Below are 113,251 nucleotides of genomic sequence, written 5' to 3' on the forward strand. Positions count from 1 at the left end.
TGGATTCTTCCAGCGTGTAGCGTAGGCCCCTGCGCCCGGCAATGCGGGCCAGTTCGTCCAGCACGTCCGTCACCATCGCGTCGCGCTGCGCGTCCGTGGGGGCGCGCAGGTCCAGCGAGAAGCTGCAGCGCCCTGGCACCACGTTGATGGAGCCGCCGGGCACGTTCAGCAGGCCAATGGTGCCCACCGAGTCGCCGTCTTGCGCTGCGCGCTTTTCGATGTACAGCGCCAGCTCGGCCACGGCCACGGCGGCGTCGCGGCGGCGGTCCATGGGGGTGGTGCCGGCGTGGCTGGCCATGCCGATCATCTCGCCCAGGTAGCGCACACCGCCGTTGATGGAGGTGACCACGCCCAGGGGCAGGTCCAGCTCGTTGAGCACGGGGCCCTGCTCGATGTGCACTTCAAGGAAGCCCAGGTACTGCGCCGGGTCGCGCTGGAGTTTTTCTATGTCGTCAATGCAAAGCCCCGCGTGCTGCATGGCACTGCGCATGGTGATGCCGTCGGCGTCCTTCTGGTCGAGCCAGGCGGGGTTGAAGTGGCCGATGAGCGCGCCCGAGCCCAGGAAGGTGGCCTTGTAGCGCTGGCCTTCTTCTTCAGCAAAGGCAATCACCTCGATGCCGAATGGCAGGCGGCGCCCGGCGCGGTGCAGCTCGCGCACGCAGGCCATGGGCACGAAGATGCCCAGCCGCCCGTCGTACTTGCCGCCGTTGCGCACGGTGTCGTAGTGGCTCCCCGTCATCAGGTAGCGTGCACCGCTGGTGGCCGGGTGGTAGCGCCCCACCACGTTGCCCACGGCGTCGATCTCCACCTCGTCAAAGCCGCAACCGTGCATCCAGTGGCTGATGCGCTGCGCACAGGCGCGGTGCGCGTCGGTGAGGTAGGTGACGGTGAGCTGGCCTTTTTCGGCAAAGCCGGGGTCAGAGTGTTCGGCCAGTTGCTCGTGCCAGTCCCACACGTCGTTGCCCAGCACCGGCTCGGCGGCAAACTTGTCGGCCAGGCGGATCTCGGCAATGCGGTGGATGTTGCGCAGCGCCTCGGCCAGCTCGAACTCGGGGTGGTTGTCCAGCCGCCGGGCAAAGGTGTCGATGATCTCGCGCTTGCTGAGGCCCGTGCCGCGCGGGCCGCGCACGGCCAGGATGAACGGGAAGCCAAAGCGCTCGTTGTACGCGGCGTTGAGCTGCTGGATGCGCTCGAACTCCTCGGGCGTGCACTGCGTGAGGCCCGCCTTGCTCTGCTCGTTGGTGGACTCGGCCGTGAGGCTTTTGGCCACCATGGCCTTGCCTGCCAGTTCGGGGTGGGCGCGGATCAGGGCCAGCTTGGCGTCCAGCTCCGCGGTGCGCACCACCTGCGCCAAGGCGTGCTTGAGGTGCGCCAGCGTTCGGAAGGGCCGCTGCGCCAGGGCCTGCTCGGCAATCCAGGGCGAGTGTTCGTACAGGCTGTCCAGCAGCGCCAGGGCCTCGGCGGCGCTGGCGGTGTTGAGTTGTTCCAGTGTGAGGGACATGGTATTTGCTTCTAAAAAGTGAGCTGCTGGCGCAATACAGATAAGCGCTGGAGGCCAATTTGGCTTAAAAAACTGGGGCAGGAAAGTGCTGCTTCCAATGGCGTGCGATGTCGATCCGGCGGGCCACCCACACGTGGCTGTGCTGCCCGATGTGGTCCAGAAACCGCTGCAGCGCCGTGATGCGCCCGGGCCGCCCCAGCAGGCGGCAGTGCATGCCGATGCTCATCATCTTGGGCGCGTTGTCACCAGCCGGGTCGCCTTCGGCATACAGTGCGTCGAAAGTGTCCTTCAGGTACTGAAAGAACGGGTCGGCGTGCGAATAGCCCTGCGGCAGGGCAAAGCGCATGTCGTTGCAGTCCAGCGTGTAGGGCACGATGAGCTGGGGCACCACGCTGCCGTCGGTCTTGCGCACCTTCATCCAGAAGGGCAGGTCGTCGCCGTAGTAGTCGCTGTCGTATGCAAAGCCACCGTAGTCGGCCACCAGGCGGTGGGTGTTGGGGCTGTCGCGGCCGGTGTACCAGCCCAGACCATGCACATGGTCTTGCGAGCTTCCGCGTTCTCCCGTCATGCGCTGGAGGATTTCCATGGCCTCGCGCATGTGGGCGCGCTCCACGTCCTCTGGCACGTTCTGGTAGTGGATCCATTTCAGGCCGTGGCAGGCGATCTCGTGGCCCAGCTCCACGAAGGCGGCCGTGAGCTCGGGGTGGCGCTGCAGCGCGGTGGAGACGCCAAACACCGTCAGCAGCAGTTGGCGCTTTTCAAACTCGCGCAGTATGCGCCACACGCCCGCGCGCGAACCGTATTCGTAGATGCCTTCCATGCTCATGTGCCGCTCGGGGTAGCTGGCGGGGTTGAACATTTCAGATAAAAACTGCTCGCTGCCCGCGTCGCCATGCAGCACGGCGTTCTCCCCGCCTTCCTCGTAATTCAGCACAAACTGCACCGCAATGCGGGCGCCGCCGGGCCACTGCGCGTGGGGCGGGTTCGGGCCGTAGCCGATCAGGTCGCGGGGGTAGGGGGCGGTGGCGTCGTAGGTCATGGTGGTGCTGTGTTCAAGAGGTCAGCGCGGCGGCCAGGTCGCTGGCGGGGCGTTTGCGGTCGAAGGCCAGGCTGGCCTCCACATGTTCAAGATGGCTTTGCATCAGTTGCACGGCGCGCTCTTCATCGCGCGCGGCCAGAGCGGCCACGATGGCGGCGTGCTCCTCGTGCGAATGTTCTGCCGCGCTGGCCGACTGGTACATCAGCGTGATGAGCGCGCAGCGCGAGATCAGGTCGCCCAGCATCTGCGCCAGCACCTCGTTGCCCATCAGCTCGGCCATGCGCACGTGGAAGTCGCCCAGCAGCTCGGTGCGGCTGCTGGCATCCTGGCTGCCCACGGCGGCCTTCTCGGCGGCGACATGGGTTCGGAGGGCGCGCAGTTTGGCGGGTGTCACCTGGCGCACAAAGGCGCGGGTCATTTCGCTTTCCAGCATGCGTCGCACCGCAAACACCTGGCGGGCCTCTTCGGCTGAAGGCGTGGCCACAAACGCGCCGCGTGCGGGCGCCAGCGTGACCAGCCGGTTCTGCGCCAGCTGGAACAGCGCCTGCCGCACCAGCGTGCGCGACACGCCAAAGTGGTCGGCCAGCTTCTGTTCGGCCAGCTTGGTGCCCGGCTGCAGGCGGTGCTCCACGATGGCGCGGGTCAGCGCTTCAACAATCGCGCTGGTGGATGAGGATTCCATGGCGGCATGATAGGGTAGATGGCGAAAAGTGTATACACTTTTGGTCTACACACTGTGGTCTGGCAATCGCCGCCGATTGGACAGCCTCTTACCTTGCAGGAGATTCACCATGGGATTGAGCACCCACGTTCTGGACACCATGAACGGCTGCCCCGCCGCTGGAATGGAGGTGGCCCTGTACTCCACCGATGGCGACAACGCCACCCTCATCAAGCGCCTGGTGTTGAACCACGATGGCCGCACCGATGTGCCGCTGTTTGACAACGCCAGCTTGCGCACCGGCACCTACCGGCTGCGGTTTGATGTGGCAGGGTACTTCAAGGCCCGGGGCGTGCAGCTGCCCGAGCCGAACTTTCTCAACCAGGTGAGCCTGGACTTCGGCATTGCGCACGCCGACCAGCACTATCACGTGCCACTACTGGTTAGCCCCTGGAGCTATTCGACCTACCGCGGGTCATAAGGAGTCCGGCTGCGAAGTGCGGCAAGCGACATGGCGGTGACAGGGGCGCGGCCCAGGCCAAGGATGCCAGGCAAGGGCCGCCCCGCAGCGCCTCAGGGGGAAGTCCCTACAGCTGACCTTCGGTCAACGTGTCGAGCTGGAAGTTGCCACTCTTGTCCCAGAGCCAGGTGTCGGTGTACGTGACCTTGCCCATGCGCGTGGGCGCCGGGAAGGGGCCCGCAGCGCGCACGGTGCGTTCGATTTCGGCGATCACCTCGGGGGCGTGTTTGGGCGCCCGCATCCAGTGCAGCCGGGTGACCTTGCCCGTGCGGTCGATATCGACCTCCAGCACGCCGATGGCATACAGCAGCGGTGGCAGCTTGCCTTTGAAAATGCGGTTCTTGTTCAGTCCATACAGGTGGGTGGCGGCGTCCTGGCGGTAGGCGCGGGGCGTGCTGGCCGCGGATGCACGGGCCGAACCCGCGCTGCCGGGCACGGGGCCTTTGACGCCCGTGGACGGGTCGGTGCTGGGCGCGCGGCTGTCCTGCACGGGGGCAGGGGGCTCGGGCGCCGATTTGCAGGCGGCCACCAGTGCCGCCACCGAGGCCATGAGCCCGGCAAGCAGCCAGTGGCGGCTGCGGGTACTGGAAGGGCGTTCGGGGGCTGGAGACGGCATGATGGTGGATGGGTAAAACTGGCTGGGCGAGGCCCCGGTCTGAAGGCGCCACGCGGTGGTGTCAGCGATAAAGGACCTGGATTGACTGATTTGCGATTGTTGATGGAGGCCCTGGCGGGCGCCAACGCTTGCCTCGTGCGGGTGGAGTCTACCGAAGGCTCGGCCCCGCGTGAAGCAGGCGCGTGGATGGCCGTGCTGGCCGATCGCACCGTGGGCACCATTGGCGGTGGCCATCTGGAGCTGCAGGCCATGGCCGAAGCGCGCCGCCAGCTGGCCGGTGTGCCCGGTCCCGCGCGGCAGCGCCATGCGCTGGGCCCGGCGCTGGGGCAGTGCTGCGGGGGCGTGGTGTACCTGACATTTGAGCTGCTGACCGCGGCCGACCTGGCCCCCGCCGCCGGCCTGGCCGCGCGCCTGGCGCCCCGCCAGCACCCGGTGGCGCTGTTCGGCGGCGGCCATGTGGGCCACGCGCTGGCACGGGTGCTGGCGCCGCTGCCCTTTGCGCTGACCTGGATCGACAGCCGCGATGGCATCTTCCCCACCCCGGCGCCCGAGGGCGTGGTGTGCGAGCACTCCGAGCCCGTGCAGTTGGCCGTGCCGAGCCTGGCCCCGGGCAGCCGCGTGCTGATCATGAGCTTCAGCCACGCCGAAGACCTGGACGTGGTCGCCGCCTGCCTGCGCCGCCAGCGCGAGCAGGGTGACCTGCCGTTCATCGGCCTCATTGGCAGCAAAACCAAGTGGGCTACATTCCGCAATCGCCTGCACGGCCGTGGCTTTGCGCAAGACGAACTCGCGCAGGTCACCTGCCCCATTGGCATCCCAGGCATTGAGGGCAAGGAGCCCGAGGTGATCGCCGTGGCGGTGGCGGCGCAGCTGCTGCAGACCTTGAAGGGGTCAGGCCGAGGGTAATTCCGGGCCAGCAATCCCACAGCCGGGGCTGGAATCTGGAACAAATCCTGCATACACTTTTCACCGATTCATGGGTCGCAGCGGTGCCCCGGCCAACACTCCGTGTTTGGCCAAGGTGCGCGACCAAAATTTCTGCTCAGAGCGCCCGCAGTGGTGAGCAGGTTTGCAGCGCCCCGCGCTGCCAAGGTTGAGATATGGAAAGCTACTTTCTCGACTGGGCCAACCTGCTGTTGCGCTGGGTCCACGTCATCACCGCCATCGCCTGGATCGGCTCGTCGTTCTACTTCGTCTTTCTGGATAGCAGCCTCACGCCGCCAGAGGACGAAGACCTGAAAAAGCAGGGCGTGAGCGGCGAGCTCTGGGCCGTGCACGGCGGCGGGTTCTACCACCCGGTCAAGTTCGCCGTCTCCCCGCCGCAGTTGCCCAAACACCTGCACTGGTTCTTCTGGGAAAGCTACAGCACCTGGATCAGCGGGTTTGCGCTGTTCACGGTGTCGTACCTCTACAGCGCCAGCACCTACCTCATCGACAAGTCGAAAATGGACTGGGCACCAGTCACCGCCATCGTGGTGGCGCTCGCGTTCTTCGTCGTGTTCTGGCTGCTGTACGACGCCATCTGCCGCATCTTCGGCCAAAAGAAGAACGGCGATGCCATCGTCGGCGCGCTGGTGTTCGTGCTGGTGTGCGTGGCCTCATGGCTGGCCTGCCACTGGTTTGCAGGCCGTGCAGCCTTCTTGCTGGTGGGCGCCATGATCGCCACCGCCATGAGCGCCAACGTGTTCTTCTGGATCATCCCCGGCCAGCGCACCGTGGTGGCGCAGATCAAGGCCGGCCAGCCCGTGGACCCCATCCACGGCAAACGCGGCAAACAGCGCAGCGTGCACAACACCTACTTCACGCTGCCCGTGCTGTTTGCCATGCTCAGCAACCACTACAGCTTTACCTGGAGCCACCCGCAAAACTGGCTGGTGCTCATCCTCATGATGTTTGCCGGCGCCGCCATCCGCCAGTTCTTTGTGATGCGCCACGGCTACAAGCTGGGCCGCAATGGCAACCCGCTGCCCTATGCGCTGGTGGGCGTGGCTGTCATCGTCGGCGCCATCGTGTGGATGCGGCCAGTACCACCAGCCAATGCGAATGCTACTGTTTCAGGAGCTGCTGACGCAGGTGGGGTAAGCGCTGGTGGCCAAAATGACTATAAATCAGTGCAAGCGGTGCTGGAGCAGCGCTGCTACCTGTGCCACGGCGAGGCGGTGCAGATGAAGAACCTGCGGCTCGACTCGCCGGAGCTGGTCAAGCAACACGCCCAGGCCATCTACCAGCAGGTGGTGGTGCAAAAGCTGATGCCGATGAACAATTCCACGCAGATCACTGATGCGGAGCGGGCGCTGATCGGGCGCTGGTTTGAGGCGGGGGCGCCCACAGCCCCGTGACGGGGTGCGCAGACTCAGGCGGCCAACACATCCTGCAGCGCCCGCGCCGCCGCCAACGCCCCCAGGCTCGACTCCGTAAACCCGCCGTGCAGCACCACGCCAGCGGCCGCCTGCTTGGCCTCATGCTTGGCCACTGCCGCCAGGTTGGCCACTTCCTCGGCGTGCCGAAAACGCCCCGGCATGACGCGCACCGCACCGATAGCCAGCGTGGTGCACGGGAAGAACCGCTGCACGCCGTGCCGGTCTTCGGCCTGGATGCCGCCCGCCAGCCGCGCGGGTTCGTCGAACAGCGCGATAGCCTCGCGCGCAAACTCATCCACGATGTTCTTGCAGCGCTGCAGCCAGTTGCTGCTCTGAAAGATCAGCATGAAGTCGTCCCCGCCCACATGGCCCACAAAGTCGCGCCGCGCGTCGCAGTGGGTGGTGGCCAGGCGGGCGACGAGGCGGATCATCTGGTCGCCGCGCCAGTAGCCGTAATGGTCGTTGAAGGGCTTGAAGTTGTTCAGGTCGGCGTAGCACGCGACAAACTCGGTGCCGCTCTCCAGCAGGCGCTGCATGTGCAGGCTGATGGGGATGTTGCCGGGCAAAAACGTCAGCGGGTTGGCGTGGCGTGCCGCCTCGATGCGGGTTTCGGTCACGGCGCGCACGAGCTGGTCGCCCGTGCCCAGGCCCAGGTAGCGGCCGTTGTCGGTGACGATGTAGCCGTCATTCAGGTAGCGCTGGTCCTGCGAGGTGAGGATGCCCACCAGCTGGTCCACATCACAGTCGAGCTCCACCACGCGGGGCGCTGTGTTGGCGAACGCCAGGCAGGGTTTGCGGCCGTGCACCTCGCGGAAGTACAGCGTGGCGTAGTGGTTCATGAACTGCTGGCGGTTGATGAGTGCCACGGGGCGGGAGCCCTCCACCACCGGCAGGGCGTGCAGGTCCGGGTGTTTGTGGAACAGGGCCGCCACGGCGTCGTTGCTGGTGCCCGGGGACGCAAAGGGCGCTTGCACCACCATCAGGCTGCGCAGGATGCCGGGGCGCGCCGTTTGCCCCAGGTGCGGCAATACGGCCACGCGGCGGTCCTGCATCACTTCTTGCGCCAGCCGCTCCACACTGTCCCGCGGCAGGGCGGCGGGGCGGCCCAGAAGCCAGCCCTGGCCGTAGGGGATGTCCAGGTCCCGCAGCGCACGCAGGTCGTCCTGCGTCTCGATGCCTTCGGCAATGAGCTGGGTGCCAAATACCTGGGCAATGCCCTTGATGGCCTGCAGCATTTGCAGATTGGCGGGGTGGTTGCTGATGTCGTGGACGAAGTACTTGTCGATCTTCACGAAGTCGGGTTTCACCTCGGACCACAGCCGCAGGCTGGAGCGGCCGTCGCCAAAGTCGTCCAGTGCCAGCCGTGCGCCGCAGGCGTGCACGGCCTTGATGGCTTCGCGCAGTTCGGGCATGTCGGTGACGCGATCGTGCTCGGTGATCTCCAGCACCAGCATGCGGGCATGCATGCCAAAGCTGCGTATGGCCTCGCCCAGCATCCGTGGCCCGATCAGGGCCACGCCATGCACCAGCGCGTCGGCGCTGATGTTCACAAACAGCCGCCCCTGCGCCTGCTGTGCGCCCCACTGCTGCAGGGCCGTGAAAACGCACAGCAACTCGAAGTCTTGCAGGATGTGCTCGCGCCGGGCCACCTCCAGCAAGGCGTCGGGTGTGTGCAAAGGCGTGCCCTGGGGGCCCCGGATCAATGCTTCGTGGGCGTAGATGCTGCCTTCGCGCAGGTCGGCCAGGGGCTGGAACACGCAGTGCAGCCCGCCCTCGCGCATAAGGCGTGCCAGAGCGCCGGTGCCATGGCGCGCCGCCGGTGACAGCAAGGACATCATCGCCGCCTGTCGGCTCCCAAGGGTGTTGTACGTCACGGTGGATCGGAGGTCTCTGAGCAAGGGGGCAACGATATCGGCAGGGTGTGACACGGTTGTTACACGTTGTTTCCGTGATTCGATGTGCAGCGTGGGGGCATCCCGTCGCGGCGTGATCGAGCCGTTTGTGCTTTGGCTCAACCCCGGCGCAGCGCGAGGGCTGCCGCGAGGGTTCGGTTTGATCTTGCTCAATGCCTGAGGGGGCTCGGCGCGGCACAGTCCGTTCCATGCTGCCCTCTAACTACTTCTCACTGCCCGCCGAAACCGAGTTGATTGCCGCCGGCGAAGTGCTGCGCAGGCGCAACGAGGTGCTGACGTCTGTGCTGCACCTTGAAAGTGGCCGCGTGCTGCGCGGCGTGCTCGACGATGGCTACCTGCGCCACCAGCTGGGGGCCGTCGAAGGCCCGTTCTGGCTGGATGCCGCGTCGGCCCTCATGGGCATGCCGCTGCCGGTGGACATGGTGGCCGACACCCGTGTCCAGGTGCGGCGCCTGCCCATCGAGGAGTTTCGCCGCAGTCTGGCGGAAATGCCCGAGGGTGCGCGGGGGCTGCTGCTCGACATGGCGCAAGGCTACCGCCAGCAGTCGGAGCTGGCCGTGAGCCGGCTGGCGCAGGATGCCGAGTCGCGCTGCGCCCAGTGGCTGCTGAACCACGCCCAGCCGGACCACAGCGGCGCCATGCAGGTCACGCTGCACCAGCGCAAGCGCCTGATTGCCGCCCAGCTCGGGATTGCGCCAGAAACTTTCTCGCGCGTGCTGCGCCACCTGCGGGAGCTGGGCCTTATCCACGGCACGGGGAACGTGCTGAACCTGCCGCAACCCCGGGCGTTGCAGTCGATGGCCGGCTGCTGAGGCGTTCAGAAGGTGTAGGTGAATCCGCCCCACTCGGGCAGGGCGGGTGGGTTCACACCTTCCCGAGCCTCAGGGTTTTTCCTTGGGGTTGACTGAGGGTTCCACCCAAGCCCGGGCAGGGGGGGGCTGCGTATATTTGTTGGGACCAGTCCGGTTTGACCTGTCCCATGCCCATCGCCTACTTCCTGCGCCTGCCGGGCGCTCCTGTTGCGGAGTGTCCATGACGCTCCCGCCCCCACCCGCGCCCAATCAGGAAGCGCAGGGCTGGTGGATGCCGGGCCCCCTGGTGTTGCGCCTCGTGCTGGTGGCCGTGCTGGCGGTGGGGCTTTCGGGGGCGGTGTCGGCCTGGCTGGTCACGCGGGCTTCCGGGCAAGAGGCCATGCGCCGGGTGGTAAGCCAGCAGACCGATGAGGTGGAGGTGGTGGCCCGCCTGTTGGCCAGCAAGATCGAGCAGAGCCAGAAGGTGCTGCGCACCGTGGCCGCCGGTATCACACCGGGCATGCTGGAATCCCCCTCGGCTCTGGAATGGCTGCTGCAGCAGGGCCTGCCGGCAGTTCAGTTCTTTGATGCGATACAGGTGGCCCGCGACAATGGCGAGCTGCGCCTGAACCTGCGGGCCGGGCGGCTGGACAAGGCCTCCAATCTGGACCCGGCAGAACGCGATGCGCTGCGCCGAACCCTGGTGGACGGAAAACCGCTGGTTTCCGAGCTGATTGCGGGCCGCACCAGCGACGCGCGCGTGATGTTCACCATGCCGCTGCACCGTGAAGACGGTACCGTGCTGGGCGTGGTGGCCGGTGCATTGCGCCTGCAGTCGCAGGGCCTGCTGCCGCCCTCCATGACGCTGCCCACGCGTGAGGATTCGCGGCTCATTGTCTTCACGCGCGACGGCACCATCCTGGCGCACTCGGACCCCACCCGCATCATGGGCAAGGTGGGCGACGAGGCGGGGCTGGCCCCTGTATATGAGCGCTGGCATGCACAGGCGCAGCCGATATCCGGACGCGGCACGACCCACATGGAGGCCGAGCACATCGTGAGTCTGGCCGGCATGCCGCTGCCGCAATGGATCGTGGCCCGGGTGAGCCCTGCGCAGGCGCTGCTGGCGCCCCTGGAAGGCGCGCAGCGCGAGGCGTGGTGGATTGCTGCCGCCAGCATGGCGCTGTGCATGCTGCTCGCCGCGGTGGTGATGGGCTGGATGGCTCAGCCCCTGGCCCACCTGGTACACAGCGCGCGAAAAATGCTCCGGCGTGACACGCCTGCGGGTGCTCGGCCGACCATCACTTGGCCTGGCGCCGGCGGAGAGGTGGGCCAATTGGTCAAGGTGTTCAAGGGGCTCGCCCTGCAAGGCAGCCAGGAGCAGTACCAGCGGGAGACGTTGCGCGGGCAGTTCCAGGCCGTGCTGGACAACGCCTCGGTTGGCATCGTGATCTCCCGCAACGGGGTGCTGGAGGTGGTGGGGCGCCAGGCCTGCACCATGCTGGGTTACTCGCTGGCCGAGCTGCAGGGCCACCCAGCGCGCATCCTGTACGCCAGTGATGCGGACTACCAGCGCATCGGCGAGCGCGTGCAGGCCGAGTTTGCAGCGCACGGCGTATTTGACGGTGATGTGTGCTTTCTGCGCAAGGACGGCAGCCCGGTCTGGGCCCGTGTCCAGGGCCGTGCGGTGCAGCCCGACGAAATGCAGGGGGGCACGGTGTGGATTCTGGAGGACATCACCGCTGCGCGCGAGGCGCAGGCGCAACAGGCGTGGGAGCATGCCCACGACCCGCTCACCCAGCTCTACAACCGCAATGCCTTTGACGAACGCCTGGGTGCGTTGCTGGCCGAGCGTTCAGGCCGCACGCGCCCGTCCGATGCGGGCGGCGACACGGCAGGTGACGGCGTGGTGCTGTTCCTCGATCTGGATCACTTCACCGTAGTGAACGACATTGCGGGCCACGATGCGGGTGACGATGTCCTGCGGCACGTCGCCCGGCTGCTGGAGTCGCAGGTGCGCCAGATAGGCTGGGCCGCGCGGCTGGGCGGGGATGAGTTTGCCGTGGTGTTGCCCGGCTGCGCCCTGGCCCGCGGGCAGGCGGTGGCCGAGCAGCTGCGCGCCTCGGTGCAGGCCTGGGAGCCGTCGTACCAGGGGCGAAGCTTTACGCTGGGCGTGAGCATCGGGCTTGTGGTGCTGGATGCAAGCTTGCAGGATGTGCCCTCGGTGCTTTACGCCGCCGACATGGCCTGCTACGACGCAAAGCGTGCGGGCCGCAACCGGGTCGAGACCCGGCATGCAGGCCAGGCGACCGCTTCCGGGAGGATGGCGCTGGGGCCTGCTTGAGGGACCGCCGCCGGGCTCAGCCGCAGGCCGCGGGGCAGCGGCAGTCAAAAAGGGCGTTGTATCGGGGCAGCCTGGGCGTCAACCCTTGTCCACCATGGTCTTGAGCCGGCTCGGTGCCAGGGCCCCTGCCGATTCCAGAATGGGGTAGGCCACCGAGCACAGCAGCGAGTTGATGCGCTTGAGCTCGCTGATCAGGTCGATGTGCAATGAGCTGGTCTCGATGCTCTGCACCGTGTTGTCCGACAGGCGTGCCAGGTGGGTGGCCGAATACGCATGCTCCAGGTCGCGAAAGCGGGCTTTTTCCTCCAGCAGCTTTTGCGCATCGCGCACGCTGCCGTTCAGGAACACGCTCATCGCCAGCCGCAGGTTGTCGATCAGGCGGGCGTGCAGTTCGTTGATCTCTTCCATGCCTGCCTCGGAGAACTGGCGGCCCTTCTTGATCTTCTTGTCTTCAATGTCGATGAGCACGCGCTCGATGATGTCGCCAATCTGCTCCATGTTGATCGTGAAGCTGATGATGTCCGCCCAGCGGCGGCCCTCGCGCTCGTCCAGCGCCTCGCGCGAGATCTTGGTCATGTAGTACTTGATGGCCGAGTACAGGCCGTCCACCTCATCGTCGAGCTTGCGCAGGTCCTCAGCGAGCTGCAGGTCATCGGTGCGAATCACCTTGTGAAGCCCCCGCAACATCGATTCCACCACGTCCGCCTGGTGCAGCGCCTCGCGCGCGGCGCAGGAAATGGCCAGCGATGGCGTGGCAAGGGCCGAGGGGTCGAGATGCTGGGGCCGGGCGCCTGCCGCCTGAGCCTTCTGTGGCGGCATAAGGCGCTGCACGGCTCGCGCCACAGTGCCGGTCAGGCCGATGCATACGATGCCCACCACCATGTTGAAGGCCAGGTGAAACAGCACCACCAATGTCGCGACATCCGGCACGTGTGGGCGCGCATGCTGGAGCCAAAGGCCGGTGAGGGGCGTCATGATGACGACGCCGATGATCTTGAAGAACAGGTTACCCAGCGGTACCTGGCGCGTCTGCACATCGGCCTTCATCGTGGTCAGTACCGCCAGTAGGCCGCTGCCCAGGTTGGCCCCCAGCACCAGGCCCAGTGCCACATCGGCAGGTATGCCCCCGGAGCCCGCCAGCGCGGCGGTCAGCAGCACGGTGGCCAGGCTCGAATACGACACCACGGCCAGCACCGCGCCGGTGAAGATTTCGAGCAGGAGGTCGCTGGTCAGCGCGCCCAGCAGGGTGCGCACCGTCGGTGACTGGGTGAGTACCGTGGTCGATTCGGTAATGAGGCGCAGCGCCAGCAGCATCAGTCCCAGGCCGATGAGCACGCGTCCCACGCGGCCAATGGCCGTGTCCTTGCGCGAGATGAACAGCACCACCCCGACAAAGATGAACAGCGGCGACAGCCACGACAGGTCCATCGAGAACACCACCGCCATCACGCTGGTGCCCACGTCGGCTCCCAGCATCACGGCCAGCGCGGCGGGCAGGCCCACCAGGCCCTGGCCCACGAAGGAAGACACGATGAGCGCCGTGGCCGTGCTCGACTGCACCACGGCGGTCACCCCGATGCCCGACAGCACGGCCGTGAACCGGTTGCTGACGCTGTGCGCGATCAACTGGCGCAAATTGGCGCCGAAGACACGCAGGATGCCGGTGCGCACCAGGTGGGTGCCCCAGATCAGCAGCGCCACGGCTGCCAGCAGGTTTAAAAGGTGCTTCATGAAAAACCGTGTTCTTTTTCTTGTTGAATGCAAAAAGCATGCGCCGTACCGCTCGTGCACGCAAGCAGCGACGCTAGCGCACGCCCAAGGCGGCAGGTGCTCTTCATTCCTGTGCCCGTGGGCGGAGGCAGGCGGGGCGAGCGGGGGGCGGAGCCGGGCTGCGCGAGATCCGGGGATGAGAGGAGCCTGCGAAAAAAATGCAGCACCCTGACCATTTGTCACAAAACTGACACATAAGCATACTCCTGAATGGGGAGCATCGCAGCGATGACCCTGTGGCGCCCGGCGTCAATGGAGCGGCGGCCCCCTCACGGAAACGGAAAGCTGCCGTGCATCGCCTGCGGCCCGAGAGGAGGAGGGGGGCTTGCGCTGCCACCCCCAAAAGCAACAGCCCGCGTGGGCGGGCTGTTGCAGTGCGACAGTGAGGCGGTTTCAGCGCTCCCGCCGAACACGCAGCAGTTCATCCAGAATCAAACACACCGCGCCTACCGTGATGGCCGAGTCCGCCAGATTGAAGGCTGGAAAGTGCCAGCCATTCGCATGGAAGTCCAGGAAGTCCACCACGTAGCCGTGCATCAGCCGGTCCACCACATTGCCCACGGCGCCGCCCAGGATGCTGGACAGTGAAAAGCAGAACAGCTTTTGACCCGGGTGCGCACGCAGCTGCCACACGATGAAGATGGTGGCCACCACGCCGATGCCGGTGAACAGCCAGCGCTGCCAGCCGCCCGCGTCGGACAGGAAGGAGAACGCTGCCCCGGTGTTGTGGGCGCGCACGATGTTGAAGAAGCTGGTAATGAACGTGGAGTCGCCGAGCCGGTAGTGCTGCAGGATCAGCGTCTTGGTGACCTGGTCTGCGATCAGGATGACGACGGCCCAGGCGAGCCACGGCCACATGCTGGCGCCCGCGCGCGCAAAGGATGAGCTTGAAGAAGTGCGCGCCATTTATGCAAACACCCGCTGTTCTCCGGCGCCGTGCAGGTTGCTGGTGCAACGGCCGCAGATGGTGGGGTGTGCCGCATCCTGGCCCACATCGCTGCGGTAGTGCCAGCAACGTTCGCATTTGGTATCAGAACTGGCGCTGACGCTTATCTGTAAAGCGCTACCAGCTACCAATTCAATAGCGGATGTGATGAACACGAACTTCAGGTCGTCCCCCAGGCTGGCCAGCAACGCATGGTCTTCGGGTGCTGCAGCGAGGGTGACGACAGCCTGCAGCGACGAGCCCACCTGGCCGGCGGCTCGCAGGGCCTCGATCTCCTTGTTCACCGCGTCGCGGATCTCGCGCAGGCGGCCCCACTTGGCCAGCAAGCCTTCGTCCGCACCCGCGATGGAGCTGTACGTTTCGAGGAAGATCGAATCCGAGCTGCCAAACACCTTCCACGCCTCTTCGGCCGTGAACGACAGGAACGGCGCCATCCAGCGCAGCATGGCGTGCGTGATGTTGTAGAGCGCGGTCTGGGCACTGCGGCGGGCCAGGCTCTTGGGCGCCGTGGTGTACAAGCGGTCCTTGAGTACGTCCAGGTAGAACCCGCCCAGGTCTTCCGAGCAGTACAGCTGCAGCTTGGCGACCACGGGGTGGAACTCGTACACCGTGTAGTGCGCCAGCACCTCGGCCTGGAACTCGGATGCGCGGGTGAGGGCGTAACGGTCGATCTCCAGCATCTGGTCGAACGGCACGGCGTCCTTGGCCGGGTCGAAATCGCTCACGTTGGCCAGCAGGAAGCGCAGTGTGTTGCGGATGCGGCGGTAGGCGTCCACCACACGCGCCAGGATCTTCTCGTCGCCCGCGATGTCGCCCGAGTAGTCGCTGGCGGCCACCCACAGACGGATGATTTCGGCGCCCAGCTTCTTGTTGATTTCCTGCGGGTCGATGCCGTTGCCCAGCGACTTGCTCATCTTGCGGCCCTGGCTGTCCACGGTGAAGCCATGGGTCAGCAGGCCGCGATAGGGCGCGCGGCCTTCCAGCGCCGATGCCAGCAGCAGCGAACTGTGGAACCAGCCGCGGTGCTGGTCGTGGCCTTCCAGGTACAGGTCGGCCTCAGGACCGGTGTCGTGGTGCACCTCGGGGTGCGTACCGCGCAGCACATGGCTGAAGGTGGAGCCGGAGTCGAACCACACTTCCAGGATGTCGGTGCTCTTGGTGTAGTGGGGCGCGTCAGCCGCACCCAGGATTTCTTCGGTCGTCACGCGGCTCCAGGCCTCGATACCGCCCTTTTCCACGATGTCTGCGGCCTGGTCCATGATTTCCATGGTGCGCGGGTGCAGCTCGCCCGAATCCTTGTGCAGGAAGAACGGGATGGGAACGCCCCAGCTGCGCTGGCGCGAGATACACCAGTCCGGCCGCCCGGCGATCATGTCGTGCAGGCGGGCCTTCCCGTTCTCGGGGTAGAAGCTCGTGTGTTCGATCGCGTCGAGCGCGATCTGGCGCAGCGTCTTGGCGGGCTTCATGCCGGGCTTCGTGAACACGCCTTCGCCCTCGTCCATGCGCACAAACCACTGGGCGGCCGCGCGGTAGATCACCGGTGTCTTGTGGCGCCAGCAGTGGGGGTAGCTGTGTGTGATGTCCTTGGTGGTCATCAGGCGGCCTGCGTTGCGCAGGGCTTCGATGATCACGGGCACGGCCTTCCAGATGTGCTGGCCACCAAACAGCGGGAAGTCAGGCGCATAGGTGCCATTGCCTTGCACGGGGTTCAGGATCTCGTCCAGCGCCATGCCATGCGCGCGGCAGGAGTTGAAGTCTTCCAGGCCGTAGGCAGGGGAGGAGTGCACGATACCCGTGCCGTCGTCGGCCGTGGCGTAGTCTGCCAGGTACACGGGCGAAAGGCGCTTGTAACCCTGGGTTCCGTCCTCGCTCTTCACGTCGTACAGCGGGTGTTCAAATTCCAGGCCGCCCAGGTTCTTGCCCAGGGTGGTAGCCAACACGCTGCCCGTAAGGCCGTAACGCTCCAGGCACGAGGCCACCAGCGGCTCTGCCACGAGCAGGATGCGTTCACCCGCGTCCACCAGCGCGTAGCTGATCTCGGGGTTCAGGTTCAGCGCCTGGTTGGCAGGGATGGTCCAGGCAGTGGTGGTCCAGATGACCACAAACGCGTCCTTGGTCAATGCGGGCAGGCCAAAGGCGGCTGCCAGCTTGGCGGGGTCGTGCGCCTTGAAGGCCACATCCAGCGTGGTGCTCTTCTTGTCCTGGTATTCGATCTCGAACTCGGCCAGCGAAGAGCCGCAGTCAAAACACCAGTACACGGGCTTGAGGCCCCGGTACACGAAGCCGCGCTCCATCACGCGCTTGAAGGCGCGGATTTCGCCCGCCTCGTTGGCGGGGTTCATGGTCTTGTAGGGGTTGTCCCATTCGCCCAGCACGCCCAGGCGCTTGAAGTCCACCATCTGCTGCGCGATTTGCTCGGTGGCGAACGCGCGGCTCTTGGCCTGCATGTCGTCGCGGCTCAGGTTGCGGCCGTGTTTCTTCTCGATGGCGTTCTCGATCGGCAGGCCGTGGCAGTCCCAGCCGGGCACGTACAGCGCGTCAAAGCCTTCCAGCTGGCGCGCCTTGGTGATCATGTCCTTCAGGATCTTGTTGACCGCGTGGCCCATGTGGATCTGGCCGTTGGCATAGGGAGGGCCATCGTGCAGGATGAACTTGGGCGCACCACAGCGGGCGTCGCGCAGGCGCTTGTACAGGCCCTTGTCCTCCCATTCCTTCACCCAGCCCGGCTCGCGCTTGGGCAGGTCGCCGCGCATGGGGAAGGGGGTGTCGGGCAGGTTCAGGGTGCTGCGGTAATCGGTGGCTGCGGTGCTGGCGTTGTCGTCGGACATGGGGGAGCCTTAAAACAGGGCATTCCGGGGCAAGGCCCGGAGCAAGAACGGGGTTGGAGCGCGAAGGATGGCGGGCCCGTGAGGCGGGCGCTGCGAGAAGCAGCGCCCTCAAATTCGGTCGCGCGTGGTCTGGCGCCGGGTCTCGGTGTGGTTGGGCGCATGGGCCGACGCAAAGTAGGCGCGTGCGTCCGCGCAGTCCTTGGCGATGCCCTTCGTCAAGGCATCCAGACCGTCGTACTTCAGCTCGTCGTGCAGTTTGTGTAGCAGTTCCACGCGCACGATTTTACCGTACGCCCCCTCGGGCCCCAGTTCGGCGGGCCAGTGCAGGCAATGGGTTTCGAGCAGCACGCGGCCGCCGTTGACGTCATTCGGGTCCAGCGAGGGGCGCACGCCCAGGTTGGCCACGCCCGGCAGCGGTGCGTCTATGAGTCCATGCACCAGCACGGCAAAGATGCCGCTGGCGGCGGGCTTCCAGTGCGCAAAGCGCAGGTTCAGGGTGCGAAAGCCGTCGCCTGCACCGGCGGCGGTAGCACCCAGTTCGCGCCCGAGCTTGCGGCCATGCACCACATGGCCGCTGATGGTGTAGGGCCGTCCCAGCAGGCGTGCCGCGGCTTCCATGTCGCCTGCAGCCAGCGCCTGGCGCACGGCGGAACTGGACACGCGCAGCCCATGCACCTCGTAGCTGTTCATGCGCGCTACGTCGAAGCCCTTGGCTTGCCCGGCCGCGTCCAGCATGGCGTAGTCGCCCGCTCGCTGGCGGCCAAAGCGGAAATCGTCGCCCACCAGCACGTACCGGGCCCCCAGGCCACGCACCAGCACCTCGTCGATGAAAGCGTCGGGCGACTGGGCGGCCAGCCGCGCGTCAAACGGCAGCACCACGGTCTGCTGCACACCGCAGCGGGCCAGTTCGGTGAGCTTGTCGCGCAAGGTGCCGATGCGTGCGGGTGCCAGCTCGGGCTTGTGGTGGGCGCCCGCGAAGTAGTCGCGGGGGTGGGGCTCGAACGTCAGCACGCAGCTTTCCACGCCCCTGTGTGCAGCCTCGCTGTTCAGCAAGGCCAACATGGCCTGATGGCCCCGGTGCACACCATCGAAATTGCCGATGGTCAGCGCACAGGCATTGGCAATGCCAGGGTGGTGGAATCCGCGAAAGATTTTCATCGGTTTGTTATCTTTTTGATAGCAGCATGCGCAAGTCCATCAAGCGCAGGACGCCAATTTGTCATGAAAACGGAGTATATTGTGACCCACGGCTGGCCCCGCGCAGGGCTGCCCGCGAGACATCTGCGTTCCGAATCCTTTCGGACTTGCGCAAATCGGGATGCGGCAAACGCCTTTTCATTGGGGCGGACCATTTGCCAGAGTCCTGTTTTGCGTAAGTCATGTCCTTGAGTACTTTGTGTTCCAGGAGGCGTGTTTTGAAGGTCTTGAAGCTGTCAGCCCAAGGGCTGCCCCAATCGTGGATTTCACTCGAACAGGCGGTGCTTCACTACGCCGCTGGCGAGGTGCGCTGGGAGTCCGGCGCACAGGTTGCCCGGTTTCGGGGTGGGCACAACGCCATCACGGGGGAGCAGTCGGTGATCGCCATCAACAGCATCATCGGCACCAAGGGCGTGCCCAGCATCAATCCGTTCGAGCTCAAGCCCAGCCTGACCAACAGCAAGCTCTTTGCCCGCGACCGCAATGTGTGCGCGTACTGCGGTGGGCACTTCCATGAGGAACACCTTACGCGCGAACACATCGTGCCGTTTGCGCGCAACGGGCAGGATCACTGGATGAACGTGGTCACGGCCTGCCGGCCGTGCAATCACCGCAAAGGCCCGCGCACGCCGGAGCAGGCACACATGCCGCTGCTGTATGCGCCCTATGTGCCCAGCCTGTGGGAGGACTTCATCCTGCGTAACCGGCGCATATTGGCCGACCAGATGGAGTTTTTGATGGCGCACGTGCCAAAGTCGTCACGCCTGCTGGCGTGACGGACCGGACGTTGGGATGCGCTGACCGGGCAATCGCACTAAAGCTCTGACAGGTGAACAGTTGCGTGTCTCGGGAAGGTGAGGCTACCTCCCGCGGTGACCGCGGAATCCCGGATCAAACGGGCTTGTGGGCAGTGACGACAAAGCCTTGCACGGGAAGATGGTTTTCATGGCGCAGCACGGTTTCTTCCACTTCCACCGCATCAAAACCGGCGGCCTTGCAGATGGACTGAATGTGGCTGAGCTTGTGCGCGTAACGTCCAGCCGGCAGCAGCACGAGATCCGGTCCTGCCTCAGGGGCCGTTTCGCAGGAGAAGATCAGGACCCCGTCCGCCGCAAGCACGCGGAATGCATTGGGAATCGCCTCGGTCAGATCGCCTGCGTAAATGAACACATCCAGCGCGGCGATCACCTGATACAGGCCATCAGGCGTTTCACGCAGGGCGTCGTGCAGATTGACGGTGTGAAAGCGGTCATACACGTTGTGGCGCGCCGCCTGCTCCACCATCTTCATCGACAGGTCCACGCCGATCAGTGCACCGTCCAGGCGGCCCAGGCATACGCCCAGCAGGCCGGTTCCACAACCGAGGTCCAGCACATTGATCTTCTTGTCGGGGTGACGGGCAAGAATCTTGTCTGCAACCTGTTTGGGCAGCTGGTACTTCAGGCTGCGCACCATGTGCATGTCGTAGAACTCGGCCATGCCGTCAAACAGCGGGCGCATCAGCTCCGCAGGTTGCTGTGCAGGAGTCTCGCCACGGGTCACCTGTGCGTAATATTGGTAAACCGCGTCGCCGGGAGCCAGCTTCAGCAGTGCTGCTGCGTCCTTGTCGGCGTCGGTGGGCTTGCCTGCGGCGATGCACGCCTGGACACGTCCTACCAGTGATTGGGGGTCTTGCGGATTCTCATCAACCAGTGCGCCCCACAAGGCCAGAGATTCTTCGTGCTGGCCCAGTTCGCTCAGATCGCGTGCCAGCAGGCGTCGCAACATCACATCCCCCGGGACCAGCTCCAGCCCGCGGCGCAGATGGCGGATCGCCATTTCAGAATGGCCCGCGCGGTGGGCAATATCCACCACGCCCGCCAGCACCTGCAGGTTGCTGGGTTCAATCAATGCCACTTTTTCAGCGGTTTCAACGGCTTCCTTGAACTGGTTCTGCCGGGCCAGCAAAAGCGCCAGCTCCAGCAGGCCCGGTCCCCAGTCGGGGGCCAGCGACACGGACTTGCGCAGTGCCTCAAAAGCACCCTTGATGTTGCCCGCCTTCTCCGCCAGCAGGCCGCCCAGCATGAAGACACGTGGGTCCTGGGGCCACTGGGCGTTGGCTTTGTTGAGCGTGAGGGCTGCGTTCTTCAGGTCGCCCTTGGCAATCTGTTCACGGGCTTTGGTGAGGTGCTTGAGGTTGGGGTCGTTGGCAATAGCGCTCATGGGCAGAAACAGAATAGGCAAAAGCGGGGATCGGGTGTGTGGCCCGAACTGCGGTGGCTGCCGCAGGCGAACTGCGGATTATCCGGGATTTGGAGGCAGCGCTTTTCACCCATTTCGTGGTTTGCGCTCAGTGGCTGAGCTCCAGCATCACCGCCCGCCCCTCGGCCGCAGGCCACGTCTGCCCCACCACACGCTCGCCGTTGAACTCACCCGCAATGCTGCGCACGCCGCCCGAGGGCTTGACCTTGGCTGACGCCACGCCCGCGCCTGGCGGCACACCAGAAGGTGCTGCACCATCCAGCAGCATCTTGTCGCGTGCCGGGTCCAGGTAGCCGCGCGGGCGGGTCAGGGTCACCACGCTGTCGGCGCCCTTGTCGGCCTCGGCCATGCGCTCTGCGCGCAGGTGGATGAGGTTGCTGCTGCGTGGAAAGCCGCTTCGGTAGATGTGGGTGGTGGCATAGCCGGGTGCGCTGATCACGAACTCGACGGGCGAGCCGTTGGGCACCGCCAGTGGTCCCCATTGGCCATCCGCACCCACGGTCTTGCGCAGCAAGGCGTTGCCCGCGCGGGCGCCCGTGGCGGGGTCGGTGGCATACACCTCCAGCTGCGCGCCCGCCAGGGGCAGGTTGTTGCTGAAGTTGCCGGTTTTGGGGTCGGCCGGGTCCACGCCCAGGCCGGTGACCTTGCCGTTGAGCACCACCTGCTTTTCAGCCGCAATGGTGGTGACCTGCGGTGCCTTGCCGGTGATGAAGCGGTAGGTGGCCTCGAACGCAGCGGGGGAGTACGACGTCTCGCGGTGGTCGATGCGCGGAATCACCACGTTGGTGGCGCCCTTGAGTTCGGGGCCTGCGGCGGTCACGTAGGTGGGCTTGCCTTTCTGGCCTATCCACAGACCGTCGGGCTGGGCGAACTTGTCGTTGTTGTCCGAGCGGATCGTCATCCATTTCACGGGGCCGCTCACCTCGTCGCCCGCCGCGTTCTTGGGAGCATTCAGCGCTTTGAGGAAGGGGCCCGTGCCCGAGAACTCGTTGCCTTCACGGAACCCCGGGATCGCCCACACGCCGTGGTTGGGCGTGCCGCCGAGGATCGCGTGGCTCACCGTCTTGTCGCCGCCGCCGTTGTAGATGTAGTTGCGGATGGCGTTGCCGCCGCGCGAGTTGCCCACCAGCACGACCTGGCGGGCGCCCGTGGCTTGGAGCACCTTGTCCACTTCGGCCTTGAGGTACGCCATGTGCTCGGCCGCCGACGTGCGGCCCGCCTGGGGTTTGGCGTCTTCGTCACGCGCCAGGGGGTAGGGCACGTCAATGGCGTGCAGGCGCTCGCGCGGCCAGCCGTTGGATTCAAACCGCCACACGGTGGTTTGCCACAGTGCGGCAGTGTCGCCGTTGCCGTGCACAAAGACGATGGGCGGCGCTTCGGCCAGATTGGGTCCCTTGGTGGCGCAACCGGCCAGGGCCAGGGTAGCTGCTGCAGCGGTTGCCAGCAGAAGAGATCGGCGTTGCAGCCAGAATTTGTTGTTCATGAAGGTGTCTCCGACAAGAAAAAATGCCCGCGGACAGGGAAATCCACGAGCATCGTTGGTGGGTGTGACGCGCCTGCGTCAGCTACCGTCAGGCAAACACGCCTGCAGTGTCTTGCATGCGGGCGGACACTTCGCCCAGGTGGTGCAGCGTGTCGCCAAAGGCCACTTCCAGCTGGGTGAGCTTCTTGAAGTAGTGGCTCACGATGTACTCGTCCGTCACCCCGATGCCACCATGCAGTTGCACGGCCTGCTGGCCCACAAAACGCATCGATTGGCCCAGTTGCACCTTGGCGCGCGCCATGGCGGCGCGGCGCTCGGCGGCAGGGGCGCCCAGCTTGAGGCTGGCGTAGTAGCTCATCGAGCGGGCCAGTTCCAGCTGCATCTTCATGTCGGCCACGCGGTGGCGCAGCGCCTGGAAGCTCGCAATGAACACGCCAAACTGCTTGCGCTGGTTCATGTATTCGACGGTGATGGCCACGGTCTTGTCCATCACGCCCACGGCTTCGGCGCAGGTGGCGGCGATGCCGGTGTCCACCGCCAGTTCCAGCGCGGCCAGGCCATCGGTGGTGATGAGCGTGGCGGGGGCGTTGGTGAACTTCACCTCGGCGGCGCGGCTGCCGTCTTGCGTGACGTAGCCTTGAGTGGTCACGCCAGTGGCAGTGCGCTCGACCAGGAACAGTGCGATTTGGCCGTTGAGCTGCGCAGGCACGATGAAGGCGTCCGCCTTGTCGCCGGCAGACACTACGCTTTTGATAGCTGTCAGCGCATACCCATCTTGCGCTGGGGCCGCTTTTGCATCGCAAACATCCAGGCGGTAGCGCGCCTTACGCTCCTGCTGGGCCAGTACCACCAGGGCTTCACCACCGGCCACGCGGGGCAGCCAGGCCGATTGCACGTTGGCTGGTGCGTAGTGCGACAGCACGCTGCTGGCCATGAAGGCCTGGGCGATGGGCTCCAGAACGATGCCACGGCCCAGTTCCTCGGCCACCACCATGGCGTCGATCGCGCCCTGGCCCATGCCGTCGTGGGCTTCGGGCACAGTGAGGGCCGTCAGGCCGAGCTCGGCCAGTTCGTTCCAGGCGGCGCGGTCAAAACCACCGGCGGCCACGGCGGCGCGGCGGCGCTCAAACGTGTAGCCCTTGTCTACCCACTTGCGCACGGCGTCGCGCAGTTGTTCCTGGTCGTCAGAAAAATCGAAATCCATGTTCTTGTCTCCTTAGCCCAGAACCGTCTGCGCGACGATGTTGCGTTGAACTTCATTGCTGCCACCGTAGATGGTGGTTTTGCGCAGGTTGAAGTAGGTGGACGCCAGCGGCGCGTTGGCAGTGACGCCGCCGGGGAAGTTGCCCTGCCAGCCCGCCTCCATGGCCTCTTCGATGAAAGGCATGGCAAAGGGGCCTGCGGCCAGCATCATCAGCTCGGCGTAACGCTGCTGGATCTCGCTGCCCTTGATCTTGAGCAGGCCCGCGATGTCGAGCGAGTTCTTGCCCGATTTTTCGGCCGACAGCACGCGCAGCACCAGCATTTCGAGGGCCACGATGTCCACTTCCAGCAGGGCGATCTGGTCGCGGAAGCGCAGGTCATCCCACACGCCTTCGGTCTTGGCGATGCGCTTCAAGCGCTCCAATTCGCGCTTGCTGCGGTTCACGTCGGCGATGTTGGTGCGCTCGTGGCTCAGCAGGTGCTTGGCGTAGGTCCAGCCCTTGTTCTCTTCGCCGATCAGGTTTTCGGCAGGCACTTCGACGTTGTCGAAGAACACTTCGTTCACCTCGCATTCGCCATCCAGCAGCTTGATGGGGCGCACGGTGACGCCCTTGGACTTCATGTCGAGCAGCAGGAAGGAGATGCCGGTCTGGGGCTTGCCCTCGGCGCTGGTGCGCACCAGGTTGAACATCCAGTCGCCATGCTGGCCCAGGGTGGTCCAGGTCTTTTGGCCGTTGACGATGTATTTGTCGCCCACGCGCTCGGCGCGGGTCTTGACGCTGGCCAGGTCCGAGCCCGAGCCGGGTTCGCTGTAGCCCTGGCTCCACCAGACTTCGCCGCTGGCGATGCCGGGCAAAAAGCGCTTTTGCTGCTCGGCGTTGCCAAACGCCATGATCACCGGGGCCACCATCACCGGGCCAAACGGCACGATACGGGGCGCGCCGGCCAGGGCGCATTCTTCTTCGAACAGGTGCTTTTGCACGGCCGTCCAGCCGGGGCCGCCAAACTCTTTGGGCCAGCCAAAGCCCAGCCAGCCTTTCTTGCCCAGGATCTTGGCCCATCCCTGCAGATCGTCGCGGGTCAGGCGCAGGGCGTTGTGGACCTTGTGCGAAATTTCTTTCGGTAGGTTAGCTTGAACCCAGGCGCGAATCTCTTCGCGGAAAGCCTGTTCTTCGGGGGTGAATGCGAGATCCATCGGTTTGTCTCCAAGTGATCCCGCAGTTGTAGCACGGTCGTTCGTTTTATTCCTGTCCGGGTTGTGACATTGGACTGAAGTCAGGGGAAATGCCCAGCTCGGCGCACAGACGCTGCACGGTGTTGCGCAGGCTTGCCACTTCGGCCTCCAGGGCGTCCACGCGGGCCTGCAGCGCAGGCGATGGGCTGGAGCCAGCGCCGCCTGCGGGCGCATGGCTGGCGGTGGTGTCCTCCGGCCCGCACATCAAATGCGCCCAGCGCTGCTCGCGCGCGCCGGGTGCGCGGGGCAGCTGAACGACCAGCGGGCCGCCCTTTTCGGCGCTGCGCTCCTGCAGCTCGTCCAGAAAGGCCTCGACAGAGGAGATGTCGGCAAAGCGGTACCAGCGCTCGGCGTTGATGCGCAGCTCGCCCGCCGTCTGCGGGCCACGCAGCATGAGCAGGCCCAGCAGCACGGCCGATTGCTCGGGCACGCCCACGCCGCGCTGGAAGTTGTGTTCCCAGCGGGTGGTGCGGTTGCCGCTGCTCTCAAACGCCAGCGTCAGCAACTTGAGCGAATCCAGGGCTTCCTGCGCCTCGGCGTCACTCAGGTTCATCACCGGGTCGCGGCTGGTTTTTTGGTTGCAGCCGGTGACCAGGCCGTTGAGCGACATGGGGTAGCTGTCGGGCACGGTGCGCGCCTTTTCCATCAGGGTGGCGAGCACGCGGGCTTCGTGGGGGGTGAGGGGGCGGATGGCGGGGTCGAAGGGCATGAGGAGGCTGTCGGGCTTGGGGTTGGCGCTGCGTTGTGCGACAGAGTATGCAGGCTAGGCGCCCAGCGCAAGCTGCACTGGCTGTGCAGCGAGCATGGGCAACGCCGCCTGCGTGCTCTGTCGCACAACCCTTCGGGCCGCCGCCTGGGGCCGCCATGCTGCGTTGCGGGTTCGTTGTGTGGCTGGGCCACACGGCCTCACCCGCGCCTTGCCTGGCACCCCCAGGCGGTGGCGCAGGGCCAACCCCAAGCTCGACAGCCTCCTAGATAATCCGTGGCAATTTATGAAGAACATCGTCATTCTGATCTCTGGCGGTGGCTCCAACATGGCCACCATCGTGCGTACCGCACAACAGGAGCACTGGGAGCAGCGCTACGGCGCCCGCGTCGCGGCCGTCATCAGCAACAAGCCCGATGCTGGCGGGCTGGTGTTTGCGCGGGAGCAGGGCATTGCCACGGAGGTACTCGACCACAAGGCCTTTGCCAGCCGCGAAGCGTTTGATGCCGAGTTGGCCGCCACCATCGACCGCCACCAGCCCGCCCTGGTGGTGCTGGCCGGTTTCATGCGCATCCTGACGCCAGGTTTTGTGGCTCATTACGCCGGGCGGCTCATCAACATCCACCCTTCGTTGCTGCCCGCTTTTACCGGGCTGCACACGCACCAGCGCGCCATCGATGCGGGCTGCAAGTTTGCGGGCGTGACGGTGCACCAGGTGACGGCAGAGCTGGATGTGGGCCCCATCCTGGACCAGGCCGTGGTGCCGGTGCTGCCGGGCGACACGGCCGAGGCGCTGGCCGCCCGGGTGCTGACGCAGGAGCATGTGATCTACCCCCGCGCCGTGCGGGCGCTGGTGCAGGTGCTGTGATTCACCGCTGCCGATGGAAGCATTTGCTATTTAAATAATAGCTGCTCGCGCTTTATGGATAAGAGCTATAGCCTGTTTTTATTGAATTTTCAGTCCGGGCCGACATCGTCGCACCGCTCAAAGCGGGGGCGCATCTGACCCTCCACAGACACCCGTTCGAGAAACATGGCGGCGGGCCGCACCCACAGCCCCCGCTGGCCATACAGCGCGCGGTACAGCGTCATGGGCTCCAGCGTCTCGCTGTGGCGCACGGTGTCAATCACCTCGTACAGCATGCCCTTGTAGTGGCAGTACAGGCCGGGCGGAGTGCGGATGAGTTCGGGCAAGTCGTCGTCGGTCATGGTGCAGAGTGGGGCGTGTGAGTGGTTAGGATGGCGGCTGACAAAAACAATCGAGAGTGAGGGAAGCCCGTGGATCAGGCAGATTTTGTGCACCTGGTGCGCATGAGCGAGCATGCCAGCGCCGACAACAGCCGCGCATACCGCCGCAGTGTGGCCGCCTTTGCGGCGCTTGGCTACGTGTGGGTGCTGGGCTGTCTGGGGCTGGCGGCGGGCATCTTGCTGTGGGTGGTACCGCAGATGCTGCAGGGCAGGTTTCGTTTTGCGATGGTGTGGCTTCTGCTGGGGGCTGCCGGGCTGCTGTGGATCAGCCTGCGGGCCCTGTGGGTGCGCTTTGATGCCCCGGAGGGCGTGGAGATCACCGCGCTGGAGGCGCCCGAGCTGTTTGAGGCGCTGGAGCGCATCCGCCGCAAGATCAAGGGCCCGCCCATCCACAAGGTCACGCTGAACGACGAGTTCAATGCCAGCATCCAGCAGCTGCCCAAGTACGGCCTGCTGGGTGGCGCCGTCAACCACCTGAGCATTGGCCTGCCTTTGCTGATGGCGCTGGACCGGCCGCGTTTTCTCGCCGTGCTGGCGCACGAGTATGGCCATCTGCGGGGGGACCATGGCCGGTTTGCGGCCTGGATTTACCGCACGCGCCAGTCGTGGATGCGGCTGAACCACAGCCTGGCCGACGACGAGGGCCCGGTGGCCGCTGCCACGCAGGCCTTCATGCGCTGGTACTTTCCTCGCTTTTCGGCCAAGACCTTTGCGCTGGCCCGCCAGGACGAATACGAGGCTGACCGCATTGCGGGCAAGCTCTTGGGCCGCGATGTGACCGCCGCCGCACTGGCCGAAATCGAAATCCGGGGCGCCGCACTGCAGGCAGAGTTCTGGGGCAACCACTGGTGCGCAGCCGCTGGCAACCCGTTGCCGGTGGGCCCGTATCGCGGCATGCGCCGCTACCTCGCGCAAGCGCCAGACGCGGCCTTTGCCAACGACGCATTGCGCCAGGCGCTCAAACGCCTGAGCAGTGTGGACGACACCCACCCCGGCCTGCGCGACCGTATCGAAGCGCTGGATGCCACGCCCACGCTGCCAGACTGGTCCCGCGGCAACGCCCTTGCCTTGCTGGGAGAAGATGCCAAACGGTGGATCAAACACTTCGACAAACAATGGTGTCGTGACAACGCCACCGAGTGGAAGCAGCACCACGCCTGGCTGGGCCGGGTGCGTGCACGGGCGGATGCCCTGGTGGCGATGGTGGCGCAGGCCAGTGCTGCAGATCTGGTGGAGCTGGCGCGCCTCAAGCGCCATCTGGATCCCCATGCCGATGTGCGAGCGCTGTACGAAATGGCGCTGGAGCGCAGCCCCGAATACGCGCCGGCACTGTGTGGCCTGGTGCGCTGCCTGCCCGAGGACGACCGCGACGGCAAGCTCAAGCTGGTGCACCGGGTGTGGGAGGCGGGCAGCAATGACCGCTACTGGGCCGCGCGCACCGCGCTGGCCGAGCTGGAAACGCCTCGCTTGGGGCTGGACCATGACGCTGCGGCCTTCAAGCAGTGGCGCAAGCGGCTGGAGCGCGCGCAGGAGTCCGAAGAGCGCGCCTGGGAAGAGCTGTCGGGCACTTCGTTCTTCAGCCAGATCGCGCGGCACGACCTGAGCCCCTTCGAGCTGGCCGAGCTGCAGTCCGAACTGGCCCGCTGCGCGCCGCTCACCCGCTGCTGGCTGGTGCGCAAGAACCTGCGCGAACATCCGCAGCGCCGGGCCTATCTGGTTTTTGTGGAACTGCCGGGCATGGACGATGAAAGCCGCTACCACCTGTGCCGTGCCCTGGAGCGCAATCTGAGCCTTCCCGGACCCGCACTGGCACTGTGGGCGGGTGAATCGCCCACGCTCAAGGAAATCCAGCGTTATGCGTTCGATCCGATCCATACCCGTTGATCGCCAACTTTTGCTAGTCCCTGCTTCTCCTTTTTCGTCTGCACGGTGAGTTGCACACGATGATGGAGACTGGCGCGGGCCCAGCCCAGTGCCACCGTGGAACTGGCTTCGCCAGGCCGCCGGTGGCGTCCCCCTGCGGGGGATGACGCGAAGCGGCTCAGGGGGTGGACAATACGGGGATGCATCCCAAAGTTCTTCTCGACGCCTGCGCCGAACTGATCAGGCTCACCCTCACGTTTGAACACCCCGCCGATGCGGTGGTGTCACGATTTTTCCGCGACAACCGGGGCCTGGGCCCCCGCGAGCGGGCCACGCTGGCCGAAACGGTCTACACCGTGCTGCGCAAAAAGCTGCTGTTCGACCACATGGCGCCCTCGGGCTCGGGGCCCAAGGAGCGCCGCCTGGCCATCCTGGGCTTTCACGGCCCCCGCGACTTCCTCAAGAGCGCACTGACCGACCAGGAAAAGAACTGGCTCGACCAGTGCGACGCCGTCACGGTCGATGATCTGATGGAACGCCACCGCCACAACCTGCCCGAATGGCTGGTCAAGCCCCTCAAGGACCAGCTGGGCGACGGCTTCTGGCCCCTGGTGGAGAGCCTGGCGCAGAGCGCACCGCTGGATTTGCGCGTCAATGCCCTCAAAGACAAGCGTGCCGACGTGCAAAAGGAGCTCGCCAAGGCCGGTATCAAGGCCAGCCCCACGCCGTATTCGCCCTGGGGCCTGCGCATTGATGACAAGCCTGCGCTGACCAAGCTGGATGCATTCACGCGCGGTGCCATCGAGGTGCAAGATGAAGGCTCGCAGCTGCTTGCGCTGCTGCTGGACGCCAAGCGTGGCGAGATGGTGGTGGATTTTTGTGCCGGTGCTGGCGGCAAGACACTGGCCATCGGGGCCGGCATGCGCAGCACGGGGCGCCTGTATGCGTTTGATGTGTCGGCGCACCGTCTGGATGCCCTAAAACCGCGTCTCGCCCGCAGCGGCCTGTCGAACGTGCACCCCGCGGCCATTGCCCACGAGCGTGATGACCGCGTCAAGCGGCTGGCGGGCAAGATCGACCGCGTGCTGGTGGACGCGCCGTGTTCGGGCCTGGGAACGCTGCGCCGCAATCCCGACCTCAAATGGCGCCAGTCGCCCAAATCCATCGAAGAGCTGGTGGCCAAGCAGACCGCCATTCTGGACAGCGCAGCGCGCCTGCTCAAGCCGGGCGGCCGCTTGGTATATGCCACCTGCAGCATCCTGCCGCAGGAAAACGAGGCGATTGCCGAGGCGTTCAGTGCGTCGCACCCTGACTTTGAACTGCAGGATGCTGGTGGTTTGCTGGAGCAGCTCAAGGTCGAAGGCGCCAAGGGGCTGTGCAGTGGCGGCGAATCCGGCACTGTTTATCTGCGCCTTTGGCCCCATGTGCACCAGACAGATGGGTTCTTTGCCGCAATATGGTGCAAAAAGAGCTGACTTGATAGCTTAAAGCCGCTAAACCAGCGCTAAAACTGTGGATGCCCCTGAACCAATGTCAGGTTGCCCACTCTAAAATTGAGCGGTTGCTCCTTTGGTGGAGCTTGATTTCTTTGTGTAGTAAGGCTGTTGAATATGTTGTTACCCGATTGGGCGGTACTGAATGCTGCCATTGACTGGCTGGGGCATGGGTTGTGGGACCTGACCTGGTGGCAGATCGTTCTGTATACCCTTGCCACCACCCATATCACCATTGCAGCGGTCACGATCTTCCTGCACCGCGCGCAGGCCCACCGGGCGTTGGATCTGCACGCCATCCCTTCGCATTTCTTCCGCTTCTGGCTGTGGATTGGGACCGGCATGGTCACCAAGGAATGGGTGGCCATCCATCGCAAGCACCACGCCAAGTGTGAAACCGTGGACGATCCTCACAGCCCCCAGACCCGCGGCCTGGATACCGTGATGTGGCGCGGCGCCGAGCTGTACCGCGCGGAGTCCAAGAACATGGAAACCATCAAGAAGTTCGGCCACGGCACGCCCGACGACTGGATGGAGCGCAACGTGTACACCCGCTATGGCTGGCAGGGCGTGGGTCTCATGCTGATTCTCAATCTCGCCCTGTTCGGTGCTTTGGGTGCTGCTGTCTGGGCGGTGCAGATGCTCTGGATCCCATTCTGGGCGGCCGGTGTGGTCAATGGTGTGGGCCACTACTGGGGCTACCGCAATTTTGAAGCGCAGGATGCCAGCACCAACCTGTCGCCTTGGGGCATCATCATTGGTGGCGAAGAGCTGCACAACAACCACCACACGTACCCCACGGCTGCCAAGTTCTCGGTCAAGCCGTATGAATTTGACATTGGCTGGCTGTACATCAGCCTCATGAAGAAAATCGGCTGGGCCACGGTGAAGAAGGTGCCGCCCAAGCTGCAACTGGGCGATGTGAAGCCCGTGGCCGATGAAAAGACGCTGGAAGCGTTGATTGCCAACCGCTACGAAGTGATGGCGGGCTACGCGCGCGGCGTGCGCAAAGCCTGCAAGGACGAGATTGCCGCGCTGCAGGCCCGTCAGGCTGATGCCTCGGTGCTCAAGGCTGCCAAACGCTGGCTGCACCGCGATGTCGAGAAAGTCCCGGTGGTGGCGCTTCCCCAGCTGGCCCAGGCCCGAGCTGCGCACCCTGCGCTCGACAAGATGGTGACCATGCGTGAGGAACTGCGCCAGTTGTGGTTGAACACGTCGCAATCACGCGAGCAGCTCACGGCGGACCTGCAGGCATGGTGCCGCCGGGCCGAAGACAGTGGTATTGCGGCCCTGCGTGATTTCTCCATCAGGCTGCGTGCTGCACGCGTCTGAGCTGTCGCTGTTGTCGGGTTCTTGCGCCGGGTGCTGACGTACCCGGGCGATTCGGCTCCGAGCCGCTGCAGGGCATTGCGCCCCCAGCGGCCTTTTTTTTGGGAGCCTCCTGGGTCGTATTCCACCGGTCCAATCCTGGGCAGAAATTGCGCGCCCATTAAAAAAAAACCGCCAGGCAGGACTGCCAGGCGGCTTTCAGAAGACGAGAAGTCGAGGCTGAATTACTTCAGCTTCATTTCCTTGTATTCCACATGCTTGCGAGCCTTGGGATCAAATTTCATGATCAGCATCTTCTCGGGCATGGTCTTCTTGTTCTTCGTCGTGGTGTAGAAGTGGCCGGTACCCGCAGTGGATTCCAGCTTGATCTTGTCGCGTCCGCCTTTGCTTGCCATGGTGCTACTCCTTAAGCCTGGCCACGGGCGCGCAGGTCTGCGAGCACCGAGTCGATACCGTTCTTGTCGATCAAACGCAGTGCAGCGCTCGAAACGCGCAGGCGAACCCAGCGGTTTTCGGTCTCGACCCAGAAACGGCGGTATTGCAGGTTCGGCAGGAACCGGCGCTTGGTTTTGTTGTTGGCGTGGGAAACGTTGTTCCCGACCATGGGCTTCTTGCCCGTTACGTCGCAGACGCGTGCCATGAGGACACTCCGATACTTTTTAACGGCCGTTCGCTGGGCCCTGGGCTTGTTTGCCCAGGTTGGCTTGCGGCCTCACCTCGCCAGAAAGGGTGGCGGTAACCCGATTGATTTGCCTGTTTCGAAAGGACCGTAAAAACGGGCCGACTTCAGCAAAGCCGCAGATTATAGCCTGCTGCCCAGTTTTTCATCAAGACTCTTGTTCCAGAAAGCGCTGGGCGTCCAGTGCAGCCATGCAGCCCGTGCCTGCGCTGGTGATGGCCTGGCGGTACACATGGTCCTGCACATCGCCCGCAGCAAACACCCCTGGCACGCTGGTTTGCGTGGCAAATCCCTTGAGGCCGCCCTGGGTGATGATGTAGCCGTTTTCCATCTCCAGCTGGCCCTGGAAGATTTCAGTGTTGGGCGCGTGGCCAATGGCGATGAAGCAGCCTTGCAGCTTGATCTCTTCGGTACTGCCGTCCTTGGTGCTCTTGATGCGGATGCCCGTCACGCCGGTGTTGTCGCCCAGCACTTCATCGAGCGTGTTGAACAGCTTGAGTTCGATCTTGCCCGCTGCGACCTTGTCATTGAGCTTGTCCACCAAGATGGGTTCGGCCTTGAACTTGTCGCGGCGGTGCACCAGGGTTACCTTGCGGGCGATGTTCGAGAGGTACAGCGCTTCTTCCACCGCCGTATTGCCGCCGCCCACCACGCACACGTCCTGGTCGCGGTAGAAGAAACCGTCGCAGGTGGCGCAGCCGGATACGCCCTTGCCCATGAAGGCTTCTTCCGAGGGCAGGCCCAGATACTTGGCAGAGGCGCCCGTGGCAATGATGAGTGAGTCGCAGGTGTACGTGCCGCTGTCGCCGGTGAGGGTGAAGGGGCGCTTGCTGAAATCGACCTTGTTGATGTGATCGAAGATGATCTGGGTCTTGAAGCGCTCCGCGTGCTCCAGAAAGCGCTGCATCAGGTCCGGGCCCTGCACGCCGTGCACGTCGGCGGGCCAGTTGTCGACCTCGGTCGTGGTCATCAGCTGGCCGCCCTGGGCCATACCGGTGATCAGCACCGGGTTCAGGTTGGCGCGCGCGGCATAAACCGCTGCGGTGTAGCCCGCAGGGCCAGAGCCCAGGATCAGAACTTTCGCGTGTTGGGTGGTGGACATGGTAAAAGCCTGTGTTTTGCGCCCGCGACGTGGGGCGCTGTGGGGGAAGCTGGGGGTTGAGCCGCCAAGTATCAACCGGCGTTCGCTTGCGCGAGTGCCCCGTTTTCAATCACGGTGATTGTAAGAACCCATTGATAGCCCGTCGGGGTTCCGGTCGGGTCACCCCCTCTGAAAGGAGATGTTTGCATGTCCACGATGTTGTCCAACCTCGACCTGCTGCGCCGGGTGCCGCTGTTTTCACTTATCACGGTCAATCAGGCCGAGGTGATCAGTGGTGCGGTGATCAAGTGCCGCTTCAAGCGCGGCGAGGCGCTGGTGGAGCAGGGGCACAAGTCCAATGCCCTGTTCATCCTGCTCACGGGGCGCGCCCGGGTCATGACATCGGACAGCCGGGGGCGCGAGGTGATCCTTGCCACCCTTTCGCAGGGCGACTACCTGGGCGAGATGAGCATCATCGACAACGAACCCCACTCGGCCACCGTGCGCGCCGAGGTACAGACCGATGTGCTCATGTTGGGACGCGCGGAATTTGCGCGGTGCCTGGCGGAGAACGCCTCCATGTCGCTGGTGGTGATGCGGGGGCTGGTCAAACGGCTGCGCCACGCCGACCGCAAGATCGAGTCGCTGGCATTGCTGGACGTCTATGGCCGCGTGGCCCACGCCCTGCTGGATTTCGCCATTCCAGACGCCCAGGGCCAGCTCATCATCAAGGAAAAGATATCCCGGCAGGATCTGGCCAAGATGGTGGGCGCCTCGCGCGAGATGGTGAGCCGGGTCATGAAGGACTTGGAAGAGCGCGGATTCATCGAAGCCCTGCCCAGTGGCGCCACCATGCTCAAGGAGCGGTTGAACGCGCTGGGCTAGCAACGCTTGTGCTCCGGTGCCATGCCCCGCGAGGCATGCGGTAAGCTCGCCCGGCACGCTTATGACCTATTCCCTCAATACCCTGAACGCATCGTCCGCGGCCAAGTCGCCGCCCCGCACGGGCGCTGCCCGTTTTGGCCATGAAATTGGCCTAGTGGTGGGCCTGCTGGCCCTGGTTTTCTGGCTGCTGGCGCTGGTGAGCTATTCCGCGCAGGACGCGGCCTGGTCCACGTCGGGGGGCAGTGATTCCCGCATGGTGGCGAACTGGGCGGGCCGCTTTGGCGCCTGGCTGGCGGATGGCAGCTACTTTGCTCTGGGCTTTTCGGTGTGGTGGTGCGTGGCTGCGGGCGTGCGTGCCTGGCTGTCGTCGCTGGCGCGCTGGATGCGCGGCGGCGAGACCGCCGCAGGCGCGGCAAGCCCGATGGCCCGCCGGTCCGTCTTCTGGCTGGGCCTTGTGGTGTTGATGTGCTCCAGCACGGCGCTGGAGTGGTCCCGCTTGTACCGCTTTGAATCATTTTTGCCCGGCCATGCGGGCGGTGTGCTGGGTTACGTCACCGGGCCCGCAAGCGTGAAATGGCTGGGTTTCACCGGTTCGGGTCTGTTGGCCATCGTGCTGGCGGTGCTGGGCGCCGCGCTGGTCTTCCGCTTTTCGTGGGGCCACGTGGCCGAGTTTTTGGGTGCGCGCATCGATGCACTTGTGCAGTCGCGCCTGGCCCGGCGCGAGGTGGCCAAGGACGTGGCAGTGGGCCGCAAGGCGGCGCGTGAGCGCGAGGTGGTGGTGCTGGAGGAGCGCACCGAGAGCGAAGTGCACCACCCCCAGCCCATCCAGATCATCGAACCGGTGCTGGTGGACGTGCCCCAGAGCACCCGCGTGGTGAAGGAGCGCCAGAAACCCCTGTTCACCGAGATGCCCGACAGCAAGCTCCCGCTGGTGGATTTACTGGATGGCCCGCTGCAGCGCCAGGAAACCGTGGCCCCCGAGACGCTGGAGATGACCAGCCGCCTCATCGAAAAAAAGCTCAAGGACTTTGGCGTGGAAGTGCGCGTGGTCGCGGCCATGCCCGGCCCTGTGATCACCCGCTACGAGATCGAGCCCGCAACAGGCGTGAAGGGCTCGCAGATCGTGGGCCTGGCCAAGGACCTGGCGCGTTCGCTCAGTCTCGTCTCGATCCGCGTGGTGGAGACCATCCCCGGCAAGAATTTCATGGCGCTGGAGCTGCCCAACGCCAAGCGCCAGTCCATCCGCCTGTCCGAAATTCTGGGATCGCAGGTCTACCACGAGGCCAAGAGCATGCTCACCATGGGCCTGGGCAAGGACATCGTCGGGAACCCGGTGGTGGCAGATCTCGCCAAGATGCCACACGTGCTGGTGGCAGGGACCACGGGTTCGGGCAAGTCGGTGGGGATCAACGCCATGATCCTGTCGCTGCTCTACAAGGCCGAAGCGCGCGATGTGCGCCTGTTGATGATCGACCCCAAGATGCTGGAAATGTCGGTGTACGAAGGCATCCCGCACCTGCTGGCGCCCGTGGTCACCGACATGAAGCAGGCCGCCCACGGCCTGAACTGGTGCGTGGCCGAGATGGAGCGGCGCTACAAGCTCATGTCCAAGCTGGGCGTGCGCAACCTGGCGGGCTACAACGTCAAGATCGACGAAGCCAAGGCGCGCGAGGAGTTCATCTACAACCCCTTCAGCCTGACGCCCGAAGAGCCCGAACCGCTGCAGCGCCTGCCGCACATCGTGGTCATCATCGACGAGCTGGCCGACCTGATGATGGTGGTGGGCAAGAAGATCGAAGAGCTGATCGCCCGCCTCGCGCAAAAGGCTCGCGCTGCCGGCATCCACCTGATCCTGGCCACCCAGCGCCCCAGCGTCGACGTGATCACGGGGCTGATCAAGGCCAACATTCCCACCCGCATCGCGTTCTCGGTTGGCTCCAAGATCGACAGCCGCACCATCCTCGACCAGATGGGCGCTGAAGCGCTGCTGGGCATGGGCGACATGCTCTACATGGCCAGCGGCACGGGCCTGCCCATTCGGGTGCATGGCGCCTTCGTGTCAGACGAGGAAGTACACCGTGTCGTCAGTTACCTCAAGGAACAAGGGGAGCCGGACTACATCGAGGGCGTGCTCGAGGGTGGAACTGTGGATGGCGACGGCGATCTGACCGGGGACGGCGGCAATGGCGAAGGTGGTGAGAAAGACCCCATGTACGACCAGGCCGTCGAAGTGGTGCTCAAGGACCGCAAGGCCAGCATCTCGTACGTGCAGCGCAAGCTGCGCATTGGCTACAACCGCTCGGCGCGGCTGCTGGAAGACATGGAAAAGGCCGGCCTTGTCAGTGGCCTGACCACCAGCGGCCAGCGCGAAGTGCTGGTTCCCGCGCGCAGCGAATGACAAGGGCAGGGCGATGGGCCCAGCCAGTGCCCCACAGGAGTTCCCTTTGAAAAAGACAGTTACTGCAATTTTGATAGCTGCCAGCGCAACGCTGGCAAGCGCTGACGGCCTGAAAAGCCTGGAATCCTTCATGAAGGGCACCCAGACAGGCAAGGCGGACTTCACCCAGACTGTGACTTCGCCCCCCAAGGACGGTCAGACTGCGCGCACCAAGACGTCGAGCGGAAGTTTTGAGTTTCAGCGCCCCGGGCGTTTCAAGTTCACCTACAAGAAGCCGTTTGAGCAGACCATCGTGGCCGACGGCCAGACCCTGTGGCTGTATGACGTGGACCTGAACCAGGTCACCCAGCGCTCGCAGTCCCAGGCCCTGGGCAGCACGCCCGCCGCGCTGCTGGCGTCGGCGCCCGACCTGTCGGCGCTCAAGGCCGAGTTCACGCTGGAAGCCGCGCCGGAGCAGGATGGACTGCAGTGGGTGCAGGCCAGCCCCAAAACGAAAGACGGCCAGCTCAAGAGCGTGCGCGTGGGCTTTGCGGGTGAGCAACTGGCGGCCCTCGACATTCTGGACAGCTTTGGCCAGCGCTCCCTGATTCGTTTCAATGGCATGCAGGCCAACGCAGCGCTGCCCGCCAGCACCTTCCAGTTCAAGCCGCCCGCTGGAGCGGATGTGGTGAAACAGTAAGTTGCTGCGAAAAAGATAGCTGCCAGCGCTTATCAGATAAGCGCTAGAGGCCAATTTGGCTTAAAAACCAGCGTGATGTAGACAGGATACGAACATGGCAGCACGCAGTGCCTCCGCAGCACCTTCCCAGGCCCACCCCTCGGCCCACCAGCCCCTGGCCGAGCGCCTGCGGCCCCGCACGCTGGGCGAGGTGATCGGGCAGCAGCATGTGCTGGGTCCGGGCATGCCGCTGCGGCTCGCGTTCGAATCGGGCCGCCCGCACAGCTGCATCCTCTGGGGCCCGCCGGGTGTGGGCAAGACAACCATCGCGCGGCTCATGGCCGATGCTTTTGACGCGCAGTTCATCAGCATCAGTGCCGTGCTGGGCGGGGTCAAGGACATCCGCGAAGCGGTCGAACGCGCCGAGGCCGCGCGTGATGGTCTGATGCAGCAGCGCACGATCGTCTTCGTGGATGAAGTGCACCGCTTCAACAAGAGCCAGCAAGATGCCTTCTTGCCGCATGTGGAGAGCGGGCTGTTCACCTTCATTGGTGCGACCACTGAAAACCCGTCGTTCGAGGTGAACTCCGCGCTGCTGTCGCGCGCTGCGGTTTACGTGCTGCAGCCGCTGTCCGAGCAGGATTTGAAGCAAATTGTGGCCCTGGCGCAGGCAGAGAAAGCGCTGCCAGCTATCGAAAATGTAGCAATCGACCGCCTGGTGGCCTATGCCGATGGCGACGCGCGGCGCCTGCTCAACACGCTGGAAACCCTGGCCATGGCGGCCACGCAGGAAAAGCTTGCCGAGATCACCGACGCCTGGCTGCTCAAGGTGCTGGGCGAGCGCATGCGCCGTTATGACAAGGGCGGAGAGCAGTTCTACGACACCATCAGCGCGCTGCACAAGTCGGTGCGCGGCTCCGACCCTGACGCCGCGCTGTATTGGCTGGTGCGCATGCTCGACGGCGGCGCCGACCCGCGCTACATGGCGCGCCGCCTGGTGCGCATGGCCAGCGAGGACATCGGCCTGGCCGACCCGCGCGCCCTGCGGCTGGCGCTGGATGCGAGCGAGGTGTACGAACGCCTGGGCAGCCCCGAGGGCGAGCTCGCGCTGGCCGAGTGCGTGGTGTACCTGGCGGTGGCGCCCAAATCCAACGCCGTCTACAAGGCCTACAACGCCGCCCGCGCCTGGGTGAAGCAGGATGGCACTCGCCCGGTGCCCATGCACCTGCGCAATGCGCCCACCAAGCTCATGAAACAGCTCGACTATGGCAAGGGCTACCGCTACGCGCACGATGAGGAAGGCGGCTTCGCGGCGGGCGAAAACTACCTGCCCGAAGGCATGCCGGAGCCAGGTTTCTATCAGCCAGTGGAGCGCGGGCTCGAAATCAAGATTGCACAGAAGTTGCGTGAGCTGCGCGCGCGCAATGTTTTGGCCGATCGTGCGGACGGGCCGGCCGAGTCGTCCTGATCCCTTGCCCAAGGGCCCGCGCACCCTGCTTCATGCTGATATGGCATGAAACAGGTAATAAGTTTGCACATCAATTTTCCTGCTTGCATCATGCAAGCTTATGAATTGCGTTGCCCTCTGATGCGGCGCCAACCCGAGGGAAAACCCCGCCCGGCATGCCGGGGGGCGCTTGTGACTACTCGCTACAATCCCGTCCACAAACCCGCACAGCTGCATTCCTGGCGGGTTTTTTGCTACATGGCAGGCGGGCCCACAAGGCTGTACCGATTCCGGTGCCAATGCGGTGGGTACGTCACAAACGAAGGACTTCTCTTATGGACATTTTGCTGCAACAGATCATCAACGGTCTGGTACTGGGCAGCATGTACGCCTTGATAGCCTTGGGCTACACCATGGTGTACGGCATTATTCAGCTGATCAATTTTGCCCACGGCGAGGTGCTCATGATCGGCGCCCTGACCAGTTGGAGCTGCATAGGAATGATGCAGGCGGCCATGCCCGGCGCCCCCGGCTGGCTCATCCTGCTGCTGGCCACCCTGATTGCCTGCGTGGTCGCTGCAACGCTCAATTTCGTGATCGAGAAAGTGGCTTATCGCCCCCTTCGCAACAGCCCCCGTCTCGCCCCCCTGATCACGGCCATCGGCATGTCGATCCTGCTGCAGACGCTGGCCATGATCATCTGGAAGCCCAACTACAAGCCGTATCCGACGATGCTGCCCAGCTCGCCCTTTGAAATCGGCGGCGCGTACATCACCCCAACGCAGATCCTGATCCTGGGCGTCACGGCCATCTCGCTGGCGCTGCTGGTGTACCTGGTGAACCACACCAACCTGGGGCGTGCCATGCGTGCCACGGCTGAAAACCCCCGCGTGGCCTCCCTGATGGGTGTGAAGCCCGACATGGTGATTTCGGCCACCTTCATCATTGGCGCCATCCTGGCGGCCATCGCCGGCATCATGTATGCCTCCAACTACGGCACCGCACAGCACACCATGGGCTTTTTGCCCGGGCTCAAGGCCTTCACGGCGGCGGTGTTCGGCGGCATCGGCAACCTGGCCGGAGCGGTGGTGGGCGGCATCCTGCTGGGCCTGATCGAAGCCATTGGCTCGGGCTACATCGGCACGCTCACGGGCGGCCTGCTCGGCAGCCACTACACCGACATCTTTGCGTTCATCGTGCTCATCATCATCCTGACGCTGCGCCCCTCGGGTCTGCTGGGTGAGCGTGTGGCCGATCGCGCCTGAGGAGCCTCACACCATGAAGAACACCAAAACCAACTGGATCATCGGCGCCGTGGCGCTGCTGGTGCTGCCGCTGATCCTGCAATCCTTCGGCAACGCCTGGGTGCGCATTGCCGACCTGGCCCTGCTGTACGTGCTGCTGGCCCTGGGCCTGAACATCGTGGTGGGCTACGCCGGCCTGCTCGATCTGGGCTACGTGGCGTTCTACGCCGTGGGCGCCTACCTGTTTGCCCTGATGGCCTCGCCGCACCTGGCGGACAACTTTGCGGCCTTTGCGGCCATGTTCCCTGATGGCCTGCACACCTCGTTGTGGCTGGTGATACCGGTAGCAGCGTTATTAGCGGCGTTCTTCGGGGCCTTGCTCGGGGCGCCCACGCTCAAGCTGCGCGGCGACTACCTGGCCATCGTGACGCTGGGCTTCGGCGAAATCATCCGCATCTTCCTGAACAACCTGGACCACCCTGTCAACCTGACCAACGGCCCCAAGGGCGTGGGCCAGATCGACTCGGTCAAGATTTTCGGGCTGGACCTCGGCAAGCGCCTGGAGGTGTTCGGCTTTGACATCAGCTCGGTGACCCTCTATTACTACCTGTTCCTGGTGCTGGTAGTGGTCTCCGTCATCATCTGCTACCGCCTGCAGGATTCGCGCGTGGGCCGCGCCTGGATGGCCATCCGTGAGGACGAGATCGCCGCCAAGGCCATGGGCATCAACACCCGCAACATGAAGCTGCTGGCGTTTGCCATGGGCGCGTCGTTTGGTGGTGTGTCGGGCGCCATGTTCGGCGCTTTCCAGGGCTTTGTGTCGCCTGAGTCGTTCAGCCTGATGGAGTCGGTCATGATCGTCGCCATGGTGGTGCTGGGTGGCATTGGCCATATTCCCGGCGTGATCCTGGGTGCCGTGCTGCTGTCGGCTCTTCCCGAGGTGCTGCGCTACGTGGCCGGCCCGCTGCAGGCCATGACGGACGGTCGCCTCGACTCCGCCATCCTGCGCCAGCTGCTGATTGCGCTGGCCATGATCATCATCATGCTGATGCGCCCCCGTGGTCTGTGGCCTGCGCCCGACCACGGCAAGAGCCTGACGCAGAAGACCTGAACACCGCAGAAAGTTAGAACAACATGGCAGAGAACATTCAGAAATCGGCCAGCGACGTGGTGCTGCGGGTGGCCGGCATTTCCAAGCGCTTTGGTGGCCTGCAGGCCCTCTCCGATGTGGGCATCACCATCGAGCGCGGCCAGGTGTACGGCCTGATCGGCCCCAATGGCGCGGGCAAGACCACCTTCTTCAACGTGATCACCGGCCTGTACACGCCCGACAGCGGCACCTTCGAGCTGGCGGGCAAGCCCTACGAGCCCACGGCCGTGCACGAGGTGGCCAAGGCGGGCATTGCCCGCACGTTCCAGAACATCCGTCTGTTTTCGGACATGACCGCGCTGGAAAACGTGATGGTGGGCCGCCACATCCGCACCAAGTCCGGCCTGCTGGGCGCCGTGCTGCGCACCAAGTCCTTCAAGGAAGAAGAGGCCGCCATCGCCAAGCGCGCGCAAGAGCTGCTGGATTACGTCGGCATCGGCAAGTTTGCCGACTACAAGGCGCGCACCCTGAGCTACGGCGACCAGCGCCGCCTGGAGATCGCCCGGGCCCTGGCCACCGATCCGCAACTGATTGCGCTGGACGAGCCCGCCGCTGGCATGAACGCGACCGAGAAGGTGCTGCTGCGCGAACTGATCGACCGCATCCGCAACGACAACCGCACCATCCTGCTCATCGAGCACGACGTGAAACTGGTGATGGGCCTGTGCGACCGCGTGACGGTGCTCGACTACGGCAAGCAGATCGCAGAAGGCACGCCCGCCACCGTGCAGAAGAACGAAAAAGTGATTGAGGCCTATCTGGGCACCGGAGGACATTGAGAATGGCCGAAAAATCCAACAAGGTACTGCTGCAGGTCAAGGGCCTGAAAGTGGCCTACGGCGGTATCCAGGCCGTGAAGGGCGTCGACTTTGAAGTGCGCGAGGGCGAGCTGGTCTCGCTGATCGGCTCCAACGGCGCCGGCAAGACCACCACCATGAAGGCCATCACCGGCACCCTGGGCATGAACGATGGCGACATCCTGTACCTGGGCGAGAGCATCAAGGGCAAGGGCGCGTGGGACCTGGTGAAGAAGGGCCTGGTGATGGTGCCGGAAGGCCGCGGCGTGTTCGCCCGCATGACCATCACCGAGAACCTGCAGATGGGCGCCTACACGCGCCGCGACAAGGCGGGCATCCTGGCCGACATCGAAAAGATGTTCACCATCTTCCCGCGTCTGCGCGAACGCAAGGACCAGCTCGCTGGCACCATGTCGGGTGGCGAGCAGCAGATGCTGGCCATGGGTCGCGCGCTGATGAGCCAGCCCAAGGTGCTGCTGCTGGACGAGCCCTCCATGGGCCTGTCGCCCATCATGGTGGACAAGATCTTTGAAGTGGTGCGCGACGTGTACGCCCTGGGCGTGACCATTTTGCTGGTGGAGCAGAACGCCAGCCGTGCGCTGGCGATTGCCGATCGTGGCTATGTGATGGAGTCTGGCCTGATCACCATGTCGGGCCCGGGCCAGGAGCTGCTGAACGACCCCAAGGTGCGCGCCGCTTATCTGGGCGAGTGAGTTCCGGCCATTGCGCAGCGCGGGTGACCCGTGTGCTGCGCAAGGGGCTGACCGACAAGGCACTGCCGTACGGCAGTGCCTTTTTTTGTGAATCGCGCGCGCCCTGCGTGTTGCATCGGTTGGTGCTATTGTTTTTGTAGCTATTGGCGCTTGTGTACCAAGCGCCAGGCCTTGTTTTTGTTCATAATTCGCGGTTTCGGCCACCCGGTTCCGCTCCCTGATGTCCACCCTGCAAGCCCTGCCCATCTCGCTCCAGACAGTTCTGCTTCTGGTGGCGAGCAATGTTTTCATGACGTTCGCCTGGTACGGGCACCTCAAGAACCTGGCTATCTCACCGTGGTACATCGCGGCACTGGTGAGCTGGGGGATCGCGCTGTTCGAGTACCTGCTGCAGGTGCCTGCCAACCGTATTGGCTATACCCAGTTCAACATCGGGCAGCTCAAGATCATGCAGGAGGTGATCACGCTGGCGGTGTTTGTGCCGTTTGCCGTCTTCTATATGGGGCAGCCGCTCAAGTGGGACTACCTGTGGGCCGGGCTGTGCCTGGTGGGGGCGGTGTACTTCATTTTTCGCAGTGCCTGATGCATTGAGCGGTCCATGCGCGGCACCTGCAGGATGCGCGCGCCTCGGGTGGTGCGCCGTTGCAGACGTGCAAAGGCGGCCGGTTAAACTCGCCTGTCACAAAAAAGTCATGCATTTGTCATGGTTTTTTCTCTCACCCCATAAATCGGTCCCGATCCAGGAGTCTCCATGTTGTTTGCCAAGCTGTTGCCACGCGAAGGCAATTTTTTCGAAATGTTCAACCAGCATGCGGACCGCATTGTCGAGGCTGCGCGGGCCTTCTCGCAGCTGGTGGCGAACTACAGCGACCCGCACCTGCGCGACAAGTACAACCAGGACGTGGACAACGCCGAGCGGGCCGCCGACCGTGTGACGCACGACGTGAACAAGGCCATCCACAAGACGTTCATCACCCCGATTGACCGTGAGCAGATTCATGCGCTTATCAACACCATGGATGACGTGGCCGACCTGATCCAGGACTCGGCCGAAACCATGGCGCTGTACGACGTGCGCCACATGACCGAGGAAATCACCCGCCTTACGGACCTGAGCCTCAAGTGCTGCGAGCGCGTGCGCGACGCCGTGAAGCTGCTCGACAAGATTGCCGATCCGGCCGTGGCCGAGGCCGCGCTCAAGACCTGCGAAGAAATCGACAAGCTCGAATCGGACGCCGACCGCGTGATGCGCAGCGCGATGAGCAAGCTGTTCCGCGAAGAGCCCGATGTGCGCGAGGTGATCAAGCTCAAGGCGATCTATGAGCTTCTGGAGACCATCACCGACAAGTGCGAGGACGTGGCCAACTGCATCGAGGGCATCGTCCTCGAAAACTCCTGATTTCTGCAGGCGGACCATTATGGAAACCGTACAGACAGCCCTGTGGGTTGTGGTGATGCTCGTGGCCCTCGCGATCCTGTTCGACTTCATGAACGGGTTCCATGACGCGGCCAATTCGATTGCCACGGTGGTATCCACCGGCGTGCTCAAGCCTGGGCAGGCCGTCCTGTTCGCGGCCTTTTTCAACTTCATTGCCATCTTTGTGTTTCACCTGAGCGTGGCCGCCACCGTGGGCAAGGGCATCGTGCAGCCGGGCGTGGTGGACACCCATGTGGTGTTTGGTGCGCTGGTAGGCGCGATCACCTGGAACGTGATCACCTGGTATTACGGCATTCCCAGCAGCTCCTCGCACGCCCTCATCGGCGGCATCGTGGGTGCCGTGATCGCCAAGGCCGGCGCGGGTGCGCTGATCTCGGCCGGGATCCTCAAGACGGTGGCGTTCATCTTCGTCTCGCCGCTGCTCGGGTTCCTGCTGGGCTCCATCCTGATGGTGGCGGTGGCACACATCTTTCGCAGGGCACGCCCGAGCCGGGTGGACAAATGGTTCCGGCGTCTGCAGCTGGTGTCTGCCGGTGCGTACAGCCTGGGCCACGGCGGCAACGATGCGCAGAAGACCATCGGCATCATCTGGCTGCTGCTGATTGCAACGGGTTATACCTCGGCGTCTGACGCGGCACCCCCCACCTGGACCATCGTGAGCTGCTACGTGGCGATTGGCCTGGGTACGATGTTCGGTGGCTGGCGCATCGTGAAAACCATGGGCCAGAAGATCACCAAGCTCAAGCCCGTGGGCGGGTTTTGTGCCGAAACGGGCGGGGCGATGACGCTGTTTCTGGCGACCATGCTGGGCATCCCGGTCTCGACCACCCACACCATCACCGGCGCCATCGTCGGTGTGGGGTCTACCCAGCGTGCCAGCGCCGTGCGCTGGGGCGTGGCGGGCAACATTGTCTGGGCGTGGATACTGACGATTCCAGCCAGCGCCTTCATGGCTGCTGTGGCGTACTGGATTAGTCTGCAGATTTTCTGAGGACTGCCCCTGTCGAAAACCACCGGCAGGGCGCCGCCATGCACCGACATCTTCAGTGGGAGAGTGCGGCGCGAGTTCTTTATGCTATTAAATTAATAGCTATAAGCGCTTTTCTGGTAAGCGCTGGCGGCTGATTTCACTGAGAAATCTTGCGCGCTTCCTCAATCTGGTACTCAAAATACCGCTGAAAGCTGAACGCGAGGCTGGCCATGAGCACAGTGGTGCCGATCAGCAGCGACGCCACAATCGCGCCGATGGTGGTCCAGCGGGTCTGCCCCTGCACGGCGTCGGGGGCTGCCGTGGGGTTGTAGCGCGCATTCCAGGCCTCGGGCGTCTTCAGGGCAAACACGATGGCCTGCAAGGCGCAACCCGCGATCGTGAAGCCCAGGAGCGGGATGAGCACCCAGCTGTAGTGGTCGTCCTGGCCGAGCTGCTGTACCCGCTGTATGCCGTAGATGCCCAGCGCTGTCGGGATCGGCAGCAACCAGCCCAGCATGTCGGTCAGGCCATGCAGGTAAAAGCGGTGCAGGCCCAGCGGCCCGCCCAGAAAGGCCAGCCAGGCCGCCACGGTCTTGTTCTTGATCATGCGGAGCCTGCTCTCACTCGGGGGAGGTGGTATCGCCCGCGCCCAGCGTCTTCTCCATGAGGACGATGTCGCGCCAGGCGCCGAACTTCCAGCCTACCGAGCGCATGACGCCCACATCGGTAAAGCCCAGTGCCCGGTGCACACCGATGGAGCCCGCGTTGGCCGAATCGCCGATCACGGCCAGCAACTTGCGCACGCCTGCTGCCTCGCACTGCACGGCCAGCTCGGCCAGAAGTTGGCGGCCCAGGCCCATGCCGCGGGCGCTGTCGGCCACATAGATCGAATCTTCGGCAGAAAACCGGTAGGCAGGGCGGGGCTTGAACCAGTTGGCGTAGGCAAAGCCCAGCACTTCGCCGTCTTTTTCAGCCACCAGCCAGGGGAGCCCGCGGGCCAGCACGTCGGCGCGGCGTCCGGTCATGTCGGCTTCGGAAGGCGGATCGATTTCGAACGTACCCGTGCCGTGCAGCACATGGTGCTGGTAAATCGCCGTGATGGCGGGAATGTCGCTGTCGGTGCTGGGTCGAATGGTGGGCATATCTGAGGGGTGTGGTGCACATTGGCGTGCACAAAAAGGCCGGGGAAACTGCCCGGCAACTCGGGCGTTCTGCGCGCCGCAGTATAGAGACTTGAGCTGGGGCACGGCAGTGTGCCAAGCCCTTTGCCCCGCGTCCTCCAGGGGTTGGTGGAAAGGGCAGACATTGCTGCCCGTGCGAGCTGCTGACGGAGAATGACACGCCGTACCAGGAAACCGATATAATCGCGGGCTTTGCAGCGTGTCGCTGGCCGGGTGGCCATGTCGCGTGTCTCAAGCGTTGCGAATATGGTTGCGAACACTGTGGCTCAAGGCAAATGTTGCCGGAGTTCACCACCCGAAGGATAAATCATGGTCGTCATTCGACTCTCCCGCGGCGGCTCCAAGGGCCGTCCTTTCTTCAACATCGTCGTTGCTGACAAGCGCGTGCGCCGTGATGGCCGCTTCATCGAGCGCATCGGCTTCTACAACCCCACCGCCAAGGAATCCGAAGAAGGCCTGCGCATCGTGCAAGACCGTCTGACGTACTGGAAGAGCGTGGGCGCCCAGTCCTCGCCCACCGTGGACCGCCTGATCAAGCAAGCCGCCAAGAAGGCTGCTTAAAGTTCCCTGAAAAGGGCGGGTTTCGTCGGCATGCCTGGCGAAACCCGCCCTTTTCCTATTCTGGAATCTTCCACCATGGCCACCCACCTGACCCTCGAACCTGCAGAGCTGCCCACAGACGCCGTTGAAGTGGGGCGCATTGCCGATGCCTGGGGGGTGAAGGGCTGGTTCAAGGTGCTGTCACACAGCAGCAGCCCCGAAGCATTGTTTGCCTCCAAACGCTGGTACCTGCAGCCCTCCGAGCGGGGGGCCAAGACCTTTGCGGGCACGGTGCTTTTGTCCATCCGCCAGGCCAAGGACCATTCCGACACCGTGGTGGCCTGGGCGCAGGGCATCGATGACCGCGATGCCGCCGAAGCCTTGCGCGGTGCACGCATCTTTGTGCCGCGTTCCAGCTTTCCCACCACCTCGGAGGACGAGTACTACTGGGTCGATCTGATCGGTCTTGCGGTCGTCAACCGTGAAGGCGTGGCGCTGGGGCAGGTGCAGGAGCTGATGTCCACCGGCCCGCAGACGGTGCTGGTGCTGGCCTATGAACAGGACGGCAAGGCCCAGGAGCGCATGATTCCTTTTGTCTCCGCCTTCATCGACAAGGTGGACCTGGCCGCGAAACGCATCACCGTGGACTGGCAGCCTGACTACTGACCGACACACCTCCAGGGGCGCCGCCCACCATGCGCTTTGACATCATCACCCTGTTCCCCGAGCTGTTTGCGCCGTTCCTGGCCAGCGGCGTGACCCGCCGCGCGTATGCAGGTGGGCAGGTTGATGTGCGCCTGTGGAACCCGCGCGACCACGCCGACGGCAACTACCGCCGTGTCGATGACCGGCCGTTTGGCGGCGGACCGGGCATGGTGATGATGGCTGAGCCCCTCGCCCGGTGTCTTGCCGCCATCCGGGTGGAGCGTGGTGAGGCCGGGGGCAGTCATGTGCCCCTGGTTCTTTTTTCGCCCCTTGGCGAAACGCTGAACCACGCTGCCGTGGAGCGCTGGTCTGCAAGTGCGGGTGCGATCCTGCTCTGCGGGCGCTATGAAGGCATTGACCAGCGTTTCATTGATACCCATGTCGATCTGCAGATGAGTCTGGGCGACTTTGTGCTGTCTGGGGGCGAGATCGCCGCCATGGCCCTGCTGGACGCTGTGGCGCGCTTGCAGCCCGGTGTGCTCAATGATGAGGGCAGCCACCAGCTCGACAGCTTCAACCCGGCGCTCGATGGACTGCTCGATTGCCCGCATTACACGCGCCCCGAAGAATGGGCAGGGCAGCAGGTGCCTGCCGCGCTGATGTCGGGCCACCATGCGCAGATCGAGCGCTGGCGGCGTGACCAGCGCCTGGCCACCACGGCCCGGCACAGGCCCGATCTCATCGAGGCGGCGCGCAAGGCAGGGCATCTGGCGCCTGCCGATGAAGCCGTATTGGCCAAGTTCGGCTGAATTGCTATAATCAAAGGCTTTTCGATCCTCTGGCCGGCCGTTTTGACAGGGAGTTCTCCTGCAAAACACTGAGACGTCAATCCCGACGCAGCCATTTTTGGCGCGGACAAGATCGTTGGATATCAAACATGAACCTGATTCAGACCCTGGAAGCGGAAGAAATCGCCCGCTTGAACAAGACCATCCCCGAATTCGCCCCTGGTGACACCGTCATCGTCAGCGTGAACGTGGTGGAAGGTACCCGCAAGCGCGTGCAGGCCTACGAAGGTGTGGTGATTGCCAAGCGCAATCGCGGCCTCAACAGCGGCTTCACCGTGCGCAAGATCTCCAGCGGCGAAGGCGTGGAGCGTACGTTCCAGACCTACAGCCCGCTGATCGCCGGCATCGAAGTCAAGCGCCGTGGTGACGTGCGCCGCGCCAAGCTGTACTACCTGCGTGACCGCAGCGGCAAGTCGGCACGTATCAAGGAAAAGCTGCCACAGCGCGTCAACAAGGCCAAGGCGGCAACCGCCGCCGCATAAGGCACTGCCGCATCCTGGCAAGCCGCTACAGTTCGGTCTGTAGCGGCTTTTTTTTGTCCGGTCTTCGCCCCTGGTTGTGAAAACTTCGCCCAACTCCGCCGTTTCGTCCGTGATCGCTCCCTTGTCGAGCCTGCCGGATTTCGACCCGCGCCTCGTGCCCGTGGTGGGCACAGACGAGCAACTGCCTGCCGTTCCCGCCCAGGCCCAAACCGCAGGCGCGCTGCGCGCCCGGTTTGCCGCTCCCCCTCGGTGGGAGCCTGAGGTATTGCTGGAAAAGAAGTTCATGAACCGGCCGCCCGCGCGCGCGTCGGTGCTGATCGCGGTGGTGCTTCGGCAGCAACCGACGGTGCTGCTGACGGAACGCACGGCCCACCTGTCCACGCATTCAGGGCAGGTGGCCTTCCCTGGCGGTCGGGCGGATCCCGAGGACGCCACCCCCGCCGACACCGCCTTGCGCGAGGCCCAGGAGGAGGTGGGGCTGGCGCCGGAATTTGTGGAGGTGCTGGGCGCACTGCCCACCTATGTCACCGGTTCGTCCTTCATCATCACGCCCGTGGTGGCGCTGGTGCGGCCCGACTGCGTGCTGCAGCCGAACCCCTACGAGGTGGCAGACCTCTTTGAAGTGCCGCTCGATTTCTTGCTGAACCCGGCCAACCACCGCCGCCATGTTTTTGACCTGGATGGTGTCCACCGGGAATGGTTTTCGATGCCCTACCAGCAGGGTGACAAGAACCACTTCATCTGGGGTGCCACGGCAGGGATGCTGCGCAACTTCTACCGGTTCATGCTGGCGTGAAGCAAGGCTGCCCTGCAGGGCGCGGACCGGGGTGAACCGCCAGTATCATTGCCCCATGAGTTTCTTCGCCATCCTGTTCGCTCTGCTGATCGAGCAGGCCCGTCCTCTGGCACGTACCAACCCCATCCATGCGGGCCTTCGTGCGTGGGCACTATCTGTCAGCCGCAATTTTGACGCGGGCAAGCAGCACCACGGCTGGGTGGCGTGGTGCCTTGCAGTCCTTGTGCCGGCACTGGTCACGCTGGCCATCCACTGGCTGCTGCTGTGGGGATTGGGTTGGCCGTTTGCGGTGCTCTGGAGCGTTGCTGTGCTCTATATCACATTGGGCTTTCGGCAGTTCAGCCACCACTTCACCAGCATTCGCGATGCGCTGGAAGAGGGCGACGAAGATGCTGCCCGCGAGCGGCTGGCCCACTGGCAGCAGGTGGACGTGGGTGCGCTGCCGCGCAGCGAGATCGTGCGCCACGTGATCGAATACTCGGTGCTGGCAGCGCACCGCCATGTGTTTGGCGTGCTGGCGTGGTTTTCGGTGCTCGCGGCGCTGGGCCTGGGCCCTACGGGCGCGGTGCTTTATCGTCTGGCCGAGTTCGTGTCACGCCACTGGCACTACCGGCTGCGCTCGGGCGCACAGCCCGCCAGTGCCTCACTGCAGAGGGCTTCTGCCCAAGCGTGGACGGCCATCGATTGGCTTCCTGCGCGGCTCACTGCCCTGAGCTTCGCGGTGGTTGGCAGTTTTGAGGAGGCGATCGAGGGATGGCGTTTTCATGCCCAGCGTTTTCCCAACGACAACGATGGCGTGGTGCTTGCCGCAACGGCGGGTGCCATCAACGTGCGCCTGGGCGGAGAAGCCCTGAAGGCCCGCACGGACCTTCATGCGCCGCAGGGGCTGGAGATCGATGCGGATCTGGGCGACAGCGACGCCACCCCCGGCCGCGAACCCGAAGTGGGGCATCTGCGCAGCGTGGTGGGGCTGGTATGGCGCTCCGTGGTGGTGTGGATGCTGCTGCTGGCGCTGCTCACCCTGGCGCGTCTGCTGGGCTAGGCGTAAGCCCGGTTTGGGCCGCCTTCGGCGCCTTGCGCGCCTTCAATACCGCGTGTGGCTCAGCTCTTCAAACAGATCGCTATAAATTTTATAGCGTGTTGCGCTTATTCCACCTGCGCCGGGGCCTGATTTGACTGCATCCAGAACACCGCAGCCGGGCTCGTGCAGGTGGGTGCAGTTGTAAAACTTGCAGGCAGTCGCATGGGCAGCAATATCGGGCATGCAGGCCGCCAGTTGCATGGGGGCAATGTGGTACAGCCCAAATTCCTGGAACCCTGGCGAATCGATGAGGGCGGTGGTGCGGGCTTTGTCCATCCAGTACCAGTGCGTGCTGGTGGTGGTGTGTTTGCCCGAATTCAGGGCCTGGGAGATTTCGCCGGTGAGCACGGAGGCGCCTGGCACCAGCAGATTGATGAGGGTGCTCTTGCCCGACCCCGAGGGGCCCAGCACCAGGGTGGTCTTGCCCTGCAGGTGCTCCATCAGCAGGGCGCGGTCCACGTCACTTGACAGCGCCAGCGACAACGGGAGCACGCCATAGTGTTTGCCGCCACCCATGTGCCGGTAGGGCAGCAGGCGCTCCCAGGCGCGGGCGAAGGGTTCGACCAGGTCGCTCTTGTTGAGCGCAATGATGGGCGTGATGCCCTCGGCCTCGGCAGCGATCAGTGCACGCGCAAGCTGGCTTTCTGAAAAGACGGGTTCGGCGGCGATCAGGATCAACACCTGGTCCAGGTTGGCAGCAAAGGACTTGGTGCGGATCTCGTCCTGGCGGTAAAAGAGGTTGCGCCGTTCCTTGACCTTTTCGATGGTGCCTTCCTCGCCCTGGCCGGGTGGGGGAGCCTGCCACAGCACATGGTCACCGACCACGGCATGGCTTTTTTTTCCGCGTGGATGGCAGATGCGGCGTTCACCATCGGGCGTCTCGACCATGCAGTGGCGCCCATGGCTGGCCACCACGGTGCCTTCCATGAGCGCGCTGCGTTCACCCATGGTGTGCAAGTCTGATCATGGGGTCAGGCCACCAGCGCATCGAACGCGCTGGCGCAGTCGAAGTCGGTGGCAGAGATGCCGTTCACATCGTGCGTGTTCAGGCGCACCACACAGCGGTTGTAGTGCACCGACAGGTCGGGGTGGTGGTCCTGGGCGTTGGCGACGAACGCCAGCGCGTTCACGAACGAGATGGTCTCGTAGTAGTTGGCGAACTGGTACGTTTTTTCGATGGCCACGTGGGCGCCGTCGCCAGTCAGGGTCCAGCCTTCGAGTTTGGCCAGATTTGCTACAACTTCAGTAGCTGTCAGCGCACGACGGGTGTGCGTTGACCAGTCTTTCTTCTTCAACATGGTGCTCATGGGTGTGCAGGGGTTTGCATGCGTGCCAACCGCTCTGTAGCGGGTGGGTGCGAGTAGTAGAACTTCACGTACACCGGGTCAGGGGTGAGCGTGGAGGCATTGTCTTCGTACAGCTTGAGCAAGGCCGATGACAGGTCGGCGCCGCTGGCCTGGGCCACGGCGTACGCGTCTGCCTGGAACTCGTGGTGGCGCGAAAGTTGGGAGAACAGCGGGGAGATGAAAAACGTGACGACCGGCACCACGAGCATGAACAGCAGCAGGGCCAGCGCATCATTGGGGGCTGCAGCCATGGCCGGATCGAGCGACACACTTGGCCGCACGCCCAGGCCGGTGTAGAACCACACCTGGTTGGAGAGCCAGCCCAGCAGCGCAAAGCCCGCCAGGCTCAATGCGAACAAGGTCACGATGCGCTGGATGATGTGCCGATGCTTGAAATGCCCCAGCTCATGCGCCAGCACAGCCTCGACCTCGCCCGGGGTCAACTGGCGCAGCAGGGTGTCATAGAACACCACGCGCTTTGCGGCACCAAAGCCCGTGAAGTAGGCGTTGGCATGGGCACTGCGCCGGCTGCCATCCATCACGAACAGCCCTTTGGCCGAGAAGCCGCAGCGTCGCATGAGTGCCGTCACGCGCGCCTTGAGCGACTCGTCTTCAAGCGGCTGGAACTTGTTGAACAGCGGGGCAATGAAAGTGGGATACACCACCATCAGCAGCAGGTTGAAACCCATCCAGAAGCACCAGGCCCACAGCCACCACAGCGGGCCGGTCGCGCCCATGATCCACAGGATCAGCGCGGCAATCGGCAGGCCGATGAGGGCGCCGACCAGCAGGCCCTTGAGCGCATCGGTCACCCACAGGCGCCAGGTCATCTTGTTGAAGCCAAACCGCTCTTCGACAACAAAGGTCTGGTACAGCGACAGCGGCAGGTCGATCAGGCCGCTGATGGCAGCAAAGGCGGCGAGCAGCGCGAGCTGTTGCCACATTCCGCCACCCAGGGTGCCGAGCAATGTCTGATTCAATGCGTCCAGCCCGCCCAGGAGCGTCCAGCCCAGGAGCACCGCCGCACCCAGTGCCATTTCCAGCAAACCCAGGCGCGCCTTGGTGATCGTGTAGTCCGCAGCCTTCTGGTGCGCCGCCAGAGATATGCGCTCGGCAAATGCTGCGGGGACTTCGCTGCGGTGCCGCGCCACATGCCGGATCTGGCGCGTAGCAAGCCAGAACTTGAGTGCCAGGCCCAGGGTAAGAGCGGCAGCAAACGCAAGCGTCAGCGCCATGGCGGGGGAGAAGGCTTCGGAAGTGGGCATGAACGGCGAGTTTAGGCCATCGGCGACAATGCGCGCCATGTCAGAAGCCAACAACCCCACCCCCCACGCACTTGCCAAATCTGATCAGAACCTGGTCTGGCTCGACTGCGAAATGACCGGCCTGGAGCCCGATACCGACCGCCTGCTGGAAATCGCCGTCATCGTGACGGGACCGAGTCTGGAGCCCCGCATCGAGGGGCCCGTTTTTGCGATCCACCAGTCCGATGAACTGCTGGGCAAGATGGATGCCTGGAACAAGGGCACCCACGGCCGCAGCGGCCTCATCGACAAGGTGAAGGCCTCGACCGTAACGGAGGAGGAGGCAGAGCAGCAGATCATTGCCTTCCTGAGCAAATATGTGCCCAAGGGGACCGCGCCCATGTGCGGCAACAGCATCGGTCAGGACCGGCGCTTTCTGGTGCGCTACATGCCCAAGCTGGAGCGATTCTTCCATTACCGCAACGTGGACGTGAGCACCCTTAAGGAATTGGCCAAGCGCTGGAAGCCCGAGGCCTACACCAGCTTCAAGAAAGCGCAGAAGCACACGGCCCTGGCCGACGTGCACGAATCCATTGATGAGCTGGCGCACTACCGCAAGCACCTGCTGTCGGTATAGCCGCATGGGGCCGCGGGCAGACGGCGCTCCTCGGGGAAAATGGAGCTGGAGTCGATAGGGCTTGCGGGAAAATACCTATTCATGTCATAATCAGCGGCTGCGCAGGAAAGTGTTCCTAGCAGTTTGTGCATCTCCCCTCACACACAGGGCTTGCCGGCCGACTGCCTCCAGGCAGTACAGGACCAGCGAACAACGCCCACCAGCATCCGCCCAGAGCAATGCAGGTTTCGTTTGATGGTTGATGTTTTTTAACCATTGACGAAGCCACCCGCAGGCTACGCTTGCGATCGTCTTCGTGAGAGAAAAATCATGACCGACACCTCTTTGGTGCAGGGCGAATTCGCGCCTGCCGATACTTCCTTTGCTGCCGAGATTTCCGTGCAGTCTTCCCCTCTGGACGCCGTGGTGGCAGCTGCGGCCGACGTTGCCGTGACCGCTGAACCCAACGGCTTTATTGAGTTGGGCCTCGCCCCTGAACTGGTGCAAGCCGTAGCTGACCTGGGCTACACCCAGCCCACCAGCGTGCAGCTCAAGGCCATTCCCTTGGCCATGGGCAGCGGCAACGACTCCACCAAGTTCATCGACTTGATGGTTTCCAGCCAGACTGGCAGCGGTAAGACTGCCGCCTTCCTGCTGCCCGTGCTGCACACGCTGATCAACCAGCAGGCTGCTGCCGAAGCCGAAGAGCGCGCTGCTTTCGAGCGCGCCGTGGCCGAAGCCGCCGCCCGTGGCGAACCTGCCCCCAAGCGTGCCAAACGCAAGGACCCCACCAGCTCGCGCAACTTCAAGGCCGCCACCCCTGGCGCCCTGATCCTGTGCCCCACGCGTGAACTGGCTCAGCAAGTCGCACACGATGCCATCGACCTGGTCAAGCATTGCCGTGGCCTGCGCGTGGCCAACGTGGTGGGCGGCATGCCTTACCAGCTGCAGATCGCCAAGCTGCAGAACGCCGACCTGGTGGTGGCCACTCCTGGCCGCCTGCTGGATCTGCAGCGCTCGATGCAGATCAAGCTCGACAAGGTGCAGTTCCTGGTCGTTGACGAAGCCGACCGCATGCTCGACCTGGGCTTCTCGGACGACCTGGCCGAACTGAACCAGCTGACCGCCCAGCGCAAGCAGACCATGATGTTCAGCGCCACGTTCGCACCCCGTATCCAGCAGCTCGCCATGCGCGTGATGCACGACGGAGGTTCGTCTGTGCAGAAGGTCACCATTGACTCTCCGCAAGAGAAGCACGCCAACATCAAGCAGGTGCTGTACTGGGCCGACAACGCCCAGCACAAGCGCAAGATGCTGGACCACTGGCTGCGTGACACCACGATCAACCAGGCCATCGTGTTCGCCAGCACCCAGGTGGAATGCGACGGCCTGGCCAACGACCTGCAGCAAGAGGGCTTCTCGGCCGTAGCGCTGCACGGCGCCCTCAGCCAGGGTCTGCGCAACCGCCGTTTGATGGCACTGCGCGCCGGCCAGGTGCAGATCCTGGTGGCCACCGATGTCGCCGCACGCGGCATCGACGTGCCCACCATCACCCACGTGTTCAACTTCGGCCTGCCCATGAAGGCCGAGGACTACACCCACCGCATCGGCCGTACCGGCCGTGCGGGCCGCGATGGCCTGGCCATCACGTTTGCCGAGTTCCGCGATCGCCGCAAGATCTACGACATTGAGTCGTACAGCCGCCAGCAGTTCAAGGCCGAAGTGATTCCGGGCATGGAGCCTTCGCAGCGCGCGCCGCAGGCACCTCGCGGTGGCGATTTTGGTGGTGGCCGTGGCGCTCCGGGCCGTTCGTATGACAACCGCGACAACCCATCGCGCGGCCGCTTCGGTGGTCCCGCACGTGGTGGCAATGACCGTGGTGGTTTCGGTGGTGGCTTTGGCGGTGGTTTCGCTGGCCGTGACAACCGTGGTGCTCCTGCCCGTGGTGAAGGCGGTGGCGGTTTTGCGGGCCGTGATGACCGTGGTGGCGACCGTGGTTTTGCACCGCGTCGTGACGGAGAAGGTTACGGCCGCAAGCCTGGATTTGGTGACGCAGGCCGTGGTGGCTTTGCTCCACGTGGCGATGCGGGTGCACCACGCGGTGATTTCGCGCCACGCAAACCGGCATTTGCCAAGCCCGCTGGTGGTGGCGGCAAGCCTTTCGTGGCCCATGATGCCCGCAAGCGCCCGGCACGACCCGCGCGTTGATGCTCACTGTCAGAGGGCTTTGCCCTCTACTGCAAAGGCTGGTTCCGCAAGGTGCCAGCCTTTTTTCATGGCGGCGACGCTTCGGGGGCAGCTGTGATCAATGGCTCGTCAATAATGACCACTGGAGGAATCTGCTGTGTCTTCTTCGTTGTCGTCGGGTGCTGACTTTGAGCACATGTTTGATCTGGCGCCTGTGTCGCTCTGGCTGGAGGATTACAGTGACCTGAAACGGCTTTTTGACGGCTGGCGTGCCCAGGGAGTCACAGACTTGCGCTCCCATCTTGCGCAGGATCCGGGCAGGCTACGTCAGTGCAGCGCGGCCCTCAAGGTGCTCAAAGTCAACCGGCGTACGCTGGCGCTGTTTGCCGCCGAGAGCCAGCAAACGCTCGAATCAAACCTGGACAAGGTATTCAGGGATGACATGCACGACGCAGTCATCCATGAACTCGCCGCACTGTGGGCGGGGAAGCTGGAGTTTTCAAACCAGTCTGTCAACTACGCACTCGATGGCCGAAGGCTTGACGTCCAGATTCGTGCCCGCGTGCTGCCGGGCTACGAACAGGACTGGGGCCGCGTGCTGATTTCACTGGAAGACATCACGGCGCAGGTGCAGGGTGCTCTCCAGCTGCGGCGCAGCGAAAGGTACGCGCGCGACCTGTTTGAGCATTCACCGGTATCACTGTGGGTGGAGGATTTCAGCGCGGTAAAGGCACTGCTTGACGGGGTTCGCGCGAGCGGGATTGACGACTTCAAAACCTTCATCAAGGTACACCCTGAATTTGTCACACGTTGCATGCAGGAAATCCGTGTCATCGATGTCAATCAGCAGACGCTGCGCATGTTCGGGGCGTCCAGCAAGGAGATGCTGCTCAACAATATCGGGCGGGTATTCAGGGGTGAGATGCACGAATCCTTTGCCGAGCAGCTGCTCGATCTGTGGGAGGGCAAGACTTTCCAGCAGCGCGAAGTCGTCAACTACGCACTGTCCGGCGATGCGGTGTACATCCACATGCAGTTTTCGGTGTTGGCGGACTTTCTTGCCGACTGGGGGCTGGTGCTGTTGTCACTGGTGGACATCACGGCCCGCAAAAAGGCAGAGGCGTACCTGGAGTACCTTGGCAAACATGATGTCCTGACCCAGCTGCGCAACCGGGCGTTTTATGCCGAAGAGCTCAACCGCATCACCCGCAAAGGTCCGTGGCCTTTGTCCATCATCGCCATCGACCTGAACGGGCTGAAGGCGGTGAATGACGAGCAGGGCCATGCAGCAGGGGATTCACTCTTGCGCAGGGTGGGCGAAGTGCTGGCCAAGGCCGTGGATCCGCCGGCTTGTGCGGCGCGCATCGGAGGCGACGAGTTTATCGTGCTGTTGCCTGGCGTGGACGAGCGCAGCGCCCTGGCGCTTCAGGACCGGATTCTCTCCATGCTCGAGCTGAACAACCAGTTCTACCCGGGTCAGCCCGTCAGTTTGGCAATCGGCATTGCCTCATGCCAATCAGGCGATATGGTGGAGTCGGCCATCCACCGTGCTGACCAGGCGATGTATGCGGAAAAAACCAGGTACTACCAGGACAAGGGTGTTGACCGGCGGTACGCCTGCTAGCGTGGGCTGATCGGGGTTTGCTGAGAGTTGTTTCAGTGGGCGGGGACGGCGTAGCCGTACAGCCGTTCCGGTGGTACCCGGGAGAGCGAGGCTCGTTCTGTTGCGGGGCCCGTGATGGCGTACTCTGCGAGGGAGGTGTCGCGGTGCAGGGTCGTGCTGACTCCCTTGCCATGGTGGTCAGTCACTGCTGCCACCAGCGGGCAGCGCGCTTCGGGGCCGCGGCGCATCACGATACCCATCTCCCCGGACGCCAGTTTTACGAGATCCCCGGGGGGGTAGATCCCCAGCACCTTGATGGCTGCCATGGACAGCGGACCGCCCTTGTCCTCTTTGAACATGCACCGTGCAGCGTCCTGGATGGACAGTGATTGGCGCAGTTGCCTTGGGGTGATGCGTGCGATGAACACATCTGCCATACGGAGCACTTGCGCAGCCTCGCTGACCGTTGAAATACCCTTCGGATAGCCCGTACCCCCATTCTGCTCGTGGTGTTGCAGGACTGTGGTGAGCCACTCTGAATCGGCGACGCCGGCTTTCTCAAGGAGTGCGACGCTGTGTTCAGGGTGCAGTCGTATCTGCGCGCGTTGCCGATCGAGTGCGGGGTAGTCTTGCGCCGCCATGTGCGTCTGCAACTCTGCGATGCTTGCGTTCATCGTGAGCGCGGCCAGTGTGATCAATCGCGCGCGCTCGCTTGACCAATGCAGCTGCTGTGTCATCAGCCCGCACAGGAAGGCGGTATGGACGGCATGGCTGTATCCGTAGCGCAGGTGCTTTGCCTGATCTTGCCGGATGGCCACGAAAAGGCCGAGATCGGCGTCAACATCAGCGAGTTCCAGAATCTCGTCTGCCAGCGCGTGAATGGCGTCAAGGCCGTCGGGCGCGTCGCTGAAATGCGGCAGGATCACTTCCAGCGCGTCGATGGCGAGGGTCCAGCGGGTGTAAAGACTGATGGGAGGCTTGGCTTCCGGTTCCTGCAAGGCTTCCACAGCCTTGTACTCCTCCATATCGACAAACATGCCACGGTCCAGCAGGGTTTCCAGCTGGGTGTTGTTGTGAATGACGTGTCCTTGCGCAAGCAGCAAGGTGCAATCCTGGTTGCGCACATTCCAGGGTAGTGGGATGCCTACCCGGACTTTGCTCTCTACCAGTTTCAAAAGTTGCATGGCGGTTCTTTGAGCCTCCGGGCGTCGGACTGTCGGCATGCGCCCGGGGCGCCAAGGCGCCAATGCACGTCATTGTTGCAGCATGTGCGGTGATGCACAAATCCGAGGCTCAACCGGGAGTCACCGTTCGGCCAACATCGGGCCATCGCCGATGCAGGTACATCCATGCCGCCATGCCTATGCCCATCATGCACAGCGATGCCAAGGCCAGCAGAATGGTTGAATGCATGACCAGTGGGACGAGTACGCCCGCAACCACGCCGTTTGCTGTGGATCCCACAAAGGCCTGCATCGATGACGCCATGCCACGGCGCTCAGGGTGCAGGTCCAGTACGAGCAAGGTCACCACGGGCACCATCAACGCCCAGCCAAACGCAAAGAATGGCAATGGGCAACAACGACCAGGCTGCGTGGGGCGTGAACAGAAAGTTTGCTACCAGATTGCAGACCGCGACGCTGAACATGATGACAAAGCCGTGCCGTATCTGCTTTTTTGGAGGGATCCTGCCAGCCAGTCGTCCGCTGAGCCACGCGCCCGCCATGATTCCAGAAATGGTGAGTACAAAAAACCAGTAGAACTGGGTAGGCGCCAGGGCAAGGTGTTCGCCCAGAAAGGCGGGGGCTGCCAGTACGTACAGAAACATGCCATTGAAGGGAATGCCGCTTGCGAGTGCCAGCAGCACAAAGCGGGCGCTCGAACCCAGCTGCCAGTACCCGCGCATCAGATGCGGAATGTTGAACGGCTGTCGATGGTCGGCCTGCAGTGTTTCGGGCAACAGCCGGAAATTTGCGATCCATAGCACCACCCCGACCAGCGTCAGAAACCAGAAGATGCTGTGCCAGCCCGCGTGTACAAACAGCCAGCCGCCAACGATGGGTGCAATGGCAGGGGCAACACCAAAATAGATGGTCACCTGGCTCATGACCTGCTGTGCACGTGCGGGAGGGAACATGTCGCGAATGACGGCGCGCGACACCACAATGCCTGCGCCTGTCGACAAACCCTGCAACGCCCTGAACGCTATCAGTTGCTCGATGGTTTGCGACAGGGCGCAACCGGCCGAGGCCACCGTGAACATCGCGATTCCGCACAACACGACCGGCCTTCGTCCAAAGCTGTCCGCCAGCGCCCCGTGGAAAAGGTTCATGAATGCAAACCCGAACAGATAGGCAGACAGCGTCTGCTGCATCTCTATCGGGGTGGCATCCAGCGCTTTGGCAATGCCTGTAAATGCGGGTAAGTAGGTGTCGATCGAGAAAGGCCCCAGCATGCCCAGCACGGCAAGAAGGGCTGCCAGAGCCCATTGGGGTGCGCGCCAGAGCGTGTGGGCGTTGGGGTTCATGCGGAATTGGTAGCGGGGTCTGGTTTTAGCAAAGGCTCTGTATTGTCGGCACCCTGGCCCTTTTCCTTGCCTTGCTCATCGCTGCGAAAAACCTGGCGTGCGCCGTACAGGATCCAGCCCGGGTTGTGGGCATTTGGGGAGGCTCCCCCATGGTGTTTCAGTACCCCGGGTCAGGTGGCGTTGATTCTGTGCAGACGCTGCATCACCGATGCTCCGGTGAGTCTGCGGAGCAGCAGGCGCTGCATCACCGATGCTCTGGTGAGTCTGCGGAGCTCAAAAAAAAACGCCGCCGCTATCTTTGTAATAGCGTCGGCGCTTTGTGCCTTGCGGCCTGTGTTTGGTGGGTCCTGAGTGACTCGAACACTCGACCTACGGATTAAGAGTCCGCTGCTCTACCAACTGAGCTAAGAACCCAAACTTTTTTGTAAATCTGTCTGCGTTGCTGCAGAGCCTCGAATTATGCACTAACTTTTTGCCGGCTGGCAAGGGGTCTCAAAATTATTGCAGTGCGTTGCGGCTTGCCAGTTCCACAAACAGACCGCTGTGGTCCAGCTCGCCCAGCCCATGATCGACGCCTTGTGCATACAGATTCTCGAAGAGGGTGGTGATGGGCGCGTCGAATCCGATCTCACCCGCCGTTGCCAGTGCGTTGCGCATATCCTTGAGTTGGACGGCCATGCGGCCGCGTGGGGCAAAGTCACGGTCCACCATACGCTGTCCATGCAGTTGCAGGATGCGGCTGTCGGCAAAACCGCCCTGGATGGCCTCGCGCACCTTGGCCATGTCCGCGCCGCCCTTGGATGCAAACAGCAATGCCTCGGCGACCGCTCCAATGGTGATGCCCACGATCATTTGATTGGCGAGCTTGGTGAGCTGGCCGGCGCCGTGCGGGCCCACGTGGGTGGCCCGGCCACACGCAGCAAACAAGGGTTGCGCCCTTGCAAAGTCTTCAGCGCGGCCCCCCACCATGATGGCGAGCGTGCCGTTTTCCGCGCCCACGGTGCCACCGGATACCGGGGCATCCAGGTGGGCCAGCCCCATCTCGCCCAGGCGCGCAGCGTGGTCGCGTGCTTCCCTTGGCTGGATGGAAGCCATGTCAATGAACAGGGCACCTTTGCGCATGGCGCGCGCTGCGCCAGCTTCAAAAAGGACCTGTCCCACCGCCGGGCCGTTTTCCAGCAGGCTGACCACGACATCAGCCCCCTCCACGGCCCCGCCCGCGGTGTCGTGCACGGCGATTCCCAGCGCGGCCAGAGGCTCGGCCTTGGCCTGGGTGCGGTTCCAGGCATGCACAAGGTGGCCAGCGGCGTGAAATCGCCGGGCGATGGGCTGGCCCATCATTCCTGTGCCCAGCACGGCAATGCGAAGTGGGGTGGTGGTCATGGCGTCATTCATCCAGGATCGTTATCTTGGCGTACATCATGTGCTTTTTTGGTGCGTCACCCTGTCACGGAGCTTGCAGCGCCGCGGGATTGGAATGATGATGCCGCACCGCTACAGGAGACCCTACCCATGAGCCTGCCCCCGCATGACCCCGCCTGGCTGGAGCGCATGTACAACAACCGCGCGCTGGTGCCCGACCACATGGACTACCTTCAGCGCTGGGCAGACGAATCGGCCCGGGTGCGTGCAAGCCACCCCTGTGTGCTGGATGTGGCCTATGGCACGGGAGCGGGCGAAACACTGGACATCTTTCCTTCTGCACGGCCCGCCGCTGCAGGCGCTCCCGTGCTGGTGTTCATTCACGGCGGGTACTGGCGCTCGCTCGACAAGGCAGATCATTCGTTCATCGCCCCACCGTTCAACCAGGCGGGTGTGTGCGTGGTGGTGGTGAACTACGCGCTGTGCCCCGGCACGCCGGAGGCACCGGTCACCATTCCGCACATCGTTCGCCAGATGGAAAAGGCGCTGGGCTGGGTGTGGCGCCACATCGGCGAGCATGGGGGAGACCCCGCCCGCATCACGGTGGCGGGGCATTCTGCCGGGGGGCATCTGGCGGCTTTGCTGCTCACCAGTGTGTGGCCGCTCATTGGCCAGGGGCTCCCCGACCGGCTGGTGCGCAATGCGCTTTCCATTTCCGGCGTGCACGACCTGGAGCCGATCATGTACACCCCCATGTACCAGTCGGTGTTGAACCTCACCGACCAGCAGGTGCTGCAGTACAGCCCCGCGCGCCTGCTGGAGCCGCCTGCGGGTACGCTGTTCTGTGCGGTCGGCGCAGAGGAAAGCCCCGAGTTCCTGCGGCAGAACCAGCTCATGCAAGACGCCTGGGGTAGCCACTTTGTGCCGCGCAGCCAGGTGCTGCCTGGGCTGCACCACTTCAGCATCGTGGATGCGCTGGCAACGCCTGGGCATGACCTGCACCACATGGCGCTGAACCTGCTGCGGGCATGAACCGAAGCAAACCCCTGTGGCGCTGGGCGCCTTCCGCCTCCTCTCGGGAAGGGGGGGCGCCACCAGCGCACGCAAGTAGAGCGCCGCCTGCGCGGCATGGCGGCCCTTGCGCGGTGTCCGCTGGCCCAGGCAGTGCGCTGGGCATGCTTTGGTGCCCGATAGTGAGAAAGCCGTAGGACTACGCACCCGGCGCCCGCCCTCACATCAGCAGATGCTCACCGGCGTTGTCGCCGCCCAGGATCACGTAGTTCACCTTGCGGATATCCATCAGCTTCTTGCCGCCCGCGTAGCTGATGGAGCTTTGCACGTCCTGCTCCATCTCCACCAGCGTGTTGGCCAGCTTGCCCTTGATGGGCTCCAGGATGCGCTTGCCTTCCACGTGCTTGTACTCGCCCTTGTTGAAATCACTGGCAGAGCCGTAGTATTCCTTGAAGAGCTCTCCGTCAACTTCCACCGTCTTGCCGGGCGATTCTTCGTGGCCCGCAAACAGCGAGCCGATCATCACCATCGTCGCGCCAAAGCGGATGCTTTTGGCGATGTCTCCGTGGCTTCGGATGCCCCCGTCGGCAATGATGGGTTTGGTGGCCACACGCGCGCACCACTTGAGGGCCGAGAGCTGCCAGCCGCCAGTGCCAAAACCGGTCTTGAGCTTGGTGATGCACACCTTGCCCGGGCCCACGCCCACCTTGGTGGCGTCAGCTCCCCAGTTTTCCAGGTCGATGATGGCCTCGGGGGTGGCCACATTGCCTGCGATGACGAAGGCCTTGGGCAGGTGCTGCTTGAGGTAGCCGATCATGGCCTTGACCGTGTCGGCATGGCCGTGGGCGATGTCGATGGTGATGTATTCGGGCGTGAGGCCCAGGGCCACGAGCTGGTCCACCGTGGCGTAGTCCGGCTGCTTGACGCCCAGCGAGATGGAGGCATAGCAGCCCTTGGCATGCATGTCCTTCACGAACTGGATGTTGTCCAGATCAAACCGGTGCATCACGTAGAAGTAGCCGTTTTGCGCCATCCACGTGCAGATTTTTTCATCCACCACCGTTTTCATGTTGGCAGGCACTACCGGCACGCGGAACGAACGGCCGCCCAGCTCCACGCTGGCATCGCACTCCGAACGGCTTTCCACGCGGCATTTGCGCGGCAGCAGAAGGATGTTGTCGTAGTCGAAAATTTCCATGAGATTCCAAGCTCCATCAAAGGACGCGGCAAAACAATTTTTGCTGCGGTGGGCGCTTGGCTTGGGCCCGGCTTTGTGGGCACTGGCGTGTGAGCCAGCTCCGACCCCGCAAATTGCGCGGGCACAAAAAACCGGGCGTCAAGAAACTTGGGCCCGGTGCTTGATTCTACCGGCCTGCGCGACGGGCCCTATAACCTTGGTGGTATGAGCGGTATCACCAAGGCGCCCGGGGCTGCTGCGGTCGGTGTGCCGCTTACGACTTTCGGGTAGGCCGGGCGGCCTAGCGGCAAGCCGACTGTGCTGCGGCCACCACGCGGCCCTGCGCGTCCTGCACCCAGCCCACCATGCGCAGCCGCTCGGGTTGCGCGCCGTCCGGTATGCGCATGGACCGGGATTCCATCCATTTTGTTTGCTTTGAATTTGATAGCGTATCGCGCTTGTCCCATGTGCCCTGGAGCATATTTCTAACCATATTCCGGCCGACTCTCGTGCCTTCGGTGCCTGCCGGCACGGATTCCACCAGCAGCAGATAAAACGCCATCGCATCGGGCGCCGCGCCGTAGCGCCGTGTGGGTGTGAATGCGATGGCGGTGCCCAGATAGTCGTTGAAGGGCAGGCCATGGGCCACGCGCAGGCGGGCGGGCCGGGCGCCTTCCACCGCGGCGGTGTACACATCGGTGGCCGCAGGGGGTGCGCGGCCCAGGGCCTGCAGTCGCGCCAGTGCATCGTTGGTGGCGGCGGCCGAAAGGGGGGCTTCATCACCGGCCTGGCCCGGCACGATCCAGTCCAGCACCACCGCACCTGCGGTGGCAGAGGGCGACGGTGTGGCTGCATCGGTCCAGCAGGCCTCGCAGTCTGAGCTGATGAAGCGCTCGAAAATGGCCACGGGCTGCGGCGTGCCGTCGCTGCTGCAACTGGCCTGGGCCAGTGCAGAGGATGGCTGGGCCAGAACCAATACGCTGGCCAGGGTGCAGGCAATGTTTTTCATGGGCAGATGAAGCGGGCGCCGGGGCGGTTTCTACAATGGCCGCATGTTCCCACAAGACCCGTTTTCGGGCGCGCCGGATGCCCTGGTGCCCCCACACTCCGGTGCAGCCTCGGCCGCATCGCCCCTTTTGGCCAATCTGAACGACGAGCAATTGGCGGCCGTCACGCTGCCCGCAGGCCACGCACTGATACTGGCGGGCGCAGGCTCGGGCAAGACGCGTGTGCTCACCACCCGCATCGCCTGGCTGCTGCAAAACGGCTACGCCACGCCCGGCGGCATTCTGGCTGTCACTTTCACCAACAAGGCCGCCAAGGAAATGGTGGCGCGGCTGTCGGCCATGCTGCCGGTCAACGTGCGTGGCATGTGGATTGGCACCTTCCACGGCCTGTGCAACCGGCTCTTGCGCGCGCACCACAAGGCGGCGGGGCTGTCGCAGTCGTTCCAGATCCTCGACACACAAGACCAGCTCTCGGCCATCAAGCGCCTTTGCAAGCAGCACAACGTGGACGACGAGCGCTTTCCGCCCAAGCAGCTGTCGTACTTCATTGCCAATTGCAAGGAAGAGGGCCTGCGCCCGGGCGATGTCGAAACGCATGACAGCGATGCGCGCAGAAAGGTCGAGATCTACCAGCTGTATGAAGAACAATGCCAGCGCGAAGGCGTGGTGGACTTCGGCGAGCTGATGCTGCGCAGCTACGAACTGCTGCGCGACAACGACCCGATCCGCGAGCATTACCAGCGCCGTTTTCAGCACATCCTGGTGGACGAGTTTCAGGACACCAACAAGCTGCAATACGCCTGGCTCAAGCAGCTGGCGGGCAATGAGGTGGGCGGGCGCTTTGAAGCGCGCGGCAGCGTCATCGCCGTGGGCGACGACGACCAGAGCATCTACGCCTTTCGCGGTGCGCGCGTGGGCAATATGACCGACTTTGTGCGCGAGTTTGATGTGCAGCGCCAGATCAAGCTGGAGCAGAACTACCGCAGCTACAGCAACATTCTTGATTCGGCCAACGCCCTCATCAGCCACAACAGCCGCCGCCTGGGCAAGAACCTGCGCACCACGCAGGGCGCGGGCGAGCCCGTGCGCGTGTACGAAGCCAGCTCTGACCTGGCGGAGGCGCAGTGGATGGTCGATGAGATCAAGCAACTCGTGCGCAACGACGGCTTTGAGCGCAAGGAAATCGCCGTGCTCTACCGCAGCAATGCGCAAAGCCGGGTGATCGAGTCGGCGCTGTTCAACGCCAGCGTGCCCTACCGCGTGTACGGTGGACTGCGCTTTTTTGAGCGTGCTGAAATCAAGCACGCACTGGCCTACCTGCGCCTGTTGGAGAACCCACACGACGACACCAGCTTCACGCGTGTCGTCAACTTTCCGCCGCGCGGCATTGGTGCGCGCAGCATCGAGGTGCTGCAGGACGCGGCCCGCGCCGCCGGTTGCTCGCTGCACGACGCGGTGAGCGCCGTGCCCGGCAAGGCGGGCGCCAACCTGGGCGCGTTTGTGGCCATGGTGGACGTGCTGCGCGAGCATACGCAGGGGCTGAACCTGCGCGGCATCATCGAGCAGATGCTCGAATCCACGGGCTTGGTGGAGCACTTCCGCACGGAGAAGGAAGGCGCCGACCGCATCGAGAACCTGGAAGAACTGGTCAACGCCGCCGAGAGCTTTGTTACGCAGGAAGGTTTTGGCCGCGACGCCGTGGCCCTGCCACTGGACGAGCATGGCACGCCGCTCACCCAGAGCGCCCAAAGCCCGGTCAGCCAGGGGCTGGACCCCAACGCACCGGTGCTGGACGAACCCCTGAAGCCCGCCGTGCCGGGTATCGTGGACGCCGACACCGGCGAAACCCTCTCGCCCCTGGCCGCCTTCCTGACCCACGCCGCGCTCGAAGCGGGCGACAACCAGGCCCAGGCCGGCCAGGACGCCGTGCAACTGATGACCGTGCACGCCAGCAAGGGGCTGGAGTTTGATGCCGTGTTCATCGGCGGCATGGAAGAGGGCCTGTTCCCGCACGAAAACTCGTCCACCGAACGTGACGGCCTGGAGGAAGAGCGCCGACTGATGTACGTGGCCATCACCCGTGCGCGCAAGCGCCTGTACCTGAGCCACTCGCAAACGCGCATGCTGCATGGGCAGACGCGCTACAACATCAAGAGCCGCTTTTTTGACGAGCTGCCTGAGGCCGCGCTCAAGTGGATCACGCCCAAGCAGCAGGGGTTTGGATCGTATGCTCCTAATTCAGGAGCAGGTGGCGCTTATCCATCAAGCGCTAGAGGCCAATTTGGCTTCAAATCCGAGACCTTTGCGAGCCCTCCGGTGCCCGTGCAGAAGACTGCACCGTCCCACGGCCTGCGCGCAGGCATCAACGTGTTCCACACCAAGTTCGGCGAAGGCAAGGTGCTGGCCATCGAGGGCACGGGCGACGACGCGCGCGCGCAGGTCAGCTTCCCGCGCCACGGCACCAAGTGGCTGGCGCTGTCGGTGGCCAAACTGACGGTGGTGGATTGACCATGGCCGCTTCCCCGGCGCCGTTGCCGGTGCTGGTGGTGCTGGGCGGGTTGCCCGGCGTGGGCAAGAGCAGCGTCGCACACGCCTTGCTGTCGCAGTGGCCCGCGGTGTATCTGCGCATCGACACCATTGAACAGGCACTGCGGGACTCCAACGTGCTGGCGGGCGGCGATGTGGGAGCGGCAGGGTACCTGGTGGCATACGCCCTGGCGCGCACACAGCTTGCGCAGGGCTTGCCGGTGCTTGCTGACTGCGTGAATCCGCTGCAGGTGACGCGCAACGCCTGGCGCTCCGTGGCGGAGGCAGTGCAGGTGCCGTCGCTGTTCGTGGAGGTTGTCTGCACCGACGCAGCGGAGCACCGGCGCCGGGTGGAAACGAGGGTGGGCGACGTGGCCGGATTGGCCGTGCCGACCTGGGATGCCGTTCAGCGCCATGACTACGCGCCCTGGGCAGAGGGCCGTGGCCACCGTCTCCTGGTGGATACCGCCCGTTTGAACGCACGGGATGCCGCCGCGCTGGTTCTGGCGGCCCTGCGGTCGCAGATCACGCCGCGCGCTGCAGCGCCCCCAGGCTGATGGATCAGGCGGGCAGGCAGCGCGCCACCGTGTCGGGCAGCGCCAGTTTTTCTGCAAACCATCCATTGCGCTCGGGCGACACCAGGGCGCCCAGGCCTTCCATCACCGTGACCTCGGCGCCGGCCTTTTGGTCCCGGTAGCACTTGCCCAGAAGCTCCAGCGTGTTCAGCAGGGATTGCGCCTGGGCCTCCGATGTTTTTTGAAGCGCCTGCGCCTGCTGCCTGAGCCAACCTTCGTAGGCCTCCAGGCTGGCCTGTGGCAGCTTGGCGCGCTCGGCCTCGGGAATCATGCTTGCATACAGGGCCTGCAGGCTCTGCGTACCTGACTGGCCCATGACCAGCACGGCGTCATAACGCGTGTCGTACGACCCTTGGCGATGGATCACATGGCGGATGTGGTACCGCAGGCGACCGCTCTCTCCGCCCAACGTCCGGATCAGGTCGCGTGCCGCTGCACTGTGGCGATCGCTCGCAAACTGTGCCTCCAATGCGGCCGACAGCTGTGCGTCGCTGGGGTAGCTGATGGCGGGGCCTGAAGGGGAACACCCCAGGAGGGCCCACACGGTGGCGATATATGCGCCGCTGCGCGTGATTATTGATTTCATTTTTATGACAGTTTGAAGCGAATATCTGTTCATTTTATTAATTGGGAAGATGACTGAATGTGTATGTCATTTCATAATGATCTGAAATGTAAATACTTGTTATATCGCAGGAGTTGAATTGACAAGTGTCGTGCGCCTGTCCACTGTGGAAATCTGCGCCACATCGAGGTCAATGGTGTTCTGCCGCTTACCTACTGGCCAGCGCTGCGCATCAATTTGATCTGATCCAACGCCTGTGGATAACACAGGGCAACCAGGGCTCGGTCACTCGGTACATTTGATTACCCATTGGCTGGCGCGCTCCACAAGAATCCGTTTGCAAGCCGCAACAGGCTGCCCGTCGATTAATTTCAACTCTTTGAAGGATTATGGATATGCGCAAACTCGCCATTACCACCGTCGCCGCGCTGGCCTTGACCTGCGGTGCTGCCTTTGCCCAGAGCGGCAACGTTGCCATCCCCGGCCTGTTCTCGGGCAAGGGCTCTGCGGGTTCCGAGGTCACCAACAGCCGCATCACCGTGACCGGGAACAAGGCCACGAACGTGATCGCTGGTGGCGGCAAGGCCGGCATCAAGGTCGGAGAAATCTCCATGGAAGGCGTTGCCAACGTCAACAGCGTCAACATCACCGGCTCCAAGATCCGCAACTCCGAAATCACGGTCAGCAATAACGAGGCCACCGACATCAAGGCCATCGGGGGCACGGCCAATGTGAACAGCATCAACATCAACTGATCGCCCACAGGCCAGCAATGCAGGCCCCCGGCGCTGCCCGGGTGGCCTGTGAAACGAACACCAACACAAAGGGCTGCGGGTGCAACCATCGCGCAACACAACCAAGTCGCCACGCGGGGGCGCTGGCGCCACCCTGTGGCTGCTCGCAGCCTCGATCACGGTGACGCCGATACAGGCAGCGGCGCAAGAGTCGATGCTGGGGGGGCTGGGCTGGCACAAGAACAGCGCTGGCACCGAAGTGGACGGCACGAGCCGCATAGGCGTGCAAGGCAACCAGTCCACAGGCCCCGTGGTGTCCACGGGCGGCAAGGGTTCCGCCCTGGCCAATGCAGGCATGCGCGTGGATCTGGCAGGCACGGCCCAGGCCAACGGTATCGGGCTGGCGGCCATGCAGGTTCGCCAGTCGCAGGTGCAGGTGCTGGGCAATCAGGTCAACGGTTTTGTGCACGCGCTCGGCGGTGCAGCCACGGCCAACATGGTGCTGGCCGCCAGCGGCACGGGGGCCAAGCCGCTCACGTCCAGTCAAGTGATGGTGCAGGGCAACCGCGCCGCGGAGGTGGCCGCGTTCGGCGCCAAGGCCGAGGTGCTGCTGGGCACCGGGTCGCTGCAGATGCCCGGCCGTGCCACGGCCAACAGCGTGCTGCTGGATGCGACACAGGTAAGAAACTCCGAGCTGCATGTATCTGGCAACGAAGCACGTGGCATCACGTCCATTGGCGGCTCGGCCCTGGCCAACGCGCTTACGGCCGCGCGGTCCAGCCTGGACACCACCCGCGTTGTGCAAACCGCCAACCGCGCTGAAGACGTGCGTGCGGGTGGTGGCAGCTCTGGCGTGGGGCGCGGCACCATCGCGCAGGTCGACCTGAGCGGTGTGGCCGCTGCCAACGCAGTGATGCTCGCCTCCAGCGAGCTCAAGGGCGCGCAGCTCACGCTGGCGGGCAACGAAGCCCGCCAGGTGATCGCCACTGGCGGCAGTGCGCTGGCCAACAGCATCAGTTTTTCAGACCACCAGCTTGCGGACTCCGCGGGCTACCGGGGCAGCGTGTCGGGCAATAGGGCGCGCAATGTCCAGGCCTGGGGTGGGGAGGGCAGCATTCTGGGCGGGGCACTGGCCGATGTCCGGGTGTCTGCTGCAGCACTCGCCAACACCATCTCCGTCAGCCGTGGCGAACTGGTCGCCGGGCCAGTGCACCGCCTGAGCGGCAACGAGGCGCGCGATGTGGTTGCCACCGGCGGCGGCGCGGCAGCCAACAGCCTGTGGCTGGACAACGCCACCGCACAGGGCGGCCAGGTGCTGCTGGCCGGCAATGCGGCCGAGCAGGTGCGCACCGCCGGTGCATCGGGCTCGATCGGTGGCGGCGTGGTGGGCGCCATGGAGCGCAACGGACGCGCCCTGGCCAACACGGTGGTGGCAGACCACCAGTCCACGCTCGATCGCGCAACCATTGCCGTCAGCGGCAATCAGGGCAGGTCAATCACAGGGTCGGGCGGGCTGGCCGCTGCCAACACGCTCATGGTGACCGAAGGCCGCGTGCAGGGCTCTACCGTCACCCTGGCAGGCAACCGGGCGGACGGCGTGCAGTCCACAGGCTATGCCGCGCAGGCAGGGGGCGGGCTGCTGTTTTCTGCCAGCCAGCAGTCGGCTGCGCTGGCCAACACCCTGGCCGTCACGGGCTCGCAGCTGGATGCTTCGACGCTTACCGTGGCAGGCAACACCGCGTCGCGCCTGAATGCGCGTGGCGGTGCACTGATGGCCAACAGCGTGGCGCTCGAAAACGGGTCGGGGGCGCCTTCGCAGCTCTCTGCCGCCGGCACGCTCAGTGGCAACAACGCCAGCGACATTGCCACCACTGCCGACTCCGTATCGGGTGCGGGCGGCCTGGCCGGACGCGAGAGCCGCGCGCGCGCCGCCGCCAACGCGCTGGTGCTGCACGACGGCGCGCTGGTCGACGCATCGTCGCCCTGGCTCATTGCGGGCAACACCGCGCGCAACGTGCAGGCGCTGGGCGGCACCGCGCTCGTCAACGCGCTGGCTGCGTACCGCGGTGCACGCGTGCAGGGCAGTCCCGTGGTCATTGCGGGCAACACCGCTGACGACATTCGCGCCACGGGCAGTGGTGCACAGGCGCTGGGTGTGGGCACCAAGTCCAACGGCGTGCTGGCGGCCAACGGACTTTATATGGATGGCTCGGGCACCCCCGCTCTGGCACAGAGTAGCCTGCAGGTCGCGGGCAACACGGCACGTGGGCTCAACGCCGACGGGGGGCGCATCAACACCAATGCGCTGGCGATCAATGCGCAGGGCCGCGTGGACGCCAGCACGCTCACGCTGGCGGGCAACACGGCGTCGGACGTGCGCAGCGAGGGACGCGAAGGAACCGTGGCCGGGTTTGCCGCCTTCGGCAAGGGTGTGGGCCAGGCCAACGCCAACGCAATTCAGGTGCTGGGCAGCATGCGCGCGGCCAGCCTGCAACTGCTGGGCAACACGGCGGGCCGCGTGCACGCCACCGAAGGCCTGGCGGCCGCCAACAGCTTTTCGCAAGGTGCCGGGGGTCGTGTGGATGCGCTTCAGACGCTGATCGCTGGCAACACCGCCGGGTCCACCCAGGCAGACGGGGGCAGCACGGCGCTGGCCAACAGTGTGCAGGTGGACGGCACCGTGCAGGGCAGCTCGGTGCAGGTTGCTGGCAACCAGGGAACCGCGCAGGCGTCTGGCCGCGACGGCCTCGCCAACAGTGTGCGCGCCCAAAGCCGTGGCCGCATTGCGGCGTCTTCCGTCACCGTGACCGCCAACCAGGGCGCGGCCCAGCAGGGTGTGGCCAACAGTGTGGACGTGGGCGGCAGCCTGCAGGGCGGCAGCATCACCATCCTGGGCAACCAGGGCTCGGCGCGCGAAGGTGGCGCCATCAACAGCGTGGTCGGCAACGGCCGCATCACGGGCAGCCAGATCACCATCCTGGGCAATGCGGGGTCTGCCAACGGCGGTGTTGCCAACAGTGTGCGCGCCGACGGCAGCATCACGGCATCCAGCATCACCATCCTGGGCAACCAGGCCAGCGCGCAGGGTGGCAATAGCAAGGTCAGCGGCGTTACGGGGTCGGGTTCGATACGCGGCAGCCAGATCTTGCTGGCGGGCAACACCGGCCGTGCTACCGGCGGCGGGCTTGTCAATGGCGTTCACAACAGGGGCAGCATCACCGGCGCACAGTTGGTGCTGACAGGCAACCAGGGCAACGCCACCGGGGGCGGCACTGTCAACAGTGTGGACAACCGAGGGCAACTCTCGGGGCGCGTACTCATCGCGGGAAACCGGGGGAGCGCAACCCTGGGGGGCACGGTCAACTCGCTGGTCAATCAAGGCGTGATGGCAGGCACTGTGGTCATTGCCGGGAACCAGGGCAACGCAGCCGTCGGAGGGGTCTCCAACTCGGTGATCAACCAGGGTGTGATCACCGGCGCGGTGACCATCGTGGGCAACATGTCGGCCGCTGCTGCGGGCATGACGTCCGGAAGTGTGCGCAACGTGGGTGGCGCCATCACAGGCGTCGTAGGGGTTGCGGGTAACGCTGCGTTCGCCGCCAACCCGGGCTACACCTACACCATCCCCTCTACGGGCGTGGTGAACCAGTCCGTGACTGTGCTGCCTGCCGTCAATCTGCTGAGCATGTAGGTGGTCTGACCCCGCAAGGCGCCGTCTGCCCGGGGCAAACCGATGTTCCGATTTCTTTGGATACCCATGAAGGAGTTGCAAATGAAGAATACACGCGGAGATTCGGGTCGGCGTGCGTTGCGCGCATTCGGCGGGCACTGCGTTGCCGGCGTCCTCGTGCTGTTTGCCGCAGGTGCGCAGGCGCAGATGGTGAACTACGGTGAACAGCTCGGCGCCTACAAAGACATGGCGCAAAGTGGTGTTCGGCTCAATGACGGCGTTTACCCGTCGGTCAGCGCCAAGGCGCGTGTGAACCGCGCTATTGCGCAAAACACGTTGGTGGAACAGAGCGCGCTGGTGCAGCCGGATGGCACGCTCAAGCTTCCCGACGGGCAAAAAAACATCGTTATCCGGTCGACCTATTCCGATGTACAGCGCGGCGCGGACGGTAGCCTGCGTATTGCCAGCCCGGTCATTCAAGGCAATGTGAACGGCAACGTGACGTTGTATGTGGAAGGCAAGGGTGTAGAGAACATCACCGTACTCAATTCGCGGCGCTGACTACGCGCCGGGGTTTCTGCAAGCATGGCCCCGGGGAGAGCGGGCGCCGCGGATATCACCAAACAACACCAAGAAACATGACCACACAAAGAACCCTGCGATGGGGAGCGCTGATGCTCGCAGTGGCCGCTATGGCTGGCTGCGCCTCCACCGAAAACGCGCTCAAGGACGCCAATGCCTTGCTTCAGGAGCGTGAGGCCGACAAGCTGCTGCCTGTGACCAACCTCAGTCCTTACTCGCTGGCGCTGGGCCGCTTTGGGCGCATGCTGGATATCTATAAGGAGGGCGACCCCGTCCTGTACATGCAGACGCGCAGCATTCTGGATGCCACCAACCTGTCGAGCCCCCTGGTGGGCGCCGAGATCCCCGGCGACATCACGGAGATGGTGCGCACTGCGGTCAACCGCATCGGCGCGCGCGTGGTGTACGTGCCTTATCACCCGGACTATCTCGTCTCGCAGGCCCAGCTGGGTGCCAAGTTTGGGGTCACCATGCCCGACTTTCTGATCACGGGTGCGTTGACCGAATTTGACCGCGCCATCGCGGGAGCAGGGAGGGTCAATTCTGCTGGCATCGAGTTTGGTGGCGGCAACGGCAAGGTCACCATGGGTGGCGACATGAAGCGTACGGCGATCTATTCGGCGCTGGCGCTGGACCTGAACCTGGTGAGCTTTGCCACCCAGCAGATGGTGCCGCAGATACAGGCCTCCAACGTGGTGAAGGTGCTCAACTTCAGCTCCGAAGACAACGCGAGCCTGGGCTTTTATGGCGACGCCTTTGGCTTCAAGCTGGAGGGCAAGTACCTGCAGGGGCGGCATTCGGCCATCCGTACGCTGGTGGACCTGAGCGTCCTGGAGCTGATTGGCAAGGCCACCAACACTCCCTATTGGCGCTGCATCCCCAACGGTACGCCGGACCCTGTGGTGGTGGAAAACATGCGCGCTGCCTACAACGGACTCACTCCGGAACTTAAACTGGGTCTCATCCAGGTCACGCTACGCAAATACGGCGAGCCAGTGCAGGTCACGCAAAAATTCGACGACGACACACGGCGTGCGCTGGAGAAGGTGTATGCGCAACGGTACGCGTCGCTCGGGGCTGTGGACGTGATGAACTGGGACGGGTTTGAGCCTCTGTTCTTTGGGGTGCCGATGGCGTGGGAAAACGCGCAGGCCAATGCCCCATCGGGCGCTCCATCTTCCCCTGCCGCAGGCGCTCCGGCGGGCGGTGTGAAGGCGGGCTCATGATTCAGGGGGCAAGAGCTGTGGCGCAGTGCTGCGCAGGTTTGACAGCCCTCCTGGCGCTGCACGGGGCAGTGATCGCACAGGTGCAGGCGCCGCCCCCTACGCCGGCCGGTGTGTCTGCGCAGGCGCCCGCTGTTACGCAGGCCCAAGCCCAGTCGCCGACACCGGCTCAGGCACAGGCGCCCGCCCAGGCCGGGGCTCCTGCTGCGGGGGTTGGGGCTCGGTTCATCGAATCTTGCAACGAGGCTCTGCAGCGCGGCGTGGCCGAGCTCGGCTGCCAGGGCCCCATCTATCGCAACGAACTGGAGCGGCTCAAGCGCGAGGCGCTGAACACCCAGAACCCGCAACTGCTTTCGTTCGTCGGCGACGCGTACCAGAACCCGCGGTCGGGCCTGGGGGACATGGGCCAGGCTTACCGCTGGTACCTGCTGGCGGCCGTGCGTGGCGATCCGCGTGCCATGCAGCGCCTGACGGAAATGAACCGCAAGGGCCAAGGGGTGCCCAAGGACAACGTCAAGGCCCTGGGGTATGCGCGCCTTCTGGAGCGCATGGCCCAGCCCGACAGCGGTGAGCGGCCCAACGTGCTTTCACTCATCAACGAGCTGGGTGCCGAGATGGCGGTGGAAGAAGTGGCATTGGCAGAGCGTTTTGCGGCTGAACTGGAGGCGCGTATACAGCGCCAGGCGGCGGGCTCGGGTGGCGACGCGGCCGCGCAAGCCGCTCCCGCAGCCGGGCCCAGCCGCGCGGGCGGGGACCTGCCCGGCATGTCGGGTGTGCCGCGCAGTGTGCCCGGTGCCATGGGCGCGCCTGCGGCCGGGGCGGCGGTGCCTGGCACCACACTTCCAGGCACCCCTTCAAAGGTCACTCCCTGATGCAGTGCCTGCCCTTCAGTTTTTTCTGCGGGCTGGCCGGTTCCGCCGTACGGGGCAGCATCCGTGCCGATGTGCAGGCGCGCGGTGCGCACGCACGCGCGGGCGGTACTGCTGTTCTGCTGGTGCTGACCTTGTGGTGCGCGGCCCCGGCAGATGCACAGGCGGTCGGCCCGGTGGACGCCGCAGGTGTGAATGGCACACCGGGGCCCACGGGTCCTATCGGAGTGGACGCAGGCCGCAACCAGCGCAGCCGTCACCAAGCGCCGGCCGCACCACCTGCTGCACAACCCGCCGCTCGGGCTGATGCCGGCAGCGGTAGTTCGCACACCGGCAACCGGATCGAGGTGACGGGCAACGCAGCGTCAGGCACCGCCGGGTGCAGCCCGGACGGCACAGCGTCCGTCAACAGCATTGATGTCACGGGCGCGCGGCTTGAAGGCAAGACCGTCATCGTGCAGGGGCGCAATACCAATGATGTGAAGACGCCGCGCGACTGCCCGGGCGCGCGGCCGCACGGGCCAGGCAGCGGGCAGACCAACAGTATCCGGATCCGCTGAGTTGCACCCACAAGCAGTGGCCTGCGCCAGCGCATGCAGGCGCTACCGCCCCCAAGAACATTGAACCAGGAGGATCACCCCCAATGAATCGCAACTCCAACCTGCGCATGCCCTTTCCTCGTGGTGGTGCGCTGGCCCTGGCGGCCGCTTTTTTGCTGGCGGCCTGCAAGGACGGCGCTCCTGATGCGCCGGTGACCGCCGCGCCATCACCCGTATCGTCCACCGCGGCCGTCCCGGTTGCGCCTGCCAGCGCCGTGCCTGAGTCGACGGCGCAGGCGCCAACACGGCCCCAGACCCTGCCTGCGCCGCCGGGCCCCACTGCGGCGCCCAAGACAGTGCCGCTGGCCATCCAGGGGGTCGCCGAAGCCGGTGTCACCGTGCGGATCAAGGCGGTGGAAATCGGTGCGGATGCGACAGTGCTCGACGTAAGCATCTCTTTTGCCAACCGCATTACCGACACCACCATGCTGGCGCTGGCCGACACCTATCTGCAGGACGAGAGCGGCGCGCGGCTGCACATCAAGCGGCCGGACAACAACCGCGACATCACCATCCGCGAGGGCGAAACCCTGGACGGCAAGCTCGTGTTCATGGGCGCTGTGGCGCCCACGGCGCGCAAGCTCAAACTCGTGTTCAATGACGGCAACGAGAGCGACAACATCGTGGCGCCGGGGCTGGTGGTCGATCTGCCCCTGCAGGGCGGCTGATGCTCGCCCAGCGTTGGGCGGTGCTGGCCGCAATGCACGCACCCTGCGCGTTGGCCACCGTGGGGCGGGCGGTGGCGGTGGTAGCGCTGTTGCTGGCTGCCTCGGCAGAGCCGGTGCAAGCGATGGAAGTAGTGCGCAGCAGCCGCTCACTTGCCGCTGTGCCGACGCAGCTGTCCCCTGCGCCTGGTGCGCCCTCGACCGATCTGTCTGCGCACCGGCCTGCGGGGGGGCTGGTCAGCAGCACCCGCGACACCACGCTGCAGCGCCGCGCCGCCCCGCAGACCATGCTGCGCGAGGCCGAGGTGCCCCCAGCGCGGCTGGAGCAGACCCGCGCGCTGCTGGTGGAGCTCAAGGCCCGCCCCACACCCGAGCAGGCGATCTCTATCGACCTGCCGGCCGATGTGCTTTTTGATTTTGACAAGTCCGACTTGCGCGCCGACGCTGCTGCGCCGCTGAACAAAGCGGGCGAGCTCATCAAGAGCTATGCCACTGCCCCGCTCACCGTGCGGGGCCACACCGACGCCAAGGGCTCCGACGCCTACAACGACGCGCTGTCGCTGCGACGCGCGCAGGCGGTGGCCCGTGCGCTGCACGCGCAGACCGGGCGGCAGGCTGCGGTGCAAGGCCTGGGCAAGCGCCAGCCGGTGGCGGCCAACACCACGCCAGACGGACGTGACGACCCCGTGGGGCGCCAGCTGAACCGGCGCGTACAGATTCTCATTGGCCTGCCCGACAAGGAGGGCCGGTAACCATGGCACTCATCAAATGCCCCGAATGCGCGCGCGAGGTGTCGTCCCACGCGCCCGCCTGCCCGGCCTGTGGCTACCCGCTTCAGGCCACAGGCGCCCCGCCCGCACAGCCGCACAGCGCCCTGCAGTCGCCGCATGTGTGGGGGCGCGTGGCCGTGGCCTTGGGCGCATGGCTGGTCACTCCGTGGATCGCCAGGCTTATCGTGGCGCTGGCGGTGTGTGTGCTGGCGTATTTCATGTTCACGGGGCGATGACGAACCGCACCCCCGCCATGTGAACTCGGCAACGAAGACTTTTTGGATTGCCAGGGTCCGTGTGATGGGGCGGGCGCTTCAACGCTGCGTTGTCATCAAACCGCCGCAAAAGCTTCATGGGGCTGTCATCCCCGGTTCTTACGCTCCACTGGTTCTGTAAACCAACAACCGAGGAACCCCATGAACCACCGCGTGGATGCGCCCGAGCAGGCGATTGACTTCAACAACGAGAACTCCAACACCTCTGCCAACCCCACGTTTGATGCGGTGCTGGACGCTCGCCTGTCGCGCCGCGGGCTGTTGCGCGGCGGTGTGGGTTCGGTGGGTACGGCCGTGCTGGCCGGTTTTGGCGTGACGGCCTGTGGCGGCAGCGATGACCCTGTGGTGGAGCCGCCTGCCGCGCCCAAGCTGCTGGGCTTTGGTGCCGTGCCCAAGAGCCTGGCCGACGTGGTGGCCGTGCCTGCGGGCTACACCGCCAGCGTGCTGTTTGCGCTGGGCGACCCGATGGCCCCAGGCGTGGCCGCGTACAAGAACGACGGCACCGACGGCGACTACGACAAGCGCGCCGGTGACCACCACGACGGTATGGAATGGTTTGGCCTGGGTGCCGACGGCAAGCGCAACGACAGCGCCACCGATCGCGGTCTGCTGGCCATCAACCACGAAGCCACCACGGACGAAAAGCTGTCGTCGTTCTTTCTGCACGCCGATGGCGGCACATCCACGCTGCCCCGCCCTGCGGCTGAAGTGGACAAGGAAACCGACATCCACGGCATCGCAGTGATCGAAGTCGCCAAGACCGGCGGCAAGTGGGGCTATGTGCAGAACTCGGCGCACAACTTCCGCCTGACTTCGCTCAGCCCCATCGAGATCGCCGGCCCCGCGCGCGGCAATGCGCAGCTGATCACCAAGTTCTCTCCCACCGGCGTGATGACGCGTGGCACGCTGAACAACTGCGGCACCGGCAAGACGCCTTGGGGCACCTTCCTCACCGGCGAAGAAAACTGGTTTGGCTACTTCACCCGCGGCGCTGCCGATGACGCCGCGCGCGGCAACGACAAGAGCGTGACGGCCCTCAAGCGCTATGGCCGCAGCCAGGGCGCCGCATCGCGCCACGGCTGGGAAACCGGCGGCGCAGACGACAAGTACCAGCGCTGGAACAACAGCAAGACCGGCACCTCGGCCGACGGCAGCGACGACTACCGCAACGAAATGAACGGCATGGGCTACATCGTCGAGATCGACGCCTACGACAAGACCCGCATGGCCAAGAAGCGCACCGGCCTGGGCCGCTTTGCGCACGAAAGCGCGGCCTTCGGCAAGGTGGAAGCCGGCAAGCCCCTGACGGTGTACATGGGCGACGACTCGCGCGGCGAATACATCTACAAGTTTGTCTCCACCGCCACGTGGAACCCGGCCGATGCCAGTGCCAACGACCGTATGGCCATTGGCGACAAGTACCTGGACAGCGGCACACTCTACGCCGCCAAGTTCAACGCCGATGGCACGGGCACGTGGGTGGAGCTGAGCCTGTCGAACACCGCTATCGCCAGCTACGCCAACTACAAGTTCGCCGACGCGGCCGACATCGCCATCAACACCCGCATTGCCGCTGATGCCGTGGGCGCCACCAAGATGGACCGCCCCGAGTGGAATGCCGTGAACCCCGCCAATGGCGAGATCTACTTCACGCTGACCAACAACAGTGCCCGCAGCGTGAACCCCACCGGCAGCCAGTACCTGCCCGACGCCGCCAACCCCCGTGCCTACACCGACATGAAGGGCACCAGCGAGCAAAAGGGCAACCCCAACGGCCACCTGGTACGCCTGAAGGAAGGCGCCACCGCCACCGCCTTCACGTGGGACGTGTACCTGTTTGGCGCCGAAGCCGGTGCCGACAAGGCCATGGTCAACCTCTCTGCCCTCACGGCCGACCAGGACTTCTCCAGCCCCGACGGCCTGGTGTTCAGCAAGGCCACGGGCATCTGCTGGATCCAGACCGACGACGGTGCCTACACCGACGTGACCAACTGCATGATGCTGGCCGCCGTGCCTGGCAGCGTGGGCGACGGCGCCAAGAAGACGCTGAGCTACACCAAGGCCGATGGCAGCAAGCTCGACATCGTGACCCCCGTGGGCAAACCCGCCACCGAGAACACGCTCAAGCGCTTCCTGGTTGGCCCCAAGGGCAGCGAAATCACCGGCCTGGCCGAGACGCCCGATGGCAAGGCGATCTTCGTGAACATTCAGCACCCTGGCGAAGGCACCGCCCTGGCCAATGTGGGCGATGCCACCAAGTACCAGAGCCAGTGGCCCGCCAATGCTGGCTACGGCGCGGGCAAGCGCCCCCGCTCGGCCACCATCGTGATCACCAAGAACGACGGCGGCGTGATCGGTACCTGAAGGCTGCCCGCCACCGCCTGCGCTGCGCCCGGCTGCGGCGCAGTGCCTTGCCGCTTTGGACCGTCAGGTTCAAAGCGGTTTTGTCATTTTTGCTATCAATAGTGGAGCTGATTGCGCATATCCATCAAGCGCTGGAGCCTGTTTTTGCTCGCAGATTCAACTACAAAGTGCACCGAATTTCAGTGTAACGGACGAATCTCCAAGCCCATGAACACCTCGTGGGGAGTGCGGTAGTTGAGGCACTTGCGGGGTCGGTGGTTGAGCCGGTAGAGCGCATCGTCAACTTCGTGCTGCGAGACCCGGCGCTGGTTGGTGCACTTGGGGAAGTACTGGCGCAACAGGCCATTGGTGTTCTCGTTGAGCCCACGCTCCCATGAGTGGTAGGGATGCGCGAAGTACACATCCGCCCCCAGACTGGCGGCGATGAATGCATGCTCAGCAAACTCCTTGCCATTGTCGAACGTGATCGTTTCGCACAGGTGTTTGTGAGGTCGCAGCAGTGCGATCACAGCCTCGGTCACCCCTGCGCTGTGGCGCGAGTCCAGTTGCTGCGCCAGTGTGTAGCGGGACTTGCGCTCCACCAAGGTCACCAGTACCCCTTGGTGGCCCTTGCCGACCACGGTGTCACCCTCCCAGTCACCTATGCGGCTGCGTGCGTCAACGATGGCGGGGCGCTGCTCTATGCAGAGCCGATCTTTGAGTGTGCCGCGCCGCTCTTGTCCGCTGCCGTAGCGCTTGCGTCGCACCTTCTGGCAGCGCAGGTGTTTGATCAGCTCACCGCCTTTGCGTTTGTCGTCATAGATGTGCTGGTAGATGCATTCGTGGCTGATGGTCAGCACGCCCTCCAGCCGCAGCCGTCCGCTGACCTGCTCGGGAGAGAGCTCAAGGCGCAGATAGCGGTGCACCTGGCTCCACTGCTGCGCATTGAACTGGCGTGCATTGCGCCGTGCCCTTTGGCGGGCACGGGCTCGCTCATGAGCGCGGGCGGGTTTGTAGCCTTGGGCTCCAGCGTTGCGATTGAGCTCGCGGGTGATGGTCGAGCGGCTTCGATTGAGCTGTGCGGCTATCACTGCCAAGCTTATGTTTTGACGACGCAGTGCGTGGATTTGGTATCGTTCTTCTCGGGTCAAGTGGGTATAGGTCATGGTGCAACGTTTGGGACTGGCTGGTCACAAAAATGCATCCTATGCACTCTTGGCCCAACTCGGTTTACTTACGTTGCACTTCGTACTTGAATCCGCCGCTTGATTTTTGGCGCCGCGAGGGCTGCCGGTGGGGCTAGTTGTTGTAGTGCGTGTCTGCGGGTGCGGGGGAGGCCGCCGGTGGCGGCGCGGGGCTTGCCGGTGCTGCCGGGTATCCCATCTGCCCGCTGCCATCCTTGGTGCCCTTGCGCCCCGCAATCTGCCAGGCCGTGCGCTGGCCGATGAGGCGGGCCAGAAACTCCAGTTCCTCGTCGGTGTGGTTGATGGCGCCCGCAGGCGTCAGCAGGCGGCCGTTGCGTGGCGCGGCCTCGGCCCAGAACGACTGGTGATAGACCGACTGGCTGACCACGCTTTCGTTGCCGGCCGCCAGGTCCACGGTGCCATAGCAATTGCAGAAATAGCCCCGGTGGTCCTGCTCCGGGAACACTTCGGCATACACGCCCGTGCCCCGGATGCCCGCTGTGGCGGTGGGCAGGATCACCTGGCGGTCGGTGCCGGGGCCCCACACGCTAGCCACGGCGCCGGTCAGCAGGCGAAGCACCTTGACGGCAGTGGGGGTGTCGCCGTCCAGCGCCATACGGCTGTTCTGGCGCAGCAGGAAAGCGCTGTGGCCCACGGTGAACACCGCGGTGGCGCCGGGGCCGGTCTCGATGCGGTCACCGGTAGAGATGCTGCCCTGCGCGGTCAGTGCCTGGCCGTTGCGCAGCACATCCCCGCGCACTTCGACGATATTGCTGCCGGACTGCGCCCGGGCGCCCGCCCACCCGCCAGCGGCTGCCCATGTGGCGGCTGCCTGCAGCAGGCTGCGCCGCCGCCACCACTGCAGTTCCTCGTCAGTTCGGCCCAGCAGCTGGGGGGGGCTCAAGGGGTGGTTCATGGGGCACCTCGGGTGCGGGGGTCGAAGGGGGCTCGAAGCTGTCACGGAAGGTGAACACCACCGACGTGAAAAACATGGCCGCCATCATCAGCGCGGCACCCACCATGATGCCGCCCGCCGCCGATCCTGCAAGCCCCATCATCGACAGCAGCGCAGACACCAGTGCCACCACCAGCCCGCCGAGCAGAAACACGCCCAGCCAGCCCACGCCGTACACCAGAAAAGCGCCAAAGTTGCGCACGCAGGCCACGATGCTGAAGAACAGCGCCTTGACGGGCGGAACGCTGTGCCAGTGCACCAGCCCCGGCGCATGCCAGAACAGCAGCGACAGCGGCAAGTACAGCACCATCGAGAGCCACATGGCGCTCTGGAACGCGGGGTCTTCCGCCACTTCCTTGGTCAGCTGCGCGCCACCCAGGTACACCTTGGCGAACTGCCCGCCGTCGACCAGGGCCGACAGGCCCATCACAGCCAGAAAGCCCACCGCGTACAGGGCGCCCAGCACCAGCATGTCGCGCAGGCGTTGCTGGCCGGTGCGAAACGCCACCAGCAGCACCGCAGGCGTGGGAAAGCTGCCCTGCGAGGCCTGCGCGGCGGCCACCATCATGGCCAGCGTGGCCGAGGGCAGCAGCATGAGGGCAATGGCCGGCCCCACCAGTGGAACCATCGAGGCCAGCGACATGGCGGCCATGGTCATGAAGAACAGCGCGGCCAGCGCCATGGGCTGCCGCCAGAACGTTCGGACCCCAAGCTTGACCCAGGCCATGCCGGTGCCGGCGGAGACGATGTTGAGTTTCATGAATACGTACGAAAAGAGGTGTGGTGGGGCCTGCGCCTGCGCACACAGGGCAGCCGGATAAGGAGCCGCCCGGGCCGCGCAACAGCTTGGAATTTACCCCAGCGGCCGATTTCCCTTTTTCACCGGACTATGGGTGTACAGGGTGGGCAATGCGGGCGCGCAGCACACGCTCGAAGTGCGTGGGGTCGTGGGGGGTGAGCATGGAGGCCTCGCGCGGCAGGTAAAAGTCCCACAGGCGCGAGATCCAGAACCGCAGCGCCCCGGCGCGCAGCATGGCGGGCAGGAGCTCGCGCTCGGCCGCTGTCAGCGGGCGCACGGCCTGGTAGGCGTCCAGCATGCGCGTGGCGCGCCCGGCGTCGTGGGTGCCTTGGGCCAAGTCAATGCACCAGTCGTTCAGGCACACGGACAGGTCAAACAGCCAGGTGTCCACACCGGCAAAGTAGAAGTCGAAGAAGCCCGTCAGCGCTTCGCCCTCGAACATCACGTTGTCGCGGAACAGGTCGGCATGCACCGGGCCGCGGGGCAGGGCAGCGTAGCCCGCGCTCGCGGCCACATGGTTCTGGTAAGCCAGCTCGGAGCGCAGCAGCGCCGCCTGCGCGTCGTCAATGTGCGGCAGCACCACGGGCACCGTTTCGTTCCACCACGGCAGGCCGCGCAGGTTGGGCTGGTGGCGGTCAAAGCTGCGGCCCACCAGGTGCATGCGTGCCAGCATGCTGCCCACGGCAGCGCAATGCGCGCCCTGTGGCGCCAGCTGGCTTTTGCCGCGCAGCTTGTTTACCACGGCGGCGGGCTTGCCGCACACGGTGTGCAGGATGTCGCCGTTCTTGTCGGCACGCGGATCGGGCACGGGCACGCCGCCGTGCGCCAGGTGCTTCATCAGGTACAGGTAGAACGGCAACTGCTGGGCCGTGAGGCGCTCGAACAGCGTGAGCACGAACTCGCCCTGGTCGCTGGTCAGAAAATAATTGGTGTTCTCGATGCCGCCTTCGATGCCGCGCAGCTCTACCAGCTCACCAAGCTGCAAACGGCGCAGCAGCTCGCGCGCCTCTGGGTGGGAGACTTCGGTAAAGACGGCCATCGCTCAAGGAGATCGAAAGTAAGGAAGGGTGAAAAAGACGGCACGCCGTGGCGTGCGGGGAGGGCGCTGCGGCGCAGCGATGAACCTCGGGCCCGAGGGCCCGGGGCTCAGAACTTCAGCACGTTCCAGACGCGGGGGGCGGTGGTGGTTTCGGCGCCGCTGTTGCTGCCCGCGCGGCTGCGTGCGCCGTCGGGGGATTGCACTTCGTAGCTGGGCATGCTGCCCGTCTTGGGCTGCACCGAGATGGTCTGTGTCTGCCCGCCCACGCGCAGCTCGTCCACACGGCTGCCGGCGTCTTCAATCTGGATGCGCTCGGTGCGCTGGGTGCCGCGGCCCGAAAGTTGCTCCGGATCTTGTAGCTGCTCGCGCTTTTCTGTATTGCCCTGCGGGGCATTTTGACCAGAATTCTGGGCCAGGGCGGGGCTGGAGGCCATGCCCAGCAGCAAAAGGAGGTGAACAGCGCGCATCGGGCGATTGTAGGGCGGCACAGGTGCGGCAGGCTCCTGGGGCCGCCCGTGTGTCATTGCGCCGGGGCGCGGGCCTCGTCGTCCACGGCTTTTTGCACGGCAGCGTAGAAGGCCTCGCGCGCGGCATAGCTCGGGTTGTCCGCTGAGCCCGCCTTGTGCCAGTTGCCGTTGGAGGCGATCACGAGCTGGCGTTTCGGGTCGATGAAGATGCCCTGGCCGAAGATGCCGCGGGCGGCAAACGCGCCGCTGTCGTAGGTCCACCACTGGTAGCCATATCCACGGCCAGGTGCGCCGATGTCCGCCTGCTTGTGCGTAGCCTCCTCCAGCCAGCCGTCGGGCAGGATGCTCTGGCCATTCACCCTGGCACCCTCCAGGATGAACTGGCCCAGGCGCGCATAGTCGCGCGGCGCGGCCTGCACGCAGCAGCCGCTGATTTCCTTGCCGGTCTTGGACAGCAGCCATGTGGCCTGTTGCTCCATGCCGGCGGGCTGCCATACCTTTTCCTGCAGGTACTGGGTCAGTGGCTTCTTGATGGCGGCTTCCAGCACGAGGCCGATCAGGTTGGTCTCGCCCGTGCTGTAGAGCCAGCGCGAGCCGGCCGGTGCAGCGCGTGGCAGCTTGCGCATGTAGCTCACCAACGCCTCGACACCAGGCTCGGGCTTGTGGTTGTTGAACCTGGCCACGTCAGAGTTCGTGTCGCCGTAGTCTTCGTTCCACTGCACGCCCGAGGTCATGGTGAGCAGCTGCCGGATGCTCACGTCGTCGTAGGCTGAGCCTTTCAGGTCCGGCAGGTAGTCGCTCACCTTGTCGTTCATGCTCTTGATGTGGCCGTCCTTGAGCGCCGCACCCACCAGCGTGGAAGTGAAGGATTTGGCGACCGAGAAGCTCGTCCAGCGGCCGTCGCCGTCAAAGCCCAGCCCGTAGCGTTCCTGCCGCAGCTTGCCGCCTTGCAGGATCACAAGGGCCGCAACGCGGTGTTCCTGCATGTAGGCATCCACATCCCTGTCGATCTTCAGCGGCTCGCCCGCAGGCAGCGCACGCGCAGTTGCCGCAGGCTGGGCCGTGTTCCATTTGGCCAGCAGGCTGATGCGGTCGAGTGCGCGGAACGCCGCATCGCGCTGGGCGTCGCTCCAGAACAGCAGGTCGCGGTTGGTGGGCACCGTCTTGAGCAGGCCGCGGGTTTCCTTGTCCAGGCTGAACCAGCCGGCCGTGCCAGCGGCGGCCACGGCCACCAGCGTGCCCAGGGCCAATTTCTGAAGGGTTTTCAACAGTGCACTCCCTGAAAGGCGAAAAAGCAAGAGTTGGAAAGGGCCCGCAGGCGGCCCGTCATGGGCGGGGGCAGCTGCCGCCCTCGCACTTGACGGTGTGTTCTGTGATCAGGCTGCGGTAGTTCTTGCCCATCTGGCCCATCTGCTCGCAGACATTGCCGCGCACGTTGAAGGCGTAGCCCTGGGTGCCGCTCGTGTTGAGCAGCTCCACCCGCGTCAGCGGCACCCCGGCAAAGCGCTCGGGGCTGCGCCACTGTTCTGCGCAGAAGCCGTGGTAGATGAAGGTGGCATACACCAGCTCGGTGACTTCGGGCTTGTCCATGCGCAGCCGCAGCACGCTGTTGTCCAGCTGCGCGGTCTTGAGCCCGTGGTGGGCGAGGGATTTTTGCAGAGGCGCAGGGACGTTGCTGAACTCCGGCGCGGCAAGGGCCAGCGTTGATGCTGCACCGCACAGCAAGGCAAGCAGTCTTTTCATGGGAGAACCTTTTTTTGGGAATGGCAGCCGCCGTGTGGCAGGGCGCCGGGAGACATTTTGCAGGTTTTCAGGCCCTGTGCAGGGCAGGGTGCCTGGCAGCGCGGTGCCCGCTGGCGGCGGCTTCGTGTGCACAATCCCGCCCATGACTGACAAAAAGACCCTGGTGCTGGTGGATGGCTCCAGCTACCTCTACCGCGCCTTCCATGCCATGCCCGACCTGCGGGCCGTGCCGGGCGATTCCACGAGCCCTGCCACGGGTGCGATTCGCGGCATGATCAACATGATGCAGGCGCTGCGCAAAGAGGTGCGCGCCGACTACGCCGCCTGCGTGTTCGACGCCTCCGGTCCCACCTTTCGCGATGCCCTGTACACCGAATACAAGGCCACGCGCTCGCCCATGCCCGACGACCTGCGCAGCCAGATCGAGCCCATCCACCAGGTGGTGGACCTGCTGGGCTGGAAGGTGGTGGCCGTGCCCGGCGTGGAGGCAGACGACGTGATCGCCACCTTGGCCAACGCAGCAGCCGCACAGGGCATTGAAGTCATTGTCTCGAGTGGCGACAAGGATTTGAGCCAGCTGGTCAACGAGCACATCACCATCATCGACACCATGAGCGGAAAGCGCCGCGATGTGGCCGGCGTGACGGCGGAGTTTGGCGTGCCGCCCGCGCTGATGGTGGACTACCAGGCGCTGGTGGGCGACACCGTGGACAACGTGCCCGGCGTTGCCAAGGTAGGGCCCAAGACGGCCGCCAAGTGGCTGGAAGAATACGGCTCGCTCGACAACCTGATCGCCAACGCCGACGCCATCAAGGGCGTGGCAGGCAACAACCTGCGCGAGGCGATTGCCAGCGGCCAGCTGGCCTTGAGCCGCCAGCTGGTCACCATGAAGACTGACTGCGCGCTGGCCGACCACATCCCCGGCCTGCCCGCGTTTGACGACATCACGCTGGACGCGCCGGACAACGCTGGCCTGCTGCCGTTTTACGAAAAGTACGGCTTCAAGGGCCTGGCCAGCGCGATCAAGGGTGCGACGGCCCCAGCTGCAGTGGCCCCCACCGTGGCCATGCCCGGCCAGAGTGGTGATTTGTTTGCCGACCATTCCGCCAGCACCGTGGCCGAAGAGGCCCAGCAGCGCACTGTGGTGTACGACACCATCCTGAACTGGGCGGACTTTGACCAGTGGCTTGCGCGACTGCACAAGGCCCCGCTGGTGGCGCTGGACACCGAAACCGATTCGCTGGACGAAGTGCGCGCGCAGATCGTGGGCATCTCTTTCAGCGTACAGCCCGGCGAGGCCGCGTACATCCCCCTGCGCCATGTGGGGCCCGACGCCCCTGCGCAGCTGCCGATGGACGAGGTACTCGCCCGCCTCAAACCCTGGCTGGAGGACGCGAAGCACCACAAGCTGGGCCAGCACATCAAGTACGACCGCCATGTGTTTGCCAACCACGGCATCGAGGTGCAGGGTTACGCGCACGACACCATGCTGCAAAGCTACGTGCTCGAAGTGCACAAGCCCCACAACCTCACCAGCCTGGCCGAGCGCCACACCGGCCGCAAAGGCATCAGCTACGAAGACCTGTGCGGCAAGGGCGCGCACCAGATTCCCTTTGCCCAGGTGCCGGTGGACAAGGCAGCCGCCTATTCCTGCGAAGACTCCGACCAGACCCTGGACGTGCACAACGCCCTGTGGCCCCTGCTGCAGGCAGACGACAAACTGCGCTTCATCTACGAGCTGGAGATTGCCAGCAGCGAGGCCCTGTACCGCATCGAACGCAACGGTGTGCTGATTGATGCCCCCACGCTGGCCGCACAAAGCCACGAGCTGGGCCAGCGCATCCTGCAGCTCGAAACCGAGGCGTACGAGATTGCAGGCCAGCCCTTCAACCTGAGCAGCCCCAAGCAGCTGGGCGAAATCTTCTTCGACAAGCTGGGCATGCCCGTGGTGAAGAAGACGGCGACAGGCGCCCGCAGCACCGACGAAGAAGTGCTGGAAAAGCTGGCCGAGGACTACCCACTGCCCGCCAAGCTGCTGGAACACCGCAGCCTCGTCAAGCTCAAAGGCACCTACACCGACAAGCTCGCGCAACTGGCCCTGCCACGCACGGGCCGCGTGCACACGCACTACGCGCAGGCGGTGGCTGTGACCGGGCGCTTGTCCAGCAACGACCCCAACCTGCAGAACATCCCCATCCGCACGCCGGAAGGCCGCCGCGTGCGCGAGGCCTTCGTAGCGCCCGCAGGCCGCGTGATTGCGAGTGCCGACTACTCCCAGATCGAGCTGCGCATCATGGCCCACCTCAGCGGCGACCACTCGCTGCTGCACGCCTTCCACGCCGGGCTGGACGTGCACCGCGCCACCGCTGCCGAGGTGTTTGGGGTGGAGGTGGACCAGGTCACCAGCGAGCAACGCCGCTACGCCAAGGTCATCAACTTCGGTCTCATCTACGGCATGAGCAGCTTTGGCCTGGCTAGGAACTTAGGCATCGAGACCAAGGCCGCAGCCGCCTACATCGACAAGTACTTTCAGCGCTACCCCGGCGTGAAGCAGTACATGGACGACACCAAGGCTGCCGCCAAATCCATGGGCTATGTCGAAACCGTGTTTGGCCGACGCCTCTACCTGCCCGAAATCAACTCCCCCAACGGCCCCCGCCGCGCCGGGGCAGAGCGCGCCGCCATCAACGCACCGATGCAAGGCACGGCGGCAGACTTGATCAAGCTGGCCATGGTGGCCGTGCAGAAGGAGCTGGACGCCCACAAGCCAGATATCAAGATGATCATGCAGGTGCACGACGAACTGGTGTTTGAGCTGCCCGAGGGCGAGGTGGACTGGCTCAAGACCCACATCCCGCGCCTGATGGCCGAAGTGGCGGCGCTGAAGGTGCCGTTATTGGCGGAGGTGGGGGTGGGGGCTAATTGGGATAAGGCGCATTGATCGGGCGAGGCAACCATGGCAGGCCAGAATTTTGAGTGTTTTTAGCCTCTGGCTCTTATCCGGTAAGCGCTAGCAGCTATCAAATTTGATGTGACCGCCTGCGTCTTCCTTGCCTGCGTCTTCTTTGTTAGTGGCGTATGAGGTGATCACTGTTGAATTGAAAACTTCAATGAGACATAAGGGGGAGCAATATGAAGAAAACACAACTCAAAAAAATAACAATTGAAAAATTTCGCGCGTTAAACAACGTCGATATTGAGTTTGGCGACTACATCACTGTTATTTGTGGAAAAAACGGTACGTCCAAATCTTCAATTCTTGGGATTGCGGCGCAGATTTTTAGTTTTGAAAAAGACTATGTGACTGGAGCGAGTCTGCGTGACTTCAAGCAAATCAGCGGTAAGGGCTTCAAATCCCAGTACAAAGAGCATATCAGAATATCTGAGAAGTTTGATGTACCAGGTTCGCTATCGGTCGGCATTCTTCTTGATGAAGGGTACACTGACCAAGCAGCAACAGCTAACTTAGAGTTAATGACGCGGACTGACGATGCGACCAAAAAAATATTGCCGCGCCCGGTTATCCGAAAAAATAGCACAGCTGCGGGTAATACAAGCAGGAACTTCACCCATCCCGTGATTTTTTTGAGCTTGAAGCGGCTGTACCCAATTGCTGATCGCGATTACAAAGCAATCGACTACGATTATTTGAAAACTCATGAGCAGGATTTCATTGCGCTTACCAACGAGTTACTTAACCGCAGCTCGACCCAAGCCACTGGCACTCATGGAACAATAACCTCGGCCGTGGCCCACGGCGATAACTACAACCATGAGTCGGTTTCAGCAGGCGAGGACAATGCTGGGCAGATCATCATGGCGCTACTATCGTTCAAAAAACTCAAAGCAGAATACCCTGATTACAAAGGTGGTTTGCTGCTGATTGATGAGGCTGATGCTGGCTTGTTCCCAACCGCCCAAATCAACCTCCTGAAAATTCTTGAGCGTGAATGCAGGAGGCTCAATCTGCAGGTTGTTATGACATCGCACTCACCAGTTATGATTGAGTACGCATATGAGCAGAGTCAGCATAAATACAGCAAGAAATTCAAAACCGTTTATTTGAGTAATACGTATGGATCTGTTCAGGTTATGCAGGATTGGTCTTGGGCGAAGATAAGTGCCGACATCCACACCAGAACTGTCAGCGCTGGACCAACAGCAAACCTACCGAGCGTCAATGTTTATTTTGAAGACAAAGAGGCGGAGGACCTATTCACGGCATTGATTTACCGGCAGCCAATAAAGAAATTTGTTAATCAGATGTCGGGCATCAAGATGGGTTGTACGAATTACGTGTATTTGCTTGATAAAAAAGTTCCGGAATTTGCCGTGAACAGTATTGTTTGTTTAGATACTGACGCTAAGCCGTACGTCAAGGGGAAAGAGTTTAAAACTGTCGTATTGCTCCCCGGTGATTTGCCGCCAGATCAAATGCTCTTCGAGCATCTTTACAACTTGCCGCCTGATGATGTTTTTTGGGATAATAGCTTGCAGTTTTCTCGTGATGTTTTTACCAATTCGGCTGGGCGTGAGGTCATAAGGGAATTGGGCATCGGTGGTAACGTAGTCGATCTAAAAGAGCGCTTGGCTGCTTACAGCGGCAGCAAGATAAAGCGGGATATTTTCAAGGATTTTTATAATTCAGCAGATCTCCAAATGCTGGTTGCTGCGAGCGTTAAACCGTTCAATGCATGGAGACATTGGGTGGAAAATAATCCGCACGCAACTAACATTTTCTTGGCAAACTTCAAGGCGGTACTATTTGGTGTCATGAAGGATGGTTACGCCGTAGACGATGCCAAGCTAACCACGCTGGATGTCAGACTGAAGAAGGTGCTCAATGTTCTCAAATAGGCTTTACAGCCCACTACGCTACCCCGGCGGCAAAGCACCTTTTGCTCCATTCATTGCCAGCGTAATGCAGCGCAATGGCCTAGCTGGCGGACATTACCTAGAGCCCTACGCGGGCGGAGCAGGGGTTGCCCTCGATCTGTTGTTTCAGGGGTACGCAAGCCACATTCATATCAACGACGCAGATCCAGCAGTTTTTGCGTTTTGGGCCTCTGTAACGCAACATTCGAAGGAATTGCTGGACCTGCTTGCGTCAACCCCCATCACCATCGAGGAATGGTTCAAGTGGCGCTCGGTACTCCGTGAGGACTGCCAAGCTAGCTTGGTCGAGAAGGGGTTTGCCACGTTGTTCATGAACAGAACAAACCGTTCTGGCATTTTGAAAGCGGGCGTTATTGGCGGGAAGAGTCAGGACGGTGCCTACAAACTGGATGCTCGTTTTAAGAAGAATGTTATTGCTGCACGGATTGTGGAGATCGCCAAGCGTTCGAAAGACATCACCGTGTACAGCGAAGATTCTTTGGCTCTGTTGAAACGCTGCAAAGAGTTTTTGCCAAAAGAGTCGCTGATCTATCTTGATCCGCCTTACTACGTCAAAGGCAAAGGGCTGTACCGCAACTATTACGAGCATGATGATCACGTTGCGATCGCGAAGACTATCAAGGCTAAAAGCTTCAAGCGGCATTGGATCGTGTCTTATGACAATGCTGATGAAATTCGCGCCATGTACCAACTCGTCAGCACCAAAACATACGGTCTCAACTACACGGCCCAACGGCGCTATGTAGGCAATGAAGTCATGTTTTTTAGCCAGGACTTAATCGTTCCGGAAGACGCTATCCCTCAAACAAAGACGGCCGCTTGAGTAGGTGGCCCAGCATTGCAAGGGGCTGATATCCGTAAGAGCCAGCCCAGCGGTGAATCAGCCACGTAGATAAACTCATTCTGCAACGGTTGGCGAGCCTGCCAGCCTCCCTTTCATCTCCGGAGCCCGCATGTCTGAGTCTTTGACTTACACCCCCCCCGCCATCTGGCAATGGAACAAGGAAAACGGCGGCCAGTTCGCCAGCATCAACCGCCCCATCGCCGGGGCTACGCACGATAAAGAGCTGCCTGTGGGCCGCCACCCGCTGCAGCTGTATTCGTTGGGCACGCCCAATGGCGTGAAAGTCACTGTCATGCTCGAAGAGCTGCTGGCGCTGGGCCACAGCGGGGCGGAGTACGACGCGTGGCTGATCCGCATCAACGAGGGCGAGCAGTTTGGCAGCGGTTTCGTGTCTGTGAACCCCAACTCCAAGATCCCGGCCCTGCTGGACCGCACCGACCCGGCCAATCCGGTGCGGGTGTTCGAGTCCGGCGCCATCCTGATGTACCTGGCGGAGAAGTTCGGCAGCGCCTTTTTGCCCAAAGACGGCGCTGCGCGCGCCGAATGCCTGTCATGGCTGTTCTGGCAGATGGGCAGTGCGCCGTTTGTGGGCGGCGGGTTTGGGCACTTCTATGCCTACGCTCCGGTCAAGATCGAGTACGCGATTGACCGCTATGCGATGGAGGCCAAGCGCCAGCTGGATGTGCTGAACCAGCGCCTGGCTATGACCGAGTACGTGGCGGGCGATGAGTACACGGTGGCCGACATGGCGATCTGGCCCTGGTATGGCTTGCTGGTGAAAGGGCAGGCCTACAACGCGGGCGAGTTTTTGCAGGTGCGCGAATACACGCATGTGGTGCGCTGGGCCGAGCAGGTGGCCAAGCGCCCGGCGGTGCAGCGGGGGCGCAAGGTGAACCGCGTGCAGGGCGACCTGGCCAGCCAGTTGCGCGAGCGGCATGACGCCAGCGACTTTGACACCAGGACGCAGGACAAGATCGAGGCGGCGGCAGCCTCTTCATCGCCCGCCCCCTGACTGCTTTGCAAGGCGCCACACCATGATCACTTTGTACGACTGCGCCACGGCGCCCAGCCCGCGCCGCGCGCGCATCCTGCTGGCTGAAAAAGGCGTTGCCCACGACACCGTGCAGGTGGACCTGCGCAGTGGCGAACAGCTGGGCGAGGCTTACCGGCGCATCAACCCGCAGTGCACGGTGCCCGCGCTGCGCACGGAAGACGGTTTGCTGCTGACCGACAACGCGGCGATCACCGCGTACGTCGAGGCGCGCTACCCGCAGCCAGCACTGCTGGGCGAAACGCCCGTAGAAAAGGCCGAGATCGCCAGCTGGAACTGGCGCATGGAGTTCGAGGGCCTGCTGGCCATTGCCGAGGCGCTGCGCAACAGCGCGCCCGCCATGGCCAACCGGGCCTTGCCCGGTGCGGTGGACTACCCGCAGATCCCGGCCCTGGCCGAGCGCGGGCTGGTGCGTGTGGGGCAGTTCTTTGCCATGCTCAACGATCGCCTGGCAGGCCGCGACTTCATTGCCACCGACCGCTTCAGCGTGGCCGACATCACCGCCGTGGTGGCGGTGGACTTTGCGCGCGTGGTCAAGCACAAGCCGGGCGAGCAGCACCCGCACCTGCTGCGCTGGCGCACGGCCATGGCGGCGCGGCCGTCGATGTCGCTCTGATCTCGCCATGGGTGCGGCCAAGACCCTGCTGATCGTTTACCACTCGCTCACGGGTGGCACGCGGCAGATGGCCGAGGCAGCGCGCGCGGGTGCCGTGGCCGAGACGGGCTGTGCGGTGCGCCTGCTGCACGCCGCGCAGGCCGGGCCTGCCGATGTGCTGGCGGCCGATGGCTATGTGTTTGCCACGCCCGAGAACCTGGCCGCGATGAGCGGGCAGCTCAAGGACTTTTTTGACCGCAGCTATTACCCGGTGCTCGACCAGGTCAACGGCCGCCCCTATGCCAGCCTGGTGTGCGCGGGCAGCGACGGCAGCAACGCCGCGCGGCAGATTGCGCGCATTGCCACCGGCTGGCGGCTGAAGGCTGTGGCCGAGCCGCTGATTGTGTGCACCCACGCGCAAACGCCCGAGGCCATTCTGGCGTCCAAGCAGATCGGCGAAGCAGACCTGGCGCAATGCCGGGCGCTGGGCGAGGCGATGGCGGCCGGGCTGGTTCTGGGGGTGTTTTAGTTGCTACTAAAGTAATAGCTGCTTGCGCTTTACCATCAAGCGCTGGAGGCCAATTTGGCCTGAAAAATGTCAGCGCCAGGCCGTGGCCACCAGCTGGCTGTAGTGCACGCCCTTGCGGCCCAGCAGTTGCTCGAACACCGCCGGGTTGCCCACGTTGTCGCTGCCCAGCATGGCCAGGGTTTCGCTGCACCAGGGCGATTGCGGCACGGCGTCGCCCAGGCGCGCGCTCAGAGTGGTGATGGGGCCTGGCAGGCGCAGCACGGTGGCGGGGCGGTGGCCCAGCTGCTGGCGCAGGCTGGCGATGAAGGCGCCCATGGGCAGTGCTTCGGGGCCGGTGCAGTCGATGACACCGGTCTGGTTCAGCGCGGGGCCCAGCAGGGCGACCACGGCGGCGGCCAGGTCGTGCACCGACACGGGTTGCACGCGGGCGTCCAGCACCGGGCCTGGGAACAGCGCCACCGGCAGGCGCGCCAGGTTCATGAACAGGGCGCTGCTGTCGCCGCCTTTGCCGTACACCACGCTGGGGCGCAGGATGGCCGGGCGCAGCTTGCCTTGCGCTGCCAGATTTTTCAGGTGCGCCTCGGCCGCCAGCTTGGTCTGTGCGTAGCGGGTGCTGCTGCCCTCAATGCCCAGTGCCGAGATGTGCACCACGCGCTGCACGCCCACCTGGGCGCAGGCGTCGAACAGGGCGATGGGCGTATCGCGGTGCACGGCGTCGATGGGGCGCGCGCGCGTGTCGCGCAGCACGCCCACGGCGTTGACCACGGCGTCGATGCCCGCCAGGCGCGGCAGCCAGGCGGCGGCCGTGGTGTCGTGGGCGAAATCCATGGGCACCTGGCCGGGTAGCAGCGTGCGCTGTCGCGGCGAGACGCCGCCGTGCACGGTGTGGCCCGCGCGCTGCAGTGCCGCTTGCAGGGTGTGGCCAATAAAGCCGGTGGAGCCGGTCAGCAGGATGTTCATGCGCAAATGCCTTGTGAAGTTGCAGTACCGGGCAGACGCAGGGCCCACTCAGGGCGCACTCAGGGCGCACTCAAGCGCAATCAGGGCTCCGGGTCAAAGACCTCAAAGCGGTTGCGCCCGCCGGATTTGGCGCGGTACAGGGCTGCGTCGGCCGCCTGCACCAGTGTGTCAGAGGCCGCGTCTGCACGCGGCACCATGCTGGCAATGCCCATGCTGAACGTGATGACAGGTGCCGTGGGCGAGTGAGCGTGCGTCAGCGCCGCTTCGCGCAGGCTCTGCATGCAGCGCTGCGCCACGGCCACGGCCGCCGCCCGCCCCACGTCGGGCAGCAGCAGCACAAATTCCTCGCCGCCAAAGCGGGCGGCCACCTCGTCGGCGCGGCGGGTGCAAGCCTGCAGCAGCTGGGCCACGCGGCGCAGGCATTCGTCGCCTGCCAGGTGCCCGTAGTGGTCGTTGTAGAGCTTGAAGTGGTCGATGTCGATCAGGATCACGCACAGGGGCATGTGGTGCCGCCCGCACCGCAGCCACTCGGTGGCCAGGCGGTCGTCAAAGCGGCGCCGGTTGCCGATGCCCGTGAGGCCGTCGGTGGCCGAGAGCATGGCCAGTTTGGCGTTGGCGGCCTCCAGCTCCTGCTCCTTGCGCACCAGCTGGGTCACGTCGGTGCGCACCCCGGCAGTGCCGCCCTGCGGTGTGCGCCGCTCGTACGCCTGCACCCAGCGGCCCTCGGGCAGGCGCTGCAGCATGGCCTGCCGGGCTTCGCTGTGCGCGGCCATGCGTTCGGCAAGCCAGGCCTCTTCGTTGCCGATGGCGTCCAGATACTGCCCGCGCTCCACGCCGTAGCGCGTGATCTCTTCAAAGGTGCTGCCCGGCACCATCATGGGCGCCGAGATGGGGTACAGGAGCTTGTACTGGGCGTTACAGATGACCAGCCTGTCGTCGGCGTCAAACAGCGCAAAGCCCTCGGGCAGGGCCTCCACCGCGTCCTGCAGCAACTGGCGCGCCTGCTGGGCCGCGAGCTGTGCGGCTTCCAGGGCCTCGCGCTGCTCGATGAGGTCGGTGATGTCCAGCCGCACCGCCACCACGTAGTTCTCGGGGGTGCGGGTTTCATAAATGTTGATCCAGCGCCCGTCGGCCAGCCGCTGCACCAGGTTGGACTTGCGGTTGCCGTGCTCGGCCATGCGCTCGGCGATCCAGGCCTCCTCCCGTCCGTGGGCAGAGGGGATCAGACCCCGGTCCACCGAGTAGCGCAGGATGTCCACAAACTGCCGGCCCAGGTGCTCTGCGTAGTTCATGTGCGGGTACATGCGCGACAGCTGCTGGTTGTAGAGCACCAGCCGGTCCTGGTCGTCGAAGATCTCGATGCTGACGGGCAGCGCCTCGACCGCGCGTTCCAGCAGCTGCCACACGCGCTGGCTCTCCTGGCGGGCGGCTTCGAGCTTCTGGCGCTGCTCCATCAGGTCGCTGATGTCCAGCCGCACACACACCGTCATGCCCGAGGGCGTACGGCGTTCGTGCATGTGCATCCAGACGCCGTTGGGGTAGTAGCGGATTTCCGGGCCCGAGCGGTGGCCGCGCAGGGCCATCTCGTGCGCCAGCCACAGCTCTTCCTGGCCTTGCGCCACTTCCGGGATGCCGTGGCGCAGCCCGTCGCGCAAAAGCTCTTCGTAGGTTTTGCCCAGCGACTCGTTCACCGGCAGGTGCGGGCGCCAGCGGGTCATCTGGTCGTTGCACAGCACCAGCCGGTCGTTTTCATCGTAGATATCCAGCCCGGCCGGCATGGCGTTGACGGCCTCGCGCAGCCTGCGTTCGGCGCTTTCGGCGCTTTGCAGCGCCTGTTCGAGCGCGCGCTCGCGGTGCACGGTGTCGGTGATGTCGGTGCGCAGGATGACGACTCCGCCGCCCTCCAGGGCGCGTTCTGTCAGCCGCATCCAGCGGTCGCCGTGCACCTGCTGCACCTGGGGGCCGGAAGGCGCGCGGTGGCGGGCCATGCGGCTGGCAAGCCAGGCGTCAATGCCCTGCTCGGCGTCGACGATCTCACCCGTGCCGGCGATGCGCCGCAGCACGTCCTCGAACGGAGTGCCGTACTCCAGGGGCAGGGTGATGCCGGGGGCCACCTCGCGGTAGCGGGCGTTGCACAGCTCCAGGCGGTCGTCTGCGTCGTACACCGCCAGCCCGTCGGGCAGGATGTCGAGCGTGGCCGAAAGCCGGGCCTGCGCATGGGCGGCCGCCTGCTGCGCCGCCTGGGCCGTTGTCTGCAGGCGCCGTGTGCGCTGCAGCAGTCGCCAGTGCAGGGCTGCCAGCGCGCCCAGCAGCAGCCCGGCTGCCGCCAGCCCGGCGCGCCCCGTGCCATTGAGGCCTGGCCCCGCCAGCGCCCACACGGCCAGGCCCAGTGCGCCCGCCGCGCCCACGGCCACCCCCAGCAGGGCCAGGAAGTCTTCGCGCGAAGAGGCAGCGGGCATGGCGGGCGGGTTCCAGTCGGGGCGGTGCAAAGAGGGTGCAGGCGGGTGGCGAAAGGGCGGCGCAACGCGGGTTGGGCGCAGGGTCCGGCCGGGGGCAAGAGGTACACAGAAAGTCTAGCAGCGCTCCCCCGGTTGCGGTACCTGCGGATGCGGGCGATTGCACGGGTTCTTCGGCCAATGGCGCGGGGGCTGTCAAGGTGCGGGATTTGCCCGATGATGGCGGCTCGCCGGAATGCCCCGGCGCACCCCTTCACAGGTTCCCCTGTTCCATTTCTGGAGAAACCGATGCTCTCTGAAGACCTCCACGCCGACGCCCGCGCGCTGTTGCCCGGGCGCACCACCGAATCCGGCGCCACCCGCCGCACCGCCCTGCAGGCTGCGCTGGGCCTCGGCTATGCGGCCGCGGCGGCGCCCATCATGGCGCAGACGGCCATTGCCACGCCCAGCGATGGCCTCACGGTCGGGACGGTGAGCTTCACGGTCAATGGCTTCAATGTGCCGGCGTACCGGGCTGCGCCAGCGGGCAAGACGGGCCTGCCGGTGGTGCTGGTGATCCAGGAGATCTTTGGCGTGCACGAATACATTGCCGACACCTGCCGCCGCTTTGCCAAGGCGGGCTACCTGGCGATTGCGCCCCAGATGTACGCGCGCCAGGGTGATCCGGCGCAATACACCGAAGTCGCCAAGCTGATGGCCGAGGTGGTCTCCAAGGTGCCTGATGCGCAGGTGATGGCCGATCTGGACGGGGCCGTGCAGTGGGCCACGGCCAATGGCGGTGATGCGGCGCGCATCGGCATCACGGGGTTTTGCTGGGGTGGCCGCATCACGTGGCTGTATGCCGCCCATGGCCCGGTGAAGGCCGGTGTGGCCTGGTATGGCCGGCTGGTGGGCCAGGCCAGCGACCTCACGCCCAAGCACCCCGTGGAGATCGCCCCCATCCTCAAGGCGCCGGTGCTGGGCCTGTATGGCGAAAAAGACACCGGCATCCCCCTTGACACGGTTGATAAGATGAAAGCGGCTCTGGCCAGTGGCTCGCCACAGGCCAGGGCTTCGGAATTTGTGGTGTACCCCGACGCGCCCCATGCCTTCCACGCCGACTACCGCGCCAGCTACCGCAAGGAAGCCGCCGATGATGGCTGGAAGCGGGCGCTGGCCTGGTTCAGCAAGCACGGCGTGGCCTGATGGCCTGACCGCTGGAGCCGCAGGCCTCCCGCAGCCGCCCCCGCCCGGGGGCGGCTTTTTTTACCCTCGCGTCTGCGGTGCGAGTTTTGAACGAAAATAGGCCTCAGGGCTTATCTATAAAGCGCAAGAAGCTATGACTTTGGTAGCAATCATCCTGGCCACACTGGCTGCGGGCATCGGCAGCGTGTGGCTGGCCGCGTTGTTGATGCGGCTGGGCCTGGGCGGCCGCACCGACAGCGTGGGGCCCCAGCATCTGCTGAGCCTGGCCGCAGGGGCGCTGCTGGCCACGGCGTTCATGCATCTGCTGCCCGAGGCCTTTGAAAGCCAGGCGGGCGCGCACGACCTGTTTGCCACGCTGTTGGTGGGCGTGGTGTTCTTCTTTCTGCTCGACAAGGCCGAGCTGTGGCACCACGGGCACGAACACAGCCAACCGCAGCCGCACCACCACGATCACCACGATCACGATGCCCATCACGGCCACGCACACCACCACCATGGGGCGCGGTCGGGCGGCTGGGCCCTGCTCACCGGCGACAGCGTGCATTGTTTTGGCGATGGCATCCTCATCGCCTCGGCCTTCATGGCCGACATCCGCCTGGGGGTGATCGCTGCGGTATCCGTGCTGGCGCACGAGGTGCCGCACCACATGGGCGATCTGGTGGTGCTGCGCCAGACCAGCCCCAACCGCCGCATGGCGCTGGTCAAGGTGTCGCTGGCGGGCGCGGTGACGGCCCTGGGCGGTCTGGTGGGCTATTTCCTGGTGGGCCAGCTGCACGACTTCTTGCCGTATTTCCTGGCGGTGGCGTCCAGCAGCTTCATTTATGTGGCGTTGGCCGACCTGATTCCCCAGCTGCAAAAACGCCTGACGGCCCGCGAAACGGTGTCACAGATTGCGTGGCTGATTGCCGGCATGGTCATCGTCACCCTGGTGAGTGGCGCGGCGCACGCACATTGAGGTCTTGACGTAGCTCAAGCCGGCGCAACGCGCTTGTGCCAAGCTGGGGCATGACCGACCTTCACGCCAGCACCGTCACCCTGGGCCTGCTTGCCCAGCCCACGCGTTTCCTGTTTTTCACCGGCAAGGGCGGCGTGGGCAAGACCTCGCTGTCCACGGCTGCAGCCATTGCCCTGGCCGATGCCGGGCGGCAGGTGCTGCTGGTCAGCACCGATGCGGCCTCCAACCTCGATGAAATGCTGGGCGTGCCGCTGTCCAACCAGCCCGTGGCCGTGCCCGGGGTGCCGGGGCTGCACATGCTCAATATCGACCCCGACACCGCCGCCGAGGCCTACCGCCAGCGCGTGCTGGCGCAGCTGGAATCCACCGCCACCGCTGACGAGCGCGCGACGGTGCGCGAGCAGCTCTCGGGCGCCTGCACCACCGAGATCGCCGCGTTCGACGAATTTGCAGCGCTGCTGGCCAGCGAGGGCAGCGCCATCGGCCATGTGTTCGACCATGTGGTGTTCGACACCGCACCCACCGGCCACACGCTGCGCCTGCTGAGCCTGCCCAAGGCCTGGACCGGATTTCTGGCGGGCAATGACCGGGGCGCATCGTGCCTGGGCCCGCACTCGGGGCTCAAGATGCAGGAGGCCCGCTTCAACGCCGCCCTGGCCGCGCTGAGCGACCCGGCCCTGACCACCGTGGTGCTGGTCACCCGCCCCGACCCCCGCCCCATGCAGGAGGCCGCACGCACGGCTCTGGAGCTGCGCGCCCTGGGCCTGGCCAACCAGCGCCTGGCCATCAACGGCGTGTTCCATGCCAGCCGACCGGGGCAGGATGCCGTGGCCGACGCCATCGAAACGCTGGGCCGCCAGGCCATGGACCAGATGCCCGATGCGCTGGCGCAACTGCCGCGCGACGAGGTGCCACTGCGCGCCTTTGACACCGTGGGCTTGCCCGCGCTGCGGGCGTTGCTGGCGGGTGGCGCGGTGCCGTTGAGTGCGCCCTCAGCCGTCGTCGGCGCGTCGCTGCAGGCCGAACCCCTCTCGTCCCTGGCCGACGCGCTGGCCGCCAAGGGCCACGGCCTCATCATGGTGATGGGCAAGGGCGGTGTGGGCAAGACCACCATTGCCGCTGCGCTGGCTGTGGGCCTGGTGCAGCGCGGGCACAGTGTGCACCTCACCACCACCGATCCGGCAGCCCATGTGCAAAGCCAGCTCGACGGCAGCCTGCCGGGGCTGAAGGTGGGGCGCATCGACCCGCAGGCCGAAACCCGTGCCTACATCGACAAGATCATGGCCACACGTGGCAAGGCGCTGGACAACGCGGGCCGCGCACTGCTGCTGGAAGACCTGCAGTCGCCCTGCACCGAAGAGGTGGCCGTGTTCCACGCCTTCAGCCGCGTGGTGAACGAGGCCCGCAGCGCCTTCGTGGTGCTGGACACGGCACCCACCGGCCACAGCCTGCTGCTGATGGACGCCACCGGCGCCTACCACCGGCAGATGACGCAGCAGTACGAAGGCAGCGCCAACTCCAAACACATCATCACGCCGCTGATGCGCCTGCAGGATGCCGACATGACCCACGTGGTCATCGTCACGCTGCCCGAGGTCACGCCCGTCAGCCAGGCCGCCGCACTGCAGGACGACCTGCGCCGCGCCCACATCGAGCCCTGGGCCTGGGTGATCAACAAAAGCGTGGCGGCCACGGGCACCAGCGACCCGCTGCTGCAGGCCCGCCTGGCGGGCGAACAACAGCAGGCTGCGCGCATCGCCAGCGGCCTGGCGCAGCGCACCTACGTGCTGCCCTGGCTGGCCACCCCGCCGGTGGGGGTGGATGCGCTGGGCCAGTTGGCGGCGGCGCCCTTGTCTGTGGCGGTGTGAATGCTATTTAATTTATAGCTATTGGCGCTTTCTGGATAAGCGCCAGCGGCCAAAAAGACCAAAAATCAGCGGGCCAGTTCTTCACGCACCGCCGCCACCTGGCGGCGCGACACGGCCAGCAGCTCGGTCGATCCTTGCAGCCGCACGGCCCAGCCTTCGCCTTCCTCGGGGTCGTAGTGTTTCTCCAGCGCGCGCACGGCGCGGCGGGCCACCAGCGCGTTGCGGTGAATGCGCAGGAAGCGCGGCGCAAACTTGGCTTCCAGCTCGCTGAGCGAGCCGTCCATGATGTAGCTGCGCGTGGTGGTGCGCACCGTCACGTATTTCTGTTCGGCCTTGAAGTACAGCACCTCGGCCAGGGGCAGGCGTTCGGTGCGGCCGCGGTCCTGGATCAGCAGGGTCTCGCCCTCGGGCACGCTGGCCGCCAGCGTGGGCGCGGCGGGGCGGGTGCTGCGCTGCACCTTGGCCAGGGCCTGCTGCAGGCGTTCGCGGCGCACGGGCTTGGTGAGGTAGTCGGTGGCGTCCAGCTCGAAGGCGCTCACGGCATGGTCGGCGTGGGCCGTGACAAATACCACGGCCGGGGGCTGGGGCAGGGTCTGCAGGGTGTGGGCCAGGGCCAGGCCGTCCTGGCCGGGCATGTGGATGTCCAGCAGCACCAGGTCAAACGCGCGCCCGCCGGTGGGCCCCAGCGCCGCCATGGTTTCGCTGGCGTTGGCGGCCTCAGCCACCGTGATGCGCTGGGCGGGGTCTGCCTGCGCGCAGTCGGACAGCAGGGTGCGCAGGCGGCTGCGGGCCAGTGCTTCGTCGTCAACGATAAGGATGTTCATGGTCGGTGGGGGTGGTGTCTGCGGGAGCTGCCGGGTTCATCACAACGCCGCGGCGCGGGGTGTCGCTGCGGCGCCGGGGGTTGCCGCTGCGCTGGTCGCGGTTTCTGCCTGGGGCGGCCTGGCGGGGTTTGGCGTCGGCCGCGGGCAGGGTGATGCGCACCTGGTACAGGCCGTCCAGCACACCGGCGGTGAACTCGCCCTGCACATCGTGCAGCAGCGCCAGCCGCGCGCGTACATTGGCCAGCGCTATGCCGTGGCCTTTGGTGGTAGATGGCTCGTCGCCGTTGCCGTTCTTTCCGTCCTTGGGCGGCAGGGTGTTGGTGATGCGCACCACCACCCGACTGCCACGCAGCTCCGTCAGCACCCTGAGCTTGCCACCGTGCGCGCTGGGCTCCACGCCGTGCTTGACGGCGTTTTCCACCAGGGGTTGCAGCAGCAGGGGCGGCAGGCGCGCGGTGTCGGTGCGGGGGTCCAGGCTCCACTGCACCTGCAGGCGCTTGCCAAACCGCACCTCTTCAATGGCCAGGTAGCGGCGTGCCAGGGTGATTTCTTCCGCCAGCGTGGTCGACTCGCCCTGCTCGATCAGGGCCACGCGGAACAGGTCCGAGAGGTCTTCCAGCAGCGATTCGGCCTTGGCGGGCTCTTCGCGCACCAGTGCAATGGCGCTGTTGAGGGTGTTGAACAGAAAGTGCGGGCGGATGCGCGACTGCAGCTCGGTCAGCCTTGCCGTGGTGGCAGCGGGTGTACGGCCCCGCGCGCGCAGCACCAGCGCAGCCACCAGCATGGCCGCCAGCAGGGCGCCGGTGGCGGCACTGGCCAGCCAGGGCGCTGAAGCGGGGCGGGCGACCAGGGTCAGCATGCCGCAGGCATAGGCCCCCGCCAGCGCACCCAGCAGCACGCCCGCTGCGTACTGCTGCACCATCGACAGGCGCTGCAGGATGGTCTTCAAGCTGCAGGCCGTCACCAGCCACACCAGCGTGGCCGGCAGCGCACCCCCCGTGAGCAACGCCAGCGTGGCCAGCCATTCCACCGGGTTGCTGGCGCTGTACATGGCACCCACGCCCAGCACCAGCTCCACAAACAGCACGGCCCGCAGCACCACGCCCACCTGGCAGGCGTCAAACACCAGCGCCCGGCCGCGCGGCGGCTGGCCGCCCGGCCCCGCGCCCGCAGCAGCCCGCACGCTGCGCGCGCGCCCGTTTGGCGGGGCAGATTCTGGCGGCGGGGGCTGGGTCGATAAAATTTGCGTGTTTTGCATTGCGGCATCCGGGCAGTCCGGGTGTCTGAACCACCGGATTATTGCCCTCCTTATGTCCAAAGCCCAAGCCACCAGCGCCGACGCTGCGCCGTCCCACAACCAGCTCGACACCAAGGCCCAGGCCTGGTCGGCGCTGTTTTCCGAGCCCATGAGCGATCTGGTCAAGCGCTATACATCCAGCGTGTTCTTCGACAAGCGCCTGTGGCAGGCCGATATTACGGGCAGCCTGGCACATGCCGAGATGCTGGCCGCCCAGGGCATCATCAGCGCGGACGACCACGCCTCCATCCAGCGCGGGATGGCGCAGATCACGTCGGAAATCGAATCCGGCGCTTTCGAATGGAAGCTGGACCTGGAAGACGTGCACCTGAACATCGAGGCGCGCCTGACCCAGCTGGTGGGTGATGCCGGCAAGCGCCTGCACACCGGCCGCAGCCGCAACGACCAGGTGGCCACGGATGTGCGCCTGTGGCTGCGCGGCGAGATTGATTTGATCGGCGACCTGCTCAAAGAGCTGCAGGTGTCGCTGGTCGATGTGGCCGAGCAGAACGTCGAGGTGATCCTGCCCGGCTTCACCCACCTGCAAGTGGCCCAGCCGGTGAGCTTTGGCCACCACATGCTCGCCTATGTGGAAATGTTCAAGCGCGACGCAGAGCGCATGGCCGATGTGCGGCGCCGCACCAACGTGCTGCCCCTGGGCAGCGCGGCGCTGGCGGGAACCACTTACCCGCTGGACCGCGAGCGCGTGGCCAAGACGCTGGGCATGGTGGATGTGAACGGGTCCCCCGTGGTGTGCCAGAACAGCCTGGACGCCGTGAGCGACCGCGACTTCGCCATCGAATTCACCGCCGCCGCCAGCCTGTGCATGGTGCACGTGAGCCGCCTCTCTGAAGAACTCATCATCTGGATGAGCCAGAACTTCGGCTTCATCAAGATCGCCGACCGCTTCACCACCGGCTCGTCGATCATGCCGCAGAAAAAAAACCCCGACGTGCCCGAACTCGCGCGCGGCAAGACCGGCCGCGTGGTCGGCCACCTGATGGGCCTCATCACCCTGATGAAGGGCCAGCCCCTGGCCTACAACAAGGACAACCAGGAAGACAAGGAGCCGCTGTTCGACACGGTGGACACCCTGAAGGACACGCTGCGCATTTTTGCCGAGATGGTGGGCGGCCAGCTGAACCCCGCCACGGGCAAGAAGGAGGGCGGCATCACCGTCAACGCCCAGGCCATGGAGCAGGCCGCGCTCAAGGGCTACGCCACCGCCACCGACCTGGCCGACTACCTGGTCAAAAAGGGCCTGCCCTTCCGCGATGCCCACGAGACCGTGGCCCATGCCGTCAAGGCAGCCACGTCGCACGCGTGTGACCTGTCGGAGCTGCCCCTGGCCGTGCTGCAGGGCTTTCACCCGCAGATCGAGAAGGACGTGTATGAGTGCCTGAGCCTGCGCGGCTCGCTCAACGCCCGCAACACGCTGGGCGGCACGGCCCCCGCGCAGGTGCGTGCCCAGCTGGCGCGCCACCGCGCGCGGCTGGCCTGAACCGGCGCTCTTCACTTAAGCTCACAACGTACATCACCACCACCATCCCCCGGAGCCTTGCCATGACGACTTCCCGCCGCCACCTGCTGTCCCGCCTTCTGCGCACGGCCGCTTTCCTGGGGGCCGCACTCACCGTGGGGGTGGCGGCTGCCCAGTCGGCCAAGCCCGTCCGCATCCTGGTGGGGTTCCCTGCGGGCGGCGGCTCGGACGCGATTGCGCGCGCGCTGGCCGACAAGCTCAAGGACCAGCTCGGCGTGCCCGTGGTGGTTGAAAACCGCCCCGGTGCCGGGGGGCAGATCGCAGCGCAGGCGCTCAAGGCGGCCGCGCCCGATGGCACCACGCTGTTCCTCACGCACGACCACACCATCTCCATCCTGCCCCAGGTGGTCAAGAACCCCGGGTTCGATCCCGTGCGGGACTTTGTGCCCGTGGGCGGCTTTGCCACGTTTGTGAACGCGTTTGCAGTGTCCGGCGGCACGCCTGCTAACACATTCACCGAGTACGTGAACTGGGTCAAGACAGCGGGCAGCGGCAAGGGAGCGGTCGGCATTCCCGCACCGGCTTCCACGCCGGAATTTTTGGTCAAGCTGATCGGGCAGAAGTACCAGCTCGACCTGGTGTCGGCACCCTACCGGGGCAGCGCGCCCATGATCGCCGACATGCTGGGCAACCAGATCAATGCGGGCGTGGCCTCGGTGCAGGATTTCATCGAGAACCACAAGGCCGGCAAGCTGCGTGTGGTGGGCGTGCTCGGCACCAAGCGCCAGGCCGCCATGCCCGATGTGCCCACCTTTGACGAGATGGGCCTCAAGGGCTTTGAAGACCTGCCGTATTACGGCATCTACGCCCCCACCGGCACGCCGCAGAAGTTCATCACCGAGTTTTCCATTGCCCTGTCCAAGGTGGTGGCCATGCCCGACGTGCGCGACCAGCTCACGGCCATGGGCCTCACCGTGGGCTACATGACGCCCCAGCAGCTGGCCACCCGCCAGGCCGACTACACCAAGGCCTGGACGCGCATCATCCAGACCAGCGGCTTCGTGGCGCAGTAAGCCAAGGGGTTTTGAGCCACTGGGCGGGCCCCGTGCCGGTCGCAACCGGCATGGCAAACCGTCGCAGATGTAAAAGATGTGCTGCAGGGGCTGAACTTGCACACAATGGGGTCCTCTGTAGTTGATGGCCCCCTTTGCCTCTGCCCAGCCCATGTACCTGCACCGCACCCCTGCAGCCCGCCTTGGTGCCCTGGCCCGGCGCCTTGCGCTGTCGGGCCTTCTGGCGGCTTCCATCAGCGCGCCCGCGCAGACGGCCTTGCCCGCGGGTTTTTCGCGCTGGCAGGCCAGCATGGATGCGTTTGCCGCGGCCGACCGGCTGCGCCAGCCCCAGCCGGGTGGCGTGCTGTTTGTGGGCAGCTCCAGCATCCGCATGTGGGCCCATCTGTCGCAGGACTTCCAGTCGATGCCCGTGGTCATCAACCGCGGGTTTGGCGGCTCCACCATGGCCGACTGCCACCACCTGGTGCAGCAACTGGTGGTGCAGTACCGGCCGCGCCAGGTGATGGTGTACGCCGGCGACAACGACCTGGCCGAAGGCCGCACCCCGGCGCAGGTACTGGAGAGTTTTGAGGGCTTTGTGCGCGCCGTGCGGGCTGAGCTGCCCGGCGTGCGCATTGGCTACATCTCCATCAAGCCCAGCCCCGCGCGGGCAAACCTGCTGCCCCAGGTGGCCGAAACCAACGCCTTGCTGCGCGCCTATGTGGCCACGCTGCCCCACGCCGACTACATCGACATCTTCACCCCCATGCTGGACGCACACAACGCGCCGCGCCCGGATCTGTACGGACCCGATCTCCTGCACATGAACGCGGCGGGATACGCCGTGTGGCGCGAGGTGATCGGGCCGTACCTCTCCCCGGGTGCGGCAGCGGGCACGCCCACACTGACGGCCACCGCAACACCCCCACCCAGCGGGGCGCACACAGCAGCCGGGCGCTGAAGGCCGGGCCCTGCGCCACAGGCTTGCCGACGGGGCGCCTGCTCAGGCCGGCCGGGTGCGCGCCAGGGGCGAAGCGGGCGCCGCAGGGGCAGAGGTGCCACCGGCCTGCGCGCCCGTGGTCAGAACGGTTCCAGGCTCCGGTGCGGGTTGGGTGTCTGGTCCCGTCCGGTCATCGGGCGGGCTTTCGATCCACAACGTGATGCGGGCAACCGTGTACAGCAGGCCAAAACACAGCACCAGCAGCGGAATGTCCAGCGCCCACGGGCGGTTCTGGTCGGCGCCGAGCAGCCCCAGCACCAGCAGCACCACCACCAGATGGGCGCAAAACACGGGCAGCGATGCTGCGCCCAGCGTTTCCAGCCACCGCATGCGCGGCGTGCGCCGGGCCAGGCCCGGGCCGTAGTGCAGGGTCAGGATGACCAGCGCAAACAGGTTGATGACGCGCAGGGGCCCCAGCGACCATTTGTCGAACACCAGGTTCAGCCCCGTGTGATTGCCGAACGGGCTTTGGCCGATGCCGTGGCGCCACACCAGGCACACCAGTGCCAACCCCAGCGCAGCACGCACGGCCCAGGCCGGAAACGTGAACGCTGGCGCCTTCGGGTCATTGCGGGTGGCGCCCATCCACAGGCCCAGCATCCACAGCAGTTGCCAGCCCCAGGTGTCAAAACTGCCGGTTTCCGAATACGGCACCGGAATGGGCACCACGGCCGATACAGCCTGAAAAGCCCACTGCGACAGTCCGAACTGCGCCAGCAGCCACAGGGCCACGCTCACACCCATCACTGGCGCCCAGCCGTGGCGCCAGGCCAGCACCATCACCCAGGGGCTCGCCAGCATGAACAGGATGTACAGCGGCAGGATGTCCAGCAGCGGCGGCGAATACACCAGTAGCAGCCCGTACACCAGCGCGGTGAGCGGCTGCTCCAGGTAGTACGCCATCAGGTTGGTGGCAGCGGGCTGTTCAAAGCGCAGGCCGATGAACGCGATCACGGTGAACAGAAACAGCAGCGTGCCCGCCTGGCACGCATAGATCTTGAGCGCGCGGCGCCAGAAGGCCTGGCGCATTTCGTTCACGCCTTTGCGCCAGGCAATGCGGCCGTACACCATGCCCGCCATATAGGCCGAGAGCAACACGAAGCCCTCCGCCGCCGACACGAACCCGAAGGGCTGGCCCAGCGGGGAGGTCAATCGGGAGGGCAGGTGCGTGGCGGTCATCAGGACCAGCATCAGGCCCCGCAGTGCGTCGATCTCCCAGCGGCGGGTGGATGAGGAAGCGGGCATCGGTGGCTGTGGGTGGCAAGCGATTCAGGGGGGCGGTCGGTCGGTCTAAACGGACGCAAGGGTGCGCGCCAGCAACCACGCATCCCGATGACAGCCGCAGGGGCTGCTCCAAAAAGACTGTGGACAGCCCCCAAGGTTCCCGCGGTGGGTGCGTCCCGCACAACTAAAATCTGCATAAAAAAGGCTTACAGCGCTTGTCTGTAAAGCGCTGGAAGCTCATTTTTTGATAGTGACGCGGCGAAAAAGCCCTGTGCGCCAGCCGCGCAGGGCGCGGCTTCACGCGTTACAGCATGGTTTCGCGCTGCTGTTCGGCGCGCGATGCGCCAATGGCCGTTTCCACGTTCTTCACCTCTTCCGGGGGTGGCAGCACGGCGGGCATTCCCAGGGCCTGGATGGACAGCTCACGGCACCAGCCCTTGGTGTGGTACAGGTGGTGGTCTTCGTCTTTTTCCACGGCCTCGTGCGCGGTCTTCAGTGCCTTGCCCAGGTCGCCGGTGGCCACTTCGGCCACTTTGCCCAGCAGCTCCCAGTTGGCGTGGTCCTTGGTTTCTGCGTGCACCACGCACTCGCAGGCCACCAGTTGCGCGGCGTCGGGCGTACCGGTGCGCTGTGCCAGCTGCATGGCCTTCACCAGCGATTCGCCGATGTGTTTGACGACCTGGCGCGTGGGTGTCTGCTGGTTCGGGTCCAGCCCCAGCGTGTCGCACAGGCTGCGCACCACGTTTTGGTGCGTCAGGGTTTCCTCAAGGTACTCCTGCCACTCTTCCTTGAGGTCGGGGTTGATGGCGCAGGCGATGGCGGTGCGGTACACCTGCTCGCCGCCGAGTTCGGTTTCCATCATCTGCAGGACGAGATCGTTGAGCTGCTGGCTGTCATAGCGGGCTTTGGACATGGTGACTCCTTTGGTGAGGGGGTGAAACGGGCGTGAATAATCGGGGGATGAAGGCTTTCAGGCCAGTGTGCGGACCTTGGGTTCGCGGTCCCACTGCCGGGTCTGCGCGGCGGCAATGAAGCCCTGCGTATCCGCGGGGTCCACCACGCCGGCATCGGGCTCGATCCCGCCCGCCTGCAGGATGGCCTGCGTGCCCTTGCACGCCGCGATGGCCTTGAGATGACCGAAGGCGTCGCGGAACCAGTCCACGGCTGCGGCCTCCTTGGCCAGCTTGGCACCCATGTCAGGCGCCAGGACGGAGGCCACGGCGTCAAACACCATCGAGGGGGTGCCCTGCAACTGACCATCGGCAGGCAGCAGCGTGCCGTCCTTGAGCACGGCGCCACCCACCTTGGGCGCGACGATCTTTACCGTGGCGCCCGTCTTCTCCAGCGCCTTGCGCAAGTTGGCCACCGTGGTGCCATTGCTGCCGTCGGCCACCAGAATCCCCACGCAGCGCCCCTGCAGGGTGGGCTTCATGCGGTCGATGATGCGTGTTGCGGGGGAGGGCGGCAGGTCCTGCACCGGCTCGGCCAGCGGAGGCGGCGGTGGAAGGGCCTGCAATGCCAGCCCGTTGGCCACGCGTTGGGCCAGGTCGGCATCCACATGCACCAGCTGGCCCACCACGGCTTCGCGCACATGGAGCGTTTGCACCTTCGACAGCTCAAACACCAGGGCCGACGCCATGTGCGCCTGCTCTAGCGGGCTCTGGCTGCGGTAGAACATGCGCGCCTGGCTGTAGTGGTCGGCGAAGCTCTCCGGGCGCACGCGTCCCTTCACGCCGTCATCGGCCTGCGCAAAGTGCCGGAATCCGTGTGCCTGCGAGGCACGCGGTGTGTCGGGCTCCAGGCTGCTGGGCTCGTAGTGCACGCGGCCCTTGGGCACCTGCATCTGCATGTGGCCGTCACGCTGGTTGTTGTGAAACGGACACTTGGGCGCATTGATCGGAATCTGCGCAAAGTTGGGCCCGCCCAGGCGGGAAAGCTGCGTGTCCAGGTACGAAAACAGCCGGCCCTGCAGCAGCGGGTCGTTGCTGAAGTCGATGCCCGGTGGCACGTTGGCCGGGCAGAAAGCCACCTGCTCGGTTTCGGCAAAAAAGTTGTCGGGCCAGCGGTTGAGCACCATGCGGCCCACGGGTTGCAGGGGCACCAGTTCTTCGGGGATGAGCTTGGTCGGGTCGAGGTGGTCAAACGGAAAGCGCGCTGCGTCTTCCTCGGTGAACAGCTGCACCAGCAGTTCCCACTCGGGGAAGTCGCCCGCCTCGATGGATTCGAACAGGTCACGGCGGTGGAAGTCGTTGTCGGCCGCCTGCAGCTTCAGGGCTTCGTCCCACACGGTGGACTGGATGCCCAGCTTGGGGCGCCAGTGGAACTTGACGAACGTGCTGTCGCCCGCAGCGTTGATGAGGCGGAAGCTGTGCACGCCAAAGCCCTCCATCATGCGCAGGCTGCGCGGGAGGGTGCGGTCGCTCATGGCCCACATCACCATGTGCATGGATTCGGGCATGAGCGAGATGAAATCCCAGAACGTATCGTGCGCGCTGGCGGCCTGGGGAAAGGCGCGGTCGGGCTCCATCTTCACGGCGTGCACCAGGTCGGGGAACTTCATCGCATCCTGGATGAAGAACACCGGGATGTTGTTGCCCACCAGGTCCCAGTTGCCTTCGGGGGTGTAGAACTTGACGGCAAAGCCGCGCACATCACGCGGCGTATCCACCGAGCCTGCGCCACCGGCCACAGTGGAAAACCGGGTGAACACCGGCGTCTGCACGCCCGTTTCGGTGAGCACCTTGGCCGTGGTGTATTTCTTGAGCGAATGCGTGAGTTCAAAGAAGCCGTGGGCTGCCGACCCGCGGGCATGCACGATGCGCTCGGGAATGCGCTCGTGGTCGAAGTGGGTGATCTTCTCGCGCAGGATGAAGTCTTCCAGCAGCCCGGGGCCGCGCGGGGATGCGCGCAGCGAGTTCTGGTTGTCCGCCACCGGGATGCCTTGCTGCGTGGTCAGCACCGGGTGTTTGCCACCGGCCTGCTGCTGCAGTTCACCGGCGTTGCCGCGAAACGTGTCGGACTGGGTGGACGAAGGCGTGGCGGACGGCGATCGGGGTGCCGCGCCGCGCGATGAGGGGGTACGTGCCATGGGCGCTCCTGAGGGTTTTGGAGGGAAATCAAGTGACAAGCCGACATCGTTGGCGAGCAGCCGTTTTCACGAAGTAGGACGCGGCCGTATCAGTGCGTGGTCGCGTTCACCGACATGCGCCGACATGCGCAAAATGCACCCGCCTTGCCGCGCGCCGACCCACCCTGGCAGAACCTGCCCCCCTCCTTTCGGCGCGCTCCCCTGGGGGGCGAGGTCACGCGAGCCCGGTGCCCCCGGGCATGCCTTCACCCCGGCATGCGCAGCCCGGAGGGCACCGAGGGCACCGGCGAGGCGTTCGACCGCAGCCCCTGTGCATCTGCCGCGGCGCCAGGCGGCTCCGGGATGGTGCTGACGGCGCCTTCGCCCGGCAGTGCCCCTGCCACTTCCCCGGCACCTCCCGCCCTGGCCTGGCCCCCAGGCGCCGTCAGAAACAGATACAGCGCCCGCGCGTCCACATCGCTCAACTGCCCCAGCGATTCGAAAGGCATGACCTGGATGGGCGTGCCATCGGGCCGCTTGCCCGAGCGCAGCATCGCCACAAAGCTCTCGCTGCTGGCGTAGCGGGCCAGGGCGCTGTCCTTGCCGGGGCGCAGGTTCGAGGCCGCGGGCCAGTCCGGGGGCGCCCCCGGGATCTTGCCGCCCGACAGGTCTGCACCATGGCAGCCAATGCACATGTTGGCCACGTACTGGCCGTTGGCCAGCGTCACACCCGCAGGCACGGGGCGCGATGGCGCCAGCTGGTGGTCGATGCGCGCCGCCGCGTCGGGGATGGCGCCCAGGCCGTACAGCACCCAGGCCGGGCGCGGCAGATCGATCACGGCCTGCAGCCCTTGCTGGGGTTTGAACTGGCGCACGTACGACACCAGGGCATTGAGGTCGTCGTTGGTGAACCGGTTGTAGTCCTCACTGGGCATCACCAGCAGCGGGCGGCCGTTGGGCTTGACGCCGTGGCGGATCACGCTGTTCCAGTCTTCGGGCTGGTAGCGGGCCACCACGCCAGCGGGCGTGATGTTGGGGCCCACGATGCGCGTGCCCTTGCCGTCGTTCACAAACTCGCGCCCCGTGCCCTGCGCGCCGTGGCAGTCGGTGCAGCCGCGCGACGCATACAGGTACCGCCCGCGCTCGATGGTCTGCGCTTCGGTGGTGTAGGCCACGGGGCGGGGCTTGATGTCGATATGGCGATTGCGCTTTTGCTCGGCCAGGTACAGGCCGCTGGTGGCGGTGGCCACAACGACCAGGCCCAGCAGCAGCGTGCCGGTGGCGGTCCATTTGATCCAGCGTTTCATGGTGGTATCCCTCTTCTTCGAATGAATGGCTCTGATTTGCCGAACGAATCAGCGTGTACAGGCGCCGGATTCTGGATTCGAAGAAGCCGTTTGTGGCACCCCTGCGGCGCAGGGCGAGGCAGTGCCGGTGACATTTGTCACGGATGGGCGGCGGGGCTTGCGTTGACCGCGTGTTCAGCGATTCACGGGCCGGCCGGGGCAGGCGCCATGGTTCACAAGGGGCAGTGGTACAGGCCCTGGCAGGAGGCGGAGCACGCCAGGTCCGATTGCTTTGATTTTGATAGCTGCCAGCGCTTTACCATCAAGCGTCAGAGGCATATTGGGTCGCAGATTCAACTACAAAGTGCACCGAATTTCAGTGTAACGGACGAATCTTCAAGCCCATGAACACCTCGTGGGGAGTGCGGTAGTTGAGGCACTTGCGGGGTCGGTGGTTGAGCCGGTAGAGCGCATCGTCAACTTCGTGCTGCGAGACCCGGCGCAGGTTGGTGCACTTGGGGAAATACTGGCGTAACAGGCCATTGGTGTTCTCGTTGAGCCCACGCTCCCATGAGTGGTAGGGATGCGCGAAGTACACATCCGCCCCCAGACTGGCGGCGATGAATGCATGCTCAGCAAACTCCTTGCCATTGTCGAACGTGATCGTTTCGCACAGGTGTTTGTGAGGTCGCAGCAGTGC

The 113,251-nt window shown here is 64.6% G+C and carries 99 protein-coding genes, 1 tRNA gene and 1 pseudogene (2 of these 101 cut by a window edge); 55 read left to right on the forward strand and 46 right to left on the reverse strand.

What is annotated here, in order from left to right; translation table 11 throughout:
- From uraD to AAFF19_RS06600, 3 genes are all read right to left on the reverse strand, one after another.
- A protein-coding gene (uraD, locus tag AAFF19_RS06590) for a 2-oxo-4-hydroxy-4-carboxy-5-ureidoimidazoline decarboxylase (protein ID WP_342721530.1) crosses the window boundary here: on the reverse strand, positions 1-1,501 show its 5' portion. 278 nt of this gene lie to the left of the window's left edge; only the first 1,501 of its 1,779 coding nucleotides appear in the window; the start codon lies at positions 1,499-1,501; its stop codon lies beyond the left edge, outside the window.
- Positions 1,502-1,565: 64 nt separating this feature from the next.
- Positions 1,566-2,540: an allantoinase PuuE gene (gene puuE / locus AAFF19_RS06595; RefSeq protein WP_008905023.1), complete on the reverse strand. Its 975-nt coding sequence runs from the start codon at positions 2,538-2,540 to the stop codon at positions 1,566-1,568.
- 13 nt (positions 2,541-2,553) lie between these two features.
- The gene (locus tag AAFF19_RS06600) at positions 2,554-3,222 is read right to left on the reverse strand and encodes a GntR family transcriptional regulator (RefSeq protein ID WP_342721531.1); all 669 of its coding nucleotides are present in this window, start codon (positions 3,220-3,222) and stop codon (positions 2,554-2,556) included.
- A 109-nt stretch (positions 3,223-3,331) separates the two neighbouring features.
- Between AAFF19_RS06600 and uraH the strand changes: the two genes are divergently transcribed.
- Positions 3,332-3,682 carry a hydroxyisourate hydrolase gene (gene uraH / locus AAFF19_RS06605; protein WP_008905021.1) on the forward strand — a complete coding sequence of 117 codons (351 nt, stop codon included), beginning with the start codon at positions 3,332-3,334 and terminating at the stop codon, positions 3,680-3,682.
- A gap of 106 nt (positions 3,683-3,788) precedes the next feature.
- Here the strand turns inward: uraH and AAFF19_RS06610 are convergent, their stop codons facing one another.
- On the reverse strand, positions 3,789-4,271 hold the full coding sequence (locus AAFF19_RS06610; protein ID WP_008905020.1) for a hypothetical protein: 483 nt from the start codon (positions 4,269-4,271) through the stop codon (positions 3,789-3,791).
- 168 nt (positions 4,272-4,439) lie between these two features.
- Between AAFF19_RS06610 and xdhC the strand changes: the two genes are divergently transcribed.
- On the forward strand, positions 4,440-5,243 hold the full coding sequence (gene xdhC / locus AAFF19_RS06615) for a xanthine dehydrogenase accessory protein XdhC (RefSeq protein WP_008905019.1): 804 nt from the start codon (positions 4,440-4,442) through the stop codon (positions 5,241-5,243).
- Between the two features lie 194 nt (positions 5,244-5,437).
- A complete protein-coding gene (locus AAFF19_RS06620) occupies positions 5,438-6,676 on the forward strand; it encodes a urate hydroxylase PuuD (RefSeq protein ID WP_342721532.1) in 1,239 nt (412 codons plus the stop codon).
- A 14-nt stretch (positions 6,677-6,690) separates the two neighbouring features.
- Here the strand turns inward: AAFF19_RS06620 and AAFF19_RS06625 are convergent, their stop codons facing one another.
- Positions 6,691-8,535 (reverse strand): phosphodiesterase, encoded by a 1,845-nt coding sequence (locus AAFF19_RS06625; RefSeq protein WP_182118389.1) that lies wholly within the window; start codon positions 8,533-8,535, stop codon positions 6,691-6,693.
- A 263-nt stretch (positions 8,536-8,798) separates the two neighbouring features.
- On the opposite strand from AAFF19_RS06625, the gene AAFF19_RS06630 reads away from it, so the two are divergent.
- Positions 8,799-9,422 carry a Crp/Fnr family transcriptional regulator gene (locus AAFF19_RS06630; RefSeq protein WP_008905016.1) on the forward strand — a complete coding sequence of 208 codons (624 nt, stop codon included), beginning with the start codon at positions 8,799-8,801 and terminating at the stop codon, positions 9,420-9,422.
- Between the two features lie 271 nt (positions 9,423-9,693).
- The gene (locus tag AAFF19_RS06635) at positions 9,694-11,745 is read left to right on the forward strand and encodes a diguanylate cyclase (RefSeq protein ID WP_182118390.1); all 2,052 of its coding nucleotides are present in this window, start codon (positions 9,694-9,696) and stop codon (positions 11,743-11,745) included.
- Positions 11,746-11,823: 78 nt separating this feature from the next.
- On the opposite strand, the gene AAFF19_RS06640 is transcribed toward AAFF19_RS06635, so the two are convergent.
- The 4 genes from AAFF19_RS06640 to AAFF19_RS06655 all read right to left on the reverse strand — a co-directional run bounded on the left by AAFF19_RS06640 (position 11,824) and on the right by AAFF19_RS06655 (position 18,447).
- Positions 11,824-13,476 (reverse strand): Na/Pi cotransporter family protein, encoded by a 1,653-nt coding sequence (locus AAFF19_RS06640; protein WP_182118335.1) that lies wholly within the window; start codon positions 13,474-13,476, stop codon positions 11,824-11,826.
- A gap of 432 nt (positions 13,477-13,908) precedes the next feature.
- Complete coding sequence (gene lspA / locus AAFF19_RS06645; RefSeq protein WP_008905013.1) at positions 13,909-14,421, reverse strand: signal peptidase II; 513 nt, start codon at positions 14,419-14,421, stop codon at positions 13,909-13,911.
- Positions 14,422-17,289: an isoleucine--tRNA ligase gene (gene ileS / locus AAFF19_RS06650; protein WP_342721533.1), complete on the reverse strand. Its 2,868-nt coding sequence runs from the start codon at positions 17,287-17,289 to the stop codon at positions 14,422-14,424.
- A gap of 108 nt (positions 17,290-17,397) precedes the next feature.
- Positions 17,398-18,447, reverse strand: coding sequence for a bifunctional riboflavin kinase/FAD synthetase (locus tag AAFF19_RS06655; RefSeq protein ID WP_008905011.1), 1,050 nt, complete (start codon positions 18,445-18,447; stop codon positions 17,398-17,400).
- A 257-nt stretch (positions 18,448-18,704) separates the two neighbouring features.
- Here AAFF19_RS06655 and AAFF19_RS06660 point away from each other — a divergent pair, with 257 nt between their 5' ends.
- Positions 18,705-19,262, forward strand: a complete 558-nt coding sequence (locus AAFF19_RS06660; protein ID WP_008905010.1) for an HNH endonuclease — start codon at positions 18,705-18,707, stop codon at positions 19,260-19,262.
- A gap of 115 nt (positions 19,263-19,377) precedes the next feature.
- Here AAFF19_RS06660 and AAFF19_RS06665 read toward each other — a convergent pair whose 3' ends face one another.
- The 5 genes from AAFF19_RS06665 to AAFF19_RS06685 all read right to left on the reverse strand — a co-directional run bounded on the left by AAFF19_RS06665 (position 19,378) and on the right by AAFF19_RS06685 (position 25,356).
- Complete coding sequence (locus tag AAFF19_RS06665) at positions 19,378-20,688, reverse strand: tetratricopeptide repeat protein (RefSeq protein ID WP_182118338.1); 1,311 nt, start codon at positions 20,686-20,688, stop codon at positions 19,378-19,380.
- Positions 20,689-20,815: 127 nt separating this feature from the next.
- Complete coding sequence (locus AAFF19_RS06670; RefSeq protein WP_342721534.1) at positions 20,816-22,210, reverse strand: alpha/beta fold hydrolase; 1,395 nt, start codon at positions 22,208-22,210, stop codon at positions 20,816-20,818.
- A gap of 88 nt (positions 22,211-22,298) precedes the next feature.
- Positions 22,299-23,414, reverse strand: a complete 1,116-nt coding sequence (locus AAFF19_RS06675) for an acyl-CoA dehydrogenase family protein (protein WP_342721535.1) — start codon at positions 23,412-23,414, stop codon at positions 22,299-22,301.
- Between the two features lie 12 nt (positions 23,415-23,426).
- A complete protein-coding gene (locus AAFF19_RS06680) occupies positions 23,427-24,608 on the reverse strand; it encodes an acyl-CoA dehydrogenase family protein (RefSeq protein WP_342721536.1) in 1,182 nt (393 codons plus the stop codon).
- A gap of 46 nt (positions 24,609-24,654) precedes the next feature.
- A complete protein-coding gene (locus AAFF19_RS06685) occupies positions 24,655-25,356 on the reverse strand; it encodes a YceH family protein (RefSeq protein ID WP_342721537.1) in 702 nt (233 codons plus the stop codon).
- Positions 25,357-25,639: 283 nt separating this feature from the next.
- Here AAFF19_RS06685 and purN point away from each other — a divergent pair, with 283 nt between their 5' ends.
- A complete protein-coding gene (purN, locus tag AAFF19_RS06690) occupies positions 25,640-26,221 on the forward strand; it encodes a phosphoribosylglycinamide formyltransferase (protein WP_008905004.1) in 582 nt (193 codons plus the stop codon).
- An 89-nt stretch (positions 26,222-26,310) separates the two neighbouring features.
- Here the strand turns inward: purN and AAFF19_RS06695 are convergent, their stop codons facing one another.
- Positions 26,311-26,562, reverse strand: a complete 252-nt coding sequence (locus AAFF19_RS06695) for a DUF1653 domain-containing protein (protein ID WP_342721538.1) — start codon at positions 26,560-26,562, stop codon at positions 26,311-26,313.
- Between the two features lie 69 nt (positions 26,563-26,631).
- On the opposite strand from AAFF19_RS06695, the gene AAFF19_RS06700 reads away from it, so the two are divergent.
- The 3 genes from AAFF19_RS06700 (at position 26,632) to AAFF19_RS06710 (ending at position 31,289) form a co-directional block, all read left to right on the forward strand.
- Entirely contained in the window at positions 26,632-28,485 is a 1,854-nt protein-coding gene (locus AAFF19_RS06700) for a M48 family metalloprotease (protein WP_342721539.1), read from the forward strand.
- A gap of 179 nt (positions 28,486-28,664) precedes the next feature.
- Entirely contained in the window at positions 28,665-29,939 is a 1,275-nt protein-coding gene (locus AAFF19_RS06705) for an RsmB/NOP family class I SAM-dependent RNA methyltransferase (protein ID WP_342721540.1), read from the forward strand.
- Positions 29,940-30,074: 135 nt separating this feature from the next.
- Positions 30,075-31,289 (forward strand): fatty acid desaturase, encoded by a 1,215-nt coding sequence (locus AAFF19_RS06710; protein WP_342721541.1) that lies wholly within the window; start codon positions 30,075-30,077, stop codon positions 31,287-31,289.
- Between the two features lie 221 nt (positions 31,290-31,510).
- On the opposite strand, the gene rpmG is transcribed toward AAFF19_RS06710, so the two are convergent.
- The 3 genes from rpmG to trxB all read right to left on the reverse strand — a co-directional run bounded on the left by rpmG (position 31,511) and on the right by trxB (position 33,067).
- Positions 31,511-31,681: a 50S ribosomal protein L33 gene (gene rpmG / locus AAFF19_RS06715; RefSeq protein ID WP_008904999.1), complete on the reverse strand. Its 171-nt coding sequence runs from the start codon at positions 31,679-31,681 to the stop codon at positions 31,511-31,513.
- A gap of 11 nt (positions 31,682-31,692) precedes the next feature.
- Positions 31,693-31,926, reverse strand: coding sequence for a 50S ribosomal protein L28 (gene rpmB / locus AAFF19_RS06720; protein ID WP_007859763.1), 234 nt, complete (start codon positions 31,924-31,926; stop codon positions 31,693-31,695).
- Between the two features lie 187 nt (positions 31,927-32,113).
- On the reverse strand, positions 32,114-33,067 hold the full coding sequence (trxB, locus tag AAFF19_RS06725) for a thioredoxin-disulfide reductase (protein ID WP_342721542.1): 954 nt from the start codon (positions 33,065-33,067) through the stop codon (positions 32,114-32,116).
- A gap of 186 nt (positions 33,068-33,253) precedes the next feature.
- Between trxB and AAFF19_RS06730 the strand changes: the two genes are divergently transcribed.
- From AAFF19_RS06730 to AAFF19_RS06780, 11 genes are all read left to right on the forward strand, one after another.
- Entirely contained in the window at positions 33,254-33,931 is a 678-nt protein-coding gene (locus AAFF19_RS06730) for a cyclic nucleotide-binding domain-containing protein (RefSeq protein ID WP_342721543.1), read from the forward strand.
- Positions 33,932-33,992: 61 nt separating this feature from the next.
- Positions 33,993-36,329, forward strand: a complete 2,337-nt coding sequence (locus tag AAFF19_RS06735; protein ID WP_342721544.1) for a DNA translocase FtsK 4TM domain-containing protein — start codon at positions 33,993-33,995, stop codon at positions 36,327-36,329.
- Positions 36,330-36,375: 46 nt separating this feature from the next.
- Positions 36,376-37,008, forward strand: a complete 633-nt coding sequence (gene lolA / locus AAFF19_RS06740; protein WP_342721545.1) for an outer membrane lipoprotein chaperone LolA — start codon at positions 36,376-36,378, stop codon at positions 37,006-37,008.
- 94 nt (positions 37,009-37,102) lie between these two features.
- A complete protein-coding gene (locus tag AAFF19_RS06745; RefSeq protein ID WP_342721546.1) occupies positions 37,103-38,455 on the forward strand; it encodes a replication-associated recombination protein A in 1,353 nt (450 codons plus the stop codon).
- Positions 38,456-38,769: 314 nt separating this feature from the next.
- Positions 38,770-39,699, forward strand: a complete 930-nt coding sequence (locus AAFF19_RS06750; protein ID WP_008904993.1) for a branched-chain amino acid ABC transporter permease — start codon at positions 38,770-38,772, stop codon at positions 39,697-39,699.
- Between the two features lie 13 nt (positions 39,700-39,712).
- On the forward strand, positions 39,713-40,789 hold the full coding sequence (locus AAFF19_RS06755) for an ABC transporter ATP-binding protein (RefSeq protein ID WP_008904992.1): 1,077 nt from the start codon (positions 39,713-39,715) through the stop codon (positions 40,787-40,789).
- A 23-nt stretch (positions 40,790-40,812) separates the two neighbouring features.
- Complete coding sequence (locus tag AAFF19_RS06760) at positions 40,813-41,607, forward strand: ABC transporter ATP-binding protein (RefSeq protein WP_008904991.1); 795 nt, start codon at positions 40,813-40,815, stop codon at positions 41,605-41,607.
- Positions 41,608-41,609: 2 nt separating this feature from the next.
- Complete coding sequence (locus AAFF19_RS06765; protein ID WP_008904990.1) at positions 41,610-42,338, forward strand: ABC transporter ATP-binding protein; 729 nt, start codon at positions 41,610-41,612, stop codon at positions 42,336-42,338.
- 220 nt (positions 42,339-42,558) lie between these two features.
- Positions 42,559-42,921, forward strand: a complete 363-nt coding sequence (locus AAFF19_RS06770) for a DMT family protein (protein ID WP_342721547.1) — start codon at positions 42,559-42,561, stop codon at positions 42,919-42,921.
- Between the two features lie 168 nt (positions 42,922-43,089).
- Positions 43,090-43,737, forward strand: a complete 648-nt coding sequence (locus AAFF19_RS06775; RefSeq protein WP_008904988.1) for a DUF47 domain-containing protein — start codon at positions 43,090-43,092, stop codon at positions 43,735-43,737.
- A 19-nt stretch (positions 43,738-43,756) separates the two neighbouring features.
- Positions 43,757-44,767 (forward strand): inorganic phosphate transporter, encoded by a 1,011-nt coding sequence (locus AAFF19_RS06780; RefSeq protein ID WP_342721548.1) that lies wholly within the window; start codon positions 43,757-43,759, stop codon positions 44,765-44,767.
- A 136-nt stretch (positions 44,768-44,903) separates the two neighbouring features.
- Here the strand turns inward: AAFF19_RS06780 and AAFF19_RS06785 are convergent, their stop codons facing one another.
- Both AAFF19_RS06785 and AAFF19_RS06790 read right to left on the reverse strand, forming a co-directional pair.
- Complete coding sequence (locus tag AAFF19_RS06785) at positions 44,904-45,350, reverse strand: TM2 domain-containing protein (RefSeq protein WP_182118391.1); 447 nt, start codon at positions 45,348-45,350, stop codon at positions 44,904-44,906.
- A 16-nt stretch (positions 45,351-45,366) separates the two neighbouring features.
- The gene (locus AAFF19_RS06790) at positions 45,367-45,888 is read right to left on the reverse strand and encodes a GNAT family N-acetyltransferase (RefSeq protein WP_008904985.1); all 522 of its coding nucleotides are present in this window, start codon (positions 45,886-45,888) and stop codon (positions 45,367-45,369) included.
- 348 nt (positions 45,889-46,236) lie between these two features.
- Here AAFF19_RS06790 and rpsP point away from each other — a divergent pair, with 348 nt between their 5' ends.
- The 6 genes from rpsP to AAFF19_RS06820 all read left to right on the forward strand — a co-directional run bounded on the left by rpsP (position 46,237) and on the right by AAFF19_RS06820 (position 50,280).
- The gene (rpsP, locus tag AAFF19_RS06795) at positions 46,237-46,488 is read left to right on the forward strand and encodes a 30S ribosomal protein S16 (RefSeq protein ID WP_008904984.1); all 252 of its coding nucleotides are present in this window, start codon (positions 46,237-46,239) and stop codon (positions 46,486-46,488) included.
- A gap of 75 nt (positions 46,489-46,563) precedes the next feature.
- On the forward strand, positions 46,564-47,133 hold the full coding sequence (gene rimM / locus AAFF19_RS06800) for a ribosome maturation factor RimM (RefSeq protein ID WP_008904983.1): 570 nt from the start codon (positions 46,564-46,566) through the stop codon (positions 47,131-47,133).
- A gap of 29 nt (positions 47,134-47,162) precedes the next feature.
- Positions 47,163-47,921, forward strand: coding sequence for a tRNA (guanosine(37)-N1)-methyltransferase TrmD (gene trmD, locus AAFF19_RS06805; RefSeq protein ID WP_342721549.1), 759 nt, complete (start codon positions 47,163-47,165; stop codon positions 47,919-47,921).
- A 128-nt stretch (positions 47,922-48,049) separates the two neighbouring features.
- Positions 48,050-48,442, forward strand: a complete 393-nt coding sequence (rplS, locus tag AAFF19_RS06810; RefSeq protein ID WP_008904981.1) for a 50S ribosomal protein L19 — start codon at positions 48,050-48,052, stop codon at positions 48,440-48,442.
- Between the two features lie 121 nt (positions 48,443-48,563).
- Positions 48,564-49,238, forward strand: coding sequence for a CoA pyrophosphatase (locus AAFF19_RS06815; protein ID WP_342721835.1), 675 nt, complete (start codon positions 48,564-48,566; stop codon positions 49,236-49,238).
- Positions 49,239-49,293: 55 nt separating this feature from the next.
- Positions 49,294-50,280, forward strand: a complete 987-nt coding sequence (locus AAFF19_RS06820; protein WP_008904979.1) for a CobD/CbiB family protein — start codon at positions 49,294-49,296, stop codon at positions 50,278-50,280.
- A 42-nt stretch (positions 50,281-50,322) separates the two neighbouring features.
- Here the strand turns inward: AAFF19_RS06820 and rsgA are convergent, their stop codons facing one another.
- The 3 genes from rsgA to AAFF19_RS06835 are packed head-to-tail and all read right to left on the reverse strand — an operon-like array spanning position 50,323 to position 52,930.
- Positions 50,323-51,267: a ribosome small subunit-dependent GTPase A gene (rsgA, locus tag AAFF19_RS06825; RefSeq protein ID WP_342721550.1), complete on the reverse strand. Its 945-nt coding sequence runs from the start codon at positions 51,265-51,267 to the stop codon at positions 50,323-50,325.
- A gap of 23 nt (positions 51,268-51,290) precedes the next feature.
- Positions 51,291-51,626 (reverse strand): 4a-hydroxytetrahydrobiopterin dehydratase, encoded by a 336-nt coding sequence (locus AAFF19_RS06830; RefSeq protein WP_008904977.1) that lies wholly within the window; start codon positions 51,624-51,626, stop codon positions 51,291-51,293.
- Entirely contained in the window at positions 51,623-52,930 is a 1,308-nt protein-coding gene (locus AAFF19_RS06835; protein ID WP_342721551.1) for a M48 family metallopeptidase, read from the reverse strand. Before AAFF19_RS06835 ends, AAFF19_RS06830 begins: the two co-directional genes overlap by 4 nt.
- A gap of 37 nt (positions 52,931-52,967) precedes the next feature.
- Between AAFF19_RS06835 and orn the strand changes: the two genes are divergently transcribed.
- The 3 genes from orn to AAFF19_RS06850 all read left to right on the forward strand — a co-directional run bounded on the left by orn (position 52,968) and on the right by AAFF19_RS06850 (position 57,336).
- Positions 52,968-53,546, forward strand: a complete 579-nt coding sequence (gene orn, locus AAFF19_RS06840; protein ID WP_008904975.1) for an oligoribonuclease — start codon at positions 52,968-52,970, stop codon at positions 53,544-53,546.
- A gap of 309 nt (positions 53,547-53,855) precedes the next feature.
- Positions 53,856-55,733, forward strand: coding sequence for a DEAD/DEAH box helicase (locus AAFF19_RS06845; RefSeq protein WP_342721552.1), 1,878 nt, complete (start codon positions 53,856-53,858; stop codon positions 55,731-55,733).
- Between the two features lie 136 nt (positions 55,734-55,869).
- On the forward strand, positions 55,870-57,336 hold the full coding sequence (locus AAFF19_RS06850) for a sensor domain-containing diguanylate cyclase (RefSeq protein WP_342721553.1): 1,467 nt from the start codon (positions 55,870-55,872) through the stop codon (positions 57,334-57,336).
- A 32-nt stretch (positions 57,337-57,368) separates the two neighbouring features.
- On the opposite strand, the gene AAFF19_RS06855 is transcribed toward AAFF19_RS06850, so the two are convergent.
- From AAFF19_RS06855 to AAFF19_RS06870, 4 genes and pseudogenes are all read right to left on the reverse strand, one after another.
- Entirely contained in the window at positions 57,369-58,499 is a 1,131-nt protein-coding gene (locus tag AAFF19_RS06855) for an HD domain-containing phosphohydrolase (RefSeq protein ID WP_342721555.1), read from the reverse strand.
- Positions 58,500-58,608: 109 nt separating this feature from the next.
- Positions 58,609-59,842: pseudogene (locus AAFF19_RS06860) on the reverse strand (multidrug effflux MFS transporter).
- A 338-nt stretch (positions 59,843-60,180) separates the two neighbouring features.
- Positions 60,181-60,256, reverse strand: a tRNA-Lys gene (locus AAFF19_RS06865).
- Between the two features lie 84 nt (positions 60,257-60,340).
- Positions 60,341-61,225, reverse strand: a complete 885-nt coding sequence (locus AAFF19_RS06870) for an NAD(P)-dependent oxidoreductase (protein WP_342721556.1) — start codon at positions 61,223-61,225, stop codon at positions 60,341-60,343.
- A 129-nt stretch (positions 61,226-61,354) separates the two neighbouring features.
- Here AAFF19_RS06870 and AAFF19_RS06875 point away from each other — a divergent pair, with 129 nt between their 5' ends.
- Positions 61,355-62,236 (forward strand): alpha/beta hydrolase, encoded by an 882-nt coding sequence (locus tag AAFF19_RS06875; protein ID WP_342721557.1) that lies wholly within the window; start codon positions 61,355-61,357, stop codon positions 62,234-62,236.
- Positions 62,237-62,435: 199 nt separating this feature from the next.
- Here the strand turns inward: AAFF19_RS06875 and AAFF19_RS06880 are convergent, their stop codons facing one another.
- Both AAFF19_RS06880 and AAFF19_RS06885 read right to left on the reverse strand, forming a co-directional pair.
- Complete coding sequence (locus AAFF19_RS06880; RefSeq protein ID WP_342721558.1) at positions 62,436-63,413, reverse strand: GMP reductase; 978 nt, start codon at positions 63,411-63,413, stop codon at positions 62,436-62,438.
- Between the two features lie 280 nt (positions 63,414-63,693).
- Positions 63,694-64,401, reverse strand: coding sequence for a hypothetical protein (locus AAFF19_RS06885; protein ID WP_342721560.1), 708 nt, complete (start codon positions 64,399-64,401; stop codon positions 63,694-63,696).
- A gap of 43 nt (positions 64,402-64,444) precedes the next feature.
- On the opposite strand from AAFF19_RS06885, the gene AAFF19_RS06890 reads away from it, so the two are divergent.
- Together AAFF19_RS06890 and AAFF19_RS06895 are read left to right on the forward strand one after the other, a co-directional pair.
- Positions 64,445-66,907, forward strand: coding sequence for a UvrD-helicase domain-containing protein (locus tag AAFF19_RS06890; RefSeq protein ID WP_342721561.1), 2,463 nt, complete (start codon positions 64,445-64,447; stop codon positions 66,905-66,907).
- 2 nt (positions 66,908-66,909) lie between these two features.
- Complete coding sequence (locus AAFF19_RS06895) at positions 66,910-67,482, forward strand: AAA family ATPase (RefSeq protein WP_342721562.1); 573 nt, start codon at positions 66,910-66,912, stop codon at positions 67,480-67,482.
- A gap of 4 nt (positions 67,483-67,486) precedes the next feature.
- Here the strand turns inward: AAFF19_RS06895 and AAFF19_RS06900 are convergent, their stop codons facing one another.
- Positions 67,487-68,086, reverse strand: a complete 600-nt coding sequence (locus AAFF19_RS06900; RefSeq protein ID WP_182118365.1) for a hypothetical protein — start codon at positions 68,084-68,086, stop codon at positions 67,487-67,489.
- A 374-nt stretch (positions 68,087-68,460) separates the two neighbouring features.
- On the opposite strand from AAFF19_RS06900, the gene AAFF19_RS06905 reads away from it, so the two are divergent.
- The 10 genes from AAFF19_RS06905 to AAFF19_RS06950 all read left to right on the forward strand — a co-directional run bounded on the left by AAFF19_RS06905 (position 68,461) and on the right by AAFF19_RS06950 (position 79,816).
- Positions 68,461-68,820 (forward strand): hypothetical protein, encoded by a 360-nt coding sequence (locus AAFF19_RS06905; RefSeq protein ID WP_008903331.1) that lies wholly within the window; start codon positions 68,461-68,463, stop codon positions 68,818-68,820.
- A 79-nt stretch (positions 68,821-68,899) separates the two neighbouring features.
- Entirely contained in the window at positions 68,900-72,490 is a 3,591-nt protein-coding gene (locus tag AAFF19_RS06910) for a hypothetical protein (RefSeq protein ID WP_342721563.1), read from the forward strand.
- Positions 72,491-72,571: 81 nt separating this feature from the next.
- Complete coding sequence (locus AAFF19_RS06915; protein WP_182118367.1) at positions 72,572-73,030, forward strand: hypothetical protein; 459 nt, start codon at positions 72,572-72,574, stop codon at positions 73,028-73,030.
- A gap of 77 nt (positions 73,031-73,107) precedes the next feature.
- Positions 73,108-74,277 carry a hypothetical protein gene (locus tag AAFF19_RS06920; RefSeq protein ID WP_342721564.1) on the forward strand — a complete coding sequence of 390 codons (1,170 nt, stop codon included), beginning with the start codon at positions 73,108-73,110 and terminating at the stop codon, positions 74,275-74,277.
- Positions 74,278-74,315: 38 nt separating this feature from the next.
- Positions 74,316-75,146 carry a sel1 repeat family protein gene (locus AAFF19_RS06925; protein WP_342721565.1) on the forward strand — a complete coding sequence of 277 codons (831 nt, stop codon included), beginning with the start codon at positions 74,316-74,318 and terminating at the stop codon, positions 75,144-75,146.
- The gene (locus AAFF19_RS06930; RefSeq protein WP_008903326.1) at positions 75,146-75,703 is read left to right on the forward strand and encodes a hypothetical protein; all 558 of its coding nucleotides are present in this window, start codon (positions 75,146-75,148) and stop codon (positions 75,701-75,703) included. Before AAFF19_RS06925 ends, AAFF19_RS06930 begins: the two co-directional genes overlap by 1 nt.
- An 83-nt stretch (positions 75,704-75,786) precedes the next feature.
- Complete coding sequence (locus AAFF19_RS06935) at positions 75,787-76,410, forward strand: hypothetical protein (protein ID WP_342721566.1); 624 nt, start codon at positions 75,787-75,789, stop codon at positions 76,408-76,410.
- Positions 76,410-77,159 carry an OmpA family protein gene (locus AAFF19_RS06940; RefSeq protein WP_182118369.1) on the forward strand — a complete coding sequence of 250 codons (750 nt, stop codon included), beginning with the start codon at positions 76,410-76,412 and terminating at the stop codon, positions 77,157-77,159. The genes AAFF19_RS06935 and AAFF19_RS06940 overlap by 1 nt, the downstream gene beginning before the upstream one ends.
- Before the next feature lie 2 nt (positions 77,160-77,161).
- Positions 77,162-77,413: a zinc-ribbon domain-containing protein gene (locus tag AAFF19_RS06945; protein WP_008903323.1), complete on the forward strand. Its 252-nt coding sequence runs from the start codon at positions 77,162-77,164 to the stop codon at positions 77,411-77,413.
- Between the two features lie 180 nt (positions 77,414-77,593).
- Positions 77,594-79,816 (forward strand): PhoX family phosphatase, encoded by a 2,223-nt coding sequence (locus AAFF19_RS06950; RefSeq protein WP_182118370.1) that lies wholly within the window; start codon positions 77,594-77,596, stop codon positions 79,814-79,816.
- Between the two features lie 179 nt (positions 79,817-79,995).
- Here AAFF19_RS06950 and AAFF19_RS06955 read toward each other — a convergent pair whose 3' ends face one another.
- The 7 genes from AAFF19_RS06955 to AAFF19_RS06985 form a co-directional block, all read right to left on the reverse strand.
- The gene (locus AAFF19_RS06955) at positions 79,996-80,961 is read right to left on the reverse strand and encodes an IS30 family transposase (RefSeq protein WP_342721567.1); all 966 of its coding nucleotides are present in this window, start codon (positions 80,959-80,961) and stop codon (positions 79,996-79,998) included.
- 133 nt (positions 80,962-81,094) lie between these two features.
- Positions 81,095-81,895, reverse strand: coding sequence for an iron dicitrate transport regulator FecR (locus AAFF19_RS06960; RefSeq protein WP_182121008.1), 801 nt, complete (start codon positions 81,893-81,895; stop codon positions 81,095-81,097).
- Entirely contained in the window at positions 81,852-82,694 is an 843-nt protein-coding gene (locus AAFF19_RS06965) for a BPSS1780 family membrane protein (protein WP_182121009.1), read from the reverse strand. The genes AAFF19_RS06960 and AAFF19_RS06965 overlap by 44 nt, the downstream gene beginning before the upstream one ends.
- A 127-nt stretch (positions 82,695-82,821) precedes the next feature.
- On the reverse strand, positions 82,822-83,772 hold the full coding sequence (locus AAFF19_RS06970) for a homoserine kinase (protein ID WP_182121010.1): 951 nt from the start codon (positions 83,770-83,772) through the stop codon (positions 82,822-82,824).
- 107 nt (positions 83,773-83,879) lie between these two features.
- Entirely contained in the window at positions 83,880-84,239 is a 360-nt protein-coding gene (locus AAFF19_RS06975) for a hypothetical protein (protein WP_008903318.1), read from the reverse strand.
- 53 nt (positions 84,240-84,292) lie between these two features.
- Positions 84,293-85,507 (reverse strand): serine hydrolase, encoded by a 1,215-nt coding sequence (locus AAFF19_RS06980; RefSeq protein WP_182121011.1) that lies wholly within the window; start codon positions 85,505-85,507, stop codon positions 84,293-84,295.
- A 58-nt stretch (positions 85,508-85,565) separates the two neighbouring features.
- A complete protein-coding gene (locus AAFF19_RS06985; protein ID WP_008903316.1) occupies positions 85,566-85,982 on the reverse strand; it encodes a hypothetical protein in 417 nt (138 codons plus the stop codon).
- 142 nt (positions 85,983-86,124) lie between these two features.
- Here AAFF19_RS06985 and polA point away from each other — a divergent pair, with 142 nt between their 5' ends.
- The 6 genes from polA (at position 86,125) to AAFF19_RS07015 (ending at position 93,897) form a co-directional block, all read left to right on the forward strand.
- Positions 86,125-88,923 (forward strand): DNA polymerase I, encoded by a 2,799-nt coding sequence (gene polA / locus AAFF19_RS06990; RefSeq protein ID WP_342721568.1) that lies wholly within the window; start codon positions 86,125-86,127, stop codon positions 88,921-88,923.
- Between the two features lie 191 nt (positions 88,924-89,114).
- Positions 89,115-90,839 (forward strand): AAA family ATPase, encoded by a 1,725-nt coding sequence (locus AAFF19_RS06995; protein ID WP_342721569.1) that lies wholly within the window; start codon positions 89,115-89,117, stop codon positions 90,837-90,839.
- Entirely contained in the window at positions 90,826-91,701 is an 876-nt protein-coding gene (locus tag AAFF19_RS07000; protein WP_342721570.1) for a DNA adenine methylase, read from the forward strand. The genes AAFF19_RS06995 and AAFF19_RS07000 overlap by 14 nt, the downstream gene beginning before the upstream one ends.
- 130 nt (positions 91,702-91,831) lie before the next feature.
- Positions 91,832-92,734 (forward strand): glutathione-dependent disulfide-bond oxidoreductase, encoded by a 903-nt coding sequence (gene yghU, locus AAFF19_RS07005; protein WP_342721571.1) that lies wholly within the window; start codon positions 91,832-91,834, stop codon positions 92,732-92,734.
- A gap of 22 nt (positions 92,735-92,756) precedes the next feature.
- Positions 92,757-93,389, forward strand: coding sequence for a glutathione S-transferase (locus AAFF19_RS07010; protein ID WP_342721572.1), 633 nt, complete (start codon positions 92,757-92,759; stop codon positions 93,387-93,389).
- 7 nt (positions 93,390-93,396) lie between these two features.
- Positions 93,397-93,897 carry an NAD(P)H-dependent oxidoreductase gene (locus AAFF19_RS07015; RefSeq protein ID WP_182121016.1) on the forward strand — a complete coding sequence of 167 codons (501 nt, stop codon included), beginning with the start codon at positions 93,397-93,399 and terminating at the stop codon, positions 93,895-93,897.
- A 69-nt stretch (positions 93,898-93,966) separates the two neighbouring features.
- On the opposite strand, the gene AAFF19_RS07020 is transcribed toward AAFF19_RS07015, so the two are convergent.
- Together AAFF19_RS07020 and AAFF19_RS07025 are read right to left on the reverse strand one after the other, a co-directional pair.
- Positions 93,967-94,857 carry an NAD-dependent epimerase/dehydratase family protein gene (locus AAFF19_RS07020; protein ID WP_182121017.1) on the reverse strand — a complete coding sequence of 297 codons (891 nt, stop codon included), beginning with the start codon at positions 94,855-94,857 and terminating at the stop codon, positions 93,967-93,969.
- Between the two features lie 80 nt (positions 94,858-94,937).
- Positions 94,938-97,316: a PAS-domain containing protein gene (locus AAFF19_RS07025; protein ID WP_342721573.1), complete on the reverse strand. Its 2,379-nt coding sequence runs from the start codon at positions 97,314-97,316 to the stop codon at positions 94,938-94,940.
- Between the two features lie 285 nt (positions 97,317-97,601).
- Between AAFF19_RS07025 and AAFF19_RS07030 the strand changes: the two genes are divergently transcribed.
- The 3 genes from AAFF19_RS07030 (at position 97,602) to arsA (ending at position 101,321) form a co-directional block, all read left to right on the forward strand.
- Positions 97,602-98,498: a dienelactone hydrolase family protein gene (locus AAFF19_RS07030; protein WP_342721574.1), complete on the forward strand. Its 897-nt coding sequence runs from the start codon at positions 97,602-97,604 to the stop codon at positions 98,496-98,498.
- A gap of 133 nt (positions 98,499-98,631) precedes the next feature.
- On the forward strand, positions 98,632-99,453 hold the full coding sequence (locus AAFF19_RS07035; RefSeq protein WP_182121020.1) for a ZIP family metal transporter: 822 nt from the start codon (positions 98,632-98,634) through the stop codon (positions 99,451-99,453).
- Between the two features lie 50 nt (positions 99,454-99,503).
- Complete coding sequence (arsA, locus tag AAFF19_RS07040; RefSeq protein WP_342721575.1) at positions 99,504-101,321, forward strand: arsenical pump-driving ATPase; 1,818 nt, start codon at positions 99,504-99,506, stop codon at positions 101,319-101,321.
- A gap of 65 nt (positions 101,322-101,386) precedes the next feature.
- On the opposite strand, the gene AAFF19_RS07045 is transcribed toward arsA, so the two are convergent.
- Both AAFF19_RS07045 and AAFF19_RS07050 read right to left on the reverse strand, forming a co-directional pair.
- Positions 101,387-102,145, reverse strand: coding sequence for a LytTR family DNA-binding domain-containing protein (locus AAFF19_RS07045; protein ID WP_008904097.1), 759 nt, complete (start codon positions 102,143-102,145; stop codon positions 101,387-101,389).
- A complete protein-coding gene (locus tag AAFF19_RS07050; protein WP_342721576.1) occupies positions 102,126-103,403 on the reverse strand; it encodes a histidine kinase in 1,278 nt (425 codons plus the stop codon). The genes AAFF19_RS07045 and AAFF19_RS07050 overlap by 20 nt, the downstream gene beginning before the upstream one ends.
- 52 nt (positions 103,404-103,455) lie before the next feature.
- Here AAFF19_RS07050 and argH point away from each other — a divergent pair, with 52 nt between their 5' ends.
- The 3 genes from argH to AAFF19_RS07065 all read left to right on the forward strand — a co-directional run bounded on the left by argH (position 103,456) and on the right by AAFF19_RS07065 (position 106,935).
- On the forward strand, positions 103,456-104,943 hold the full coding sequence (gene argH, locus AAFF19_RS07055) for an argininosuccinate lyase (RefSeq protein WP_342721577.1): 1,488 nt from the start codon (positions 103,456-103,458) through the stop codon (positions 104,941-104,943).
- A gap of 62 nt (positions 104,944-105,005) precedes the next feature.
- On the forward strand, positions 105,006-105,995 hold the full coding sequence (locus tag AAFF19_RS07060; protein ID WP_182121025.1) for a Bug family tripartite tricarboxylate transporter substrate binding protein: 990 nt from the start codon (positions 105,006-105,008) through the stop codon (positions 105,993-105,995).
- Positions 105,996-106,146: 151 nt separating this feature from the next.
- Positions 106,147-106,935 (forward strand): SGNH/GDSL hydrolase family protein, encoded by a 789-nt coding sequence (locus tag AAFF19_RS07065; protein ID WP_342721578.1) that lies wholly within the window; start codon positions 106,147-106,149, stop codon positions 106,933-106,935.
- Between the two features lie 42 nt (positions 106,936-106,977).
- Here the strand turns inward: AAFF19_RS07065 and AAFF19_RS07070 are convergent, their stop codons facing one another.
- From AAFF19_RS07070 to AAFF19_RS07090, 5 genes are all read right to left on the reverse strand, one after another.
- Positions 106,978-108,219, reverse strand: coding sequence for an OpgC domain-containing protein (locus AAFF19_RS07070; RefSeq protein WP_182121027.1), 1,242 nt, complete (start codon positions 108,217-108,219; stop codon positions 106,978-106,980).
- Between the two features lie 283 nt (positions 108,220-108,502).
- Complete coding sequence (locus tag AAFF19_RS07075; protein WP_008904091.1) at positions 108,503-109,111, reverse strand: hypothetical protein; 609 nt, start codon at positions 109,109-109,111, stop codon at positions 108,503-108,505.
- A 57-nt stretch (positions 109,112-109,168) separates the two neighbouring features.
- A complete protein-coding gene (locus tag AAFF19_RS07080) occupies positions 109,169-111,286 on the reverse strand; it encodes a catalase (RefSeq protein WP_182121028.1) in 2,118 nt (705 codons plus the stop codon).
- A 245-nt stretch (positions 111,287-111,531) separates the two neighbouring features.
- Positions 111,532-112,572, reverse strand: coding sequence for a cytochrome c (locus tag AAFF19_RS07085; RefSeq protein ID WP_342721579.1), 1,041 nt, complete (start codon positions 112,570-112,572; stop codon positions 111,532-111,534).
- 355 nt (positions 112,573-112,927) lie between these two features.
- A protein-coding gene (locus tag AAFF19_RS07090) for an IS30 family transposase (RefSeq protein ID WP_342721581.1) crosses the window boundary here: on the reverse strand, positions 112,928-113,251 show its 3' portion. 642 nt of this gene lie beyond the right edge of the window; only the last 324 of its 966 coding nucleotides appear in the window; its start codon lies beyond the right edge, outside the window; it ends in the stop codon at positions 112,928-112,930.

The organism is Acidovorax sp. FHTAMBA (assembly GCF_038958875.1).
Taxonomy (GTDB): domain Bacteria; phylum Pseudomonadota; class Gammaproteobacteria; order Burkholderiales; family Burkholderiaceae_C; genus Acidovorax.

What these genes read in the sequence shown, in the direction of transcription:
- puuE (WP_008905023.1), bottom strand. Translation starts at nt 2,540, where the DNA reads ATGACCTACGACGCCACCGCCCCCTACCCCCGCGACCTGATCGGCTAC.
- AAFF19_RS06600 (WP_342721531.1), bottom strand. Translation starts at nt 3,222, where the DNA reads ATGGAATCCTCATCCACCAGCGCGATTGTTGAAGCGCTGACCCGCGCC.
- uraH (WP_008905021.1), top strand. Translation starts at nt 3,332, where the DNA reads ATGGGATTGAGCACCCACGTTCTGGACACCATGAACGGCTGCCCCGCC.
- AAFF19_RS06610 (WP_008905020.1), bottom strand. Translation starts at nt 4,271, where the DNA reads ATGGCCTCGGTGGCGGCACTGGTGGCCGCCTGCAAATCGGCGCCCGAG.
- xdhC (WP_008905019.1), top strand. Translation starts at nt 4,440, where the DNA reads ATGGAGGCCCTGGCGGGCGCCAACGCTTGCCTCGTGCGGGTGGAGTCT.
- AAFF19_RS06620 (WP_342721532.1), top strand. Translation starts at nt 5,438, where the DNA reads ATGGAAAGCTACTTTCTCGACTGGGCCAACCTGCTGTTGCGCTGGGTC.
- AAFF19_RS06625 (WP_182118389.1), bottom strand. Translation starts at nt 8,535, where the DNA reads ATGATGTCCTTGCTGTCACCGGCGGCGCGCCATGGCACCGGCGCTCTG.
- AAFF19_RS06630 (WP_008905016.1), top strand. Translation starts at nt 8,799, where the DNA reads ATGCTGCCCTCTAACTACTTCTCACTGCCCGCCGAAACCGAGTTGATT.
- AAFF19_RS06635 (WP_182118390.1), top strand. Translation starts at nt 9,694, where the DNA reads ATGCCGGGCCCCCTGGTGTTGCGCCTCGTGCTGGTGGCCGTGCTGGCG.
- AAFF19_RS06640 (WP_182118335.1), bottom strand. Translation starts at nt 13,476, where the DNA reads ATGAAGCACCTTTTAAACCTGCTGGCAGCCGTGGCGCTGCTGATCTGG.
- lspA (WP_008905013.1), bottom strand. Translation starts at nt 14,421, where the DNA reads ATGGCGCGCACTTCTTCAAGCTCATCCTTTGCGCGCGCGGGCGCCAGC.
- ileS (WP_342721533.1), bottom strand. Translation starts at nt 17,289, where the DNA reads ATGTCCGACGACAACGCCAGCACCGCAGCCACCGATTACCGCAGCACC.
- AAFF19_RS06655 (WP_008905011.1), bottom strand. Translation starts at nt 18,447, where the DNA reads ATGAAAATCTTTCGCGGATTCCACCACCCTGGCATTGCCAATGCCTGT.
- AAFF19_RS06665 (WP_182118338.1), bottom strand. Translation starts at nt 20,688, where the DNA reads ATGAGCGCTATTGCCAACGACCCCAACCTCAAGCACCTCACCAAAGCC.
- AAFF19_RS06670 (WP_342721534.1), bottom strand. Translation starts at nt 22,210, where the DNA reads ATGAACAACAAATTCTGGCTGCAACGCCGATCTCTTCTGCTGGCAACC.
- AAFF19_RS06675 (WP_342721535.1), bottom strand. Translation starts at nt 23,414, where the DNA reads ATGGATTTCGATTTTTCTGACGACCAGGAACAACTGCGCGACGCCGTG.
- AAFF19_RS06680 (WP_342721536.1), bottom strand. Translation starts at nt 24,608, where the DNA reads ATGGATCTCGCATTCACCCCCGAAGAACAGGCTTTCCGCGAAGAGATT.
- AAFF19_RS06685 (WP_342721537.1), bottom strand. Translation starts at nt 25,356, where the DNA reads ATGCCCTTCGACCCCGCCATCCGCCCCCTCACCCCCCACGAAGCCCGC.
- purN (WP_008905004.1), top strand. Translation starts at nt 25,640, where the DNA reads ATGAAGAACATCGTCATTCTGATCTCTGGCGGTGGCTCCAACATGGCC.
- AAFF19_RS06695 (WP_342721538.1), bottom strand. Translation starts at nt 26,562, where the DNA reads ATGACCGACGACGACTTGCCCGAACTCATCCGCACTCCGCCCGGCCTG.
- AAFF19_RS06705 (WP_342721540.1), top strand. Translation starts at nt 28,665, where the DNA reads ATGCATCCCAAAGTTCTTCTCGACGCCTGCGCCGAACTGATCAGGCTC.
- AAFF19_RS06710 (WP_342721541.1), top strand. Translation starts at nt 30,075, where the DNA reads ATGTTGTTACCCGATTGGGCGGTACTGAATGCTGCCATTGACTGGCTG.
- rpmG (WP_008904999.1), bottom strand. Translation starts at nt 31,681, where the DNA reads ATGGCAAGCAAAGGCGGACGCGACAAGATCAAGCTGGAATCCACTGCG.
- rpmB (WP_007859763.1), bottom strand. Translation starts at nt 31,926, where the DNA reads ATGGCACGCGTCTGCGACGTAACGGGCAAGAAGCCCATGGTCGGGAAC.
- trxB (WP_342721542.1), bottom strand. Translation starts at nt 33,067, where the DNA reads ATGTCCACCACCCAACACGCGAAAGTTCTGATCCTGGGCTCTGGCCCT.
- AAFF19_RS06730 (WP_342721543.1), top strand. Translation starts at nt 33,254, where the DNA reads ATGTCCACGATGTTGTCCAACCTCGACCTGCTGCGCCGGGTGCCGCTG.
- AAFF19_RS06735 (WP_342721544.1), top strand. Translation starts at nt 33,993, where the DNA reads ATGACCTATTCCCTCAATACCCTGAACGCATCGTCCGCGGCCAAGTCG.
- AAFF19_RS06745 (WP_342721546.1), top strand. Translation starts at nt 37,103, where the DNA reads ATGGCAGCACGCAGTGCCTCCGCAGCACCTTCCCAGGCCCACCCCTCG.
- AAFF19_RS06750 (WP_008904993.1), top strand. Translation starts at nt 38,770, where the DNA reads ATGGACATTTTGCTGCAACAGATCATCAACGGTCTGGTACTGGGCAGC.
- AAFF19_RS06755 (WP_008904992.1), top strand. Translation starts at nt 39,713, where the DNA reads ATGAAGAACACCAAAACCAACTGGATCATCGGCGCCGTGGCGCTGCTG.
- AAFF19_RS06760 (WP_008904991.1), top strand. Translation starts at nt 40,813, where the DNA reads ATGGCAGAGAACATTCAGAAATCGGCCAGCGACGTGGTGCTGCGGGTG.
- AAFF19_RS06765 (WP_008904990.1), top strand. Translation starts at nt 41,610, where the DNA reads ATGGCCGAAAAATCCAACAAGGTACTGCTGCAGGTCAAGGGCCTGAAA.
- AAFF19_RS06770 (WP_342721547.1), top strand. Translation starts at nt 42,559, where the DNA reads ATGTCCACCCTGCAAGCCCTGCCCATCTCGCTCCAGACAGTTCTGCTT.
- AAFF19_RS06775 (WP_008904988.1), top strand. Translation starts at nt 43,090, where the DNA reads ATGTTGTTTGCCAAGCTGTTGCCACGCGAAGGCAATTTTTTCGAAATG.
- AAFF19_RS06780 (WP_342721548.1), top strand. Translation starts at nt 43,757, where the DNA reads ATGGAAACCGTACAGACAGCCCTGTGGGTTGTGGTGATGCTCGTGGCC.
- AAFF19_RS06790 (WP_008904985.1), bottom strand. Translation starts at nt 45,888, where the DNA reads ATGCCCACCATTCGACCCAGCACCGACAGCGACATTCCCGCCATCACG.
- rpsP (WP_008904984.1), top strand. Translation starts at nt 46,237, where the DNA reads ATGGTCGTCATTCGACTCTCCCGCGGCGGCTCCAAGGGCCGTCCTTTC.
- rimM (WP_008904983.1), top strand. Translation starts at nt 46,564, where the DNA reads ATGGCCACCCACCTGACCCTCGAACCTGCAGAGCTGCCCACAGACGCC.
- trmD (WP_342721549.1), top strand. Translation starts at nt 47,163, where the DNA reads ATGCGCTTTGACATCATCACCCTGTTCCCCGAGCTGTTTGCGCCGTTC.
- rplS (WP_008904981.1), top strand. Translation starts at nt 48,050, where the DNA reads ATGAACCTGATTCAGACCCTGGAAGCGGAAGAAATCGCCCGCTTGAAC.
- AAFF19_RS06820 (WP_008904979.1), top strand. Translation starts at nt 49,294, where the DNA reads ATGAGTTTCTTCGCCATCCTGTTCGCTCTGCTGATCGAGCAGGCCCGT.
- rsgA (WP_342721550.1), bottom strand. Translation starts at nt 51,267, where the DNA reads ATGGGTGAACGCAGCGCGCTCATGGAAGGCACCGTGGTGGCCAGCCAT.
- AAFF19_RS06830 (WP_008904977.1), bottom strand. Translation starts at nt 51,626, where the DNA reads ATGAGCACCATGTTGAAGAAGAAAGACTGGTCAACGCACACCCGTCGT.
- AAFF19_RS06835 (WP_342721551.1), bottom strand. Translation starts at nt 52,930, where the DNA reads ATGCCCACTTCCGAAGCCTTCTCCCCCGCCATGGCGCTGACGCTTGCG.
- orn (WP_008904975.1), top strand. Translation starts at nt 52,968, where the DNA reads ATGTCAGAAGCCAACAACCCCACCCCCCACGCACTTGCCAAATCTGAT.
- AAFF19_RS06845 (WP_342721552.1), top strand. Translation starts at nt 53,856, where the DNA reads ATGACCGACACCTCTTTGGTGCAGGGCGAATTCGCGCCTGCCGATACT.
- AAFF19_RS06855 (WP_342721555.1), bottom strand. Translation starts at nt 58,499, where the DNA reads ATGCAACTTTTGAAACTGGTAGAGAGCAAAGTCCGGGTAGGCATCCCA.
- AAFF19_RS06870 (WP_342721556.1), bottom strand. Translation starts at nt 61,225, where the DNA reads ATGACCACCACCCCACTTCGCATTGCCGTGCTGGGCACAGGAATGATG.
- AAFF19_RS06875 (WP_342721557.1), top strand. Translation starts at nt 61,355, where the DNA reads ATGAGCCTGCCCCCGCATGACCCCGCCTGGCTGGAGCGCATGTACAAC.
- AAFF19_RS06880 (WP_342721558.1), bottom strand. Translation starts at nt 63,413, where the DNA reads ATGGAAATTTTCGACTACGACAACATCCTTCTGCTGCCGCGCAAATGC.
- AAFF19_RS06885 (WP_342721560.1), bottom strand. Translation starts at nt 64,401, where the DNA reads ATGAAAAACATTGCCTGCACCCTGGCCAGCGTATTGGTTCTGGCCCAG.
- AAFF19_RS06890 (WP_342721561.1), top strand. Translation starts at nt 64,445, where the DNA reads ATGTTCCCACAAGACCCGTTTTCGGGCGCGCCGGATGCCCTGGTGCCC.
- AAFF19_RS06895 (WP_342721562.1), top strand. Translation starts at nt 66,910, where the DNA reads ATGGCCGCTTCCCCGGCGCCGTTGCCGGTGCTGGTGGTGCTGGGCGGG.
- AAFF19_RS06900 (WP_182118365.1), bottom strand. Translation starts at nt 68,086, where the DNA reads ATGAAATCAATAATCACGCGCAGCGGCGCATATATCGCCACCGTGTGG.
- AAFF19_RS06905 (WP_008903331.1), top strand. Translation starts at nt 68,461, where the DNA reads ATGCGCAAACTCGCCATTACCACCGTCGCCGCGCTGGCCTTGACCTGC.
- AAFF19_RS06915 (WP_182118367.1), top strand. Translation starts at nt 72,572, where the DNA reads ATGAAGAATACACGCGGAGATTCGGGTCGGCGTGCGTTGCGCGCATTC.
- AAFF19_RS06920 (WP_342721564.1), top strand. Translation starts at nt 73,108, where the DNA reads ATGACCACACAAAGAACCCTGCGATGGGGAGCGCTGATGCTCGCAGTG.
- AAFF19_RS06930 (WP_008903326.1), top strand. Translation starts at nt 75,146, where the DNA reads ATGCAGTGCCTGCCCTTCAGTTTTTTCTGCGGGCTGGCCGGTTCCGCC.
- AAFF19_RS06935 (WP_342721566.1), top strand. Translation starts at nt 75,787, where the DNA reads ATGAATCGCAACTCCAACCTGCGCATGCCCTTTCCTCGTGGTGGTGCG.
- AAFF19_RS06940 (WP_182118369.1), top strand. Translation starts at nt 76,410, where the DNA reads ATGCTCGCCCAGCGTTGGGCGGTGCTGGCCGCAATGCACGCACCCTGC.
- AAFF19_RS06945 (WP_008903323.1), top strand. Translation starts at nt 77,162, where the DNA reads ATGGCACTCATCAAATGCCCCGAATGCGCGCGCGAGGTGTCGTCCCAC.
- AAFF19_RS06950 (WP_182118370.1), top strand. Translation starts at nt 77,594, where the DNA reads ATGAACCACCGCGTGGATGCGCCCGAGCAGGCGATTGACTTCAACAAC.
- AAFF19_RS06955 (WP_342721567.1), bottom strand. Translation starts at nt 80,961, where the DNA reads ATGACCTATACCCACTTGACCCGAGAAGAACGATACCAAATCCACGCA.
- AAFF19_RS06960 (WP_182121008.1), bottom strand. Translation starts at nt 81,895, where the DNA reads ATGAACCACCCCTTGAGCCCCCCCCAGCTGCTGGGCCGAACTGACGAG.
- AAFF19_RS06965 (WP_182121009.1), bottom strand. Translation starts at nt 82,694, where the DNA reads ATGAAACTCAACATCGTCTCCGCCGGCACCGGCATGGCCTGGGTCAAG.
- AAFF19_RS06970 (WP_182121010.1), bottom strand. Translation starts at nt 83,772, where the DNA reads ATGGCCGTCTTTACCGAAGTCTCCCACCCAGAGGCGCGCGAGCTGCTG.
- AAFF19_RS06975 (WP_008903318.1), bottom strand. Translation starts at nt 84,239, where the DNA reads ATGCGCGCTGTTCACCTCCTTTTGCTGCTGGGCATGGCCTCCAGCCCC.
- AAFF19_RS06985 (WP_008903316.1), bottom strand. Translation starts at nt 85,982, where the DNA reads ATGAAAAGACTGCTTGCCTTGCTGTGCGGTGCAGCATCAACGCTGGCC.
- polA (WP_342721568.1), top strand. Translation starts at nt 86,125, where the DNA reads ATGACTGACAAAAAGACCCTGGTGCTGGTGGATGGCTCCAGCTACCTC.
- AAFF19_RS06995 (WP_342721569.1), top strand. Translation starts at nt 89,115, where the DNA reads ATGAAGAAAACACAACTCAAAAAAATAACAATTGAAAAATTTCGCGCG.
- AAFF19_RS07000 (WP_342721570.1), top strand. Translation starts at nt 90,826, where the DNA reads ATGTTCTCAAATAGGCTTTACAGCCCACTACGCTACCCCGGCGGCAAA.
- yghU (WP_342721571.1), top strand. Translation starts at nt 91,832, where the DNA reads ATGTCTGAGTCTTTGACTTACACCCCCCCCGCCATCTGGCAATGGAAC.
- AAFF19_RS07010 (WP_342721572.1), top strand. Translation starts at nt 92,757, where the DNA reads ATGATCACTTTGTACGACTGCGCCACGGCGCCCAGCCCGCGCCGCGCG.
- AAFF19_RS07015 (WP_182121016.1), top strand. Translation starts at nt 93,397, where the DNA reads ATGGGTGCGGCCAAGACCCTGCTGATCGTTTACCACTCGCTCACGGGT.
- AAFF19_RS07020 (WP_182121017.1), bottom strand. Translation starts at nt 94,857, where the DNA reads ATGAACATCCTGCTGACCGGCTCCACCGGCTTTATTGGCCACACCCTG.
- AAFF19_RS07025 (WP_342721573.1), bottom strand. Translation starts at nt 97,316, where the DNA reads ATGCCCGCTGCCTCTTCGCGCGAAGACTTCCTGGCCCTGCTGGGGGTG.
- AAFF19_RS07030 (WP_342721574.1), top strand. Translation starts at nt 97,602, where the DNA reads ATGCTCTCTGAAGACCTCCACGCCGACGCCCGCGCGCTGTTGCCCGGG.
- AAFF19_RS07035 (WP_182121020.1), top strand. Translation starts at nt 98,632, where the DNA reads ATGACTTTGGTAGCAATCATCCTGGCCACACTGGCTGCGGGCATCGGC.
- arsA (WP_342721575.1), top strand. Translation starts at nt 99,504, where the DNA reads ATGACCGACCTTCACGCCAGCACCGTCACCCTGGGCCTGCTTGCCCAG.
- AAFF19_RS07045 (WP_008904097.1), bottom strand. Translation starts at nt 102,145, where the DNA reads ATGAACATCCTTATCGTTGACGACGAAGCACTGGCCCGCAGCCGCCTG.
- AAFF19_RS07050 (WP_342721576.1), bottom strand. Translation starts at nt 103,403, where the DNA reads ATGCAAAACACGCAAATTTTATCGACCCAGCCCCCGCCGCCAGAATCT.
- argH (WP_342721577.1), top strand. Translation starts at nt 103,456, where the DNA reads ATGTCCAAAGCCCAAGCCACCAGCGCCGACGCTGCGCCGTCCCACAAC.
- AAFF19_RS07060 (WP_182121025.1), top strand. Translation starts at nt 105,006, where the DNA reads ATGACGACTTCCCGCCGCCACCTGCTGTCCCGCCTTCTGCGCACGGCC.
- AAFF19_RS07065 (WP_342721578.1), top strand. Translation starts at nt 106,147, where the DNA reads ATGTACCTGCACCGCACCCCTGCAGCCCGCCTTGGTGCCCTGGCCCGG.
- AAFF19_RS07070 (WP_182121027.1), bottom strand. Translation starts at nt 108,219, where the DNA reads ATGCCCGCTTCCTCATCCACCCGCCGCTGGGAGATCGACGCACTGCGG.
- AAFF19_RS07075 (WP_008904091.1), bottom strand. Translation starts at nt 109,111, where the DNA reads ATGTCCAAAGCCCGCTATGACAGCCAGCAGCTCAACGATCTCGTCCTG.
- AAFF19_RS07080 (WP_182121028.1), bottom strand. Translation starts at nt 111,286, where the DNA reads ATGGCACGTACCCCCTCATCGCGCGGCGCGGCACCCCGATCGCCGTCC.
- AAFF19_RS07085 (WP_342721579.1), bottom strand. Translation starts at nt 112,572, where the DNA reads ATGAAACGCTGGATCAAATGGACCGCCACCGGCACGCTGCTGCTGGGC.